114 protein-coding genes, 2 tRNA genes and 1 other RNA gene (2 of these 117 running past the window's edge) are annotated in these 112,724 nt (G+C 60.9%); 66 read left to right on the top strand and 51 right to left on the bottom strand.

Features of this window, described 5'->3' with window-relative positions:
* From IFT59_RS17640 to IFT59_RS17655, 4 genes are all read right to left on the bottom strand, one after another.
* Positions 1-1,341, bottom strand: partial view of a type II and III secretion system protein family protein gene (locus IFT59_RS17640; RefSeq protein WP_062454121.1) — the 5' portion only. Its footprint begins 222 nt before the window's first position; 1,341 of the gene's 1,563 nt are visible here — the first part of the coding sequence; the start codon lies at positions 1,339-1,341; its stop codon lies beyond the left edge, outside the window.
* Positions 1,342-1,354: 13 nt separating this feature from the next.
* Positions 1,355-2,161: a Flp pilus assembly protein CpaB gene (cpaB, locus tag IFT59_RS17645; protein WP_062454122.1), complete on the bottom strand. Its 807-nt coding sequence runs from the start codon at positions 2,159-2,161 to the stop codon at positions 1,355-1,357.
* A gap of 119 nt (positions 2,162-2,280) precedes the next feature.
* The gene (locus IFT59_RS17650) at positions 2,281-2,799 is read right to left on the bottom strand and encodes an A24 family peptidase (protein WP_062454123.1); all 519 of its coding nucleotides are present in this window, start codon (positions 2,797-2,799) and stop codon (positions 2,281-2,283) included.
* A 102-nt stretch (positions 2,800-2,901) separates the two neighbouring features.
* Positions 2,902-3,072, bottom strand: a complete 171-nt coding sequence (locus IFT59_RS17655) for a Flp family type IVb pilin (RefSeq protein WP_062454124.1) — start codon at positions 3,070-3,072, stop codon at positions 2,902-2,904.
* Positions 3,073-3,487: 415 nt separating this feature from the next.
* On the opposite strand from IFT59_RS17655, the gene IFT59_RS17660 reads away from it, so the two are divergent.
* The 7 genes from IFT59_RS17660 to IFT59_RS17690 all read left to right on the top strand — a co-directional run bounded on the left by IFT59_RS17660 (position 3,488) and on the right by IFT59_RS17690 (position 8,932).
* Positions 3,488-3,886, top strand: coding sequence for a pilus assembly protein N-terminal domain-containing protein (locus IFT59_RS17660; RefSeq protein WP_092664131.1), 399 nt, complete (start codon positions 3,488-3,490; stop codon positions 3,884-3,886).
* A gap of 157 nt (positions 3,887-4,043) precedes the next feature.
* Positions 4,044-4,697 carry a TadE/TadG family type IV pilus assembly protein gene (locus IFT59_RS17665; protein WP_192087663.1) on the top strand — a complete coding sequence of 218 codons (654 nt, stop codon included), beginning with the start codon at positions 4,044-4,046 and terminating at the stop codon, positions 4,695-4,697.
* Positions 4,697-5,287 (top strand): TadE/TadG family type IV pilus assembly protein, encoded by a 591-nt coding sequence (locus IFT59_RS17670; RefSeq protein ID WP_092663895.1) that lies wholly within the window; start codon positions 4,697-4,699, stop codon positions 5,285-5,287. The genes IFT59_RS17665 and IFT59_RS17670 overlap by 1 nt, the downstream gene beginning before the upstream one ends.
* A 114-nt stretch (positions 5,288-5,401) precedes the next feature.
* A complete protein-coding gene (locus IFT59_RS17675; RefSeq protein WP_192087664.1) occupies positions 5,402-6,622 on the top strand; it encodes a phosphopentomutase in 1,221 nt (406 codons plus the stop codon).
* Positions 6,619-7,605, top strand: coding sequence for an adenosine deaminase (locus IFT59_RS17680; protein WP_192087665.1), 987 nt, complete (start codon positions 6,619-6,621; stop codon positions 7,603-7,605). Before IFT59_RS17675 ends, IFT59_RS17680 begins: the two co-directional genes overlap by 4 nt.
* Positions 7,606-7,664: 59 nt before the next feature.
* Positions 7,665-8,294 (top strand): uracil phosphoribosyltransferase, encoded by a 630-nt coding sequence (gene upp / locus IFT59_RS17685; protein WP_062454129.1) that lies wholly within the window; start codon positions 7,665-7,667, stop codon positions 8,292-8,294.
* A gap of 113 nt (positions 8,295-8,407) precedes the next feature.
* On the top strand, positions 8,408-8,932 hold the full coding sequence (locus IFT59_RS17690) for a TIGR02281 family clan AA aspartic protease (protein ID WP_192087766.1): 525 nt from the start codon (positions 8,408-8,410) through the stop codon (positions 8,930-8,932).
* Between the two features lie 3 nt (positions 8,933-8,935).
* Here IFT59_RS17690 and deoA read toward each other — a convergent pair whose 3' ends face one another.
* The 10 genes from deoA to IFT59_RS17740 all read right to left on the bottom strand — a co-directional run bounded on the left by deoA (position 8,936) and on the right by IFT59_RS17740 (position 18,370).
* Positions 8,936-10,249 (bottom strand): thymidine phosphorylase, encoded by a 1,314-nt coding sequence (gene deoA, locus IFT59_RS17695; RefSeq protein WP_192087666.1) that lies wholly within the window; start codon positions 10,247-10,249, stop codon positions 8,936-8,938.
* 5 nt (positions 10,250-10,254) lie between these two features.
* Positions 10,255-11,025 (bottom strand): deoxyribose-phosphate aldolase, encoded by a 771-nt coding sequence (gene deoC, locus IFT59_RS17700; RefSeq protein ID WP_192087667.1) that lies wholly within the window; start codon positions 11,023-11,025, stop codon positions 10,255-10,257.
* A gap of 112 nt (positions 11,026-11,137) precedes the next feature.
* Positions 11,138-11,926: a purine-nucleoside phosphorylase gene (locus IFT59_RS17705; RefSeq protein WP_192087668.1), complete on the bottom strand. Its 789-nt coding sequence runs from the start codon at positions 11,924-11,926 to the stop codon at positions 11,138-11,140.
* The gene (locus IFT59_RS17710; RefSeq protein ID WP_062454134.1) at positions 11,923-12,327 is read right to left on the bottom strand and encodes a cytidine deaminase; all 405 of its coding nucleotides are present in this window, start codon (positions 12,325-12,327) and stop codon (positions 11,923-11,925) included. The genes IFT59_RS17705 and IFT59_RS17710 overlap by 4 nt, the downstream gene beginning before the upstream one ends.
* A gap of 5 nt (positions 12,328-12,332) precedes the next feature.
* Entirely contained in the window at positions 12,333-13,304 is a 972-nt protein-coding gene (locus IFT59_RS17715) for an ABC transporter permease (RefSeq protein ID WP_192087669.1), read from the bottom strand.
* A gap of 4 nt (positions 13,305-13,308) precedes the next feature.
* A complete protein-coding gene (locus IFT59_RS17720) occupies positions 13,309-14,427 on the bottom strand; it encodes an ABC transporter permease (RefSeq protein WP_062578673.1) in 1,119 nt (372 codons plus the stop codon).
* Between the two features lie 76 nt (positions 14,428-14,503).
* Positions 14,504-16,024, bottom strand: coding sequence for an ABC transporter ATP-binding protein (locus IFT59_RS17725; RefSeq protein ID WP_113166909.1), 1,521 nt, complete (start codon positions 16,022-16,024; stop codon positions 14,504-14,506).
* Between the two features lie 78 nt (positions 16,025-16,102).
* Positions 16,103-17,095, bottom strand: a complete 993-nt coding sequence (locus IFT59_RS17730) for a BMP family lipoprotein (RefSeq protein WP_062580101.1) — start codon at positions 17,093-17,095, stop codon at positions 16,103-16,105.
* 253 nt (positions 17,096-17,348) lie between these two features.
* Positions 17,349-17,999 (bottom strand): peptide-methionine (S)-S-oxide reductase MsrA, encoded by a 651-nt coding sequence (msrA, locus tag IFT59_RS17735; RefSeq protein WP_062454138.1) that lies wholly within the window; start codon positions 17,997-17,999, stop codon positions 17,349-17,351.
* Between the two features lie 41 nt (positions 18,000-18,040).
* Positions 18,041-18,370, bottom strand: a complete 330-nt coding sequence (locus IFT59_RS17740; RefSeq protein ID WP_062578669.1) for a hypothetical protein — start codon at positions 18,368-18,370, stop codon at positions 18,041-18,043.
* Positions 18,371-18,557: 187 nt separating this feature from the next.
* Here IFT59_RS17740 and IFT59_RS17745 point away from each other — a divergent pair.
* Positions 18,558-18,647: transfer RNA gene (locus IFT59_RS17745), tRNA-Ser, on the top strand.
* Between the two features lie 48 nt (positions 18,648-18,695).
* On the opposite strand, the gene IFT59_RS17750 is transcribed toward IFT59_RS17745, so the two are convergent.
* Both IFT59_RS17750 and IFT59_RS17755 read right to left on the bottom strand, forming a co-directional pair.
* Complete coding sequence (locus IFT59_RS17750) at positions 18,696-19,703, bottom strand: NAD-dependent epimerase/dehydratase family protein (RefSeq protein WP_062454140.1); 1,008 nt, start codon at positions 19,701-19,703, stop codon at positions 18,696-18,698.
* Between the two features lie 63 nt (positions 19,704-19,766).
* On the bottom strand, positions 19,767-20,162 hold the full coding sequence (locus IFT59_RS17755; protein WP_062454141.1) for a response regulator: 396 nt from the start codon (positions 20,160-20,162) through the stop codon (positions 19,767-19,769).
* Between the two features lie 191 nt (positions 20,163-20,353).
* Between IFT59_RS17755 and IFT59_RS17760 the strand changes: the two genes are divergently transcribed.
* Positions 20,354-20,755, top strand: a complete 402-nt coding sequence (locus IFT59_RS17760; RefSeq protein ID WP_062454142.1) for a DUF1236 domain-containing protein — start codon at positions 20,354-20,356, stop codon at positions 20,753-20,755.
* 73 nt (positions 20,756-20,828) lie between these two features.
* On the opposite strand, the gene pncB is transcribed toward IFT59_RS17760, so the two are convergent.
* The 7 genes from pncB to IFT59_RS17795 form a co-directional block, all read right to left on the bottom strand.
* Positions 20,829-22,133, bottom strand: a complete 1,305-nt coding sequence (gene pncB / locus IFT59_RS17765; protein ID WP_192087670.1) for a nicotinate phosphoribosyltransferase — start codon at positions 22,131-22,133, stop codon at positions 20,829-20,831.
* A 159-nt stretch (positions 22,134-22,292) separates the two neighbouring features.
* Positions 22,293-22,637, bottom strand: coding sequence for a hypothetical protein (locus IFT59_RS17770; RefSeq protein WP_156461794.1), 345 nt, complete (start codon positions 22,635-22,637; stop codon positions 22,293-22,295).
* 109 nt (positions 22,638-22,746) lie between these two features.
* On the bottom strand, positions 22,747-23,697 hold the full coding sequence (locus IFT59_RS17775) for a 2-hydroxyacid dehydrogenase (RefSeq protein WP_192087671.1): 951 nt from the start codon (positions 23,695-23,697) through the stop codon (positions 22,747-22,749).
* Positions 23,698-23,719: 22 nt separating this feature from the next.
* Positions 23,720-25,348 (bottom strand): ABC transporter ATP-binding protein, encoded by a 1,629-nt coding sequence (locus IFT59_RS17780; RefSeq protein ID WP_192087672.1) that lies wholly within the window; start codon positions 25,346-25,348, stop codon positions 23,720-23,722.
* Positions 25,349-25,352: 4 nt separating this feature from the next.
* Positions 25,353-26,495: an ABC transporter permease gene (locus IFT59_RS17785; protein ID WP_192087673.1), complete on the bottom strand. Its 1,143-nt coding sequence runs from the start codon at positions 26,493-26,495 to the stop codon at positions 25,353-25,355.
* Complete coding sequence (locus IFT59_RS17790) at positions 26,495-27,577, bottom strand: microcin C ABC transporter permease YejB (protein WP_113166896.1); 1,083 nt, start codon at positions 27,575-27,577, stop codon at positions 26,495-26,497. The genes IFT59_RS17785 and IFT59_RS17790 overlap by 1 nt, the downstream gene beginning before the upstream one ends.
* Before the next feature lie 201 nt (positions 27,578-27,778).
* Positions 27,779-29,620, bottom strand: coding sequence for an extracellular solute-binding protein (locus IFT59_RS17795; RefSeq protein WP_192087674.1), 1,842 nt, complete (start codon positions 29,618-29,620; stop codon positions 27,779-27,781).
* A 177-nt stretch (positions 29,621-29,797) separates the two neighbouring features.
* On the opposite strand from IFT59_RS17795, the gene mepA reads away from it, so the two are divergent.
* The 6 genes from mepA to IFT59_RS17825 all read left to right on the top strand — a co-directional run bounded on the left by mepA (position 29,798) and on the right by IFT59_RS17825 (position 35,808).
* Complete coding sequence (gene mepA, locus IFT59_RS17800) at positions 29,798-30,874, top strand: penicillin-insensitive murein endopeptidase (protein ID WP_192087675.1); 1,077 nt, start codon at positions 29,798-29,800, stop codon at positions 30,872-30,874.
* 101 nt (positions 30,875-30,975) lie between these two features.
* A complete protein-coding gene (locus tag IFT59_RS17805; RefSeq protein WP_062454150.1) occupies positions 30,976-31,350 on the top strand; it encodes a methylglyoxal synthase in 375 nt (124 codons plus the stop codon).
* Between the two features lie 16 nt (positions 31,351-31,366).
* The gene (locus tag IFT59_RS17810; protein ID WP_192087676.1) at positions 31,367-32,386 is read left to right on the top strand and encodes a glucokinase; all 1,020 of its coding nucleotides are present in this window, start codon (positions 31,367-31,369) and stop codon (positions 32,384-32,386) included.
* A 134-nt stretch (positions 32,387-32,520) separates the two neighbouring features.
* Entirely contained in the window at positions 32,521-34,308 is a 1,788-nt protein-coding gene (locus IFT59_RS17815; protein WP_192087677.1) for an ABC transporter ATP-binding protein, read from the top strand.
* 23 nt (positions 34,309-34,331) lie between these two features.
* Positions 34,332-35,150 carry a 4-hydroxy-tetrahydrodipicolinate reductase gene (gene dapB, locus IFT59_RS17820; RefSeq protein WP_113166891.1) on the top strand — a complete coding sequence of 273 codons (819 nt, stop codon included), beginning with the start codon at positions 34,332-34,334 and terminating at the stop codon, positions 35,148-35,150.
* 22 nt (positions 35,151-35,172) lie between these two features.
* Complete coding sequence (locus IFT59_RS17825) at positions 35,173-35,808, top strand: 2,3-bisphosphoglycerate-dependent phosphoglycerate mutase (protein ID WP_113166890.1); 636 nt, start codon at positions 35,173-35,175, stop codon at positions 35,806-35,808.
* A 64-nt stretch (positions 35,809-35,872) separates the two neighbouring features.
* On the opposite strand, the gene phnF is transcribed toward IFT59_RS17825, so the two are convergent.
* Complete coding sequence (phnF, locus tag IFT59_RS17830) at positions 35,873-36,598, bottom strand: phosphonate metabolism transcriptional regulator PhnF (protein ID WP_192087678.1); 726 nt, start codon at positions 36,596-36,598, stop codon at positions 35,873-35,875.
* Positions 36,599-36,697: 99 nt separating this feature from the next.
* Between phnF and phnG the strand changes: the two genes are divergently transcribed.
* From phnG to IFT59_RS17905, 15 genes are all read left to right on the top strand, one after another.
* Positions 36,698-37,171, top strand: a complete 474-nt coding sequence (gene phnG, locus IFT59_RS17835; protein WP_192087679.1) for a phosphonate C-P lyase system protein PhnG — start codon at positions 36,698-36,700, stop codon at positions 37,169-37,171.
* Positions 37,171-37,770: a phosphonate C-P lyase system protein PhnH gene (gene phnH, locus IFT59_RS17840; RefSeq protein ID WP_192087680.1), complete on the top strand. Its 600-nt coding sequence runs from the start codon at positions 37,171-37,173 to the stop codon at positions 37,768-37,770. Before phnG ends, phnH begins: the two co-directional genes overlap by 1 nt.
* 20 nt (positions 37,771-37,790) lie before the next feature.
* Positions 37,791-38,897, top strand: coding sequence for a carbon-phosphorus lyase complex subunit PhnI (locus IFT59_RS17845; RefSeq protein ID WP_192087681.1), 1,107 nt, complete (start codon positions 37,791-37,793; stop codon positions 38,895-38,897).
* Positions 38,894-39,778: an alpha-D-ribose 1-methylphosphonate 5-phosphate C-P-lyase PhnJ gene (locus IFT59_RS17850; protein ID WP_192087682.1), complete on the top strand. Its 885-nt coding sequence runs from the start codon at positions 38,894-38,896 to the stop codon at positions 39,776-39,778. Before IFT59_RS17845 ends, IFT59_RS17850 begins: the two co-directional genes overlap by 4 nt.
* Complete coding sequence (phnK, locus tag IFT59_RS17855) at positions 39,775-40,551, top strand: phosphonate C-P lyase system protein PhnK (protein WP_062578633.1); 777 nt, start codon at positions 39,775-39,777, stop codon at positions 40,549-40,551. The genes IFT59_RS17850 and phnK overlap by 4 nt, the downstream gene beginning before the upstream one ends.
* 9 nt (positions 40,552-40,560) lie before the next feature.
* Positions 40,561-41,271, top strand: a complete 711-nt coding sequence (gene phnL, locus IFT59_RS17860; protein WP_192087683.1) for a phosphonate C-P lyase system protein PhnL — start codon at positions 40,561-40,563, stop codon at positions 41,269-41,271.
* A complete protein-coding gene (locus IFT59_RS17865) occupies positions 41,268-41,885 on the top strand; it encodes a DapH/DapD/GlmU-related protein (RefSeq protein WP_174195427.1) in 618 nt (205 codons plus the stop codon). The genes phnL and IFT59_RS17865 overlap by 4 nt, the downstream gene beginning before the upstream one ends.
* Before the next feature lie 113 nt (positions 41,886-41,998).
* Positions 41,999-42,853: a phosphonate ABC transporter ATP-binding protein gene (gene phnC, locus IFT59_RS17870; RefSeq protein WP_192087684.1), complete on the top strand. Its 855-nt coding sequence runs from the start codon at positions 41,999-42,001 to the stop codon at positions 42,851-42,853.
* A gap of 82 nt (positions 42,854-42,935) precedes the next feature.
* Positions 42,936-43,841, top strand: a complete 906-nt coding sequence (gene phnD, locus IFT59_RS17875; protein ID WP_192087685.1) for a phosphonate ABC transporter substrate-binding protein — start codon at positions 42,936-42,938, stop codon at positions 43,839-43,841.
* A gap of 162 nt (positions 43,842-44,003) precedes the next feature.
* Positions 44,004-44,924, top strand: a complete 921-nt coding sequence (phnE, locus tag IFT59_RS17880; RefSeq protein WP_192087767.1) for a phosphonate ABC transporter, permease protein PhnE — start codon at positions 44,004-44,006, stop codon at positions 44,922-44,924.
* Positions 44,924-46,276 (top strand): phosphonate ABC transporter, permease protein PhnE, encoded by a 1,353-nt coding sequence (phnE, locus tag IFT59_RS17885; RefSeq protein ID WP_192087686.1) that lies wholly within the window; start codon positions 44,924-44,926, stop codon positions 46,274-46,276. The genes phnE (IFT59_RS17880) and phnE (IFT59_RS17885) overlap by 1 nt, the downstream gene beginning before the upstream one ends.
* Before the next feature lie 114 nt (positions 46,277-46,390).
* Entirely contained in the window at positions 46,391-47,104 is a 714-nt protein-coding gene (locus tag IFT59_RS17890; RefSeq protein ID WP_192087687.1) for a DUF1045 domain-containing protein, read from the top strand.
* Positions 47,101-48,240: an alpha-D-ribose 1-methylphosphonate 5-triphosphate diphosphatase gene (locus IFT59_RS17895; protein WP_192087688.1), complete on the top strand. Its 1,140-nt coding sequence runs from the start codon at positions 47,101-47,103 to the stop codon at positions 48,238-48,240. The genes IFT59_RS17890 and IFT59_RS17895 overlap by 4 nt, the downstream gene beginning before the upstream one ends.
* Positions 48,240-48,833, top strand: a complete 594-nt coding sequence (gene phnN, locus IFT59_RS17900) for a phosphonate metabolism protein/1,5-bisphosphokinase (PRPP-forming) PhnN (RefSeq protein ID WP_192087689.1) — start codon at positions 48,240-48,242, stop codon at positions 48,831-48,833. Before IFT59_RS17895 ends, phnN begins: the two co-directional genes overlap by 1 nt.
* An 80-nt stretch (positions 48,834-48,913) precedes the next feature.
* Positions 48,914-49,216: a hypothetical protein gene (locus IFT59_RS17905; RefSeq protein ID WP_139283900.1), complete on the top strand. Its 303-nt coding sequence runs from the start codon at positions 48,914-48,916 to the stop codon at positions 49,214-49,216.
* Between the two features lie 10 nt (positions 49,217-49,226).
* Here the strand turns inward: IFT59_RS17905 and polA are convergent, their stop codons facing one another.
* Positions 49,227-52,217: a DNA polymerase I gene (polA, locus tag IFT59_RS17910; RefSeq protein ID WP_192087690.1), complete on the bottom strand. Its 2,991-nt coding sequence runs from the start codon at positions 52,215-52,217 to the stop codon at positions 49,227-49,229.
* Here polA and IFT59_RS17915 point away from each other — a divergent pair.
* The 3 genes from IFT59_RS17915 (at position 52,155) to IFT59_RS17925 (ending at position 54,610) form a co-directional block, all read left to right on the top strand.
* Positions 52,155-52,367, top strand: coding sequence for a hypothetical protein (locus tag IFT59_RS17915; RefSeq protein WP_162237958.1), 213 nt, complete (start codon positions 52,155-52,157; stop codon positions 52,365-52,367). The two genes, polA and IFT59_RS17915, sit on opposite strands and share 63 nt — an antisense overlap.
* A gap of 248 nt (positions 52,368-52,615) precedes the next feature.
* A complete protein-coding gene (locus IFT59_RS17920; RefSeq protein ID WP_062454171.1) occupies positions 52,616-53,047 on the top strand; it encodes a MarR family winged helix-turn-helix transcriptional regulator in 432 nt (143 codons plus the stop codon).
* Positions 53,048-53,221: 174 nt separating this feature from the next.
* A complete protein-coding gene (locus IFT59_RS17925) occupies positions 53,222-54,610 on the top strand; it encodes a dipeptidase (RefSeq protein WP_092663960.1) in 1,389 nt (462 codons plus the stop codon).
* A 303-nt stretch (positions 54,611-54,913) separates the two neighbouring features.
* Here IFT59_RS17925 and IFT59_RS17930 read toward each other — a convergent pair whose 3' ends face one another.
* Complete coding sequence (locus IFT59_RS17930) at positions 54,914-55,123, bottom strand: cold-shock protein (protein ID WP_062454173.1); 210 nt, start codon at positions 55,121-55,123, stop codon at positions 54,914-54,916.
* A 550-nt stretch (positions 55,124-55,673) separates the two neighbouring features.
* Here IFT59_RS17930 and IFT59_RS17935 point away from each other — a divergent pair.
* Positions 55,674-56,153 (top strand): YbaK/EbsC family protein, encoded by a 480-nt coding sequence (locus tag IFT59_RS17935; RefSeq protein ID WP_192087691.1) that lies wholly within the window; start codon positions 55,674-55,676, stop codon positions 56,151-56,153.
* A gap of 15 nt (positions 56,154-56,168) precedes the next feature.
* On the opposite strand, the gene IFT59_RS17940 is transcribed toward IFT59_RS17935, so the two are convergent.
* The 5 genes from IFT59_RS17940 to IFT59_RS17960 all read right to left on the bottom strand — a co-directional run bounded on the left by IFT59_RS17940 (position 56,169) and on the right by IFT59_RS17960 (position 57,988).
* Positions 56,169-56,543, bottom strand: a complete 375-nt coding sequence (locus IFT59_RS17940; RefSeq protein WP_139283901.1) for a hypothetical protein — start codon at positions 56,541-56,543, stop codon at positions 56,169-56,171.
* 95 nt (positions 56,544-56,638) lie between these two features.
* The gene (locus IFT59_RS17945; RefSeq protein ID WP_062454175.1) at positions 56,639-56,851 is read right to left on the bottom strand and encodes a hypothetical protein; all 213 of its coding nucleotides are present in this window, start codon (positions 56,849-56,851) and stop codon (positions 56,639-56,641) included.
* A 277-nt stretch (positions 56,852-57,128) separates the two neighbouring features.
* Positions 57,129-57,326 carry a hypothetical protein gene (locus IFT59_RS17950; protein ID WP_062454176.1) on the bottom strand — a complete coding sequence of 66 codons (198 nt, stop codon included), beginning with the start codon at positions 57,324-57,326 and terminating at the stop codon, positions 57,129-57,131.
* A 104-nt stretch (positions 57,327-57,430) separates the two neighbouring features.
* On the bottom strand, positions 57,431-57,673 hold the full coding sequence (locus IFT59_RS17955) for a hypothetical protein (protein WP_162734899.1): 243 nt from the start codon (positions 57,671-57,673) through the stop codon (positions 57,431-57,433).
* A gap of 111 nt (positions 57,674-57,784) precedes the next feature.
* Positions 57,785-57,988, bottom strand: coding sequence for a hypothetical protein (locus IFT59_RS17960; RefSeq protein WP_062454178.1), 204 nt, complete (start codon positions 57,986-57,988; stop codon positions 57,785-57,787).
* Positions 57,989-58,228: 240 nt separating this feature from the next.
* Between IFT59_RS17960 and IFT59_RS17965 the strand changes: the two genes are divergently transcribed.
* From IFT59_RS17965 to IFT59_RS17980, 4 genes are all read left to right on the top strand, one after another.
* Positions 58,229-60,790 (top strand): transglycosylase domain-containing protein, encoded by a 2,562-nt coding sequence (locus IFT59_RS17965; protein ID WP_192087692.1) that lies wholly within the window; start codon positions 58,229-58,231, stop codon positions 60,788-60,790.
* A gap of 194 nt (positions 60,791-60,984) precedes the next feature.
* Positions 60,985-62,886, top strand: a complete 1,902-nt coding sequence (dnaK, locus tag IFT59_RS17970; RefSeq protein WP_062578609.1) for a molecular chaperone DnaK — start codon at positions 60,985-60,987, stop codon at positions 62,884-62,886.
* Positions 62,887-62,980: 94 nt separating this feature from the next.
* Positions 62,981-64,117 (top strand): molecular chaperone DnaJ, encoded by a 1,137-nt coding sequence (gene dnaJ, locus IFT59_RS17975; protein ID WP_062454181.1) that lies wholly within the window; start codon positions 62,981-62,983, stop codon positions 64,115-64,117.
* A 159-nt stretch (positions 64,118-64,276) separates the two neighbouring features.
* The gene (locus tag IFT59_RS17980) at positions 64,277-65,455 is read left to right on the top strand and encodes a low temperature requirement protein A (RefSeq protein ID WP_192087693.1); all 1,179 of its coding nucleotides are present in this window, start codon (positions 64,277-64,279) and stop codon (positions 65,453-65,455) included.
* 3 nt (positions 65,456-65,458) lie between these two features.
* On the opposite strand, the gene IFT59_RS17985 is transcribed toward IFT59_RS17980, so the two are convergent.
* Positions 65,459-65,665 (bottom strand): SlyX family protein, encoded by a 207-nt coding sequence (locus tag IFT59_RS17985; RefSeq protein ID WP_430255655.1) that lies wholly within the window; start codon positions 65,663-65,665, stop codon positions 65,459-65,461.
* A gap of 197 nt (positions 65,666-65,862) precedes the next feature.
* Here IFT59_RS17985 and recF point away from each other — a divergent pair, with 197 nt between their 5' ends.
* The 3 genes from recF to IFT59_RS18000 are packed head-to-tail and all read left to right on the top strand — an operon-like array spanning position 65,863 to position 68,292.
* Positions 65,863-66,987, top strand: a complete 1,125-nt coding sequence (gene recF / locus IFT59_RS17990) for a DNA replication/repair protein RecF (protein ID WP_192087695.1) — start codon at positions 65,863-65,865, stop codon at positions 66,985-66,987.
* Between the two features lie 40 nt (positions 66,988-67,027).
* Positions 67,028-67,813: a molybdopterin-synthase adenylyltransferase MoeB gene (gene moeB / locus IFT59_RS17995; RefSeq protein WP_249407640.1), complete on the top strand. Its 786-nt coding sequence runs from the start codon at positions 67,028-67,030 to the stop codon at positions 67,811-67,813.
* On the top strand, positions 67,810-68,292 hold the full coding sequence (locus IFT59_RS18000) for a GNAT family N-acetyltransferase (RefSeq protein ID WP_192087697.1): 483 nt from the start codon (positions 67,810-67,812) through the stop codon (positions 68,290-68,292). Before moeB ends, IFT59_RS18000 begins: the two co-directional genes overlap by 4 nt.
* Here the strand turns inward: IFT59_RS18000 and IFT59_RS18005 are convergent.
* Entirely contained in the window at positions 68,289-69,293 is a 1,005-nt protein-coding gene (locus tag IFT59_RS18005; RefSeq protein ID WP_192087698.1) for a 2-hydroxyacid dehydrogenase, read from the bottom strand. The genes IFT59_RS18000 and IFT59_RS18005 overlap by 4 nt on opposite strands.
* Before the next feature lie 164 nt (positions 69,294-69,457).
* Here IFT59_RS18005 and IFT59_RS18010 point away from each other — a divergent pair, with 164 nt between their 5' ends.
* A complete protein-coding gene (locus IFT59_RS18010) occupies positions 69,458-70,000 on the top strand; it encodes an SH3 domain-containing protein (protein WP_192087699.1) in 543 nt (180 codons plus the stop codon).
* Here the strand turns inward: IFT59_RS18010 and IFT59_RS18015 are convergent.
* Positions 69,993-70,985: an adenosine kinase gene (locus tag IFT59_RS18015; RefSeq protein WP_192087700.1), complete on the bottom strand. Its 993-nt coding sequence runs from the start codon at positions 70,983-70,985 to the stop codon at positions 69,993-69,995. The two genes, IFT59_RS18010 and IFT59_RS18015, sit on opposite strands and share 8 nt — an antisense overlap.
* 348 nt (positions 70,986-71,333) lie before the next feature.
* Between IFT59_RS18015 and IFT59_RS18020 the strand changes: the two genes are divergently transcribed.
* Positions 71,334-72,278, top strand: coding sequence for an AEC family transporter (locus IFT59_RS18020; RefSeq protein ID WP_192087701.1), 945 nt, complete (start codon positions 71,334-71,336; stop codon positions 72,276-72,278).
* A 39-nt stretch (positions 72,279-72,317) separates the two neighbouring features.
* Here IFT59_RS18020 and IFT59_RS18025 read toward each other — a convergent pair whose 3' ends face one another.
* Entirely contained in the window at positions 72,318-72,905 is a 588-nt protein-coding gene (locus IFT59_RS18025) for a c-type cytochrome (protein ID WP_192087702.1), read from the bottom strand.
* A gap of 150 nt (positions 72,906-73,055) precedes the next feature.
* On the opposite strand from IFT59_RS18025, the gene IFT59_RS18030 reads away from it, so the two are divergent.
* Together IFT59_RS18030 and IFT59_RS18035 are read left to right on the top strand one after the other, a co-directional pair.
* Complete coding sequence (locus IFT59_RS18030; protein ID WP_192087703.1) at positions 73,056-73,814, top strand: 3-deoxy-manno-octulosonate cytidylyltransferase; 759 nt, start codon at positions 73,056-73,058, stop codon at positions 73,812-73,814.
* A 12-nt stretch (positions 73,815-73,826) separates the two neighbouring features.
* Positions 73,827-74,690: a prephenate dehydratase gene (locus tag IFT59_RS18035; protein WP_062454192.1), complete on the top strand. Its 864-nt coding sequence runs from the start codon at positions 73,827-73,829 to the stop codon at positions 74,688-74,690.
* Between the two features lie 18 nt (positions 74,691-74,708).
* On the opposite strand, the gene nudC is transcribed toward IFT59_RS18035, so the two are convergent.
* Together nudC and IFT59_RS18045 are read right to left on the bottom strand one after the other, a co-directional pair.
* Complete coding sequence (gene nudC / locus IFT59_RS18040) at positions 74,709-75,665, bottom strand: NAD(+) diphosphatase (RefSeq protein ID WP_192087704.1); 957 nt, start codon at positions 75,663-75,665, stop codon at positions 74,709-74,711.
* On the bottom strand, positions 75,662-76,072 hold the full coding sequence (locus IFT59_RS18045; RefSeq protein WP_192087705.1) for an HIT domain-containing protein: 411 nt from the start codon (positions 76,070-76,072) through the stop codon (positions 75,662-75,664). Before IFT59_RS18045 ends, nudC begins: the two co-directional genes overlap by 4 nt.
* A gap of 85 nt (positions 76,073-76,157) precedes the next feature.
* Here IFT59_RS18045 and ffs point away from each other — a divergent pair.
* The 3 genes from ffs to IFT59_RS18060 all read left to right on the top strand — a co-directional run bounded on the left by ffs (position 76,158) and on the right by IFT59_RS18060 (position 78,554).
* An RNA gene (ffs, locus tag IFT59_RS18050) (signal recognition particle sRNA small type) lies at positions 76,158-76,254 on the top strand.
* Between the two features lie 76 nt (positions 76,255-76,330).
* Positions 76,331-78,208 (top strand): DNA polymerase III subunit gamma/tau, encoded by a 1,878-nt coding sequence (locus IFT59_RS18055; protein ID WP_192087706.1) that lies wholly within the window; start codon positions 76,331-76,333, stop codon positions 78,206-78,208.
* A gap of 22 nt (positions 78,209-78,230) precedes the next feature.
* Positions 78,231-78,554 (top strand): YbaB/EbfC family nucleoid-associated protein, encoded by a 324-nt coding sequence (locus IFT59_RS18060; protein WP_062454196.1) that lies wholly within the window; start codon positions 78,231-78,233, stop codon positions 78,552-78,554.
* Positions 78,555-78,608: 54 nt separating this feature from the next.
* Here the strand turns inward: IFT59_RS18060 and IFT59_RS18065 are convergent, their stop codons facing one another.
* The gene (locus tag IFT59_RS18065; protein WP_192087707.1) at positions 78,609-79,241 is read right to left on the bottom strand and encodes an MOSC domain-containing protein; all 633 of its coding nucleotides are present in this window, start codon (positions 79,239-79,241) and stop codon (positions 78,609-78,611) included.
* A gap of 54 nt (positions 79,242-79,295) precedes the next feature.
* On the opposite strand from IFT59_RS18065, the gene recR reads away from it, so the two are divergent.
* Together recR and IFT59_RS18075 are read left to right on the top strand one after the other, a co-directional pair.
* Positions 79,296-79,901: a recombination mediator RecR gene (gene recR / locus IFT59_RS18070; protein ID WP_113167613.1), complete on the top strand. Its 606-nt coding sequence runs from the start codon at positions 79,296-79,298 to the stop codon at positions 79,899-79,901.
* A 9-nt stretch (positions 79,902-79,910) separates the two neighbouring features.
* On the top strand, positions 79,911-81,149 hold the full coding sequence (locus tag IFT59_RS18075; protein WP_192087708.1) for a lytic murein transglycosylase: 1,239 nt from the start codon (positions 79,911-79,913) through the stop codon (positions 81,147-81,149).
* An 18-nt stretch (positions 81,150-81,167) separates the two neighbouring features.
* Here the strand turns inward: IFT59_RS18075 and IFT59_RS18080 are convergent, their stop codons facing one another.
* Positions 81,168-82,817 carry an MFS transporter gene (locus IFT59_RS18080; protein ID WP_184654275.1) on the bottom strand — a complete coding sequence of 550 codons (1,650 nt, stop codon included), beginning with the start codon at positions 82,815-82,817 and terminating at the stop codon, positions 81,168-81,170.
* Positions 82,818-83,107: 290 nt separating this feature from the next.
* On the opposite strand from IFT59_RS18080, the gene rimP reads away from it, so the two are divergent.
* From rimP to IFT59_RS18130, 10 genes are all read left to right on the top strand, one after another.
* A complete protein-coding gene (rimP, locus tag IFT59_RS18085) occupies positions 83,108-83,710 on the top strand; it encodes a ribosome maturation factor RimP (protein WP_192087709.1) in 603 nt (200 codons plus the stop codon).
* A gap of 61 nt (positions 83,711-83,771) precedes the next feature.
* Positions 83,772-85,388 carry a transcription termination factor NusA gene (nusA, locus tag IFT59_RS18090; protein WP_113109286.1) on the top strand — a complete coding sequence of 539 codons (1,617 nt, stop codon included), beginning with the start codon at positions 83,772-83,774 and terminating at the stop codon, positions 85,386-85,388.
* Positions 85,385-86,068 (top strand): RNA-binding protein, encoded by a 684-nt coding sequence (locus tag IFT59_RS18095; protein ID WP_062578573.1) that lies wholly within the window; start codon positions 85,385-85,387, stop codon positions 86,066-86,068. Before nusA ends, IFT59_RS18095 begins: the two co-directional genes overlap by 4 nt.
* Before the next feature lie 100 nt (positions 86,069-86,168).
* Positions 86,169-89,012 (top strand): translation initiation factor IF-2, encoded by a 2,844-nt coding sequence (infB, locus tag IFT59_RS18100; RefSeq protein WP_192087710.1) that lies wholly within the window; start codon positions 86,169-86,171, stop codon positions 89,010-89,012.
* Positions 89,013-89,386: 374 nt separating this feature from the next.
* Complete coding sequence (exbB, locus tag IFT59_RS18105) at positions 89,387-90,346, top strand: tonB-system energizer ExbB (RefSeq protein WP_446737846.1); 960 nt, start codon at positions 89,387-89,389, stop codon at positions 90,344-90,346.
* 4 nt (positions 90,347-90,350) lie between these two features.
* Positions 90,351-90,857, top strand: a complete 507-nt coding sequence (gene exbD, locus IFT59_RS18110) for a TonB system transport protein ExbD (protein ID WP_092663993.1) — start codon at positions 90,351-90,353, stop codon at positions 90,855-90,857.
* Positions 90,854-91,765 (top strand): cell envelope integrity protein TolA, encoded by a 912-nt coding sequence (locus IFT59_RS18115; protein WP_092663995.1) that lies wholly within the window; start codon positions 90,854-90,856, stop codon positions 91,763-91,765. The genes exbD and IFT59_RS18115 overlap by 4 nt, the downstream gene beginning before the upstream one ends.
* Before the next feature lie 56 nt (positions 91,766-91,821).
* Positions 91,822-92,814, top strand: coding sequence for an Ldh family oxidoreductase (locus IFT59_RS18120; protein WP_192087712.1), 993 nt, complete (start codon positions 91,822-91,824; stop codon positions 92,812-92,814).
* Between the two features lie 459 nt (positions 92,815-93,273).
* Entirely contained in the window at positions 93,274-93,900 is a 627-nt protein-coding gene (locus tag IFT59_RS18125) for a ribonuclease D (protein WP_092663999.1), read from the top strand.
* Between the two features lie 177 nt (positions 93,901-94,077).
* On the top strand, positions 94,078-95,970 hold the full coding sequence (locus IFT59_RS18130; RefSeq protein WP_192087713.1) for a hypothetical protein: 1,893 nt from the start codon (positions 94,078-94,080) through the stop codon (positions 95,968-95,970).
* Positions 95,971-96,065: 95 nt separating this feature from the next.
* Here IFT59_RS18130 and rpsA read toward each other — a convergent pair whose 3' ends face one another.
* The 4 genes from rpsA to aroA all read right to left on the bottom strand — a co-directional run bounded on the left by rpsA (position 96,066) and on the right by aroA (position 100,596).
* A complete protein-coding gene (gene rpsA / locus IFT59_RS18135; protein WP_062578558.1) occupies positions 96,066-97,769 on the bottom strand; it encodes a 30S ribosomal protein S1 in 1,704 nt (567 codons plus the stop codon).
* A 156-nt stretch (positions 97,770-97,925) separates the two neighbouring features.
* Complete coding sequence (gene cmk, locus IFT59_RS18140; RefSeq protein WP_062578556.1) at positions 97,926-98,579, bottom strand: (d)CMP kinase; 654 nt, start codon at positions 98,577-98,579, stop codon at positions 97,926-97,928.
* Entirely contained in the window at positions 98,576-99,217 is a 642-nt protein-coding gene (locus IFT59_RS18145; RefSeq protein WP_192087714.1) for an FMN-binding negative transcriptional regulator, read from the bottom strand. Before IFT59_RS18145 ends, cmk begins: the two co-directional genes overlap by 4 nt.
* 11 nt (positions 99,218-99,228) lie before the next feature.
* On the bottom strand, positions 99,229-100,596 hold the full coding sequence (gene aroA, locus IFT59_RS18150; RefSeq protein WP_192087715.1) for a 3-phosphoshikimate 1-carboxyvinyltransferase: 1,368 nt from the start codon (positions 100,594-100,596) through the stop codon (positions 99,229-99,231).
* A 213-nt stretch (positions 100,597-100,809) separates the two neighbouring features.
* Here aroA and IFT59_RS18155 point away from each other — a divergent pair, with 213 nt between their 5' ends.
* Positions 100,810-101,199, top strand: coding sequence for a TIGR02300 family protein (locus tag IFT59_RS18155; RefSeq protein WP_062454214.1), 390 nt, complete (start codon positions 100,810-100,812; stop codon positions 101,197-101,199).
* Between the two features lie 154 nt (positions 101,200-101,353).
* Positions 101,354-101,429: transfer RNA gene (locus IFT59_RS18160), tRNA-Ala, on the top strand.
* 46 nt (positions 101,430-101,475) lie between these two features.
* Here IFT59_RS18160 and IFT59_RS18165 read toward each other — a convergent pair.
* The 7 genes from IFT59_RS18165 to IFT59_RS18195 all read right to left on the bottom strand — a co-directional run bounded on the left by IFT59_RS18165 (position 101,476) and on the right by IFT59_RS18195 (position 108,158).
* On the bottom strand, positions 101,476-101,739 hold the full coding sequence (locus IFT59_RS18165) for a hypothetical protein (protein ID WP_174195392.1): 264 nt from the start codon (positions 101,737-101,739) through the stop codon (positions 101,476-101,478).
* Positions 101,740-101,839: 100 nt separating this feature from the next.
* Positions 101,840-102,841, bottom strand: coding sequence for an ATP-binding cassette domain-containing protein (locus tag IFT59_RS18170; protein WP_192087716.1), 1,002 nt, complete (start codon positions 102,839-102,841; stop codon positions 101,840-101,842).
* Between the two features lie 77 nt (positions 102,842-102,918).
* Positions 102,919-103,983 carry a Gfo/Idh/MocA family oxidoreductase gene (locus IFT59_RS18175; protein ID WP_192087717.1) on the bottom strand — a complete coding sequence of 355 codons (1,065 nt, stop codon included), beginning with the start codon at positions 103,981-103,983 and terminating at the stop codon, positions 102,919-102,921.
* A complete protein-coding gene (locus tag IFT59_RS18180) occupies positions 103,980-104,822 on the bottom strand; it encodes a carbohydrate ABC transporter permease (RefSeq protein ID WP_184654288.1) in 843 nt (280 codons plus the stop codon). Before IFT59_RS18180 ends, IFT59_RS18175 begins: the two co-directional genes overlap by 4 nt.
* Positions 104,823-104,835: 13 nt before the next feature.
* Complete coding sequence (locus IFT59_RS18185; protein WP_192087768.1) at positions 104,836-105,789, bottom strand: carbohydrate ABC transporter permease; 954 nt, start codon at positions 105,787-105,789, stop codon at positions 104,836-104,838.
* A 170-nt stretch (positions 105,790-105,959) separates the two neighbouring features.
* Complete coding sequence (locus IFT59_RS18190) at positions 105,960-107,216, bottom strand: ABC transporter substrate-binding protein (protein WP_062578544.1); 1,257 nt, start codon at positions 107,214-107,216, stop codon at positions 105,960-105,962.
* Between the two features lie 18 nt (positions 107,217-107,234).
* On the bottom strand, positions 107,235-108,158 hold the full coding sequence (locus tag IFT59_RS18195) for an N-acetylmuramic acid 6-phosphate etherase (RefSeq protein ID WP_192087718.1): 924 nt from the start codon (positions 108,156-108,158) through the stop codon (positions 107,235-107,237).
* Between the two features lie 205 nt (positions 108,159-108,363).
* Here IFT59_RS18195 and IFT59_RS18200 point away from each other — a divergent pair, with 205 nt between their 5' ends.
* From IFT59_RS18200 to nagA, 4 genes are read left to right on the top strand one after another with little or no spacing between them, the layout of a single operon-like run.
* The gene (locus tag IFT59_RS18200; RefSeq protein WP_192087719.1) at positions 108,364-109,257 is read left to right on the top strand and encodes an N-acetylglucosamine kinase; all 894 of its coding nucleotides are present in this window, start codon (positions 108,364-108,366) and stop codon (positions 109,255-109,257) included.
* On the top strand, positions 109,254-110,018 hold the full coding sequence (locus tag IFT59_RS18205) for a GntR family transcriptional regulator (protein ID WP_184654292.1): 765 nt from the start codon (positions 109,254-109,256) through the stop codon (positions 110,016-110,018). Before IFT59_RS18200 ends, IFT59_RS18205 begins: the two co-directional genes overlap by 4 nt.
* A gap of 10 nt (positions 110,019-110,028) precedes the next feature.
* Entirely contained in the window at positions 110,029-111,057 is a 1,029-nt protein-coding gene (locus IFT59_RS18210) for an SIS domain-containing protein (RefSeq protein ID WP_249407641.1), read from the top strand.
* Positions 111,054-112,214, top strand: coding sequence for an N-acetylglucosamine-6-phosphate deacetylase (gene nagA, locus IFT59_RS18215; protein WP_192087721.1), 1,161 nt, complete (start codon positions 111,054-111,056; stop codon positions 112,212-112,214). Before IFT59_RS18210 ends, nagA begins: the two co-directional genes overlap by 4 nt.
* Before the next feature lie 5 nt (positions 112,215-112,219).
* Here nagA and IFT59_RS18220 read toward each other — a convergent pair whose 3' ends face one another.
* Positions 112,220-112,724 carry the 3' end of a sensor histidine kinase gene (locus tag IFT59_RS18220; RefSeq protein ID WP_192087722.1) on the bottom strand. The gene runs 878 nt beyond the window's last position, so 505 of the gene's 1,383 nt are visible here — the last part of the coding sequence; the start codon falls outside the window, past its right edge — the gene reads right to left on this strand; its stop codon occupies positions 112,220-112,222.

The following is a 112,724-nucleotide window of genomic DNA, read 5'->3' on the forward strand; positions in this document are numbered from 1 at the left end:
CTTGCTGCGGAACAGCGTACCGAAGACCGGAACCTTGGAGATGCCCGGCAGTCCAGACATCGCCTGGCGGACATTGTCCTGCACGAGGCCGGCGATGACGATCGAACCACCGGAGGGAAGCTCGACCGTGGTTGAGGCTTCGCGCTTGCGGATCGACATGTATGTGTTGCCCGGAACGCTCAGGCTTGTGCCGTTGCCCGTCGTTACGGAACCCTCATAGGTCGGCTCCGAAACATTGGTTTCGATATTCAAACTGATACGGCCAGGCGACAGAACGATCGGCTTGAAATTCAGCTCGATGCCATAGTCCACGGTGGTGATGGATCGGTTGACCGTCGTCTTGCGGGTTTCGTCGTCAACGTTGACTTCCTGCTCCGCTGGCAGTCGATACTCGCCGCCAACATAGAATTTAGCCTGCTGACCCGAAATCGCCGTCAGGCTTGGTTCGGCAAGCGTGCGCATGACGCCGGCCTGTTCCATGGCATTCATGGTTGTGGCGAGAGTGGCTGCACCAACGGAGCCAGACAATGCCCCCTGGCTTCCCAGACTGACAGCATTCCCCAGATTCGCAGGATTGAAGAAGGAAAAGCTACCCTTGTTGCCGCTGATCGAGCCGTTGAAACCAAGCTGTTTCAGGACCTGGCGGCTGACTTCCGCAACCGTGACCTTGAGCGTGACCTGGTCTTCGCCCTCGATCGTCAGCAGGTTGACGATCTGCGACTGCTGGCGGTTTTCGGCGAAGATATCCGCATCGCCGTTATTGCCCTGTGCGGTGATGTTGCGGGTAGTTGCTTCACCGCCCTTCAAGAAGGCGCGCGCGAGCTTTTCCGCCTGCGACGAATCCTGCGGCGTGCGCACCGTGCCCGACAGCACGATGTTGTCGGAGATGATCTCGACCTTGATGTCGGATTCCGGCAGGAACCGGCGAAGGTTCTGCTGCAGACCGGAGATGTCGCGTTCGATCTCTACGTCGAGACTGACGATCTCCTCGCCGTTCGGGCCGAACACAAAGATATTGGTCTGGCCGACAGTCTTCCCGAACAGGTAGATGCGGCGCGAGGTTCGCGTGACCGCATCGGCAAGCGAAGGATCGGCGACCAGGATGTCGTGCGCATCGGCCGGGAGATCGACAACCAGCGCCTTGTTCAAACCGAGTTGGACTCGGCGTTTCACGCCAGGGCCGCCTTCGGTGATGCGGATAAGGTTGGCATCGGAAGCGGCGACTGCATCGCGGACCGACAGACCGACCGGCGCGTATCCGCCTGGAAAACCCGATACCGACAGGCAGAGGGCTATCCCGGCGACCGAGGACCTACGAATTCTGGCTCTTAGCTTGCTCATGTGCCCGCCCCGTTCACTTCGTCTGCTGTGAGGCAGAACTTTTGACGATCGCCCCTGATTTGATGACCTGGACCTCTGCCTTGCCGCCGCCATGCAGCAGATAATCTGCTGCAACCGTATCGGCTTCCTGGGCATCCGCGACCGAACGGAGAGCAAGCGTCAGGCGCTCTGCCATCTGCTGCGCCACCGTGATGATCTTTGCCTGATCGGGGGTCAGTTCCAGCGTGGCGGTCGTTCCGACCACCGACTTGCTGCCATCCGGCGCCTCCTGGATCTGCTGGTCGATCGCGAGCACCCGGACGTTGTTGAGGACGTTTTCGGTGATGAAATTGCCGCTGTCCTTGTTCTCGCGCACCATGATCACATCGACGCGATCATTGGGGAGCACGAAGCCGCCAGCCCCGGTGGCCACGGAAATTTCGGTCGCGACAGCGCGCTTTCCGGACGGAAGCAGCGAGGACATGATGCGGCTGGAGGAGTCTGCAATCTTCTCGGCGCGGATTGGCTCGCCCTTGAAGATCGGCAGGCGCACGACGGAGCCGGCGACATCGGCGATGGCATCCGGCCGGGCGTCGCTCGTGATAAAGCCTTCGACGACGCTGCCGTTCGGCCACTCTACCCACTGAACCGACTTGTCATTGAGCCGGCTGCCGACGGGAATGTTCTCAGCCGAAACGAGAACTTTCGTCGTCGGCTCCCGCTGGATGACCGTCTCGACGAGGTCCGGGCCCTTCTGACCAGTAAGGCGCATCGCCAGCAGGCCGGCAAGACCTGCCGCTACAACTGCGACTGCGAGAATCATAAGACGAGCGGGCTTCATGAGCTTCCTCGGAGGAATACAAATCAATCCTCGAGAGCATGCGCCGGAATGGTGTAATTATGGTTAATAGGAAGCTTACGATTTGGGTTAACGCAATGTTACCCTGCCGTGCGCGTCGATTAGCTTGCGGCCAGAAGCACAAGATTGACGACGGGCGACTGCTGGAAGGTCAAGTAGCCGCCGATCGCGATCGCGATACCATAGGGAATCTTGCTTTCTGTCACCAGCGAAGCCGGCAGGCGGATCCCCATTGCCATTGCTGTATTGGCGTTTGCTCTCAACAGCAGGAAGATGAGTGTAATAAATCCGCCGACGAAGGCGACGGTGACCAGAAACGAAATCAGGGCGGGCGTAAACCCGAACCAGATTGCCGTTGCCGTCAGAAGCTTGGCATCGCCGCCACCCATAACGTTCATCGCAAACAGCATGAAGCACACAGCAAACACAGCGGAAGCTGCGGCAATACTCATCCCATAGTCCGCCCATCCGAGACCGACCAGCGGTGCGAAGACGAGAAACGAAACGAGGATAGCGGCAGACAGCTTGTTCGGGATCTTCATGGTGAAAAGATCGCTGATGGCAGCGAGCGCAAGACAGAATGGAACGATCAAGGTTACAATGACAACCATTTCAAGCATCCTTTTGGCGCCGCGTCCCTCGATCTTATGTATCAAGGCCTAAAGCTGTAAAACCGCCCCTAGTGGGGCGGTCTACACATAGACATCACGGTTCTTAAGAACTTACTGCTGGTTCAGCTTGGTAGCGAGGTTCTTGAACTGGTTGTTCAGAGCGCCGCCGAGCGTGGTCGCACCGGCGATCAGGGCCACGGAAATGAGAGCTGCGATGAGGCCATACTCGATGGCGGTCGCACCAGACTCATCCTTCATAAAACGAGCAAAAATCTTGGACATGGAATCTCCTATTCCCACCTACGGTTCAGCACTTACCGACAACTGTTTTCCGCTGTTCGGATAACCCAAACTAACCCTAGACGATTGCTATCGACTTAACGAAGAACCTTTCCAAAGTGTTAACTCCGCTGATACGGCACATTGGGTAAACAACCCACCAACAGCATCATTCAAATCGAAAACTGCGTCCCCGAACATTATATTTACCTAATAAAATATCATAAACATGCGGATATGGGATATTTGCAGCCGCATTTTTGCACGGAAATGCCGCTCTTGCTCCTTTCATCATTGGTTAACGTTTCGGAAAGCTCAGCCTCGAGATGTTTACTTAAGGCTTCATTCACCATTCCACGCCATCTTTGAGACACGACTGTTCATCGATTCAAAGGCCACCACGATGGTTGTGCGCAAAATGCTCGTTGCCTTCGCATGCCTTTGCGGCATTGCCACAAGCCTCAGCGGCCCGGCATTGGCGCAGGAAGACGGCCTTGTGCGCGTGTTCATGAATCACGCGCGGGTGCTGAAACTGGATAGGCCAGTGGCCAAGGTGATTGTTGGCAACGCGGAAGTCGCCGACGCGACCGTGGCCGACCCGACAACCATCGTCCTGACAGGCCGTGCGTTTGGAACGACCAATCTCGTCCTACTCGATGAGGATGGCAATGCAATTGCCGACGAACGTATTCTCGTCTCCATTGACGAAGGCAATACGGTTCGCGTGTACCGTCAGACCGAGCGCTCTGTTCTCTCCTGCACGCCCAACTGCGAGCAGCATGTGGAATTCAAGAATACGGCTGGTGCAACGCCCTGACGGCCTTGATCTGACACGACGCCAGACACAAAATTGCCCAGCTGCGTCGCCCGACCTGCTCTACGTGGACACAGGTGCCTAAACTCTAATCCCATTCGGCAACGGAATATCAATATTCCCCTCCTAGTATTGCGGCTCGAATGGACCGGGGGCGGCAATGCATCAGAACGATAGGCACACTGACGGCGCTGGCGCGTCGCGCGTGCCGGCGACGCACTCTCGGCGTCCATGGCGCCGGTTCAGCCGGTCCACGGATGGTGCCGCGGCGATCGAATTTGCGCTCCTGGCCATCCCCTATTTCGTGATCGTCTTTGCCATCATCGAAACCTTTGTTGCCTTCGCCGGCGAGCAACTGGTTGCCAATGCCGTCGACACGATGGCCCGCAAGATCAGAACAGGCAACATCACCTACGCTCTCGGCCGTCCCGGCACCGATATGGACCGGACGAAATTCCGGACCGCGTTCTGCGGCGAGATTGCGATCCTGATCAAATGCGATGCATCGGAAATCGCGACCCCGAACAAGCTCTGGCTCGACGTTCGCAGCTTTACGAGCTTTTCGGCGATCCCGAAGACAGTGCCCCGGACGCCCGCAAACACCGCTTTCGGCGAACTGGATACGGCCTCCATCAACTATTATTCGCCGGGCGGGCCAAAGACCGTCAATATGCTGAGGGCCTATTACAAATGGGAGGTCATCACCGATCTGGTGCGGCCCTACATAACCAATGTCCGGCCAACCAACGGGACACGGCCCAACTACTTCCTGATCGTCGAAACGGCTGCATTCCAGAACGAGGACTATCCGTGATGGCGACCCCAACAACCAGGCGGGCTGCACAGACCGGATGGCTCTGCCGCTTCAGGGCATTGATCCTTGACACGAAGGGCGCGGGCGCCGTCGAGTTCGCGTTGATCGTGCCGCTTCTGATCTTTCTCTACATCACGGCATTCGAGCTGACGATTGCGCTCAGTGTCTCCAAGCGAACCGCGAGTTCCGCAAGCACGATTGCCGACATTACGACCCAGCAGGCGAGCGTGACCCCGACGTGGCTTGCCACAATGAAGGATGTGACGGGCAGCATCTTTGCGCCCTACGCGCCGCAGAACCTGAGCCTGAAGATCACCGGCGTGCAGCTGGACGCAAACAGCAATCCGACCGTTGCCTGGTCGTGGGATCAGTCTAACGGCAAGCCGTACGCGGTGGGCAGCACCGTCAACGTTCCGAGCGACATGCGCACAGCCAGCACGTTTCTGGTGCGTACAGAGCTATCGGTTACGCACAAGTTGCTGATGATCATGCCGGGACTGCTTCCACCTCAGCTCCAGACGATCACGCTCAGCCGCCAGTACTACTACCGTCAACGCGTCGGAACCAGTATCGACTGTAACGGCTGCTGACGCGGTCCTCTGCTTCCCCTTTGCCAACATGATCGCGCGACTATATGTATCGCCATCCGGGCAGGTGATTTGTGTCACTTGTCCGCACAGGCGATTTCAATTTCCGGGTGACAGATGGCACGGGCCTTCCTCTTCGTTCTCGATTCCTTCGGCGTCGGCGGCGGCCAGGATGCGCAGGCGTATAATGACCTTGGCTCCAACACGTTCGGCCATATTGCCGAATTCTGCGCCGCTGGTGCCGCGGACCGAGCCGGCTTGAGGCAGGGACCGCTCAGCCTTCCGAACATGTCCTCGCTCGGCCTGCTCGAAATCGCAAAGCTTGCCAGCGGCGACTACCCGATCGGCATGCAGCGGCCCGAACGCGTCTTCGGCCTTCACGGCGCGGCAAACGAACTGTCGCTCGGCAAGGACACGCCGTCGGGACATTGGGAAATCGCCGGCACGCCGGTCACCTTCGACTGGGGTTATTTCCCGACCGAAGGCGATGCGTTTTCGCCCGAACTCGTCGAGGCGATCTGCCGCGAAGCCGAAATCCCCGGCATTCTCGGCAACTTCCACGCTTCGGGCACAGACATCATTGCAAAACTCGGAGAAGAGCATATCCGGACGGGCAAGCCGATCTGCTATACGTCCAGCGACAGCGTCTTCCAGATCGCCGCGCACGAGACCCATTTCGGGCTGGAGCGGTTGTTGAAGCTGTGCGAGACCGTGCGGACGCTGCTCGATCCCTTGAATATCGGAAGGGTAATTGCCCGACCATTCACTGGCGACACGCCGGAGACGTTCGAGCGAACCGGCAACCGGCGCGACTATTCAGTGCTGCCGCCGGAGCCGACATTGCTCGACCGGCTGGTTTCGGCGGGCCGAACCGTCCACGCCGTCGGCAAGATCGGTGATATCTTCGCGCACCAGGGCATCAGCCGCGTGATCAAGGCAAACGGCAACCACGCCCTGATGAATGCGACGCTCGACACGATGGCGCAAGCCGAGCAAGGCGATCTCGTCTTCACCAACTTCGTCGATTTCGACATGCTCTACGGACACCGTCGCGACGTCGCGGGCTATGCGGCCGCTCTCGAAGAGTTCGACCGGTCGCTTCCGGAAGTGCATCGCCGCCTCCAGCCGGGCGATATGGTGATCATCACCGCCGACCACGGCTGCGATCCGACCTGGCGCGGCACCGACCACACACGCGAGCGGGTGCCGATCATGGCGTTCGGTCCCGGCATTCGCTCCCGCTCGATCGGGCTTCGGCCGACTTTCGCCGATATCGGTGAGACAGTCGCTGCCCATCTCCGCATTCCCGCCGGAAGACACGGATGGAGTTTTCTGTGACGAAGAACTTTGTAAAGGCCGAGATCCACTGCCACATCGAAGGTGCCACGCCGCCGCATCTGGCACGGGCGCAAGCCCAGAAATACGGCGTGGACATCGCCCCTCTCCTCTCCGGTGACACCTATACCTGGAAGGATTTTTCCGAGTTCATCCTGAGCTACGACGCCATCGCCTCGTTGTTCCGAACAGAAGCCGACTATGCGCTGCTGACGGAGACCTATCTCTGCGAGCTTGCCGCCTGCAACACGATTTACAGCGAGATCATCGTATCGCCTGATCATGGCGACCGCATCGGGCTCGGTGCCGACGCCTATCTCGCCGGTCTCTGCGACGGTATTCACGCCGCGAAGGAAAAGACCGGGATCGAGACACGCATCATCGTGACCGGCGAGCGGCATTTCGGCCCTGACAGCGTGATTGCCGCCGCGGAATACGCCGCCCGATGCCGGAACCCGCTGATCACGGGTTTCAACATGGCCGGCGAGGAGCGTATGGGCCGCGTTGCCGATTATGCGCGTGCATTCGATATTGCTCGCGACGCGGGCCTTGGTCTGACGATCCATGCCGGCGAAGTCTGCGGGGCATTCAGCGTGTCCGACGCGCTCGATCTCGTGCGTCCATCGCGGATAGGCCACGGCGTTCGCGCCATCGAAGATCCGGCTTTGGTGGAGCGGCTGGCCGAGCTCGGAACCGTGCTGGAAGTCTGCCCCGGTTCGAATATTGCGCTGCAGGTTTTTCCGGATTTCGAGAGCCATTCCTTGAAAGCCCTGAAGGCTGCGGGCGTGCGCGTGTGCATCAATTCCGATGACCCGCCGTTCTTCAAGACTTCGCTTGCCCGTGAATACGACATTGCGGCGGAGGTCATGGGTTTTAGCGATGCCGAAATCGATGCCATGACCCGTGTCGCGATCGAGGCGGCTTTTGTGGACGAGGCGACCCGCGGCGCACTGCTTGCCCGGTTTGACGCTACCGCGGCACAATGACGACTTGCGCGCGCGGTCATTTTCCCGGATGAAGACACGGATAACAGAGAGGTAAAACCATGGACGGCGTGACTGTCATCGATCATCCGCTGGTGCAGCACAAGCTGACCATCATGCGCAAGAAGGAAACCTCGACGGCCGGCTTTCGGCGGCTGTTGCGCGAGATTTCCATGCTTCTCTGCTATGAAGTGACGCGGGATCTCGACCTCACCATGGAGACGATCGAGACGCCGCTGACGCAGATGCAGGCGCCTGTCGTCGAAGGCAAGAAGCTCGTGTTCGTTTCGATCCTGCGCGCCGGCAACGGCCTTCTGGAAGGAATGCTCGAGCTGGTGCCATCCGCACGTGTCTCCCATATCGGCCTCTACCGAGACCATGACACGCTGCAGCCAGTGGAATACTATTTCAAGGCGCCTGAAAATCTCGATGAGCGATTGCTGATTGTCGTTGATCCGATGCTCGCGACGGGCAATTCGGCGATCGCCGCGATCGAAAAGCTCAAGGAGCGTGGGGCAAAGAACATCCGTTTCCTCTGCCTTCTTGCAGCCCCGGAAGGTCTCAAGAATTTCCAGGACGCGCATCCCGACGTGAAGATCTATACGGCTTCGATCGACAGCCACCTCAATGAAAAGGGCTACATCATGCCCGGCCTCGGCGACGCTGGTGACCGGATGTACGGCACGAAGTAACGCAGTTCAGACTTTGCTTACCTAGATTTCATGCCAATGGCCTGCGAAGCTTTTCGCGGGCCATTTTTTCATTGTCCTTTGCTACCTTCAAGGCGAACTCGCAAAGGATGACCATGCTTCTGCGCACCCTTGTTTTCGCTGGCCTCGCAGCTCTGCTTGCAACGCAAATCCCGGCGGTGATGACGCTTGTTGATCGCGTGCCGGAGCCTGCCAGCGGCACTGCGGAAACGGCGACCTCTGCCAAGGCCCAACCAGCGTCCGTGTCCCCCGGCCGGGTACGGCTTTCGGCCGATGGCAGGGGCCATTTCAACGGCCAGTTCAGGATCAACGGCAAGACGGTGGAAGGGCTGGTCGACACGGGCGCATCGGCAGTCACCATCAACGAAAGCACGGCCCGCAAGCTGGGCTTCGGGGTCAACAGTCTCGATTTCCGGTATCAGATGAATACGGCGAACGGCAAGACGGACGGCGCGCGCATCATCCTCGACCGCATCGAGATCGGCAACGTCCGGGTCAGACAGGTCGATGCCTTCGTGCTGCGCGACGAAGCGCTTTCCGGCACGCTGATCGGCATGACCTTCCTGAAAAAACTGAAATCCTTCCAGGTCGAAGATGGCAGCCTGACGCTGATCCCTTAGCGATTACTCGACCCGACCGAGGATGACCGGCGGCAGGACAGGCGCTTCGTCAGACACCGAATAGCAGGCGGTGACGTCGGCTACGGTGCGTGCTGCATCGTCTTGCGTTGCTGCATGGACCATGGCGATCGGCTGCCCTTTTGAGACCTTGGTGCCAAGCGGGAGAATGGCATCGAGTCCGACACGGTGATCGATCGCGTCTCCGGCACGGCGCCTGCCACCGCCAAGCTCCACCACCGCCATGCCGAGTGCCCGTGTTTCGCAGCTGGCGAGGAAGCCATCGGCAGGAGCGAGGACCGGGCGAATGACTGGCGCCTCTGCAAGATAGACATCCGCCGGCCTATCGCAGAAATCTGCCGGACCGCCCAGCGCATGGGTCATGCGAGCAAAGCGTTCCAGGGCTGCACCGGATGCCAGTGCCCGTCGCGCAACCTCTTCAGCCTCTTTGATCGTCGCAACGAGATTGCTCAGAACCAGCATTTCCGCTGTTTCGGCAATCACGACGCTTTCCAGTCGCGTCCCTACTTTCTCTCCCTTGAGAACCGAGAGACAGTTTCTGATCTCCAGCGCGTTACCGGCTGCATCGGCAAGCGGCTGGTTCATGTCCGTCAGCAGCGCCACGGTCTTCAGACCTGCACCATTGGCGACATCGACCAGCGAGCGGGCCAGAAGCTCAGCTTCAGCCGTGGAGCGCATGAAGGCACCGCTGCCGACTTTCACGTCGAGGACCAGAGTTTCGAGACCGGCTGCAAGCTTTTTCGAGAGGATAGAGGCGGTGATCAGAGAGACGGCCTCTACCGTCGCGGTGACATCGCGGATGGCGTAGAGTCTGCGATCGGCCGGTGCCAGTTCCTGTGTCTGGCCGACGATGGCGCAACCGATATCCCGGACGATGGCACGCAGGCGCATTTCATCCGGCATCACGTCGTAACCGGGTATGGCCTCAAGCTTGTCGAGCGTGCCGCCGGTATGGCCAAGGCCGCGACCGGAGATCATCGGAACGGCGAGGCCGCAGGCGGCCGCAAGCGGTGCAAGCATCAGCGAGACATTGTCGCCGACGCCACCGGTCGAATGCTTGTCGGCCACCGGGCGCCCGGCATCCGACCATTGCAGCACACGACCGGAATCGCGCATCGCCAGCGTCAGCGCGATCGTTTCGTCCCGCGACATGCCCTTGAAAAAGACGGCCATGGCGAAGGCTGCAACCTGCCCTTCGGAGATCGTCTCATCCGTCATCGCCGCGATGAATGCGGCGATGTCATTCGATGACAGAACCTCGCCATCGCGTTTGCGACGGATGATCTCCTGCGGGATCATGGCGCCTAGTAGCCGGTGGAAGCGCGGGATGCGGGTGCGCCGCTCAACACGCCCAGGATATCGTCGAGAAGACTGGACGCGCCGAAGCGGAATGTCGACGGCATGAGCCAGTTCGGACCCATGGTCGATTCGGCAAGCCGGAGGTACAGATCCGCATCCGCGACTGTGCTGATGCCACCGGCGGGCTTGAAGCCGATGCGCTTCTTGGAGGCGCGGATGGCCCGCAGCATGCTGTCTGCCGCTTCCAGTGTGGCGTTGACGGACACCTTGCCTGTAGAAGTCTTGATGAAATCGGCACCGGCAGCGATCGCGAGTTCCGAGCCGCGTCCCACGAGCGATGCGTCCTTCAGTTCTCCTGTCTCGAGAATGACCTTGAGGCAGGATTGCGGGCAGGCCGCGCGCACGGCCTCGACCATGTCGGTCACCGCCTGCTCATCGCCCGCCATCAGCTTGCGATAGGGAATGACCAGATCGATCTCGTCGGCGCCATCTTCCACGGCCTGCCGGGTCTCTTCGACCACGGAGGCGACCGGCAGGTCACCGCCTGGAAAATTCACCACCGTGGCAATACGGACCTTGTGACCGTGCCCCAGGATCCCGCGCGCATGGGCGACGAAACGCGGCCAGATGCAGATTGCGGCCGCGGCCCCATACGGGGTCTGCGCCCGCGCGCACAATGTCTCGATCGCGGCATCGTCGCAGTCGTCGCGCAGGTTCGTAAGGTCAAGAAGCGAGAGCGCAAAGGATGCTGCTTCGCGTGGACTATGCAGTTCCATGATCTGCCTCCCTTAAAGAGCGGACATATTTATCGTTGAAAGGATTATATGCAAGCCGTCGGGACCCGGGAGGTCGCCGACGGACAGCTATCCAGCTGAATTGAAACGGGAATCAGGCCAGCATTTCCTTGAGGACGGCAGCCAGCCGCTGGCCGCCGACCGGTGCCATATCCTTGGTTTCATCGTGGCTGAGTTCGGCGCCTGTCATCCCGGCGCCGAAATTCGTGATCACGGACGCTGCTGCGACCTTCATACCGAAATAGCGGGCGAGGATGACTTCCGGCACGGTGGACATGCCGACGGCATCGGCGCCGAGCGTTCGGGCCATGCGAATTTCCGCAGGTGTTTCGAAGCTCGGGCCTGAGAACCACATGTAGACGCCGGAAAACAGCGGAATGCCGGCTCGTATCGCGGCATTGCGCATATCCAGCGTCAGGCCCGCATCATAGGCCGAGGTCATGCCGACAAAGCGCTGGTCGCCGCGTTCGCCGATCAACGGGTTCATGCCGGAATAGTTGATGTGATCGGAGATCTGCATGACCGAACCCGGCGGCATGTCTTCCCGGAGCGAGCCTGCGGAATTGGTGAGGATCAGGGTCTGGACACCGAGACCGCGCATGACCTCGATCGGGAAGCGCATCGCCTTGGCATCGCCGTGCTCGTAATAATGCGCCCGGCCGGACAGCATGATCACAGGCTCTTCGCCGAGGTAGCCGGCGACCAGTTCGCCGGCATGGCCCGTGACGCCGCTGACGGGAAAGCCCTCCAGCATCGTATAGGGAATGCGGACCTGATCGCGGACTTCCTCCACAAGCGTTCCAAGGCCCGACCCCAGCACGACCGCATGCCGCGGGATAAGGCCGTCCAGCCGGTCGACGAGCAGATCGATGACGTCTCTCATCCGATCGTATCCGTCTCAAAGGCGTAGGGCAGAAGTTCTGCCATCGTCACGGTCTTCTGCACGCCGGCGTCATCGCAGAGATAGATGAGCGTATCGGCCGAGGCGAATTCGGAGATCTTCTGTCGACAGCCGCCGCAGGGCGTGCAGAGCGGAAGCTTTTCGGCAATCACCGCAAGCGACTTCACCTTCTTGCCGCCACCCATGATCATGGCGCCGATTGCCGTCGGTTCGGCGCACCAGCCTTGAGGGAAGGACAGGTTCTCGATATTGGCGCCGAGATAGACCTTGCCGTCGTCGGCAAGGATTGCTGCCCCAACCGGGAACTTGGAATAGGGCGCATGCGCTTTCGACATGGCATCGCGGGCAGCTTCGAACAGGTCGTGTGGCGAAAATTCGGACATCGCGATCAGCGCTCCTTGGTATAGGGGACACCGCCGGCCTTGGGCGGGCGGGCAATGCCGATAAAGCCGGCGAGTAGCACGCAGGTGAGGATATAGGGCAGCGCCTGGAAAATCTGCACCGGCACCTCGCCGATCAGCGGAAGCGACTTGCCCTGCATGAAATTCGCGAAGGCATCGAGGAAGCCGAACAGCAGGCAGGCGAACATGACCGGCACCGGTTTCCACTTGGCGAAGATGAGCGCCGCAAGCGCGATATAGCCCTTGCCGGCCGACATGTTGTTGATGAAGGCCGCCGACTGCGCGATCGCGAGATAAGTACCGGCAAAGCCTGCGAGGAAGCCTGTGACGATCAACGCCCTGTAGCGCAGCCAGCTGACCGAGATGCCGGCCGTATCGACCGCACCGGGATTTTCACCGACGGCACGAAGACGAAGGCCGAAGCGCGTACGGTAGAGGATCCACCACGACAGCGGCACCATCAGGAAGGCGATATAGGTGAGGATATTGTGGCCGGAGATGACGTTCGCATAGAGCGGTCCGATGATCGGCACCTCCCGCATCGTGTCTGCGCCTGGTAGAGTGATGCTGGAGAAGCGGCCGGATGCAGGAACCTGTCCCGTGCGTCCGCCCTGGCTGAACCAGGCCTGGCCGAGCACGATGGTGAGGCCCGCCGCGATGAAGTTCAGTGCCACGCCGGAGACGATCTGGTTTCCGCGGTTGGTGATCGAGGCAAAGCCGTGCAGCATGGAGAACAGGATGGCGGTGACGATGCCTGCGCCAAGTCCTGCCCAGGCGTTGCCGGTGTAATAGGCGACGCAGGCCGAAGCGAACGCCGATACCAGCATCTTGCCTTCAAGCCCGATATCAAAAATACCGGCGCGCTCGGAAAACAGGCCAGCGAGTGCAGTAAACAGCAGTGGGATCGACAGGCGGATCGCAGAACCGAGAATGCTGATGAAAACTTCGAAATAATCCATGCGCCTATCTCCCCCCTGCCGGTGATCGGGCAAATTGCTGGTAGGCACGCACGATGGCCGGTCGAAGCATATATTCGAGCGCTCCGGCAAACAGGATGACCATGCCCTGGATGACGACGATCATGTCGCGCGTGATCGCCGGCATGTCGAACGAAAGCTCGGCACCGCCCTGGTAGAGGATGCCGAACAGCAGCGCCGAAAGAACGATACCGGCCGGGTGATTGCGTCCCATCAGGGATACCGCTATGCCGACGAAGCCTGCGCCACCGACAAATTCGATCTGCAGACGGGCGGATGCCCCCATGACCGGGTTCAGCGCCATCATGCCGGCAAGGCCGCCGGAGATCAGCATCGTGATCATGACGATCTTCGAATACCCGATACCGGCATAGCTTGCGGCAGACGGGCTGATGCCGAGCGTGCGCATTTCATAGCCGAGCTTGGTGCGCCAGATCAGGACCCAGACGAGGAAGCACATGATGAGTGCGATCAGGAACGAGAAGTTGAGCGGTGCAGCGCCGAGCTTGCCGCCAAACATGGCGATCAGCCAATCGAGCTTGGGCAACTGGCCGCCCGGCAAAAACGTGCGGCTTTCCGGCGCCATCTTGCCGGGCACGATCAGCATGTGCACCAGCACGTAGTTCATCAGCGACGACACGATGAAATTGAACATGATGGTGGTGATGACGATGTGGCTGCCGCGCTTTGCCTGAAGCCAGGCAGGGATGGCGGCGCAGGCGGCACCGAAGAGTGCTGCCCCGATCACCGCAAACGGCATCGTCACGTACCAGGGAACATAGGCATCGAGCGAGAGCGCCACCAGCGCAGCACCGAGACCACCGAGATAGGCCTGGCCTTCCGAGCCGATGTTGAAGAGGCCGGAATGGATGGCGACTGCGACCGACAGGCCGGTGAAGATGAAGCTCGTGGTGTAAAACAGGGTGAAGCCAATGCCTTCGCCGCGGCCAAGCGCACCGACCAGAAGCAGCTGCAGCGCTTCGAACGGGTTTTCGCCGATCGCCCACACCACGATGCCGGAGAAGAAGAACGCGAGCGCGAGGTTGATCAGCGGGATGACGCCGTAATTGATCCAGCCAGGCAGGGGCACGGATGCGGTGCTCATGCGCCCTCTCCCTTCCAGTCGTTTGCAAGGAGAAGCCCAGGCATCGTAAACTCCAAAAATATCATTCCCGGCCGGATCATGCTGCGATCCCGGCCATCATCAGGCCCAGCGTCTGCTCACCCGCCTCGCCCGACTTTTCGCCGACGACCTTGCCGGCAAACATGACAAGGATGCGGTCCGACAGGGAGCGGATCTCGTCGAGTTCGACCGAGACCAGAAGCACGGCCTTGCCGGCATCGCGCGTATCGATGATGCGCTTGTGGATGAACTCGATCGCGCCGATATCGACGCCGCGAGTGGGCTGGCCAATGATCAGCACGTCCGGATCGCGTTCGATCTCGCGGGCAACGACGATCTTCTGCTGGTTGCCGCCGGAGAAGTTGGCGGTTTTCAGCCGCGCATTCGGCGGGCGGATGTCGTATTTGACGATCTGTTCCTCGGCCTGCTTGCGGATCGCATCGAGGTCCAGCATTGCACCGCCATAGCGGCGGTCGCGGTGGTAGCCGAGGATGGAATTCTCATACTCCTCGAATTTGAGGACCAGGCCCATGTGATGGCGGTCTTCCGGAATGTGCGCGAGGCCGAGCGCGCGCAACATGGCGGGATCTGAACCGGCAATCGACTGGCCGTTGACGATAATCTCGCCGGAGGACGGCTTGCGGATGCCGGCGATGGCCTCCAGCAGTTCCGACTGGCCGTTTCCGGCAACACCGGCAATGCCGACGATCTCTCCGGCGCGGACTTCGAACGACACGTCGTCGACCATCGTCACGCCTCGGCTGTCCTTGACGGTGAGGTTCTTGACCGACAGCAGAACCTTGCCCGGATCGGCCGCGCCCTTTTCGACACGCAACAGAACCCGGCGACCGACCATCAGTTCGGCAAGTTCCTCGACGGTCGTGTCGGCAGTCTTGCGTGTGGCCACGATCTCGCCTCGGCGCATGACGGAGACCGTATCGGTGATCGCCATGATCTCGCGCAGCTTGTGGGTGATGAGAATGATCGTCTTGCCCTGGTCGCGCAGCACGCGCAGGACCTTGAACAGGTGGTCCGCCTCGGGCGGTGTCAACACGCCGGTCGGCTCGTCGAGAATGAGGATTTCGGCGCCGCGATAGAGGGCCTTCAGGATCTCGACACGCTGCTGGCGTCCGACCGGCAATTCCTCGATCACCGCATCAGGATCGACGTCGAGGCCGTAATCGTCCTCCAGACGCTTCAGCTCCTTGCGGGCACTGGCCACGCCCCGGCGCAGCAACTGGCCGCCCTCGGCGCCCAGCATGACGTTTTCGAGCACCGTGAAATTTTCGACCAGCATGAAGTGCTGGTGCACCATGCCGATGCCCGACGAGATCGCGGCCTGGCTGTCGCGGATCGTCACCGGCTTGCCGGAGATGCGAATCTCGCCCTCATCGGCCTGATAGAATCCGTAGAGGATCGACATCAGCGTCGACTTACCGGCGCCGTTTTCGCCGATAATGCCGTGGATCGAGCCTTTGGCAACCGTGAGGTTGATGTTCTTGTTCGCGTGCACAGCGCCAAACTTCTTGTCGATCCCGACAAGTTCGATCGCCGGCTCTTTCGCAGGTTCGAAGCTCAATGATCCGCCCTTCCACTGGATATACAAAAAGGGCGCATGACGACATCGATCGCCATGCGCCCTTTGATGGTTACCTGCTTACATCGGGCAGGCGTTGTCCGACATGTAGTCGTGAACCTTGACGGTGCCGGCAATGATGTCAGCCTTGGCCTTGTCGACGGCTGCCTGCATTTCAGGGGTGATCAGCGACTTGTTGCTGTCGTCGATCGCAGCCGAAACGCCGTCTTCCTTGACGCCGAGTGACTGGATGCCGGCCGTGAACTTGTCGTCCTTAAGATCCTTGTAGGCATTGTAGACAGCCAGATCGACGCGCTTGACCATCGAGGTCAGGACCGAACCCGGATGAAGGTGGTTCTGGTTGCTGTCGACGCCGATCGAGAACTTCTTGTTGTCGGCCGCCGTCTGAAGCACGCCAAGACCGGTCGCACCTGCTGCCGCGTAAACCACGTCGGCACCCTGATCGATCTGGTTCTTGGTGAGCTCGCCACCGCGAACCGGGTCGTTCCAGGCAGCGCCGGTCGTGCCGGTCATGTTCTGGAACACCTGCGCATCAGGCTTTGCTGCCTTGACGCCCTGGGCATAGCCGCAACCGAACTTGCGGATCAGCGGAATATCCATGCCGCCGATGAAGCCGACCTTGCCGGTCTTCGAGGCGAGGCCTGCGAGAACGCCGACGAGATACGAGCCTTCCTCTTCCTTGTAGAGAACGGAACGCACGTTCTTCAGGTCAACGACGGAATCGACGATGACGAACTTGGTGTCCGGGAATTCCGCGGCAACCTTCTCCATCGCCGAAGTCCAGGCAAAGGAAACGGCGACGACCGGGTTATATCCGCGGCTTGCGAAGTTGCGGATAGCCTGCTCGCCCTGCGTATCGTCCTTCGGCTCGAAGTCGCGATAGTCGGTGCCGGTTTCCTTTTTGAACTGCTCGGCGCCGGCATAGGCTGCTTCGTTGAACGATTTGTCGAACTTGCCGCCGGTGCCATAGACGAGCGCCGGCTTGACTTCAGCGGCGATCGCTGTCGACGACAGCGCGGCCACTGCGACGAGGCTCAAAAGTGTTTTTTTCATCATTCAGCCCTGTTTTTTTAAGTTAGGTCCTCCCGCAGCGCCTCACAGAGGTATCGCTCACGGTCACCTGCCCCCCTCTTCGAAGGCTTGGCTGTCGAATACTCTTGCATGGGTGTTGGAAAATTTCACGAGATTTTTTTCGTTTGGTAAAAAACCACAGGCAGGTCGCAACCCTGCTCAAGGCTTCACCAAATTCGCGCCGGCGTCGCTCAAATCCATGGCGGCCTGGGATGATTTTAGGCAGCCAGCCCGGCTAGGCGACGGGACAGCTCACCCCTGTTCCGCGCAAGCCGCAATAGCCGCCGGGGTTCTTCGCCAGATACTGCTGATGGCACTCCTCGGCGTAGTAGTAATTGCCAATCGGCGCGATCTCGGTCGTGATCGAGACGTCACGCCCCGCAGCAGTCAATGCAGCCTGAAACGCGGCAAGCGCCTTGCCTGCCGCAACCACCTGCTCTGCCGACGTGGTATAGAGCGCGGACCGATAGGTCGTGCCGATATCATTGCCCTGCCGCATCCCTTGCGTCGGATCGTGCTCCTCGAAAAACAGCTTCAGAAGCTGACGGTAGGAGACGATCTCCGGATCGAACACGACTTTCACGATTTCCGCGTGCCCGGTCAGCCCGGTTGTTGTCTCGTGATAGGTCGGGTTCGGGGTCAAGCCGCCCGCAAAGCCGACTGAGGTGACATGAACGCCCGGGACTTGCCAGAACAGCCGCTCGGCGCCCCAGAAGCAACCCATGCCGAAATACGCCACATCCAGACCTTCCGGATAGGGTTCCTTCAGCGCGCGGCCGTTGACGAAATGATGGTCCGACGTTGCGACCGGTGTCTCTCTGCCGGGCAGGGCCTTTTCGACCGATGGCATGACAGTTTTCTTGCTGAACATATCGATCAAGAACATTTCAACCTCCCGAGTGAGGCGCGCCTCGCCTGCCTCTTGCCCTATCTAGCAGAAAAACGCCCGAACGGCGCGGGTTTCCTGTATCCGACCATCCAGAAAAACAGTGCCAGCCCGAGAAAGATCGCAAAGGCCGGCTGCGCCAGAACCGGGGCCACGTAGGGACGCCAGATATCCGAGCCTACATAGGAATTGGCGGAAATCTCCGCCATCGTCAGGCCTTCGGGATCGAAGTTCAGCCAGGCATTGCCGAGGCTCGTCATGACGACCGAGGAGGAGGAAACCGAATTGACCGAGTCCATCGTGCCGGCGACGACGGCTGCGATGAGCGCCGCGAGGCTCAAAGCCCGCATCAGAAACCTTACCGTCCTCATCGCAGGCTCCCCTGATGGCACTCAATCGCTGCAGGAAGCAAAATAGTGGCAAGCCTGATCCGTGACAACGCATGACATAAGATTTGTGCAACTGGCGCAAATCGTCCAGATTCCGGTTGATCCTTGCAAATTCATTGGTATATATCGCGCCGACCGCTGCTTCGCCCAAGGCTTGCGTCGGTTTTAAGGACAGGTGGCCGAGTGGTTGAAGGCGCACGCCTGGAAAGTGTGTATACGTGAGAGCGTATCGCGGGTTCGAATCCCGCTCTGTCCGCCATCACTTCCCAACCCAATCTTCAGACTTCCCCGTTGAACATCCCGAGCGCTAGTCGATCTGGCTGCGGTGTTCCAGATACCATTCGACGAAAGCCCCGACGCCCTCGTTGAGGCCGATCTCGGGTTTGCGGCCGGTCAGTGCGAGCAGCAGGTCGGGGCTTGCGAAGGTGCGGGGGACGTCGCCCTGCTGCATCGGCAGCATTTTCCGTTTGGCCGGCTTGCCCATGATCTTCTCGATCGTTTCGACGAAATCCATCAGACCGGCAGGCTGACCACCGCCGATATTGACGATGCGGAACGGACCCTGATGCGACAGCGTGTCGATACCGGCGACGCGGTTGTCTTCAGACGGAATGATCGACGCGAGATCCACGATCGAATCGACGAGGTCGTCGATATAGGTGAAATCGCGGCTCATCTTGCCTTCGCCGTAGATCTCGATTTCCTGATCCTCGATCATCGCCTTGACGAATTTAAACAGCGCCATGTCCGGCCGGCCCCAGGGGCCGTAGACGGTGAAAAAGCGGAAGGCCGTGGTCGGGATCTTGTAGAGATGGGCGTAGCTATGGGCCATCGCCTCCATTGCCTTCTTGCTGGCCGCATAGAAGGTGAGCGGCTCGTCGGCCTTGTCGGTTTCGCGGAAGGGAATATCCGGATTGGCACCGTAGACCGAGGAGGTCGAGGCCAGCAGAAGGTGGCCGACATTGGCTTCGCGGGCCGCTTCGAGCACGTTCCACGATCCGATCAGATTGCTATCGAGATAGGCCTTGGGGTTTTCGAGACTATAGCGGACGCCCGCCTGGGCGGCGAGATGGACGATCACGTCAGGTTTGAATTCGCGGGTTGCCGCCTGCAGCGTTTCCCGGTCTTCCAGCATCGCCTCGACGGGGCGGAAGGAGGGAAACTGCACGAGGCCGGCGACGCGCGCTTCCTTGAGCTTGAGGCTGTAATAGGGCGTCATTCCATCGAAGCCGAGAACCTCGTGACCATCCTGGAGCAGACGCCGCGCCAGATGAAAGCCAATAAATCCCGCCGTGCCAGTGATGAAATACCGCATCGATCGTCCCGCAATTGCTTTGCGTAACGTCATAACCGCTTGATGCGGCTATGGACAGACCAATTAGTGGAACAGCCGCAGCCTTGCCGGCGGCGTTCCCTGACGGCCATTCTTGCGATCCACCGCAAACTGGATGAGATCCATGGAGGCCTGATCGGTCAGGGGCTTCGCCATAACGCCCACAACGCCTGAAACTCCGGATGCGACAAGACCCGGATTGCCCGTGATCATAATGACGATGATGCCGAATTCGGCAAGCGTCTTGGCGATTTCAGGACCCGTCTCCCCATCCGCCAGCCTGACATCCACGAAAGCGATGTCGGTCTCGCGGGTGTAGTTCAAGGCAACGGTCATGTCGGGTGCAATGCCCACGACATCGTGCCCGCTGCGATGGACGGCATCCTCGATGTCCATGGCGACAAGCAAGCTGTCTTCGACAATCAGAAATCGGTATTCCACATCAAATTCCTCTGCGCGTTGAAGGAAAACATAGGCGGAAGCGCGGCAGAGGCAAGCCCTGCTCCACATCCGCCGATGCCAAGAGCGCCGCACAACGTTACATCCGGTTACGAAAGGTGACAACCGCTCCGGAACGAGTTTGCAAGTTCTACCGTTGTTAGGCCCGAGCGTATAGAAAAAGGAGAACCACCATGAAGAAGCTGACATTTGCTTCCTGCATCATCCTCGCGACAGCCTTTACCGGCCAAGCCTTTGCACAGCAGGGTACTGTTACAGGCGCCGCAGGCGGCGCGGTCACCGGCGCGATCGTTGGCGGCCCGGTTGGCGCTGCAGTTGGTGGCGTTATCGGCGCCGTTGCCGGGACAGCAATCGACCCGCCACCGCGCGAAGTCGTGACCTACGTCCAGGAACAGCCGCTGCCTACCACCGCCTACAGGGTCGAGCAGCCGATCGCCGTCGGCAAGCGGATCCCGCAGACCGTCGTCGTGACACCTGTGCCGAGCAATCCGAAATACGCGTACACGGTCGTCAACAACCAGCGCGTCATCGTTGATCCGGAAACCAACACCGTGGTTCAGGTGATCGAGCAGTAAGTTCGATCTGACATCACCAAACAGACAAGGCCCGGCGAGCTTCCTCGCCGGGCCTTTTTGATTGCGGAAATGACTAGACGACGACCTTTTGGTCGACGCGGTCTTCCTGACCGAAGAATTTGAGATACCGCTCGACTTCCGACGGTTCGCCGGTTGCCTTGCGGGGATTGTCGGAAAGCTTGACGGCGGGGCGGCCATTCGCTTCGGTCACCTTGCAGACGACCGAGATCGGCTTGAGACCGGCGATTTCCTGTGGCGCACAATCGGCAAAATCATTGGTGAGGTTTGTCCCCCAGCCGAAGCTCATGCGTGCCCGTCCCTCGAAATGGCGATAGGTATCGACGATTGCTTCGACATCCAGACCGTCCGAAAAGATCAGCAGCTTTTCTCTCGGATCACGCCCCATCTTGTTCCACCAGGCGATGATCTTTTCGCCGCCTTCGATCGGCGGCGCGCTGTCGGGACGGAAACCGGTCCAGTCGGCAACCCAGTCCGGAGCGTCGCGCAGGAAGGCGGCCGTGCCGAACGCATCGGGAAGCACGATCAAGAGGTTGCCGTGATAAAGTCGGTTCCAGTCTTTCAGCACCTGATAGGGTGCCTGACGCAGGTCCTCGTCGGTCTCCGCCAAGGCTGCGGCCACCATGGGAAGTTCGTGCGCGTTGGTGCCGACGGCTTCGAGATCGGAATCCATTGCCAGGAGCACGTTGCTCGTCCCGGTAAAGGCGCCGCCGATGCCTTCCTTCAGGGCCTCGACACACCAGCGCTGCCACATGAAGCTGTGGCGGCGGCGGGTGCCGAAATCGGAGATACGAAGACCGGGAAGCGTGCGCAGACGCTCGACCTTCTCCCACATCTTGGCCTTGGCGCGCGCATAGAGCACATCGAGGGTGAAATAGCCGAGCGTCCGCATGGCCGAGCGGGACCGCATCTCGTTGATGATCGCCAATGCCGGGATTTCCCACATCGTCGTCTCCATCCACTTGCCGTGGAAGGTCAGCTCGTATTGGCCGTTATGCTTGGAAAGTTCGTATTCCGGCAGCTCGAACGTCGAAAGCCAGGTCAGGAATTCCGGCTCGAAAATCTGCTTCTTGCCGTAGAAGGTGTTACCGGTGAGCCAGATCATTTCCTTCTTGGAAAGACCGACAGTGCGGGCATGATCGAGCTGCTCGCGCAAGGCAGCCTCGTCGATTTCCTCGGCGAGTTTCACGCTGGTCGTCCGGTTGATGACCGAAAAAGTCGCGTTGACGTCCGGATAAAGTTTCCAGATCATCTGCAACATCAGCAGCTTGTAAAAATCGGTGTCGATCAGACTGCGTATGATCGGGTCGAGCTTCCAGGTGTGGTTATAAACCCTGGTCGCAATATCAGTCTTCGTCATGCCTGCCCCTGCCCGGCCAGACGGCCGGCTCCACCACATCGGCGTCTCGCGAGATTTCGAAACCCTGCGCCAATCCCGGGCAAAGTCTTATCGGCAAATGACTTGGCAAGTCCAGAACGCAATTCGGCCGCGAGATCGCGACCGAACGAGACGGGCCAATCATGGATTTCCGGAGGGACGATCATTGGTTGTCGGGGCCTGCGGCTGGGTGACCGGTGCGTTGCTGGGTGCTGCGCCGGTAGAGTTGCCAGGTGTCGTGCTACCAGCCGGCGGCGTGGCGGTTTGCTCCGTCGGAGCATCTGTCGATTCGCCCCACCACTCGGCACCGCTCCAGGCGACGATCGCAAGAACGAGACCGCAAACCAGCACGATCAGCATCGGCTTGCCGTAGGAACCCTGCCGCGCTTCGGTCGCAGTTTCCTGAACCGGTGCGCCGTTCGGGTTGGAACTTGTGCCGCGCGAGACGTTCGGTGTGGGTTTGTCGGCATCGAAACGGGTGTTCATGATCACTCCTCCATTGCCGGCATCATCGTCGTCACGCCGGTCCATGCCAGCTAAACCGCGGGTTGGTGCGAATGGTTCCGTTTCGGCCCTTCGGGATCGGGAACATGGCCTAATAGCCGGCTGTGCGGTCCACGACGTGCTGCAGTGCCTCACCGGCTTCGAACCGCTGCATCTGCACCTCGGCATTGCGAAACAGTGCGCGGATATCCGACGCGGAGGCTGCATGCGGCGTCACGATGACGTTGTCCATGGACCAGAAAGGGCTCTCCTTCGACAACGGCTCCTGTTCGAAGACATCCAGCGACGCTCCACCCAGCATGCCACTCTCGAGCGCCGACACGAGATCGGCCTCGACCTGGCTGCCGCCGCGGCCGGCGTTGATGAAGACCGGTTTGCCAAGAGCGCCGCCTTGACGGAGTTTCGCAAACAGCGACGAATCGAACAGGCCGCGGGTCTCCGGCGTCAGCGGCAGGAGGCCGACGAGGATATCGGTTCGACCGAGAAATGCATTCAGACCATCGGCATCGAACGTCTCGACGCCCTCGATCACCTTGAGGCTGAGTGACCAGCCGACGACGTTGAAGCCCATGACCTTGAGCTTGGCGACGGAATCGAGACCCAGCTTGCCGAGACCCATCACGCCGACCGTCAGGTCCTTCGCCTCCGGCTGGGCGAGCTCGCGCCACTCGCTGCGACGCTGCTGGGCAAGGTAGGTCGGCATCTGTCGCAGGTGGCTCAGCGCCTGCAGGACAACCCATTCGCTCATGCGTGTCGTCAGGCTCTGATCGACGAAGCGGACGATCGCGCGATCCGGCAGTCCGGGTGTGGCGAGGATGGAATCCACGCCGGCGCCGCCGGAGAAGAGCACGTAGAGGTTCGGCGCGCGCTGGAAGAGATCGACATCCGGCTTCCACATGACCGCATAGCGCGCCTGTGACAGATCCGCCGCCTTGTCTGCGGCATGCAGGACGGTTCGCCCGGGAAACGCTCCCTCGAGGGCCGCGTGCATTTCACGCTGCTCGAATTTGAGATCGATGACGACCGCGCCTTTTTCGGACATGTCCTGTTCCCGGATTTTGAGATTACTGATGGATGGCGCCGGCTTCGACGGCTTCCAGGTTGAAGGCGGCGGCCATCAGGGCGCGGGTATAATCCTCGCGGGGTGCCCGGAAGATCTGATCGGCCGGGCCCTCTTCGACCACCTTGCCGAGCCGCATGACGATGACGTGGTTGGCAAGTGCCTTTACCACCTTCAGGTCATGGCTGATGAAGAGGTAGGCGAGGTTGTGTTTTTTCTGCAGGTCGCGCAGGAGATCGACGACCTGCGCCTGCACGGTCATGTCGAGCGCGGACGTCGGTTCGTCGAGCATGACGAAGCGCGGCTTCAGCACCATGGCGCGGGCGATCGCGATACGCTGCCGCTGGCCGCCGGAGAATTCATGCGGGTAGCGCCAGCGCGTGGCCGGATCGAGCCCGACTTCACCGAGCGCCCAGACGACGCGAGCATCGCGATCGTCGGCCGAAAGCTGGCTCTCGTGGACCTTGAGACCCTCGGCGATGATGTCGCCGACCGGCATGCGCGGGCTGAGCGAACCGAACGGATCCTGAAACACGACCTGCAGCCTGTCGCGGAACGGGCGCATCTGCTTGAAGGAATAGTTGCCGATATCGTTGCCGATAAAAACGATGCGGCCTTCAGACGAAATCAGCCTTGCGAGCGCCAAGCCCAGCGTCGTCTTGCCGGAACCGGATTCGCCGACGACGCCGAGCGTTTCACCGGCGCGCAGCGTCAGGTCAACGCCATCGACGGCCTTGACGTGATCGACCACCCTGCGCATGAAACCGGCCTTGACCGGAAACCAGACACGGATGTCCTTGCCTTCCATCACGACAGGACTTGCCGGATCAACGACCGGCGGTTCGCCGCGCGGTTCGGAGGCCAGGAGATGCTGGGTATAAGGGTGCTGGGGCTTGGTAAAGACGTCCTCGACGCTGCCGGCTTCGACGATCTTGCCCTTGGTCATGACGCAGACGCGATCGGCGAATTTGCGCACGATGCCGAGATCGTGGGTGATGAACAGCATCGACATGCCGTGCTCGCCCTTCAGCGCGCGCAACAGATCGAGGATCTGTGCCTGCACCGTGACGTCGAGCGCCGTAGTCGGTTCGTCGGCGATCAAGAGTTTCGGCCGGTTGGCAAGCGCCATGGCGATCATGACGCGCTGGCGCTGGCCGCCGGACAGTTCGTGCGGATAGGCCTGAAGTCGCTTTTCCGGCTCGCGGATGCCGACCTGGTTCAACAGCTCCAACGTGCGATCCCGTGCCGTCTGGCCAGAGACGCCCTGATGCAGATCGAGGATCTCGCCGATCTGCTTCTCGATCGTGTGGAGCGGATTGAGCGAGGTCATCGGCTCTTGAAAGATCATCGTGATGTCGTTGCCGCGCACCCGGCGCAGGTCGGGTTCAGATGCCTGCAGGAGATCGCGGCCATCAAACAGGATCTGGCCGGAGGGATGGCTTGCCGACGGATAGGGCAGAAGCTTGAGGACGGAATTTGCCGTTACCGACTTGCCGGACCCGGATTCACCGACAAGCGCCAGAACCTCGCCCGGGTTAATGTCGAACGACACCTTGTCGACGGCAAGCGTCGTTGCGCCGCCCTGATGGAAGGCGACGGAGAGATCGCGAACGGAAAGAAGCGGTTCGGTCATGGTTTCACCCAAACGTCTTTCTCGGATCGAAGGCATCGCGCACCGCCTCGCCGATGAAGATCAGCAGCGACATCATGATCGACATCGTGAAGAAGGCCGTGAGGCCGAGCCATGGAGCCTGAAGGTTGTTCTTGCCCTGGGCGATCATTTCACCGAGCGACGGCGATCCAGCCGGCATGCCGAGGCCGAGAAAATCGAGCGAGGTCAGTGTCGCGATGGAGCCCGACAGGATGAAGGGAAGGAAGGTCAGGGTGGCGACCATCGCATTCGGCAAAAGGTGCCGATACATGATCGTGGCATTGCCGACCCCCAAAGCGCGGGCGGCCCGGACATATTCGAAATTGCGGGCGCGCAGGAATTCCGCTCGCACCACGCCGACAAAGCCCACCCAGGAGAAGAGAAGCATGATGCCGAGGAGCACAAAGAAGCCCGGCGGCAGGATGGCTGCGATGATCAGCAGGATATAAAGGACCGGCATCGATGACCAGATCTCGATGAAGCGCTGCATCAGAAGATCGACCCAGCCTCCGAAATAGCCCTGGATGGCGCCTGAGGTCACGCCGATAACGGCCGAACAGATGGTGAGTGCCAGGCCGAACAGGACGGAGAGACGGAAACCGTAGATCATCCGCGCCATCACGTCGCGCGCCTGATCATCCGTGCCGAGCCAGTTGAGATTGCCGAGGCTGCAATTGGGATCCTGCGCTCCTTGCGGATAGGCCTTGCAGCGTTCATCGGCAGACATCAGCCAGAACGGTTTTGTCGGGGCCGAGTGGGGGATCTGCGAATTCACCGTCTGATAGGAATAGCGGATCGGCGGCCAGATCATCCAGCCATTGGCCTCGATTTCCTGCTGGATGAAGTCGGAGCGGTAATCCGTCGTGGCGAGGAAGCCGCCGAATTTCTCTTCCGGATAATCGATCATCACAGGATAGAGGATCTCGCCCTTGTAGGACGCGATGATCGGCCGGTCATTGGCGATGAACTCGGCGGAAAGCGCCAGAACGAACAGGACCAGGAAGATCCAGAAGGACCAGAAGCCGCGCTTGTTGGCACGGAAATTGGCGAGCCGTCGCCGATTGGTCGGCGACATCAGCGGGCGCTTGACGGGCACTGTTTCAGGCACGGTCGCGGCAGGTGTCTGCATCACACGTCCCTCCGCTCGAAATCGATGCGCGGATCGATCCAGGTATAGACGAGGTCGGAGATCAGGCTGACGACAAGGCCCATCAGCGAGAAGATGTAGAGCGTGCCGAACACGATCGGGTAATCGCGGTTGATGATGGAGAGGTAACCGAGGCGGCCGAGCCCATCCAGCGAGAAGATGTTCTCAATGAGCAGCGAGCCGGTGAAGAAGGCCGAGATAAAGGCGCTCGGGAACCCGGCGATGACGATCAGCATGGCGTTGCGGAAGACGTGGCCATAGAGCACCTGGCGCTCGTTGAGACCCTTGGCCCTGGCGGTCGTGACATACTGTTTCTTGATCTCGTCGATAAAGGAATTCTTGGTCAGAAGCGTCGTCGTGGCGAAGGCTGATAGCGACAGCGCGATCAGCGGCAGGGTCAGGTGCCAAAAATAGTCGATGATCTTCTGCCACCAGGTGAGCTGGTCGAAATTATCAGAGACGAGACCGCGCAAGGGGAACCAGTCGAGGAAGGATCCGCCTGCGAACATCACGATCAACAGGATGCCGAACAGGAAGCCCGGAACCGCATAGCCGACGATGACGATGCCCGACGTCCAGACGTCGAAGGTCGAGCCGTCCTTGACCGCCTTGCGAATGCCGAGCGGGATCGAGATCAGATAGGACACGATCAGAATCCAGAAACCGAGCGAGATCGACACCGGCAGCTTGTCGATGATCAGGTCGATCACGGACGTGTTGCGGAAGAAGCTTTCGCCGAAATCAAAGCGCGCGTAGTTCCACATCATGTCGAGGAAGCGGGTGAGTGGCGGTTTGTCGAAACCGAACTGCTGCTCGAGCTTCTTGATGAATTCCGGATCGAGCCCCTGGGCGCCGCGATAGCGCGATTCATCGCCACCGCCGCCCTGGCCCATCATATCGCCACCACCGGACAGGCGGTCGCCGCTATCCTGTCCCTGAACCTGCGCAATGATCTGCTCGACAGGCCCGCCGGGCGCGAACTGCACGACAAGGAAGGAGATTGCCATGATACCGACCAGCGTCGGGATCATCAGCAGCAGGCGACGAAGAATATAGGCGCCCATCAGAGCACCCTGCTTTGCGGCTGCGGCCCGACGCCGGACAAAACTCCGGACGCACGTCCGCTTCGCACGTCTGCTGGGACTGCTCTCGCATCACCGAAATCCGGCGCAGGGGTCAAACGGCAATCCTCATCGTAGGTGCGAATCAATCGGGTCATTTGGAACAGGTGCGCAGAAGCCGCGCAAGCCCGTCAGTTTCTATGATCACTTCTTGGCCGCGGTCGACGACCATGTCGAGGGGAAGCCGATACCATATTCCGGCAGCTTTGCCGGATGGGTGATCCGGTTCCAGTAGGCGACCTTGGCTTCGCCGGAGTAGAAGAGCGGAACCACGTAACGTTTTGCCAGCAACACGCGATCCATCGCCTTGACCGCAGCCACCTGGTCGTCACGGTTCGGCGCGAAGACGACTTTCTTGATCAGGGTATCGACTGCCGGATCGGCGATGCCGGCAAAGTTGCGCGAGCCATTGCGATCGACCGACTCCGATCCCCAGTAATCCGCCTGTTCGTTGCCGGGGTTCATCGATTGTCCCCATACGTTCCAGATCATGTCGTAATCGAAGCTGCGGGTTCGATTGATATACTGCGAGGAATCAACGGTGCGAAGCCGTGCCTCCACCCCGATCTTTTTCAGACTTGCCACGAAGGGATTGACGGTACGCTCCAGCGAGGCGCTGCCGAGCAGGATCTCGAAACTCATCGGCTGTCCGGTTTTGGCATTGACCATCCGGTTGCCTTTCAACTCCCAGCCCGCCTCTTTGAAAAGGCTGATTGCCTTGCGCAGATTGTCACGAACCTTGTTGGGGTCGCCACCGACCGGATTTGTAAACGGGGTGGTGAAGACCGATGGGGGAACCTGGTCCTTCACTTCGTTCAGGATCTCAAGCTCGCGTCCCTGCGGCAGACCGGACGAAGCAAGTTCGGTTCCCCAGAAGAAACTATCGACACGCTTGAGACCACCAAAGGCGAGGTTCTTGTTCAAATCTTCAAAATCGAGCGCGTAATTCAGTGCCTCACGGACCCTCGCGTCCTTGAACATATCGCGCCGGCCATTCGGCACGAGCGCCTGCATGATGCCGCTTGCCCTGAATGGATTGGCGAGCGCTTCCTTTTTGATGCGCCCGTCCTTCACAGCGTCGAAATCATAGCGGGTGACCCACCGGCTGGAACTGTTTTCCTGCCGGTAATCGATCGTGCCGGCTCGGAAAGCCTCGAACTCGACATCGGCATCGGAGAAATAGGTGTAGCTGACGGTCCTGAAATTATTCTGGCCGAGGTTGATGGGCAGGTCTTTACCCCAGTAGTCGTCGCGCAGTTCGAAGCGGATGGCGGATCCGGGCTGCACCGAAGCGATCTTGTAGGGCCCGGACGCCATCGTGGGCTCAAGCGTCGTGCGGGAAATGTCGCGTTGCTTGCCGGCCGCATCCTTGCCTTCCCACCAATGTTTCGGGAGGATGGGGAAGTCACCGACGATAGATGGCAGCTCGCGATTGTTTTCCTGGTCAAACCGGAAGGTTACTTCGCGGTCGCCGGTCTTCTCGACGCTTGCGACATGGCGATAATAGCCGGAATACATGGCACTCAGCTCCTTGAGCTTCGCCATGCTGAAGATAACGTCCTCCGGCGTGACCGGCTGACCGTCAGCCCATGTCGCTTCCGCTCGCAGCCTGAACGTAGCAGTCGACATGTTCTCCGGATAAGACACCGCTTCGGCCAGGAGACCATAGGTGCTGAAGACCTCGTCCTCGGACCGTTTCATCAGCGTGTCGTAAATCATACCGACACCGGCTGCGGAAGCTCCGCGGTCTATCGCCGGGTTGAGGTTGTCGAACGTCCCCTCATCCGCCAGACGCAGTTCGCCTGCCTTCGGAGCGTTGAGATCCACATAGGGCAGTTGCTTGAAATCTGGGCGCAGAGCAAGATCGCCGATGACGGCGATCCCATGCCGCCATCTGGTGCCTGCATCCTGTGCCGCAACGGATGTGCCAATGACCGCGACGGCTGCCACGGTTACAAAACCCATCTTCCACCAAGCCAAGCCCATGCAACATCCCTTTGTCATTCGTGTTGCAGTGAAGCATAGGGCAAATAACAGCAAAAGACAGGCAGCCGCTGTCACAAGCGATTTATCCGCGAAATCCGGCAGCGGATGCGATCTCCATTTCAACAAAATCGCATTCCACGGTAGAAGAAGGACTGATTTGATTTGCGGCGGATGTGCATGAGACCGATTTCTAAGACCATTCTGGGCCTGGCTGCTGCCGCTTTGTTTTGCGGCGCGATTTCCGAACCGACGTTCGCCCAGGAAGAAAAGACTGCAAAACAGCTTTTCGGATCCGTGAAACTGCCCAACCGAGGCGATGCCGAACCGCTCGGCTTTTATGCCAAGGGCTGCCAGTCCGGCGCCGTGGCCCTGCCGACGGACGGGCCGACCTGGCAGGCGATGCGCCTTTCGCGCAATCGCCGCTGGGGCAATCCGGCGATGATCTCCCTGCTGGAACAGTTCTCACGCGATGCGGCCGGTCTCGGCTGGGGCACGGGCATTCTGGTGGGTGACATCTCGATGCCGCGCGGCGGCCCGATGCCAAGCGGCCATGCCTCGCACCAGATCGGGCTCGATGCCGACATCTGGTTCACGCCGAAGCCGCAGCGGCCACTTTCGCCGGCGCAGCGCGAAGACATTCCGTTCACCTCGATGCTCGACAAGAGCAAGTTCCTGACGGTCGACAGCCGCCGCTGGAGCCCCACCCATGCCCGTCTGGTGATGCAGGCTGCCAGCTATCCGCAGGTGCAGCGCGTTTTCGTCAATCCGGCAATCAAGAAGAAGCTGTGCGAGACCTGGACCGGCGACCGGAGCCTGCTTGGCAAGGTGCGGCCGGTTTACGGCCACGACGAACACTTTCATATCCGCATGAACTGCCCGCCGGGCGCTGCCGGCTGCGAACGCCAGGCATCGACGCCTTCCACCGACGACTGCAACAGCAAGGCGCTTGCCTGGTGGTTTACCAAGGAGCCTTGGGCGCCGCCGAAGCCTGCGGATCCGAACAAGAAGCCGGTAAAGCCGCGCCAGGTCATGCTGTCCAACCTTCCCAAGGCCTGCGCTGCGGTTCTTAGCGCCCCCTCCCGCTCCGAGCAGGACGCGACTTTCCAGGGTGGTGGCCAGGGTGGCGGCGGGATGGCCTACTCGCCATCGGTACCGCTTCCTGCCGCGGCCAGCAGTCTGGATACGATGACGGACGCCGATATGCCCGGCCCGGGCTCCGACGTTCCGCTGCCGAGCCCGCGTCCTTCGCGCTGACCGGGATTCCGTCGGGACCATCTTTTCTTCCCGCCGGAGGCAGGCTAGAAGGCCAGCATCAATCGCCAGCAATCCGATCGACGGCTTTGCAGAGGAATTCCATGTCGACGCTTCCCTGCATCGCGCTTATTGCCCACGACCTGAAGAAGGACGAGATGGCGGAATTTGCGCGCCGGCATCAGGCGGCACTATCCAAGTTTCGCATCGTCGCGACCGGTACGACCGGCGGCCGCGTTCTTGAAGCTGCTCCCAATCTCGATGTCACCCGTTTGAAAAGCGGTCCGCTTGGCGGGGACCAGCAGATCGGCGCGATGATCGCAACCGGCGAAGTGGGCATGCTGATCTTCTTCATCGATCCGCTGAGTGCCCTTCCCCATGACGTCGACGTCAAGGCGCTGACACGGCTTGCGACGGTCTACGATATTCCGATGGCGCTCAACCGCGCCACGGCCGAAAAGCTTGTTGATTTCCAGTAGGAGGAGAGAATTCGCCATGGCTGAAGTGCAACCGCACACATTCGCCTTCCCGATCCTGATCGGCGATATCGGCGGCACCAATGCCCGCTTCTCCATCCTCGTCGATGCAACGAGTGCGCCGGATCAGTTCCCGCATGTGCAGACGGCCGACTACGAGACGATCGACGATGCGATCGCCGATGTCGTCCTGAAGAACTCCGTGCACAAGCCACGCAGCGCGATCCTTGCTGTCGCCGGCCCGATCGATGGTGACGAGATCGACCTCACCAACTGCGACTGGATCGTGCGTCCGAAAAAGATGATCGGCGAACTTGGCTTCGATACGGTTCTCGTGCTCAACGATTTCGAGGCGCAGGCACTGGCTGTCGCTTCGCTCACTGCAGCCGACCGCCAGCCGATCGGTCCGATCGCCGAAGCGACCGAGGCTTCGCGCGTTGTCTTGGGTCCCGGGACAGGTCTCGGCGTTGCAGGGCTTGTCCATGCCCGTAACACCTGGTTCCCGGTTCCCGGCGAAGGTGGGCATGTGGATATCGGTCCGCGTTCGAAGCGGGATTTCGAGATCTTCCCGCATCTGCGTCGCATCGACGGCCGGGTGTCCGCTGAGGAAATCATTTCCGGACGCGGTCTTCTCAACATCTACAACGCCGTCTGCACTGCCGATGGCATCGCCCCGAGCCTGGACGCTCCGCCCGAAGTAACCGAACAGGGACTTTCCGGCGAAAACCCGCAGGCTGCCGAAACGATCGAGCTTTTCGTCCGCTATCTTGGTCGCCTTGCCGGTGACCTCGCGCTCATCTTCATGGCACGCGGCGGCGTCTTCCTCGGTGGCGGCATCTCGCCGCGGATCCTTGATGCATTGACGAAGCCCGCGTTTCGTGAAGAGTTCGAAGACAAGGCGCCGCACAACGAGCTGATGAAGACCATTCCGACCTTCGTCGTCACGCATCCGCAGGCGGCCCTTGCCGGTCTCGCCAGCTTTGCGCGCTCGCCTGCGACCTACGGAATTGCGCTGGAAGGCCGTTGCTGGCAGCGGTAGTTGCGCCGGGCCGACGTGCCCGAATGCAACAGCGCGATGGAATCACCCGCGATTGGCTGGCAAAAGCCTGCCCAAGCGTTTAATAGCGCCTTCGGAAATATACTCCGGCATGACGCCGAAACGGGAACGCCCTATTGAACGCCGCAAAAGACAAGAAGCGCCACGTGGATTCCGTCACCATCGTGAGCGTGCTCAAGCGGGTGATCGCCGAGAATGGCCGGGATCACGTGCGATCCTACGCGTTTGCAATATCCTGCCTGGTGATGGTCGCCCTTTCGACAGCCTTCACGGCGTGGATCATGGAAAAGGTCGTCAACGAGGCGTTCGCCAACAAGCGGGCGGATATCGTCTGGCTGATCTGCGGATCGATCCTCGCCGCCTTCGTGCTGCGCGGCTTTGCCACCTACGGCCAGGCCGTGACGCTGTCGAAGATCGGCAACAATATCGTCGCCCGCTATCAGCGCCGGATCTACTCGCACCTGATGTCGCTGTCGGTCGGCTTCTTTGCCGAAGCCCGATCCGCCCATCTTGCTGCCCAGATCAGCCAGAACATCAACGGCGTTCGTGACGTCCTCAACCTGACGGTCACCTCCACGGCGCGCGATCTCCTGACGCTGGTCGCGCTGATCGGGGTGATGGTGACGAAGGACTGGGTCCTGTCGCTCATCGTCTTTGCCGTCGCACCGCCGCTTCTCTATGCGCTACGCTACGTTTCCAAACGCCTTCGCGCCGCCACAAGAGAGGCTGTTGAACAGAACAGCCGCGTGCTTGGCGCCATGCAGGAAACCATCCAGGGCATCGCCGTGGTCAAAGCTTTCACGATGGAAGGCGAACTCGACAGCAAGGTGAGCCGCATCATCAAAGCGGCAGAAGGCCGCGCCAACCGTATCGCCCGTCTGTCGGAGCGCACGTCGCCGCTGACGGAAACCTTTGCCGGCTTTGCGATCTCCAGCGTGCTGGCCTATGCGGCGTTCCGCTCGATCTATGACAACGTACCTCCAGGCGCTTTCTTTGCCTTCGTCACCGCGCTGCTGATGGCCTATGACCCGGCACGACGGCTGGCCAAGCTGCAGGTGCAGCTCGACCGTGCCGTCGTCAACGCGCAGATGATTTATGCCCTTCTCGATATGCAGCCGGCACAGCGGGAAATGGTTGGCGCCAAGGATCTCGTGGTCGACAAGGCGCGCGTCGAACTGAAGAACGTCGTGTTCTCCTATGGCAGTGGCAACCCGATCCTGCGCGGCGTCGATCTTGTGGCCGAAGGCGGCCAGACGACGGCTCTGGTCGGACCATCGGGCGCCGGCAAATCGACGATCATCAGCCTCATTCCGCGTTTCTACGACCCGGCGGAAGGTGCAATCCTGATCGACGGGCAAAACATTGCCGAGGTCACCAAGTCGTCGCTGCGCCATCAGCTCGCCTATGTCTCGCAGCAGCCCTACCTGTTCGAAGGCACCATCCGCGACAACATCCGCTACGGCCGGCCGGAAGCGACGGATGCCGAAGTCGAAGAGGCAGCAAGACTTGCCTATGCCCACGACTTTATCCTGGCGCAGCCGCTCGGTTATGAAACGCCTGTCGGCGAAAACGGCATGAGCCTCTCCGGCGGCCAGCGGCAGCGGCTTTCGATTGCCCGCGCACTGGTGCGGAATGCGCCGATCCTGCTGCTCGACGAAGCGACGTCTGCGCTCGACAACGAGTCCGAGGCCGCCGTTCAGAAGGCGCTTGATACCGCCATGCGCGGACGCACCGTCATCGTCATCGCGCATCGTCTTTCCACCGTCGTCAAGGCTGACAAGATCATCGTGATGCACGAAGGCCGGGTGATGGAAGAAGGCACGCATGAGGTTCTTGCGCAGCGCAAGGACGGGCTCTACGCTCGCCTCAACAACCTGCAACTGCCCGTCAAAGATTTTTCGTAAACTCTCTAGGAAACCCGTCGCCCATGGCCGCAAACGACATGAAGCTTGTAGTGGTTGGCGCGGCAGGCCGTATGGGCCAGGCCCTGATCCGGATCATCCACGAGACCGACGGCGTCACGCTTCATGCCGCAATCGAACGGGAAGGCTCAGCTTTCGTCGGCAAGGATGCCGGTGATCTTGCCGGAACCGGGCCGCTTGGCGTCATCGTCACCACCGATCCCCTGAAGGCGTTTCTCGACGCCGATGGCGTTCTGGATTTCACGGCACCCGCAGCAAGCGTGACGTTTGCCGGGCTCGCCGCACAGGCGCGCATCGTGCATGTGATCGGCACGACCGGCTGCGGACCGGAGCACGAGGAAAAATTCGAGGCTGCCGCCCGGCATGCACGGGTCGTGAAGTCCGGCAACATGAGCCTTGGCGTCAATCTGCTCGGCGTGCTGACGCGCGATGCGGCGAAAGCGCTTCCTGCTATTGGCTGGGATATCGAAATCGTCGAGATGCACCACAAGCACAAGGTGGATGCGCCATCCGGCACCGCGCTGCTGCTTGGCGAGGCAGCGGCTGCCGGGCGTGGCATCGATCTTGCCACGCAATCGGTTCGGGTGCGCGACGGCCATACCGGCCCCCGCCCCGCCGGCACGATCGGCTTTGCGACGCTTCGCGGCGGCTCCGTTGTCGGCGATCATTCGGTCATTCTTGCCGGCGAAGGTGAGCTGGTGACGCTGTCGCACAGTGCCCGCGACCGTTCGATCTTCGCGCGCGGCGCGGTGACTGCGGCCGTCTGGGCGCGCGACGAAAAGCCGGGTTTCTATTCCATGCTCGACGTTCTCGGGCTTTCTTGACACTATCGGAGGAATTCATTTCATGAGCGGTACACTCGTCCTCGTTCGCCACGGCCAGAGCGACTGGAACCTGAAGAACCTTTTCACCGGCTGGAAGGATCCCGAGCTTACACCGCTCGGCATTCAGGAAGCCGAGACCGGCGGCCAGGCGCTTGCCGATACCGGCATCAAGTTCGATATCGCCTTCACCTCCGACCTCAAGCGCGCCCAGGATACGCTGAAGATCGTGCTCGACAAGCTCGGCCAGACCGAGCTCGAAACCATCCGCGATCAGGCCCTGAACGAGCGCGACTACGGCGATCTCTCCGGTCTCAACAAGGACGACGCGCGGGCGAAGTGGGGCGAAGAACAGGTGCATATCTGGCGCCGCTCCTACGACATCCCGCCACCGGGCGGCGAGAGCCTGCGCGACACCGGTGCCCGCGTATGGCCCTATTACATGACCGAGATCCTGCCGCGCGTACTGCGCGGCGAGAAGGTTCTCGTTGCCGCCCACGGCAATTCGCTGCGCTCGCTCGTGATGGTTCTTGATCGTCTCAGCAAGGAAGAGATCCTCAAGCTCAACCTCGCGACCGGTGTGCCGATGGTCTACGTGCTGAACGCGGATTCGACCGTCGCTTCCAAGAAGGTTCTGGGCGACATGTCGGCCGCCCACTAAGAAGCGCCAAGTCTTCAAGATCGCGCCGGCTCGCATGGACAATGCGGGCCGGCGTTTGCATTTGTCAGTTTTCGATCGTGAACTGCACCATGTCGGCCGGAAAGCGGCTGATCGCATACTGAACGGGAACGCCATCCGGATCTGCGTTCAACGCGCGCGTTACCAGCATGATCGCACCCGGCGACAATTCCAGATCTGCAAGGTCGGCGCTTTCGGCGTGGACCGCCGTAACCTCGGTCGAGACGCGGAGATAGTCGGTCAGGCCGATTGCCGCGAAGGCTGCGGTTATGGAGCCGCTCTCGCGATAGGCCTCTGCGATCCCTGAAAAGCGATCGGCCGGGAACCAGGCGGTTGCCCGTGAGACCGGACGGCGATCCGCTTTGCGCAAGGTTTCAAGCCGGATCACGGCAGCACCGACAGCAAGCTGCAGGCGCGACGCCAGGTCCGGTGTCGCCGGTTCCTCGGATGCCGCCAGCAGCAGACCTTCCTTTTCTTTCGCCTGATCGCCGATGCCCTCGCTGAACCGGGTTCGCCTGGAAATCGGAAAATTCAGCCGCTCCTTGCGCTCGATCAGCGTTCCCCGGCCCTGAACGGCCCGCACAATGCCCTCCTGCGCCAGCGCTGCCAGCGCGCTTCTCACCGTATGGCGGTTCACGCCGAACTCCGCCGCCAGCGAGATCTCCGGCGGCACCTTGCCGGTCGCGTCGTAATCGCCGTTTGCGATCGCCGTGCGGATGCGGTCGGCTATCTGCCGCCACAACGCGACGCCACTCTGCCTTTGAACAATCACCCGATCAGCACCCCTGTCACACGCTTGTTATACGCCAGCTTTATTGGTACATGTAATTTGTATGGTTGTCTATATAAATAGACATTTAGGAGATGGCCGATGGATCTTGCGGGAAATCACAAGCCGTTGACGGAACCGGAAAAACGGCGCCGCTGCATCGAGCTTCTGGCGCAGACATCCTGCGACGAATTGAAGACCGCCTGGGACGGGCTATCGGAAAAACCAACCGTCAAGCCGGTGCGCGGACCGGAAACCGGTCTGGTGATGGTTCGCGGCCGGATCGGTGGCGGCGGCTCGCCCTTCAATCTCGGCGAAGCAACGGTAACCCGCGCGACCATCCTCCTTGCCTCCGGCACGGCCGGCCACGCCCAGGCGCTCGGCACGGACAAGGAGAAAGCGCGGCTGTCTGCGATCTTCGATGCGCTGTGGCAGGAAGCAGAAACCCGCGTTTTCGTCGAAACGGCGCTTCTTTCACCGACGGAAAGCCGCATCGCCACTGACGACAGACAGAAAGCCGAAGAGACCGCGGCGACCCGCGTCGACTTCTTCACAATGGTACGGGGAGACGATTGATGGCCCTTCATGCACAAGCCCTCGCCGGCGGGTTTACCGACCCGGTCTTCCAATCCCAGACCGTTTTCAAAACGCTGATGGATGGCATGGCGCGGCCCGGAACAATCTACGACGCCGCGCTCCAGGCCGGCCAGCCGGAACCGCTCGGCAATGCTGCCGGCGCGATTGCGCTTACGCTCTGCGATCACGACACGCCCGTCTGGCTGAGCGCCGGTCTTGCAAAGTCTGCCATGCCGGAATGGATCGGCTTCCATACGGGTGCACCGATCACCCGCGAAAAGGCGCAAAGCAGCTTCGCCTTTATCGAGTCAGGCACGGCACCCTCTTCCTTCGGCCTGTTTGCCGCAGGCACCCAGGAATACCCGGATCGATCCACGACACTGATCCTCGAGGTCTCAGCTCTTGGCGACGGCGAAGAACTGAGCCTGATCGGACCGGGGATCCTCGGCACACGGACGGTCGCGGTCGCGGGACTGCCGGATATGTTCGGGAGGCTCTGGGACGACAACAGGGCGCTCTTTCCCCGCGGAGTCGACGTCATCCTCACCGCCGGAGCGCAGTTCCTGTGCCTGCCGCGCACCACCCGGATTGCCGGCTGAGCCGAAGGAGATCAAAACCCATGTATGTTGCAGTCAAGGGTGGCGAGGCCGCCATTACCAACGCTCACGCATTGCTTGCCGACCGCCGTCGCGGCGACCGGTCGGTTCCTGCACTCACGATCGAGCAGATCGCCGAACAGCTTGGTCTTGCCGTCGATCGGGTGATGGCGGAAGCCTCGCTCTATGACCGGTCGCTCGCAGCGCTTGCGGTGCGCCAGTCGCGTGGCGATCTGATCGAGGCGATCTTCCTGCTTCGCGCTTACCGCACCACGCTGCCCCGCTTCGGTTCTTCCGTTCCGGTCGATACCGCAGCCATGAAGGTCGAGCGGCGCGTGTCGGCAACCTACAAGGATCTGCCGGGCGGCCAGCTGCTTGGTCCCACCTTCGACTACACCCATCGTCTTCTTGATCCCTCGCTGCTGACGGGTGAGGCGATCGCCGATCCTGCACGCAGGCAGGCGTCCGGCGAGGAGATCATGCGCGTTTCCGACATTCTTGCACGCGAAGGGCTGATCGAGCCGGACGGCGACCTGCCCGATGACCATGCGGCCGCAGACCTGACCCGCGAGCCGCTGGAATTTCCGATGGGCCGCGATCTGAGGCTGCAGGCTCTGGCCCGCGGCGACGAGGGCTTTCTGTTGGCGCTCGGCTACTCCACCCAGCGCGGCTATGGCCGCAACCACCCGTTCGTCGGCGAGATCCGGATCGGCGAGGTGGAGGTGGAAATGGACATGCCGGAACTCGGCTTCCCGGTCTCGCTCGGGCGCATCCAGCTGACCGAGTGCCAGATGATCAACCAGTTCAAAGGCTCCTCCATAGCGCCACCGCAGTTCACCCGCGGCTACGGGCTCGTGTTCGGGCAGAGCGAGCGCAAGGCGATGTCGATGTCGCTGGTGGATCGCGCCCTTCGCGCCGAAGAGCTTGGCGAGGACATTACCGCGCCGGCGCAGGACGAGGAATTCGTCATTTCGCACTCCGACAACGTGCAGGCGACGGGCTTCGTCGAACACCTGAAACTGCCCCATTACGTCGACTTCCAGGCGGAGCTTGCCATGGTGCGCAAGATGCGCGCCGAGATTGAGGCCGCTCGCCACGGCGATACCGAGATGAAGGATGCTGCTGAATGAGTGCCGATCTCGCCACCTACAATTTCGCCTATCTGGACGAACAGACGAAACGGATGATCCGCCGGGCGATCCTGAAAGCGATCGCCATACCCGGCTATCAGGTGCCGTTTGCTTCGCGCGAAATGCCGATGCCCTATGGCTGGGGTACCGGCGGCGTGCAGGTGACGGCCGCGATCATCGGTCCTAACGACGTGCTCAAGGTCATCGACCAGGGCGCCGACGACACGACCAATGCGGTCTCCATCCGCGCCTTCTTCCAGAAGGTCGCCAATGTCGCGGTCACCACCCACACGAAGGACGCGACGATCATCCAGACGCGCCATCGCATTCCCGAACAGAAGCTGACCGAGGGCCAGGTGCTGGTCTATCAGGTCCCGATCCCGGAACCGCTGCGCTTCCTCGAGCCGCGCGAAACCGAGACCCGGAAAATGCATGCGCTCGAAGAATACGGACTGATGCATGTGAAGCTTTACGAGGACATTGCGCATAACGGCCGCATCTCCAAGACCTATGCCTATCCGGTCAAGGTCGACGGTCGGTATGTGATGGACCCCTCGCCGACCCCGAAATTCGACAATCCGAAAATGCACATGTCCGATGCGCTGCAGCTGTTCGGCGCCGGACGTGAAAAACGGATCTATGCGGTTCCGCCGCATACCGAGGTGGTCAGCCTGGATTTCGAGGACCATCCGTTCGAGATCCAGACATTCGAGCAGGATTGTGCACTCTGCGGCGCACACGGCGTCTATCTCGACGAAGTGGTGCTCGACGATCAGGGCGGGCGGATGTTCGTCTGCTCGGACACGGACCATTGCGAAGACCGCCGGGACCATGGCCATGTCGGCGAGATGCTCGCCCCCAGCAAGGAGGCAGCGGAATGAGCGACAATCCCCTTCTCAAAGTCAGCGGCGTGTCGAAATTCTACGGCAGCCGGATCGGTTGCCAGGATGTCAGTTTCGATCTCTGGCCGGGCGAAGTGCTGGCCATCGTCGGCGAATCCGGCTCCGGCAAGACGACGCTGCTCAATTGCCTGTCGACCCGGTTGATGCCGAGCGCCGGCAGTGTCGAATACCGGATGCGCGACGGCAACTTCCGCGATCTCTACCACATGAGCGAGGCCGAGCGGCGCTTCCTGATGCGCACCGACTGGGGTTTCGTTCACCAGAACCCGGCCGATGGTTTGCGCATGACGGTATCGGCGGGCGCCAATGTCGGTGAACGGCTGATGGCAGTCGGTGACCGCCACTACGGCAAGATCCGCGAGACGGCGACCGACTGGCTGGGACGCGTGGAAATTTCCGCCGACCGCATCGACGACCAGCCGCGCGCCTTTTCCGGCGGCATGCGCCAACGCCTGCAGATCGCCCGCAATCTCGTCACGGGTCCGCGGCTCGTGTTCATGGACGAACCGACCGGCGGCCTCGACGTCTCGGTGCAGGCAAGACTGCTCGACCTTGTGCGCGGGCTCGTCAACGATCTCGGTCTCTCGGCCATTGTCGTCACCCATGATCTCGCAGTCGCCCGACTTCTCTCGCACCGGATGATGGTGATGAAGGACGGTCATGTCATCGAACAGGGGCTCACCGACCGTGTTCTCGACGACCCGCGCGAGCCCTACACGCAGTTGCTCGTTTCCTCGATTCTCCAGGTATAGGACAGACCGATGGCCACTCCACTCGTCGTCTCGGAAGTCTCCAAAAGCTTCATCATGCACCTGCGCGACGGCATCAAGCTGCCGGTCGTCAACGACGTCAGCTTTTCCGTTGCCGGCGGCGAATGCGTCGTGCTCGGCGGCCCCTCGGGGATCGGCAAGAGCTCCATCCTGAAAATGCTCTACGGCAACTATGCCGTCGATGCGGGCCAGATCCTGGTGAATCACCGCGAGAAGATCGTCGATATCGCGGCAGCCGATCCGCGCACGATCATCGAGGTTCGCCGGCATACGATGGGTTACGTCAGCCAGTTCCTGCGCACCGTGCCGAGAGTCGCTGCCGTCGACGTGGTCGCAGAGCCGCTCGTTGCCCGCGGTATCGATGCCGCGGAAGCCAAGGACAGGGCGGTCGAACTGCTCGCCAGGCTCAACCTTCCGCGCGAACTCTGGTCGCTTCCGCCCGCCACGTTTTCCGGCGGTGAGCAGCAGCGCGTCAACATTGCCCGCGGCTTCATCACCAGCCATCGTATCCTGCTTCTGGACGAGCCGACCGCATCGCTCGACGCGACCAACCGGCGGGTGGTGATCGAGATGATCGCTGCCAAGAAAGCCGAAGGCGTCGCCATGCTCGGCATCTTCCATGACGAGGAAGTGCGCGAGGCCGTTGCCGACCGCATTCTCGATGTCAGCGCGTTTTCTCCCCGAAAGGCAGTTGCCGCATGAGTGCCAAGGTCGGTATCAACCCCGTCATTCATGAAACGGCGAGCGTCAGCAACTCGACGATCGGCCGCTACACTGAGATCTCCGAGCGCTGCCGCATCGACGAGGCCGAAATCGGCGATTACTCGTATATCATGCAGGATGGCTCCATCTGGTGCGCGACGATCGGCAAATTCGTCAATATCGCTGCTTCGGTCCGCATCAATGCCACGAACCACCCCACATGGCGCGCCACGCTGCATCATTTCACCTATCGTGCCGCCAACTATTGGGATGACGCGGAAGACGACACCGACTTCTTCGAGTGGCGCCGCGACAACCGGGTGACGATCGGCCATGACGTGTGGATCGGCCATGGTGCCACCGTGCTGCCGGGCGTGACTGTCGGCAACGGCGCGGTTATCGGCGCCGGAGCCGTGGTGTCGAAGGATGTCGCCCCCTACACGATCGTCGGCGGCGTGCCGGCCAAGCTGATCCGGGAGCGTTTCACGAGGGAGGTCGGTGACGGCATGGACCGGCTCGCGTGGTGGGACTGGGATCACCAGACGCTGCGCACGGCACTCGACGATTTCCGTGCCCTCTCTGCCGAGGCCTTCCTTGCGAAATATGCGGCATAGCAGGGCGTTCAAGCCGGGCAAACATGTAACAAAACCTACATAAAACCGACATTCAGGGTTCATCAACCAAGTCTAATCCGATCCTCACCAGGGAATGGGACGGATTGAAAAACATGAAGTTTGAATTGAGGAATGTCACCCGACGTTTCGGCGATCATATCGCGGTCAACGCCGTCAGCGTGGAAATACCTCAAGGTCAGATGGTCGGCGTCATCGGTCGCTCCGGCGCCGGCAAATCGACCCTCCTGCGCATGATCAACCGCCTGCAGGAGCCGAGCTCCGGTTCCATTCGGTTTGGCGATCTCGAGGTTTCCGCTCTCAAGGGCGCCGGGTTGCGCAACTGGCAGCGCGATTGCGCGATGATCTTCCAGCAGTTCAATCTCGTGCCACGCCTCGACGTCATGACCAACGTGATGCTCGGCCGGTTGAACCACCGATCCACGATCATGAGCCTTCTCAACATCTTCTCCGACGACGAGCGCATGGCTGCGATCGCCGCGCTCGAGCGTCTCGGTATCGAGCAGACCGCCATGCAGCGCGCCGGCACGCTTTCTGGCGGTCAGCAGCAGCGCGTGGCCATCGCCCGCGCCCTCATGCAGGCGCCGAAAATGCTTCTGGCCGATGAGCCGATCGCCTCTCTGGACCCGCTCAACGCCAAGATCGTGATGGACGCGCTGCGCGACATCAACGAGCGCGAGGGCATTACCGTCATCACCAACCTGCACACGCTCGATACGGCGCGCGCCTATTGCGAGCGGATCATCGGGATGGCAGGCGGCCGCGTCGTCTTCGACGGCACGCCGTCGCAGCTGAACGCGCAGGCCGTCAGCGAGATCTACGGATCGGACCGCGACGGTGCCGGCATCGACGAGACGATGACCTCGACCAGCATCAACAATCCCGCGGCCCCTGCGGCTGCGGCCAAGCAATCGGCCGGAATAGGCAGCCTGGCAAGCGCCAGGGCCTGAGCCGCATCCAGATCGTCTGCCCACGTTAAGGGCGCGTTGCTTCACGACCCAACTCCGGATGATCCGGAAACAGGAGATCACAATGTTCAGAAAAACTATGCTTGCTGCCGCGACGCTCAGCCTGCTCGCCGGTTCCGCCCTTGCCCAGGACGTCAAGGTTCTGCGCATCGGTCTCGACGGCTCGGAAAACGAAGCCGACCAGATCCGCAACACCCAGTGCGTTGCCGATGGCCTGAAGGCTGCGACCGGCGTAACCGAAGTGAAGCTGTTCCCGTCGCCGAACTATAACGGCGTTATCCAGGGCCTGCTCGGCGGCACGATCGACATTGCTTCGATGGGTGCAGCTTCCTATGCAGCCATCGCGCTCAAGGACGACAAGGCTGTCGACCCGATCCTGACCTACACGGGTTCGGACGGCTCCAGCGGTTACTACTCGATCATGGTTGCCCGCAAGGACAGCGGCATCAAGACACTGGCCGACCTGAAGGGCAAGAAGATCGGCTTCGCCGATCCGGATTCGACCTCGGGCTATCTCGTCCCGAACGTCGCACTGCCGAAGGAAATCGGCATGCCGGTCAAGCAGTATTTCTCCGAAACCGGCTTTGGCGGCGGTCACGAGAACCTGGTTCTCGCAGTCCTCGACAAGAAGTTCGATGCCGGCACGACATTCGGCTCGGGCGTTGGCAAGTGGGAAGAAGGCTATAGCGGCGGCAACCTGCACCAGATGGTCGCCAAGGGTAACCTCGACATGGACGATATCGTCCAGGTCTGGAAGTCGCCACTGATCCCGAACGGTCCGCTGATGGTCTCCAACAAGGTTCCGGCCGACATGAAGGCCAAGGTCAAGGCCTTCTTCATGGAACTGCCGAAGAAGAACCTCGCCTGCTTCCAGTCCTTCACCCAGGGCAAGAACAAGGATTACATCGAAGTCAATCCGGCCTTCTACCAGACGATCGTCGACGCCCGTAAGTCCGTTATCGGCGGCTGATCATCCTTCAAAAGACCTGGCGGCGGCATCTCCAGAAGGTGCCGCCGTTCTGCAACGAGAGACACGGGCATGGCGACGATCAGCAAACAGACGACCGGACATCTCGGCGGCAATCTCGACGACGCCCCCGGCAGCCGACTGGGACCAGCGGCATCCCTGATGATGCAGCATTACCGGCAGCAGCTGCGCACCCGCCGCGTCTATACCGCTATTACGATTGGCGTGTTTCTGGTCGTGCTGTTCGCGTCGCTGAAATTCGCCAATGACGCCAATGCGGGCAAGTTCTTCGAACGCCTGCCCTATATGTTCGATTTCATTCGCAGCTTCGTGCCTGACAGCCCGATGGAAATCATCCGGGCGATGTTCGACCTTCCCTCCCCCTATGCCGACGGCTCGCTGAAATACGACTACACGGCCGATCGCCACTATATTACCGAAACGTTCTACATCCCGAATTTCTTCTACCAGCTGATCATCACCATCAACATCGCGCTGGTTTCGACGATCATCGGTTCCGCCATCGCCTTTCTGCTGTGCTTCTTCGCCTCCACCAATCTTGTCGGTGCCGGGCCTGTGCGTTTCGTCGTTCGCCGCATCATGGAAATCCTGCGTGCCTTTCCGGAAATCGTCATTGCCGGACTTCTGACGGCAATCCTGTCGATCGGGCCGATCGCGGCGATCATCGCGATCACCGTCCACACGATCGGCGCGCTCGGAAAGCTGTTCTTCGAGGTGGTCGAGAATTCGGACATGAAGCCGGATGAAGGTTTGCGGGCCGCCGGTGCATCCTGGGTCGAGCGGGTACGGTTCGCGATCGTTCCTCAGGTGCTTCCGAATTTCGTATCCTACACGCTGCTGCGCGCCGAGGTAAACGTGCGCGCCTCGACCATTATCGGTGCGGTCGGTGGCGGTGGTATCGGCGAGGTGTTCCGGCTGGCGATCGGTCGCGATCATGCGGCCAAGACCTATGCGATCATCATCCTGCTGCTCGTCAGCGTCATTGCGATCGACCAGTTTTCCTCCTGGCTTCGCCGCCGGCTGATCGGCCAGCAATCCTTCGAACTTGGCAGGGGAGCAGCCTGATGCCTTCAGTACCCGCCATCAATGCATCCGACAGAGAGCGCTTGCGCGAAACCTATCCGCAGGTGTTTCAACGGTCCTTCCTGCAGCGCTACGGACTGGTGATCGGCTCCGGACTGATCCTTGCCTATCTGGTTGCCTGCTTCTTTGCCTTCAACGTCGGTCCCGCCTTCAGGAATGGCCAGTGGGACCGAGCCTCGCTCTATCTCCAGGACTGGTATTCCTGGCGTGCCCAGCCGCGCCTGCGGTTCCAGGACGACGGCACCGTCAAGCCGCAGTGGTCAAGCCGTGGACAATATGCCGAAGGTTCTGACATTTCCTGGCTGAAGCCAACCGAAGGCGGCGGCTACCGGGTGACCTATGGCAGCGATGCGGACCGCCTTGATGTGACGCCCGGCCGGGTCGATGTCTATCTGAACGGCACGGTCTATCCGGTCATGATCGACAGCAACGCAGCGACGGCGCCAGCCGATGCGCCTTCGGCCCTCCGCCAAGACGGAGCCAAGGTGCTGGTCGATTACGGCTTCGAGGGTCAGGCGGAAATCCGGCCGGCGCAGGTCTATGTGCAGCGTCGCTTCCTTGGCTGGGCAAACTTCCTGTTCGACACCAAGTCTGCATTCTGGGGCAAGAGCTGGGGCGAGCTTGCACACCTTGCGACGATCGGCGAGCGGCTGGATCCGGCGCGCTCGAATATCGGCCACATGCGCGACGACATCCTCGGCAACAACGTCTGGCAGCATGCGGACATTCTATCGAAACTGCTGCAGACGCTGGTCATGGCCTTTGTCGGCACGCTGCTCGGGACGCTGTTCGCCTTCCCGCTCGCCTTCATCGCGGCGCGCAACATTACCCGCAACCGGGCCGCCAACTGGGGCATGAAGCGGTTGTTCGACTTCCTGCGCTCTGTCGACATGCTGATCTGGGCGCTGTTCTTCACCCGCTCCTTCGGCCCCGGACCTATCCCCGGCATCGCGGCGATCTTCTTCACGGATGCGGGTGCGCTCGGCAAGGTGTATTCGGAAGCGGTCGAGAATGTCGACGACAAGCAGCGCGAGGGAGTCAAATCGGTCGGTGCGCCCTCGGTCATCGTCAACCGCTTCGGCGTCGTGCCGCAGGTGCTGCCGGTTTTCATCTCCCAGTCACTGTATTTCTGGGAATCGAACACCCGTTCGGCGACCGTCATCGGCGCCGTCGGTGCGGGCGGCATCGGTCTCAAGCTGCTTGAAGCAATGGGCACCAATGCGGACTGGGACAAGGTCGCCTATATGGTTCTGCTCATCCTGATGGTGGTCTTCCTGTTCGACAATGTGTCTAACGCGATCCGCTCACGTCTGATCGGTGGCCCGACACATTAAAAGGTTGCCGCATCATCATTCTGTCATGGAAATCTTTTAGCCGAAGGCTGTCTCGAGGCGCGACAGATGGTTAGTCTCGGACATCGCCCCTTTTCCTGATTCCGGAACCATGCCTTGCGATATGCTCTCTACTTTTCGCCCGCAGCGGATCACCCGCTGACGAAGACCGCCTCCCGTTGGCTTGGCCGAGATGCCTTCAGCGGGGAGCGCTTCGAGACAGCGGTCGTGGATGGCATTCCCGAAGAGGATGTGCACGCGCTGACGGCCGACCCACGCCGCTACGCCTTTCATGCGACGCTGAAGGCGCCGTTCGAGCTCGCCGAGGGACGCAGTGAGGCCGAACTGCTCGACGCTTTCGAGAGGTTTGCGGCGGCGACACCGGGTTTCGACATTCCGAATGCCGTCATCGGCCAGCTCGGGCGCTTCTTCGCTCTGGTGCCTGACCAGGTCTATCCGGAACTTCAGGCCTTTGCCGTCCGTGTGGTCAAAGATTTCGAGCCGTTCCGTGCGCCGCTTTCGGAGGCCGATATTGCCCGGCGCAAGCCGGAGAGCCTGTCGCCCGAACACCGCGACAACCTGATGGCCTGGGGCTACCCATACGTCATGGACGAGTTCCGCTTTCACATGACGCTGACCGGACAGGTTCCGCCCGAACAGGCGCCTGCCATGCGCAAGGCGCTTGAAACCAGATTTGCAGATTTTACCAACGCACCGCTCTCCATCAACGGAATTGCGCTCTTCACGGAGCGCGAGCGTGGCGCCGATTTTACAGTTCACCGCTGGCTGCCTCTGGCGCCGGCCTCCGATATCAGAAAGACGACCCCATGACCGTCGAGACCGTATTCACAAATGCCCGCATCGTGTTGGAGGACAGCATCGTGACCGGCTCCATCCAGATCCGGGACGGCAAGATTGCAGACATTTCCGAGGGTTCGGCACAGACCGGCGAGGACTTCGAGGGCGATTATCTGATCCCCGGGCTTGTCGAACTGCATACCGACCATCTGGAACAGCACTATTCGCCCCGTCCGGGCGTGCGCTGGAATGCGACGGCAGCGATCCAGGCGCATGACGCACAGATCGCTTCTTCTGGCATCACCACCGTGTTCGATTGCCTGCGGATGGGCTCGGACGAGGATGGCGGCTTCGAGCAGGGCGAGATGCGGGCAATGGCCGACGCCATCCAGGCCGCCGAGCGCCAGGGCCGCCTGCGGTCCGAACATCTGATCCACCTTCGCTGCGAAGTTTCGGCAGACAATGTGCTTGATCACTTCGCCGATTTTGCCAACGATCCTTATGTCCGGCTCGTTTCGCTGATGGACCACGCTCCTGGCCAGCGCCAGTTCCAGACAATGGACCAGTACATCTTCTACTATCAGAAGAAGCGCGGGCTTTCCGACGAGGCCTTCAAGATCTTCATCGACAAGCGCGTCGAGGAGTCCGAGCGCAATTCGACGCCGCATCGCATCGCCATCGCAAAGGTCTGCGCCGATAACGGCATTACGGTCGCCAGCCATGACGACGCGACGCTTGCGCATGTGGACGAGGCGATCGGCAACGGTGTGAAGCTCGCCGAATTCCCGACCAGTCTCGATGCCGCCAAAGCCTCGCATCAGGCCGGTATGAGCGTTTTGATGGGCGCCCCCAATATCGTGCGCGGCAAGTCGCATTCCGGCAATATTGCCGCCCGCGATCTCGCTGAGAAAGACGTGCTCGACGTGCTTTCGTCCGACTACGTGCCACTCAGCCTTCTCTACGCGCCGTTCATTCTGGCGGACGAGGTCGACAGCATCTCGCTGCCGAAGGCGATAGCCATGGTGAGTGCGACGCCTGCCCGCACCGTCGGCCTCGACGATCGCGGCCGGATCGCCACCGGCCTGCGCGCCGATCTGGTCCGGGTCCATCGTCCGGAGGGTGTGCCGGTGGCGCGCGCCGTCTGGCGCGAAGGTCGGCGGGTCGCCTGATGGACGGCTGCCCGACAGATAGCGACAGTGGCAAAAGCGGCGTGATCGTCGTCGTGGTTGGACCGAGCGGTGCAGGCAAGGACACGCTGATGGCGGAGGCTGCGCGGCATTTTGCGGATCGTGACGACGTGGTGTTTGCCCGCCGCACAATCACCCGGGACCCGGCTTCCGGCGGCGAGGACCACAACGGCGTCTCGGAGGACGAGTTCGCTGCGTTGGAAAAAGCCGGACGCTTTGCCGTGTCCTGGAATGCGCATGGGCTATCCTATGGCATTCCTAAGGACACGCTCGATGCCGTCGAAGGTGGCAGTCTGGTCATCGCCAATGGCTCCCGTTCGGCGCTTGCACACTTCCACTCAGCGTATCCGGCCATGCTGGTCATCAACGTCATTGCCTCGCGCGACGTGCTCGCCGCGCGGCTCGAAGCGCGGGGACGGGAATGCCGCGAGGACATCCTGCGGCGTCTCGAGCGCGGCTCCCTCACTGTCGATGGCAACTATTCGGTCGTAACGATCGACAACAGCGGGTCCCTGAGCGAAGCCGCCCGGACACTGATCGACACGCTGGAACGACGTCTTTTCCGGCGCGTGTGATTTTGCGACTATCTTCACGACGGGCACTTTACAGTCCCGATTTTGCCTCTATGTGGACTTTCTAACATAAGAGGCGCAGCATGGACCAAACGCGAAGGTTTGATGACTTAGACGGCGGGGAGGCTGCGGGAACGGCAAGGCTCAATCTGGAAGCCCGGATGACCGTGCTCGAGATCGTGTCCATCACCTCGCTCGCCATGGCGCTGGATACCTCCGAAAACGCGAATGTTGATCATGCCAAGGGCATTGCCAGCCTGATCCTCGACACCGTCCACCACCGCTGTCGTGAACTGGGCATGACGGATGAAGGCAGCCAGTCGGCGCACCGATACGCCGACGAGCTGCTATCGACAGCTCTTCTGTCTCTTTACCCCAACGGCTGATCAAGCCAGATCAGTGCGCCTCGTCCCAGTTCGCGGCGGCGCGCGCGTCCACTTTCAGCGGCACCCGCATCGAAACAGCCGGCATTGTCGCCTCTTCCATGGTCGATACGATCAGAGGGATCGCTTCTTCGATCGCCGCATCCTCGACTTCGAAGATCAGTTCGTCATGCACCTGCAGCAGCATGCGGACCTTTTCGTCGAGACCGGCCTTCTTCAGGGCAGGCTCCATCTCGATCATCGCACGGCGGATGACATCAGCGGCCGACCCCTGGATCGGGGCGTTGATGGCAGCGCGTTCATTGAAGGCGCGCATCGATGGGTTGGACGACTTGATATCGGGATAATGGGAGCGACGGCCGAAGATCGTTTCCACATAGCCATGCTCACGGGCAAAGGCCTTCGTCTGCTCCATGTAGTCCTTGATACCGGGAAAGCGCTCGAAATACCGCTTGATGTAATCGCCTGCTTCCGAGCGATCGATAGACAGCTGGTTGGCAAGACCAAAAGCGGAAATTCCGTAGATGATGCCGAAGTTGATCGCCTTTGCGCGGCGACGGACCTCACTCGACATGCCCTCGACGGGAACGCCGAACATTTCCGACGCGGTCATCGAGTGAATGTCGATGCCATCCGCGAAGGCCTGACGCAGCTGCGGAATGTCGGCGACGTGGGCGAGAACACGCAGCTCGATCTGGCTGTAGTCCGCGGAGAGAAGCTTGTGGCCGGGGGTCGCGATGAAGGCGGTGCGGATCTTGCGGCCTTCGGCATTGCGCACCGGGATATTCTGGAGATTGGGTTCCGACGAGGAAAGACGCCCGGTTGTGGTCGACGCCAGCGAATAGGACGTGTGGACGCGCTTGGTTTCCGGATGGACGTAGCCTGGAAGCGCATCGGTGTAGGTGGATTTCAGCTTTGTCAGCTGGCGCCAGTCGACGATCTTGCGCGGCAGATCGTGACCAGTCGCGGCGAGATCCTCCAGCACGCTTGCCGAGGTTGACCACTGGCCGGTCTTGGTCTTGGCGCCGCCGGGCAGGCCCATCTTGCCGAACAGGATATCGCCGAGCTGCTTGGGAGAGCCGATGGTGAATTTCTCGCCGGCGAGCGCGTAGATCTCGTCTTCGAAGGCCGCCGCCTTCTGCGCAAGCTCGCCGGAAAGGCGCGACAGGATCTGCCGATCGATAGTGATGCCGCGTTCTTCCATATCGGCGAGAACAGAGACCAGCGGTCGCTCGAGCCGTTCGTAGACGCGTGTCAGGCCCGCTGCGGCGAGCTGCGGCTTCAGCACCATCCAGAGACGCAGCGTGACATCCGCGTCCTCGGCCGCATAGGCAGTCGCCTTCTCGATATCGACGTAATCGAACGTCACCCCGCTCTTGCCGGAGCCAGCGACGTCCTTGAAAGCGATCGGCTTATGATTGAGCCAGCGTTCGGACAATGCGTCCATGCCGTGGTTGGCCTTTCCGGCCTCCAGCACGTAGGACATCAGCATCGTATCGTCATGGGCCTGGACGGTTATGCCGTGCCGCTTCATGACGAGGTAATCGAACTTGAGGTTCTGCGCGACCTTGAGGACGGTCGGATCTTCCAGCAGCGGTTTCAGGCGATCCAGCGCTTCGCGGCTGGCCATCTGGTTTTCGGCCAGACCACCGCCCAAGAGATCGCCGACACCGGTCTTGTGGGTGAGCGGGACATAGGCGGCGCGGACTTCGAGCCCGGACGGGCTATCAGTATTGTCGGCGATCGCCAGCGAGAAGCCGACAAGTTCGGCCTGCATCGGGTCGAGCGAGTTCGTCTCCGTGTCGAAGGCGACGAAACCGGTCTCGCGCGCCGCGCGGATCCAGTCATCAAGCACTTCCACATCGCGGATCGTGACATAGTTTTCCATATCGAGCTTCGCCTGCCCGAATGCGGCGATACGAGCTTCGGCAAAGGAGACAGGCGTCGCTTCGCCGGTTACCTTTGCGACCGTCGAAACCGCTCGCTCGACCGGCGCCGCGGCTGCGGTCTCTCCCGTGTCGGCCTTCGCCGCCTCGCCCGCATCGAGGTCTGGACCGCGGGCGGCATCGCCCCATTCGACCTCGACCTCCGCCGCTTCTATTTCATCGGCGTTGCAGTCGCAGGCTGTGGCAACCCTTCGCGTCAACGTTCCGAAGTTCATGGCCTTGAGGAAGCCGATCAGCTTTGGTCCGTTCTGGGGTTCGAGAACCAGCGCATCGAGTTCGAGCTCCAGGGGAACATCGGTGCGCAGCTCCACCAGTCGCCTCGACAGGCGCGCCTGCTCGGCAAAGGCGATGATGCTTTCGCGGCGCTTGACCTGCTTGATCTCTCCGGCGCGGGAAAGAAGCGTTTCGAGATCGCCGAACTCTTCCAAAAGCTGCGCTGCCGTCTTCGGCCCGATGCCCGGAATACCCGGCACGTTGTCGACCGAATCGCCGACCAAAGCCTGGAGATCGATCATCTTTTCAGGCGCTACGCCCCACTTTTCGACGACGTCGGGCACGCTGATCTGCTTGTCCTTCATGCTGTCGTACATGTGGACCATCGGCGTCACCAGCTGCATCAGGTCCTTGTCGGAGGACACGATGGTGACGTCGGCGCCCGTCGCTTCGGCCTGGCGGGCATAGGTGGCAATGATGTCATCCGCCTCGAACCCCTCCGTCTCGATGCAGGGGAGGTTGAAGGCGCGGGTCGCCTGGCGGATCAGACCGAACTGCGGAACGAGCTCTTCCGGCGGCGCGGACCGGTTGGCCTTGTACGCATCGTAGATCTCCTTGCGGAAGGTCTTCGAGGAATAGTCGAAAATGACGGCGAAATGCGTCGGCGTGACGCCGACAGACGTATCGCGCGCATCGGTCAGAAGCTTCCACAACATGTTGCAGAACCCCGACACGGCGCCCACCGGCAGCCCGTCTGATTTGCGGGTGAGCGGGGGCAATGCATGAAACGCCCGGAAGATGAAACCGGAGCCGTCGATGAGGAAGAGATGATCGCCTTTTTTCATGGGGATGGAATACCCCGAGGCATCTTCGGCGTCCACGAAAAGTTCGCCGGCAGCGCCACCGAACGCTCACCGCAACGTTACCGATTTGTAATAGACCAATCCCTTGAAAAGCCGCATTTCGCCGCACATTTCAAGCTTACCGGCGATTGATCACGCCGCAGTCTGGCACCCGGCTTGCCCCCTGCCGCGTCAGACCGGACAAAGGCTCACCCCCCTCTCCGGGCCTTTGTTCTTCTATCATGCCGCCACGACCGCTCCCCTCCCGGTCGTGGCGGTTTTTGTTTGCGGCTCACAGCATCTAGCGAAGCGTTGCAGGGTTGGCGAAAGCACGGCGTGCGATATATCCTTCCGGGCAAGGTCTGTTTGGACTTTCAACCGGGAAGCAAGATACCGAAGCCATGGCATTCGATCGCTCTCATTCCGCAACCTATCTCGCCAACCAGCTTGCGAAGGGTTTTGCGCGATCCCTGCAACAGCGCTCAAGCAGCCTCGGCTTTTCCCCGGGCCAGTTTCCCGTTCTCCTGGAACTCTGGCAGCAGGATGGCCTTACCCAGAAGCAACTCCTGGACAAGCTCGAGGTGGAGCAGGCGACGGTCGCCAATACGCTCGCGCGGATGCAGCGCGACGGTCTCATCGAGCGCATCCCCCATCCTGACGACAAGCGGGCAAAGATCATTACCCTGACGGCGCTTGGCCGCAGCCTGGAGGCCCGTGCGGTGGAGGCGGCAGCGGAAGCCGACGCGGCCCTGTTTTCCGGGTTCAAGCGATTCGAGCGTGACCTGATGATCGAATACATGCGGATGATTTTGGAGAACGCCCGCAAGCTCTAGGGGGCGCCAGAGACTTGTCAGTGCAAGGTTGCAGTCGACGTTTCTGCCCGCTAGTTGTCCTGAACCAATCAGCCTTTTCCATTGTACGGTGACATAAAGGCTTGCTAGTTTCCGGAACGAGCGTCGCAAGCCACGTCTACAGCGGCGCCGAGCATCCACACACAGGATATTGTTATGACCGAACTTTCCCCCGTTCTTGACCGTGCCGACCAGAACCTCAGCGCCAGCATCGATCGGATGTTCGATCTCGTGCGCATCAAGTCGATTTCGACTGATCCGGCCTTCAAGGACGATTGCCGCAAGGCGGCTGAGTGGCTTGTCGAGGAATTGACGACGCTGGGCTTCGAAGCATCCTTGCGCGACACCCCCGGTCATCCGATGGTGGTCGGTCATCACGCGGGAGCAACGCCGGATGCGCCGCACGTTCTGTTCTACGGTCACTACGACGTGCAGCCGGTCGATCCGATCGAGCTCTGGGAAGATGATCCCTTCGATCCGAAGCTGAAGGAGCTCCCGGGTGGCCGCAAGATCATGACCGGACGCGGGACATCCGACGACAAGGGCCAGCTGCTGACCTTCGTTGAAGCCTGCCGCGCCTACAAGGACGTGCATGGCGCGCTGCCGATCCGCATCACCATCCTGTTTGAGGGCGAGGAAGAATCCGGTTCGCCGTCGCTGAAGCCTTTCCTCGAAGCCAATGCCGAAGAGCTCAAGGCCGACTTCGCCCTGGTCTGCGATACGGGCATGTGGGACACCGACACACCGGCAATCGCTGCCGCCCTTCGCGGACTGGTCGGCGAAGAGATCACTGTCACCGCTGCCGACCGCGACCTGCATTCCGGCCTTTACGGCGGTGCTGCCGCAAACCCGATCCACATTCTCACCGGCATCATCGCCGGCCTTCGCGACGACACGGGCCGTATCACCCTTGAGGGTTTCTACGACGGCGTCGAGGAAACGCCTGAAAACATCAAGGCAAGCTGGGAGACGCTTGGTCGCTCGGCCGAAAAGTTCCTCGGCGAAATCGGGCTCTCAGAGCCGGCCGGCGAAAAGGGCCGTTCGGTTCTGGAAATGACCTGGGCCCGACCGACCTGCGAGGTCAACGGGATCTGGGGCGGTTACACTGGCGACGGCTTCAAGACCGTCATTGCGGCCAAGGCTTCGGCAAAGATCTCGTTCCGCCTCGTCGGCACGCAGGACCCCGACAAGATCCGCGACGCGTTCCGCGCCTATGTGACATCCAAGATCCCGGCGGACTGCAACGTCGAGTTCCACCCGCATGGTGGCTCGCCTGCGATCCAGCTTTCCTACGACTCACCGGCCTTGACCAAGGCGAAGAGTGCACTTTCGGACGAATGGGCAAATCCAGCCGTCATCATCGGCATGGGCGGCTCCATTCCGATCGTTGGCGATTTCCAGAAGATGCTCGGAATGGATAGTCTGCTGGTCGGCTTCGGACTCAATGACGACCGGATCCACTCGCCGAACGAGAAGTATGACCTGAAGTCCTACCACAAGGGGATCAGGTCCTGGGTCCGGATCATCACGGCCCTCGCAAAGTGAGGGCACCGGCGGGGCGCAGCAGACAGCTCCTTTGCCGATGCACGTCCAACTCATACGAAACGAAAAAGGTCGGGCTAGCCCGACCTTTCTGATCCCAATCACAAGTGCCAGTACATCCGTGGTCACTCTTATGGGCATGCAATGCGAAACAGCCGCCGTCGACGACATTGGCTCTAATGTTCATCGTCTCGCGAATTGGTTAATATTTGGTTAACGGCGCTCTGTGCCTTGCTCGAAAGGCATCGTCGGAACGCAAAAAGGCCGGTCGATGACCGGCCTTCATAAATAAATGAAACGGGTATCTTAGACGGCGCGGAGGCTGTCAGCCGATTCCTTGCCGGAACGGCGGTCGGTCGTCAGTTCGAAGCCGATCTTCTGACCGTCCTGCAGCTGGCCGAGGCCTGCGCGCTCGACCGCGGTGACGTGAACGAAAACGTCCTTGCCACCGTCGTCAGGGGTGATGAAGCCGTAGCCCTTGGTTGCGTTGAACCATTTTACAGTACCAGTCGCCATAACGATGCCTTTCTCTTGCAAATGACCGACTGCCCCGTTCGGAATTTCCCGGGGCGTTTGTGTTTCGTATTTGAAGAAAGATCGTCGCAGGCGGGGCAGTTTAGCCACGTGCTGGCTTGTCAAACAAATATCGATGCAGAGGATTTAAGGTCTGGCCGTTTTGGCGTCAAGCCTGCAGGACCGGGCGCAAATCGATCGATCCAGACGCGATCGTGGTGCCCTGCATCCGCTGTCTCGACGCAAGTTCTTGGAGTTGCGGGCCTTTTCGAGAGCTTCAGGCGCTTCCGATATCTCATCGCTCCAGCCCCTCAGAAAACAGAAAAGCCCGACGCGGGAGGAGGTGCGTCGGGCTTCTGAAACTGGCCAACAACTGGGAGGAGGAGTGTTGCCGGCCCCATCGGGGACGCTGGGAGGAGGAGTGCGTCCGTCGATGATTTAAACATACAGCGGAAACGCACAAAAAACAGACGTAATTTCGCACCGCAGCATTGCAAGAATCGCATGCCTCGCGAGACTTGCCCGCTGGATGCGCTTCCGTCATGCTGCGCCCATGAGCCTTGAATCCGTACGCAGCTTTTTCGCGACCCACGCGCCTGACATCGAGATCATCGAGACCGAACAGAGTTCGGCGACCGTTCCGCTTGCAGCACTCGCGCATGGCGTCGATCCTGATCAGATCGCGAAGACAATCTGCTTGCGAGCGGGCGACGTCATGCTGTTGGTCGTAATGTCAGGAAATAGTCGCATCGACAATAAGAAGTTCAGGTCGGTCTTCAGCGCCAAACCGCGGATGCTGTCCGGCGATGAGGTCATGGCAGCAACTGGCCATCCGATCGGAGGGGTGTGCCCGTTTGGTCTTGCGACTGAGCTCCAGGTCTATTGCGACCTTTCGCTAAGGGATTACCCTGAGGTCGTGCCCGCAGCTGGAGCAACGAATGCTGCGATCAGGATAGACCCGGAACGACCTGCAGAACTCACCAAGGCCTTCTGGATCGACTGCGCCAGCCGAACGGATAGTTCGGCCGGCTAGACGGATAAGGTATTCTTAGAAGCGGTCGTTGATGTAACGCTGATACCAGGCCTGCTTGCTGTCGACGGACGCGTTGGCGACGAGATAGCCGATCGCAAAGCCGATACCGCCAATCAGGGTGATCAGGGTCGTGGTTGCTGCAGGATGCTCGCGGACAGTGGCGGCCACGGAATTTGCTTCTTCCGAAACGTAGCTTGCGGCATCGGACGCGCGGCTTGCAACGCGGTCATAAGCAACGCTGCCTTTTTCTGCCAACAGATCACGCAAATTGGCGATCTCGGACTTGAGGCTGGCGATCTCGGAATTAAATGCCGAATTTTCGCTCGGCACATGATCGAAGGATGGCGACTGGGATTCGGTTGGCTTCAGGCTCTTTACGGATTCTGCCATTTTGGCCTCCTGTCTGTTGTTGATCGAGAGCACGGTCAACTTTCGAAGACAGGATATGTTCCTTGAATGGCCCGAATGTCTGTTCGACCGGGAATCTACCGCGCCTTGGCGAGAGTTTCCGCCAATGCAGCCAGTTTCTCTTTTTCGTCGGCGCCCTTTTGAAGCGAGTTGACGAGAATGAGCGCCAGTGCTTCTGCATCTGGACTGCTTTTATCGATGTGGTGCTCGGAGCAGGTCTCGTCGAAGACTTGCTGCAATAGGTTGAGCTGGCCGGAACTGACCGGCTTGCGGATAAGCTGACTTGGCATTTGCCCCTCACGTGCGGATGGCGAGGCTCCTCCCCATACCCCTGGGAGCCGCGATCAGGCTAAAAGACTTATCCGCTTGCAGCCTCCAAACCTCAGCGAAGGAAACGAGTGGATGCAGCCGGCAGTGTGAGATCTGACTAATTGAATAGCAATAACAAGATCGCACGGGTGCAATTTAGGGGGTTATTAACAATAGCCACACCCTTATCGCGAGCCACGCCGCCCGGCGCGCTTGTCACCGGACGGCGTAGATCATCAATTTCTCTCGGACCACGAATCAGGCAGCGCCTGCCGGGTCTCCCGTCGGCATCAGAGCCGGCTCCAATGTGGGATCCTGCGGGTTTTTCGTATCCCCCGGATCCTGCGTCGGGGTCAGCGGCGGCTTTTCCTGCGTGCGGTCGGGCACTCCACCAGTCCCCACGGGACCACGGGGAGTCTCGACGCCGGGAGTTGGCAATGGGTCACGATTCGGCATGAATGCCTCCTTTGTCTCAGGGTAGGTCTAGAGGAAACGGCTATAACCATTGATTGTTCCGGTCCGCTCCTCGGGCAGGGCTAGCGCTGGACGCGGATCGCGGGTCAAATCCAGCGTCGCCTGTCGTGGGGCCGGGACGAAACGCCCAGCAGATAACCGAGTAGAAATGCCGCCACGCCAATGGATGCGGCAACGGATGCAGTAGCGGCCGGGTGATCCACAGCATGCGCTGCGACCATTCCCGCTTCGTCCTTCACCTTCGCGGCTGTGGATTTTGCTTTTTCAACGACGCCCGTTTCAGGGTCGATATCACCGGTGAAGCCGACATTGAGTGGTTTTCTCGCCATGGTCATCTCCTTTTGAAGACAATCCACGGGCCGGAATGAAGTTCCGTCCGCAAGACGCGACTGGGCATGCAGCGCCGCCGTAGCGGGTTTGCGGGCAAGGCCACCGAGCTTCTACATGAGCTGCAACTTCGACAGCGCCTCTCGCGTCAGAAACACATCGGTCTTTCCAGCCTCATAGGCCGGATGACTGAATTCAAACATGCCGCTGGAAAAGACACCGTTATGTGGCATCTCGAGCGCCTGCTTGACGCTAACGAGACCGACCGGAACACGCCGGTCGCCATTGATGACCACAGCCTCAACGATCCTGTTCATGCACTCCCCTCCTCCAAGGTGGAACTCAAACCGATCCGACAGGCAAATTACCGTATATAGAAAGCAACTGTTTTACGTAGAAATCCAGCCTTTTTTAGGCGGCACTCATATTAAATAGCGTCCGATCGGATTTTACATCTCCTTAAATCGCCGCATTTACACTGCAGCGAGATAACTCGGGCGACAATTTGTGAGAACAGCGCATTCAGGATGCGCGTAACGGGGATATGCCGGCTCATCATGGCAGCCAGAAAATCGGACAAACGCGTCGAACCGTCTTTTGGCGGATCGCAGGACAAAGATGACTTCCGTCTCGACGCGGACGACCGCATCATTGGCAATGGACGCTCCACCCGGCGTGCGCAGAAGGCCGATGACGAGTACGACGATCTCCCGCCCCGCAAGACACGCAAGCAGTCCGACCCGTCCAACGACCGCGACAGGTCTTCGCGCAAGGCATCGTCAAATCGCGGTGGCGACAATGGTGGCTTCTTCGCGCCCCTGAAACGACTGGTTTACTGGTGCGTCGTCCTGTCGATCTGGGCAGCGATCGGCATCGGTGGACTTGTTCTCTACTACGGCGCGCAGATGCCGTCTGCCAGCAGCTGGACCATTCCAGACCGTCCGCCAAACATGAAGATCACCGCGACCGATGGGTCGGTCATCGCCAACCGCGGCACGACTGGTGGCGAGGCGCTGGCGCTGGAAGACATGTCGCCCTACCTGCCCCAGGCCGTCATGTCGATCGAGGACCGGCGCTTCTATTCCCATTTCGGCGTCGATCCGCTGGGTCTGGCGCGCGCCTTCGTCAACAACCTGACAGGCCAGCCGATCCAGGGCGGTTCGACGATCACCCAGCAGCTTGCCAAGAACCTGTTCCTATCCCCGGACCGCACGTTCGAGCGCAAGATCCAGGAAGTGCTCTTGTCCTTCTGGCTGGAGACGAAATTCACCAAGGACCAGATCCTGGCGATGTACCTCAACCGGGTGTACTTCGGCGCGAACGCCTATGGTGTCGAGGCCGCTTCGCGTCGCTACTTCAACAAGTCGGCACGGGACGTCAACCTCGGCGAGGCGGCAACACTTGCGGGTCTCTTGAAGGCGCCCTCGCGGCTTTCGCCTGCCAGAGATCCGAAAGCGGCCGAAGAGAGGGCACAGGTCGTTCTCGGGACGATGCGGGAAGAAGGCTACATCACTGACAGCGACCTCAAGACCGCGATGGCGCAGCCGCCTTCCAACGCCAAGAGCTCCTGGAACGGCGCCCAGCACTATGCCGCAGACATGGTGGTCGATGAGGTCAAGCGTCTGATCGGGGAGCCGAAGGTCGATGTCGTCGTCGAGACCACCGTCGATCTGCGTCTTGAGGAAGCCGCCGAAAAGGCTTTGAAAGATGTGCTGACCAAGGAAGGCGGCAAGCTGAACGCCTCGCAGGCGGCGCTTGTTTCCGTCGATGCGACTGGCGCAATCCGCGCAATGGTGGGCGGCCGCGATTATGCGCAGAGCCAGTTCAACCGGGCCGTCAAGGCAAAGCGCCAACCGGGCTCCGCGTTCAAGCCGTTCGTCTATGCCTCGGCTCTCGAGGCGGGCTACAATCCGGACACGATCGTCAACGACGCGCCTGTCCGCATCGGCAACTGGACGCCGGAGAATTATGAGAAGGAATACAAGGGGCCGGTTCCGCTTTCCTATGCGATGGCCCATTCGCTCAACACCGTCGCCGCCCAACTGGTGATGGCGGTGGGGCCTGAAAAGGTCGTGTCGATGGCGCATCGGCTCGGCGTCGATTCCGACATCCAGCCGAACGCCTCAATCGCGCTCGGGACATCGGAAGTCTCGCTGACGGAGCTCACCTCGTCCTATGCGGCCTTCATGAACGGCGGCTACAAGGCGACGCCTTATATCGTGAAGCGGATTGCCGATACGGACGGCAAGGTTCTCTATGAGGCCGATTACACCAACCCGCCGCGGGTTCTCAGCGCGCCAGTTGCGGCTGCCATGAACAGCATGATGTCGGGCGTCGTCCGTGACGGCACCGGCCGGGCCGCGCGCCTCGATGGCTGGCAGGTTGCCGGCAAGTCCGGGACGACCCAGTCGTTCCGCGATGCGCTGTTCGTCGGTTATACCAGCATCATGACGACAGGGATCTGGTTCGGCAACGACGACGGCGCCTTCATGAAAAAGGTGACGGGTGGCGGCCTGCCGGCAAAAGCCTGGAAGGAATACATGACGGTTGCAATGAAGGGCTATACCCCGACGCCACTGTTCGGTTTCAACAGCGGCCTTCAGCTGCCACCGCCCGTCGAGGAAGAACAATCGCCATCGACATCGATTGGCGACATCATTTCCGGCATCATACCGGGGGCGAGCGATCAGCGAGAAGCACCAGCGCCGGATAATTTTCCGCCAGCTCCGCGTGCGCCGGTTCAGCAGGCGGCACCTCGTGGAGAAGCCTCTCTCGAACAGCCGGCACGCAGGCCTCCGCCCGCAACGCGCCAGCAAGTCCAGCCTGCCCCACCGGGCCAGCCCGATTGCGCCTATGGTGACAACGCGGTCTGCAACACCGGGACGGTTTATGACAACAGACCGCCGCCGCGACAGTATCGCGAAGGCGGTTCTGCCAACCGGGCGCAACAAGGAGAATACAGGGATTACCGCGAATATCGTGCCCCTTACGATAGCCAGGCACCGGTGCCGCCCGGCGATGTCGGCGGCCGCCCGATGCCGCCTTCGGACGTCGGACAAGTCTACCAGCCGCAGGAAACGCGTCGCACGACGCTGTACGATATCCTCATGGGCCAGTAGCCCGTTAGAAAGACAGAAGGAAAATTGCATTTTTTTGCGTGAATGCAGGCGAATTCCCGCCTTGCAGTCCGAAAAACCCGTCCTTATATACCCCGCATGACAGCAGCCGGTGCTGCGAAAATTCCCAGTCGAGGAACTGTCAAAGGAATGCCTTTCACGGGGTTCCGACAGTTCGCTTAAAGGAGAGAGAAGATATGGCAAAAGTAATTGGCATCGACCTTGGCACTACCAACTCCTGCGTCGCCATCATGGACGGCAAGGATTCCAAAGTCATCGAGAATGCGGAAGGCGCGCGCACGACGCCGTCCATGGTCGCATTTTCTGACGACGGCGAACGTCTCGTCGGTCAGCCGGCCAAGCGCCAGGCTGTAACCAACCCAACCAATACGCTCTTCGCAGTGAAGCGCCTTATCGGCCGCCGCTACGAAGACCCGACCGTTGAGAAGGACAAGGGCCTCGTACCCTTCGACATCGTCAAGGGCGACAACGGCGACGCTTGGGTGAAGGCCCAGGACAAGGCCTACTCTCCGGCCCAGATCTCCGCGATGATCCTTCAGAAGATGAAGGAAACCGCAGAAGCCTATCTCGGCGAGAAGGTCACGCAGGCGGTCATCACGGTTCCCGCATACTTCAACGATGCCCAGCGCCAGGCAACCAAGGATGCCGGCCGCATTTCGGGTCTTGAAGTTCTGCGCATCATCAACGAGCCGACGGCTGCAGCACTTGCCTACGGCCTCGACAAGAAGGAAGGCAAGACGATTGCCGTTTACGACTTGGGCGGCGGCACGTTCGATATCTCGGTTCTCGAAATCGGCGACGGCGTCTTCGAAGTGAAGTCGACCAACGGCGACACCTTCCTCGGTGGTGAAGACTTCGATATGCGTCTCGTCGAATATCTCGCAAACGAGTTCAAGAAGGAAAACGGCATCGACCTGAAGAACGACAAGCTCGCTCTGCAGCGCCTCAAGGAAGCATCCGAGAAGGCAAAGATCGAACTGTCGTCGTCGCAGCAGACCGAAATCAACCTGCCGTTCATCACGGCCGATGCTTCCGGTCCGAAGCACCTGACCTTGAAGCTGACCCGCTCGAAGTTCGAAAGCCTGGTCGACGATCTCGTCCAGCGCACTGTCGCACCGTGCAAGGCAGCCTTGAAGGATGCCGGCGTGACTGCCGCTGAAATCGACGAAGTCGTTCTGGTCGGCGGCATGAGCCGCATGCCGAAGGTACAGGAAGTCGTCAAGCAGCTGTTCGGCAAGGAGCCGCACAAGGGCGTCAACCCGGATGAGGTGGTTGCCATGGGCGCCGCGATCCAGGGCGGCGTTCTGCAGGGCGACGTCAAGGACGTTCTCCTTCTCGACGTGACCCCGCTGTCGCTCGGCATCGAAACGCTCGGTGGCGTCTTTACCCGCCTGATCGACCGCAACACGACGATCCCGACGAAGAAGTCGCAGACCTTCTCGACCGCCGACGATAACCAGTCGGCCGTGACGATCCGCGTTTCGCAGGGCGAGCGTGAAATGGCGCAGGACAACAAGCTGCTCGGTCAGTTCGACCTCGTCGGTCTGCCGCCGGCTCCGCGCGGCATGCCGCAGATCGAAGTCACGTTCGACATCGACGCCAACGGCATCGTCCAGGTTTCGGCCAAGGACAAGGGTACCGGCAAGGAACAGCAGATCCGCATCCAGGCATCTGGTGGTCTGTCCGACGCCGACATCGAGAAGATGGTCAAGGACGCCGAGGCGAACGCCGAAACCGACAAGAAGCGTCGTGCCGGTGTGGAAGCCAAGAATCAGGCCGAAAGCCTCATTCACTCCAGCGAGAAGTCGCTGGCTGAATACGGCGACAAGGTAACCGAGACCGACCGCAAGGCGATCGAGGATGCCATTGCCGCGCTCAAGGCTTCTGTCGAGGCTCCCGAGCCTGATGCAGATGACATCCAGGCGAAGACCCAGACCCTCATGGAAACATCCATGAAGCTTGGTCAGGCCATCTATGAGGCCCAGCAGGCTGATGGTGGCGCTGCCGAAGCCGGCAAGGACGACGGTGTCGTCGATGCCGACTACGAGGAAATCAAGGACGACAAGAAGTCGGCCTAAGTCTGGTTCCGTTGACGGATACCGCTAGATAGTCGACTAAGATATCCGGCTGCCATCGTGCAGCCGGAACCCTTTCTGGAGCCGGTTACCGCTTATGGCTAAAGCAGATTTTTACGAAACGCTGGGTGTCGGCAAATCCGCTGACGAGAAGGAGCTGAAAAGCGCCTTCCGTAAGCTTGCGATGAAATACCATCCCGACAAGAACCCCGGCGATGCGGAAGCTGAGAAGAAATTCAAGGAGATCGGCGAAGCCTACGAGACGCTGAAGGATCCCCAGAAGCGCGCGGCCTATGATCGCTTCGGTCATGCTGCCTTCGAACAGGGTGGCATGGGCGGCGGCGGTGGCGGCTTCTCCGGCGGCGCGGGAGCAGGTGGCTTCTCCGACATTTTCGAAGACATTTTCGGCGACATGATGGGTGGCGGCCGTGCGCGCCGTTCCTCCGGCGGTCGCGAACGCGGCGCCGATCTTCGCTACAATATGGAGATCACCCTCGACGAGGCCTATGCCGGCAAGACGGCACAGATCCGGGTTCCATCCTCGATCACCTGTGACGTTTGTTCGGGTTCGGGCGCCAAGCCCGGCACGCAGCCCAAGACCTGCGGCACCTGCCAGGGTTCCGGACGCGTCCGCGCATCCCAGGGCTTCTTCTCGGTGGAGCGGACCTGCCCGACCTGTCACGGCCGCGGACAGACGATCACCGATCCCTGCACCAAGTGCCACGGCCAGGGCCGTGTTACCGAAGAACGTTCGCTTTCCGTGAACATTCCATCGGGCATCGAAGACGGCACGCGCATTCGCCTGCAGGGCGAAGGCGAAGCCGGTGCGCGCGGTGGCCCAACCGGGGATCTCTACATCTTCCTGTCGGTCCGACCGCACGAGTTCTTCCAGCGTGATGGCGCCGATCTCTACTGCGCCGTGCCGATCTCCATGACGACGGCAGCGCTTGGCGGCACGTTCGATGTCGGGACGCTGGATGGATCGAAGTCACGTGTGACCGTTCCTGAGGGCACACAGGCCGGCAAGCAGTTCCGCCTAAAGGGCAAGGGAATGCCGGTGCTGCGGTCTTCACAGACGGGTGACCTCTACATCCAGATCCAGATCGAGACGCCGCAGAAGCTGACCAAGCGCCAGCGCGAGCTGCTGCAGGAGTTCGAGGACATCTCGTCCAAGGAGAACAATCCGGAATCGACGGGCTTCTTTGCCCGGATGAAGGAATTCTTCGACACCTGAGGGCTGTCGCAAAGACGAAGATTGCAAAACGCCGGCCCTGCGCCGGCGTTTTGCAATCTTCGTTAAAACCCTTATAGACACCGCAATCTGCCCAGCCATTATTATAGAGCTGAACAATCCCGCTCTGTAGTTGCGGGACTGAAACAATCGAGACCAGACATGACGGACGGTAAACACTATTGGCTTCGCAAAGACGACAAGCAGGCGACCAAGGCCAACTTCCCGGAACTGTTCTTCGACCTGGTCTTCGTCTTCGCTTTCATCCAGTTGTCAGAAACGCTGGCCGCGGATTTCTCGCTCGGGATCGCCGCCGAAGCGCTGATTTTCATCTTCGCGCTCTGGTGGGTCTGGATCCACACAACCTGGGTCACCAATCTTCTCGATGCCGAAATAGAGCCGGTGCGGATCCTGCTGTTCGGCCTGATGTTTCTCGGCGTCATTCTGGCAATTGCCCTGCCGAGGGCGTTTCAGGACATGGGCCTGTCCTTCGCGCTCGCCTATTCGGCCATGCAGATCATCCGATCGCTGTTTGCGCTCTACGCCTTCCGGCACGCCGATCGGGCCTCCTATGTCACCTTCCAGCGGATTACCGTCTGGCTTTCGGTTTCAAGCGCCTTGTGGATCGCCGGCGGCCTCAGTGAACAGTCCGTCCGGGTGTATTTCTGGATCGCTGCGCTGGCGATCGAATATATCGCACCGATCTTACGGTACCGGGTGCCCGGGCTAGGTGCCGCACCTGCGGAAACGCTTGACATCAACGGCGAGCATATGGCCGAACGTTGCGCGCTGTTCGTCATCATCGCACTTGGGGAAACGATCCTCACCACGGGCAAGAATGCGTCCAGTCATCTGGAAAGCAGCTTGACGCCACTCGTGTTGTTTGTAGCCTTCCTTTCGACCGTGCTGATGTGGTGGATCTACTTCCATGACGGGCAGGAAAAGGCAGCCGACAAGGCGGAAGAAAGTTCAGAGCCACAGGCGACCGCGAATCATCTTTTCACCTACGGTCACCTGCCGATTATCGCTGGCATCATCCTTACTGCAGTCGGTGAAGACTTCGCGCTGTCGCATGCGCACGAGCATGCAACGCTTGCTCAGGCTTTCGCGCTTCTGGGCGGTCCGATCCTGTTCTTAAGCGGCATGATCTGGGTAAAGACGCATTCGACAAAGCATGTGCCATGGTCGCATTGCGCCGGCATTGCCGTCCTTGTTGCCTGCTTTCTGCTTGTTGCGAGCCTGACAACCGTCCACATCCAGATGCTTGCGACGGGTTCGCTTCTGGCCGTCGCAATCTGGGAATATGTGGCCCTGAGGCGCTTTGCCCACGCCGCGGCGTGAGGCTCAGTAGTGTGGCGGGCGTGTGTTGGCCGGCGCTTCCAGCGAGGTTTCCTCGAGGGACAGAAAGCGTACGGTCAGCCGGTCGAGCTTCGCGCGGGTCTGCTCGACGACCTTCCACTGCTCGGCAAGCTGGTCGGACAGTTCCTCGATGACCTTGGCCTGATGCGCCGCCAATTCCTCCAGCTTCAAAATTCGATCGTCGTCGGTCACACTATTCACTCGCACTCGATTTCGGGCCGTCGCCGGATCCTTCCGGCTGAGGCTTTCTCCGAGACTACAGCGTTTGGAGCGGGAAGAAAACGGCGGGCACGGCCTGCAACTCGCTAAGGGTGATGTCAGTTACAGACCTGCGCTTGCCTTCTTGGCGCGAAGTCCTTAGCTCCTACGTGGAAACAACGCGATACAAGATGGCGCAAAAGACTTTCCTTTCCCGGCTGAAGCTGACCGACTTTCGAAATTACACCCAGGCTTCGCTCGATCTCGACGGCCGGCATGTCGTCCTGACCGGCGAGAATGGTGCGGGTAAGACCAACCTTCTGGAAGCCGTGTCCTTCCTGTCTCCGGGCCGTGGCCTGCGCCGCGCCGTGCTGAGCGATGTCACGCGCGTCGGCGCTGCCGCAGGTTTCAGCGTCTTTGCGGATGTGGACGGGATGGAGGGCGAGGTTTCGCTCGGCACCGGCATCGAAGCGAATGACGGCGACGGTGTCAGCCGTAAGCTCCGCATCAACGGCACGCCGGCAAAATCGACGGAGGAACTTTCCGACCATCTTCGTGCCCTGTGGCTGACGCCGGCGATGGACGGCCTGTTTACCGGCCCTTCGGCCGACCGTCGCCGCTTTCTCGACCGACTGGTTCTCTCGCTCGATGCAGGTCACGGCCGGCGGGCGGGCGATTTCGAACGTGCCATGCGCAGCCGCAACCGGTTGCTGTCCGAAGGCCGGTTCGATCCCGCGTGGCTTTCCGCAATCGAGGCGCAGATGGCGGGTCTCGGTATATCCATGGCGGCGGCCCGGCACGAGATGCTGGGACTGCTGAAGACGCTGTCTGCCAATCTCGGCGACACGCCGTTTCCAACGCCCGATCTTTCGCTGGAAGGGTTCCTGGACGGCGCCATGGAGCGGCCAGCGGCGGACCTGGAAGATGAATACCTGGCGATGCTTTCGTCAGGGCGCGGCCGCGACGCGGCGGCAGGCCGGACATTGGACGGGCCGCACCGTGTCGACCTAACAGTTCGTCACCGCGAGAAGGACATCGAGGCTTCGCGCTGTTCGACCGGGGAGCAGAAAGCCCTGCTGATCGGGCTCGTGCTTGCCCATGCCCGCCTGACGGCGGATATGACTGGCCATGCGCCGATCCTGCTTCTGGACGAGATTGCAGCACATCTGGACGAGGGACGGCGCGCGACATTGTTCGATCTCGTGCATGGACTGGGCGGGCAGGCCTTCATGACCGGCACCGATCGCCACATGTTTGCAGCGCTTGCTGATCGGGCGCAGTTCCTGACCGTTTCCCATGGCGGCATTAGCCGCTGAACCTGCTTACACTCGATTGCCGCGGTGCTATGATCCCATGATGGAAAACCAGAATTCGGACGCGCTCCGCCCAGATGAAATCGAGCGCTATCGCCGCCATATCCTGCTGCCGGAGATCGGCGGTCAGGGCCAGCAGAAGCTCAAGAGCGCACGCGTTCTGGTGATCGGCGCCGGCGGCCTCGGCGCGCCCATTCTCGAATACCTCGCAGCGGCCGGCGTTGGCACGATCGGCATCGTTGACGACGACCGCGTTTCGCTCTCCAACCTGCAGCGACAGGTGATCCACGATACCGGCACGATCGGCGAGATGAAGACACGGAGTGCCCGAGAGGCGATCGCCCGGTTAAACCCGAATACGCGGGTGATCGATTTCGAGGAGCGCTTCTCCGCCGAATGGGCTCAGATGCATCTCTCCCGTTTTCGCCTGCTGATCGACGGCTCGGACAATTTCGACACGCGCTATGCAGCAGCGGACGCGGCGGAAGCGGCCCGCATCCCCTTGGTGACGGGTGCGGTCGGGCGCTTCGACGGATCGGTGACGGTGCTGAAACCTTACGAGGCCGGCTCGGACGGAGAGCTCAACCCCACCTACCGCGACCTCTTCCCCGAGCAGCCGCCGGAAGGCCTTATCCCAGCCTGCGCCGAGACCGGCGTCGTCGGCGCGCTCACCGGCGTGATCGGGACGCTGATGGCGATGGAAGCGATCAAGTTGGTGACAGGGATTGGCGAACCGCTGGTTAGACGCCTGTTGCTCTACGATGCGCTGGCAACCCGGTTCGATGTGATCAAGTACAAGCGCCGCGGGACACGGACGGCGGCGGAATGACCGAGATCGTTCGCCTCGACGAGAGTTTTACCCGCTGGGAAGACCTGCTGACGCTCATCCTGTCATCCTTCGCCTATATGGACGGCGTGATCGATCCGCCCTCCTCAGCTCACCGGCTGACGCCCGCCTCGCTCGCGCAAAAGGCGCGAGACGAAATTGCGTTCGTCGCGGAGGAAGACGGAAAGCTTGCAGGTTGCGTGTTTCTGAAGCCTGAACCCGGATGTCTCTATGTGGGCAAGCTGGCGATATCGCCTGCGTTCCAGAGCCGAGGCATCGGCCGGCAGCTGCTTTCCGTGGCGGAGGATATCGCGCGGCAAAGAGGCCTGCCTGCGCTCAGGCTGGAGACCCGCATCGAGCTTACCGGCAATCACACGACCTTCGCGAGGTGGGGCTTCGTGAAGACGGCCGAGAATGCCCATGCGGGCTATGCCAGAACGACATCGATCGAGATGCGGAAGCGGCTTTCGCAGACAACCTAATTCCGGCCGGGCAGAACCCGGTTGGGTGGGCGATGGCCGTCGAAATACGTGCGGATATTGATGATCACCTTGTCGCCCATGTCGATGCGCCCTTCGATCGTTGCCGAGCCCATATGCGGCAAGAGCACGACACGTCCCTCGCGGGCGAGCTTGACCAGCTTCGGATTGATGGCCGGTTCGTTCTGATAGACGTCGAGCCCTGCGCCGGCAATTTTTCCGTCACGCAGCAGCTGCACCATCGCTGCCTCGTCGATAATATCGCCGCGGGCGGTGTTGACGATGATCGAACCAGGCTGCAGCAAGGCCAGCCGGCGGGCCGAGAGAAGGTGGAAGGTCGCCGGCGTCGACGGGCAGTTGATCGAGACGATATCGACGCGCGCAAGCATCTGGTCGAGGCTGTCCCAATAGGTCGCCTCGAGCTCTTCCTCGGTGGCCGGGCTGACCGGTTTGCGATTGTGATAATGGATGGCGAGGCCGAAGGCCTTGGCCCGGCGCGCCACGGCACTGCCGATGCGGCCCATGCCGACGATGCCGATACGCTTGCCCCAGATCCGCCGACCGAGCATCCAGGTCGGGCTCCAGCCCTCCCAGTCACCGGGTTTGTCGGTGAGGATCCGCGATCCTTCCGCCAGACGACGGTTGACGGCGAGGATCAGCGCCAAGGTCATGTCGGCGGTGTCTTCGGTCAGGACGTTCGGCGTGTTGGTGACCGTGATCCCCTTCTTGGCGGCGGCATCCACATCGATATGGTCGGTACCGTTGGAGAAGCTCGCGATCAGCTTCAGCTGCGGGCCAGCTTCTGCGATCAGCCCTTCGTCGATCCTGTCGGTGACGGTCGGCACCAGCACATCGGCAGTCTTCATCGCAGCGATGAGGTCTTCGCGCGAACGGGGGTGATCGTCGATATTGAGCTCGGCATCGAAAAGCTCGCGCATGCGCGTTTCGACAGCGTCCGGCAGCTTGCGGGTGATGTAAACCTGGGGTTTTTTCTTCGCTGTCATGGTTTCAAAGCCGCATTGCAATCAGCTGCCATTAGGACGTCCTTAACCAAGGTGCGCGATAGTCGGAGGCATCCAGGGCGTTTTCTTAACAGACCCGTCGGCGAAGACAAACAAAACCTCGCATGGACAGGAACGCTTATGGAATTTCAGCCGGAATGAGATTCATGCGCAGCACATTCTTTACATCCTTTCTTGCAGCTTCGATTGGCATTCTCACCTGCCTGTCCGGCACTGACGATGCAATTGCACAGGGCGTGGCCAAGGGCGCAAGCGGTCTGCCGCTTCCCCGTTTCGTCAGCCTGAAATCGAGAAAAGTGAACATCCGCATCGGTCCGAGCACGGACTATGCGGTGTCATGGATGTACATGAAGTCGGGAACCCCGATGGAAATCATCCAGGAATACGACAACTGGCGCCGCGTTCGCGATGCCGAGGGCACGGAAGGCTGGGTCAACCAGGCGCTGCTTTCCGGCGAGCGCACTGCCGTTGCAGCGCCGTGGATGCGCGGCAAGGGCAAGGACATCTATGTCAACATGCGCGGCGAGCCGCAGCAATCGGCCGGCCTCGTCGCAAAGCTCGAGCCCGGCGTGATGATCAAGATCACCGAATGCAATGGCGACTGGTGCCATGCGGAAGCAAATGGTGCAGAGGGCTGGATCGCCCAGGCGGAAATCTGGGGTGCTTACCCGGGAGAGGCCTTCAAATAAGGCCTCTTTCCTTCGCGGCCTGCGCAAGCGAGACCATCGGCCGTGGCCCGAGCTGCTGGATAACGATGGCAGCGACCAGGCAGCCGAGCTTGCCGCAATCCTCCAGCGAGCGATCCGTGGTGTAGCCATAGAGGAAGCCGGCGGCGAACAGATCGCCCGCACCGGTCGTATCGACGAGTTCCTCGATCTCATAAGCGGGAATCGCGATCCGCTCCTTGCCACGCACGAGAACCGCGCCTTCTTCGCTCAGCGTGATGGCCGCCAGCTTGCAATCGTGAGCGATCTTGCCGATGGCAAGCTCGAAATCGTCGGTCTCGTAGAGCGACAGAAGCTCTTGCTTGTTGGCAAAGACGATATCCACAGTGCCGGATTTCATCAGTTCCAGAAATTCATCCCGGTAGCGACCGACGCAGAACGGATCCGACAGCGTCATCGAGACTTCCCGACCATGCGCATGGGCGATGCGGGCGGCTTCGCGGATCGCATCCTTGGCGCGCGGCGGATCCCACAGGTAACCTTCGAAATAGGTCACCTTCGATTCGGCAACCACATCTTCCTCGACATGTTCAGGACCGAGTTCGACGCAGGCGCCGAGATAGGTGTTCATCGAGCGCTCGCCATCCGGCGTCACGAAAATCATCGAACGGGCGGTCGGGGGATGAACACCATCAGGCTTTGTCTCATAGTGGACGCCCTGAGCCCGGATATCATGCTGGAAAATGGTGCCGAGCTGATCGTTGGCGACCTTGCCGAAATAGGCAGCCCTGCCGCCAAGGCTGGCGACGCCTGCCGCCGTGTTGCCGGCCGAACCGCCAGAGGCTTCGACCGCAGGGCCCATCTTCGAATAGAGAAGTTCGGCGCGCTCGGCATTGATCAGGTTCATCGCACCCTTGATGATCGCGTTGTCGCCGAGGAATTGATCGTCGCAGCGCGCGAGGATGTCCACGATGGCATTGCCGATGGTTAGCACGTCGAATTTCGGCATCCGGCCCTGATCCTGTCTCTGATGAATGGATGAGAGAACGGGTATTCGCCTTTAGCCGTGATGGGAAGCGAAAAAAGCCGACAAAGGGCGGCTTGAGAAATCTGCAGCTGTCATTCTCCCGTCACGGTAAGCGGCTAGATAACAATCATCCAATTGCTGATGTCGACCACGGATGAACTGGCGACGACGCGTTTGGAAACCCCTGGCTGGACCGGGGAAAAAGCGGGGATCATGCCCCGCTTTTCTGTTTTTGGCGGCTGCTTTCAAACCGCTTTCCGCGCGGCGCATTTGTCGTCCAGCCGGATCTGCGCTAGACGCAGTTAACAATTTTCTCCGAAAGCCATTTCAGTGTCGTCAGTCTTTGCCAATGTGCTGCCCGTCTTCATCCTGATCCTGACGGGCTGGCTCGCTGCCAAAACCGGGCTTTTGAAAGCCGAAACCGGTGACGCGTTGGGGGAATACGTCTTCAAGATCGCTGTTCCGATGCTGATCTTCCGGACCGTTGCAGACGCCCATTTCGGCGGCGTCTCTCCCTTCGGGCTGTGGAGCGCCTACTTTATCGGCGTTGCCGTGACGTGGACGGCCGGGCACCTCATCGCCACACGGTTCTTCGCAAGGGATGCCAAGGTGGGCGTCATCGCGGGGATGTCGAGTGCGTTTGCCAACAACATCTTTATCGGCCTGCCGCTGATCGATCACATGGTCGGCAAGGAGGGGCTCGTTGCCGTCTCGATCCTGCTTGCCATCCATCTGCCGATCATGATGATCGCGGGATCGATCCTGATGGAGGGGGCCACCGCGCGGGTGGATGGCACGCAGAAGCGCAAGCTGTCCGTAGTTCTGCGGCAGGTCGGCAGCAACCTTGTGCGAAATCCGCTGGTGATCTCGATCGCGCTGGGGATACCGTTCAATCTTCTGGGATTCTCGATACCCACGGCCGTTCTGCCCGTGGTCAACCAGATCGCGGCCTCGGCCGGTCCGGTGGCGCTGATCTCGATCGGCATGGCGGTCACCCGTTACCAGATCCGCGGCGATATCAATCTGGCAACGGCTGTCGCGGTGCTGAAGCTTGCCCTGATGCCGGCGATCGTTTTCGCCACCAGCCATGCGATCGGGCTGCCACGCGACTGGGCGGCCGCACTGGTTCTGACCTCGTCCGTTCCGACCGGCATCAATGCCTGGCTGATTGCGCAGCGGTTCAGGTCCGGACAAAGCCTCGCAGCCTCGACCATCAGCATCACGACAGCCTTCGGCCTCATCACCGTGAGCTTCTGGGGCTGGCTGCTGTCGTGACGGGAATGGCTGCCGCTTCGTGAGATCACTCGGGTGAGATCAGTTCGTCGGTGCGGGTGCGGGTGCAGCGCCGGGTTCAGGCAGTGGCGCAGGGCTATCAGACTGTTCGCGGATGTAAGCGAGCAGGTTGCCGCGTTCCTTGTCGTTCTTCAGGCCGGCAAAGCCCATCGCAGTCCCCTTCACATAGGCCTTGGGCGCAACGAGGAAGTGGTTGAGGTGATCGAAGGTCCAGGTCTCGGCGCCGCTCTTGGAAAAATCCTTCATCCCAGCAGAGTAGGAAAAGCCCTCATGGCTGGCCACAGGACGGTTCACAACACCCCATAGATCGGGACCGACCTTGTTAGGGCCTCCCTTTTCAATGGAGTGACAGCTCTGACACTTCTTGAATACCGTTGCGCCGGCAGCGGCATCAGCGCCCGCCATCAGCTGACCAACAGGAACGACTTCCGCGGCACCGCCACCGGCAGGCGCTTCGCCGCCCGCTGGCTCTTCCAGCGCGGCGATTGCAAATCCTTCCTTCTCAGGCGACGGCGAGTGGAAAATCCCCTCCGACGCGATCGATACGGACATCATCACGAAAACCGTGGCAAGCAATGCGCCTACCGCCATGTTTACATAGGGATTCATCAGCAAATTCTCCTCACCGGCCCGCCGTCCCAAAGCAGGCACCTTGAATTTGTTTGGAAGCTATGTCTTTTGCAGAGGCCTTGCAACACGATACGCTCGTTGTGCTTGAGACTTTTTGCCACTGCGCAGGCTGGATTAGAAGGTTTTACGATGACTTACACGGCTTTCGACCGGACGCTCGTTCTTATTCCCGCACGAATGGCCTCAACGCGCCTTCCCGGCAAGCCGCTGGCAGACATCGCCGGCCTGCCCATGATCGTGCAGGTCGCAAAGCGCGCCGAAGAGGCCAATGTCGGTCGCATCGTCGTTGCCGTCGATCATCAGGACGTTTTCGATGTGGTGAAAGCTGCAGGTTTCGAGGTGGTCATGACGCGAGAAGACCACCAGTCGGGTTCCGATCGCATCTTCGAAGCGCTGACCAAGTCGGACCCTGATGGCAAGGTGGAATACGTGATCAACGTGCAGGGCGACCTGCCGACCGTGGACGCCGATGCGGTACGCGCCTCGCTCAAGCCGCTGCTGGACAGCCCGCAGACAGATATCGCCACGCTGACCGTAGAGATCACCGACGAGCACGAGAAGACCAATCCGAATGTGGTCAAGATCGTCGGATCGCCTCTCTCGGACACACGGTTGAAGGCGCTCTACTTTACCCGCGCCACGGCCCCTTACGGCAATGGGCCGCTTTACCACCACATCGGGCTTTACGCCTATCGCCGCAGCGCGCTTGAGAAATTCGTGGCTCTCGGCCCGTCAGTGCTCGAAAAGCGCGAATCGCTCGAGCAGTTGCGGGCACTTGAAGCGGGCATGCGCATCGATGCGGAAATCGTCTCCTCGGTGCCGCTCGGTGTCGACACGCCGGCCGACCTTGAAAAGGCGCGCGCCATCTTATCCTCCCGCGGTTTGTAACGGATCAGCCTCATGAATGCCTCGACCAACCGCATTTCCTTCCAGGGAGAATTCGGCGCCAATTCCGACATGGCGTCCAGGGACATGTTTCCGGACATGGAACCCCTGCCCTGCCCGACCTTCGAAGATGCGTTCCAGGCGCTGGAGAACGGTGATTCGGATCTCGCGATGATTCCGATCGAAAACACCATCGCTGGCCGCGTTGCCGACATTCACTACCTGCTGCCGGAATCGCGTCTGCATATCGTCGGCGAATATTTCATGCCGATCCGGTTCCAGCTGATGGTGTTGCCGGGTGTGGAGCGCGAAGAGATCCGCACCGTCCACAGCCATATCCATGCCCTTGGCCAGTGCCGCAAGATCATCCGTGCCAATGGCTGGAAAGCCGTCGTTGCCGGCGACACGGCGGGCGCTGCGAAACTGGTGTCCGAAAAGGGCGACCGCTCGATGGCAGCCCTTGCGCCACGGCTTGCGGCCAGCCTCTACGGGCTCGACATTCTGGCTGAGAATGTCGAGGACACGGAAAACAACGTCACCCGTTTCGTGGTTCTGTCGCGCGACGAGAAGTGGGTGCAGCGCAACGAAGCCGACGACGTGATCGTCACCACCTTCGTGTTCAACGTGCGCAACATCCCAGCTGCGCTCTACAAGGCGATGGGTGGCTTTGCCACCAACGGCATCAACATGACCAAGCTCGAAAGCTATCAGCTCGGCGGCAAGTTCGTGGCGACGCAGTTCTACGCGGATATCGAGGGGCATCCGGACGACGCCCCCGTGCGCCGTGCGCTCGAGGAGCTGCGGTTCTTCTCCGAAAAGGTCCGCATTCTCGGGACCTACAAGGGTCATCCGATGCGAGGCGCGCTCCAGAAAGGCTGACGGTCGGAAGCGCTCCTTTCAGCGCTTCCAGTCGATCCAATCGCGCATCAGCCGATAGGCAATCGCTCCCTTGGCGGGACCGAACGGCTTGTCGTCCGGACCGGCTTCCAGCATCGCCTGAACCTCGGCTCGCGAAAACCAGCGAACATCAGACATTTCGTGGACGTCGATGGTAATCTCCGTCGACGTCGCCTCGGCGAAACAGCCGATCATCAACGAATGCGGCATCGGCCAGGGCTGCGACGCGTGATACCGCACACGTCCGATCTCGATTGCCGATTCCTCGACGGTTTCGCGTCTGACGGCCTGTTCGATCGTTTCGCCGGGTTCGACGAAGCCGGCCAGGCAGGAATACATGCCCTCCTGGAAATGATGGCTGCGGCCCAGCAGGCAGCGGTCGTTTTCCTCATCGATCGTCATCATGATGACGACTGGGTCGGTGCGCGGAAACATCATGTGCTGACACTTCGTGCAGACGCGCTTGTAGCCGCCGATCTTCATTTCGGTGGGCGAGCCGCATTTGCCGCAGAAGATATTGGCGGCATTCCAGTTGAGCAAGGACACGGCCTGGGCGACCTCGCCCTGAAGCTCATCATCGAGCAGGCCTTCGCGGAAGAGAGCCCGCGCCTCTGTCGGCTTGTAATGGCTTGCGAGCTCTTCATCGGCGATCGTAACCGGGACAGCGACGCGCGGCTCGCCATTCTGGTGATGGCCGAGCAGCACGGCACGGTCGAAATCCGGCTTCAGCTCCGCCAGCTCGTAAGCCGCAAACAGCGGATCGAGGATCTGGCCGTCGTGCTTCAGAATGACCCGGCTGCCGGAAAAGGCAAGGATATGTGTGCCATCGACGGACAGCGCCTTCTCGATGCAGTCGTCTTCCCGGTTTTCCGCCTGCCGGTCGAGCTTGTTGCCGGTGAAAGCAGTGAGGCTGCTTGGGTCTGGATGGGGTGTATCGGTATCGAATATGCTGCTCATCGGGAAAGCTTTTCCATCAGTCTGTTCATCAGGGCCTGCATCTTTTCGCCATCATAGGGTTCTGCGGATCCGTATCCCCAGATCGGGCCCGGCCAGTTCGCATCGCCTTCTGAGCGGGCAATCACATGAACATGGAGCTGCCGGACGATGTTGCCAAGCGCACCGACATTAATCTTGGTCGCGCCCGTTATCGCCTTCAAGGTGGCCGCAACATGATTGACCTCGGCCGACAGGAGCGCCTGATCGGCCTCCGAAAGCTCGAAAATCTCGGTCACGTCGGCCCGCTGCGGCACCATGACCAGCCACGGCCAGCGGCTGTCATTCTGGATCCGCAGCTGGCAGAGATCGAGGGTGGCGATGAGATCGGAGTCCCGCGCAATGCGCCCGTCCAGTTCGAACTCGCTCAAGCATTTCTCCTAATGTTTTTATCTGGTCGTAGTTTTTTACAGGCTTGGCTTGCATTTGGAAGCGTTATTGACGATATGAGCGGTGGGAGGTTGGTGGTGGACGAGCCACTCGCCAACCGGGTCAGGTCCGGAAGGAAGCAGCCCTAACGAGCCAGGCACGGGTCGCCGTGCCAGCCTCCCACCCTCTCATCTTGGTCAGCATCCGGCGCGCTCAGTCTCTGACGGCCGGAATGGCCCGTACAGGCTGGCAGGATTTTCATGAGCGACGACGGGCCGACATATTCCAGCAACCCGACTGCGCCGACGCCTTCCGGCAGTGGCTATCGGGTTCTCGCCCGCAAATACCGTCCCAAGGATTTTTCCGACCTGATGGTCGGCCAGGAGCCGATGGTGAGAACACTCACCAACGCCTTCGAGACCGGCCGCATTGCGCAGGCCTATATGCTGACTGGTGTACGCGGTGTCGGCAAAACGACGACTGCCCGCATTCTGGCGCGCGCGCTCAATTACAAGACCGCCGAGATCGACCGCCCGACGATCGATCTGCGGATCCCCGGCGAGCACTGCCAGGCGATCATGGAAGGTCGGCATGTCGATGTCATCGAGATGGATGCGGCCTCGCATACCGGTATCGACGATATCAGAGAGATCATCGAGCAGGTGCGCTATCGTCCTGTCTCGGCGCGCTACAAAGTCTACATCATCGACGAAGTGCACATGCTCTCCACGCAGGCTTTCAACGGTCTGCTGAAGACGCTCGAAGAGCCGCCGGAGCATGTGAAATTCATCTTCGCGACGACGGAAATCCGCAAGGTGCCGATTACCGTCCTGTCGCGCTGCCAGCGCTTTGACCTGCGCCGTATCAGCGCTGCCGATCTCGTCGGCCTGTTCACGACCATTCTCGAAAAGGAAGGTATTCCGGCCGAGACCGAGGCGTTGTCGATGATCGCGCGCGCGGCCGAAGGCTCGGCTCGTGACGGACTTTCGCTGCTGGACCAGGCGATCGCCCATGGTGCAGGCCATGTGGTTGCAGATACCGTGCGCGGCATGCTGGGTCTTGCCGACCGCGCCCGCATCGTCGATCTGTTCGAACAGATCGTGCAGGGCGACGTGACGGCTGCCCTTTCCGAATTTACCGCCCAATACGAGGCCGGCGCCAACCCTGTCGTGGTTCTGACCGACCTTGCCGACTTCACCCATCTCGTCACGCGGTTCAAATATATTCCGGAAGCTGCGGACGATCCGTCGCTGAGCGAAGTGGAGCGTGTGCGCGGTCGCGAATTTTCCGAGACGATTGCGGTCAGCACCCTGTCGCGCATCTGGCAGATGCTATTGAAGGGCATTCCGGAAGCGGAGAACTCTTCCCGCCCCGCCGGTGCCGCAGAAATGGTGCTGATCCGCCTGACCCATGCCGCCCACCTTCCCTCACCGGAAGACGCTGCGCGCCGGCTTGCCGACCTTTCCGGTGGCGATGGCCAGCGCGGCGCGCCGAATGGGAATGGCGGCGGTAATGGCGCAGGCCAGACTTCGTCATCGCACCAGCCGCTTAATGCCCGCGGTATTGATATGCAGTCGCAGCGGATGCCGTCAGGTGGACCGACGGCGATGCTCAAGGCCGTGCCGAACGACAACCCGCGCGAGATGCCGGTCGGCCGTGTCGAGGAAAAGCCCGAGCCCAGCGTTGCGGTGCGCTCGCTGGCCGATATCGTCGATCTCTGCTCCAAGAACCGCGACGCGAAGCTGAAGGCGCTGGTGCGCAATTTCGTTCGGCTGGTCAAGATCGAACCGGGCCGGCTCGACATGCGCCTGACCGACGGCGGACCAACGACGCTGCCCGGCGAACTCGGCGTCAAGTTGAAGGAATGGACCGGCATCCACTGGATCGTCTCCCTCAGCAAGGAAGATGGTTCGCCGACATTGGTCGAGGCAGAGGGAACGGCGCGCGAAGCCCGGCTGACCGATGCCCGCTCCGACCCGGATGTCGCGGCGATCCTGTCGCAGTTTCCCGGCGCAAAGATCACCGACGTCCGGATCCGCGTGAGCGAGGACGAAATCGACGCAGACGAATTGCCGCCGCCAGCCGTGGTGGAAAGCGCCGAGGGCGATATCCTGCCGGGCGACGACATCGAACTTTAAAAATCAGGAAGAGGAGATCCCGATGCGCGACATCATGGGCATGATGGGCAAGGTCAAGGAAATGCAGGCCAAGATGGAGAAGATGCAGGCGGATATCGCCGCTCTCGAAGTCGAAGGCACGGCCGGTGGTGGCCTCGTCACTATAAGGATGAACGGCAAAGGCGACATGCTGGGCCTGAAGATCGACCCATCCCTGTTCAAGGAAGACGAATCCGAGATCCTCGAAGACCTGATCATTGCGGCCCACAAGCTGGCCAAGGATCGGGCAGAAGAAATCACTGCCGAAAAGACCAAGGAACTGACCGCCGGCCTGCCGATTCCGCCCGGCATGAAGCTGCCGTTCTAAGCCGAGACCGGCGTTCCCTCTGGGAACCGTCTGCCGGCAAGACCCGCCTTTTCGCTAGAACTTGGCGGGTTTTCCGGCTTCGATCGCCTCTCGCATATCGGCATGGATGGGTGCGGATAAAAACCGCTGCCGGTCGTCATCTCCCAGACGCTTGCCGAATTTGGTTAGCAGTTCCGGAATAGAAACCCTCGTTCCCTGGTAGACGCTGAATTCGACGGCATCGCCCGCCGATGCGAAACCCGGCGCCAGGACCCGGCAGTAGATGCCGGGGCGTGCCGCACTTCTGTAGGCTTTGACGAATGTCGGGTCGCCCATCTTGGCGGCAAGCGTCGCACAGGGCGTGCGGGCGGATGTCGCCTGCAGCACAAGCTCGGCACCGATGCGGAAACAGTCACCGGCGGCCACGTCGCGGTTGTCGAGCCCTTCGATCACAAGGTTTTCGCCAAACGTGCCATCCGGCAGATCGCGGCCGAGTTCCGACCGCCACCAGTCGAGCGTGAGGCTGCCTTCGAGCAGGATCGCCTGCTCAGGGCCACCATGATATTTCGTATTGCAGACGGCATCGCCGACCAGGCCTTCCACGTCGATCATGACCGGATTTTTCATCGGCATCTTGTTGATGCCGGTCTTGTAGCTCTTGCCCGGAAGCTTTTCCGGATGACCAAGGCAGAGGCTAAGAAGTTTCATTCGGCTGGTCCTTCGTCGATTCCGTTTCCCCTGCATATGGGCTAAAGGAGAACCATGGCAAAGCGAGTCACCGGCCCCGAAATCGAAAAACTCATCCAGCTTCTGGCGAAAGTACCGGGTCTCGGCCCCCGTTCGGCCCGCCGGGCGGCATTGCATCTCATCAAGAAGAAGGACCAGTTGCTCGGTCCGCTGTCGAACGCGATGGGCGAAGCCTATGACAAGGTGAAGATCTGCTCGCGTTGCGGCAATGTGGATACGTCCGATCCCTGCACGGTCTGCACCGATATCCGACGCGACCAGTCGACGCTGATCGTGTGCGAAGACGTGTCCGATCTCTGGGCTCTGGAGCGCGCAGGCGCAATGAACGCGGCCTATCATGTACTGGGCGGCACGCTGTCGCCGCTCGATGGCATCGGACCCGATGATCTCAACATCCGCGGCCTGATCGACCGGGTGAGCGAAGGCGTGGTCAAGGAAATCATCATCGCCGTCAACGCCACGGTCGAGGGACAAACCACAGCACACTATATAACCGACCAGCTGGCCGGCATCGATGTGAAGATCACCCGATTGGCGCATGGCGTTCCTGTCGGCGGCGAGCTCGACTATCTCGACGAAGGCACGCTGACGGCGGCACTTCGGGCACGAACGGCGATCTGAGGAGACATAATGCGCAAGACACTTATCGCCCTCGGCACCCTCATCTGTCTGCTTCCCCTACCCGTCTTGGCCCAGAACAAGCCGGATGTGGAAAAGCAGTTCCAGCGATGGATCGCCAGCGATCTTGGGCCGGAAGCTCGCAAGGCCGGCATTTCCGAGCGGACGATGAAGACCGCCTTCAGCGGGATCTCGCTCAACTGGAGCCTGCCTGATCTGGTGCCGCCGGGATCAAAGCCGCCGAAGAGCCAGGATCAGAGTCAGGCCGAGTTCTCTTCGCCCGGCGCCTATTTCTCCGAAAAGCGGCTGCAGGGACTGGCGGCAACGGGCCGTGGCCTTGCGTCGACGCATGCTGCAACGCTGAAGCGGATCGAGGCAGCATACGGCGTTCCGGGTGAGATCGTCGTCGCCATCTGGGGTCGCGAATCCGGTTTCGGCAAGGCGCGGCTTCCGTATTCGGCGATCGAGGTTCTCGCGACCAAGGCCTTCATGTCCACCCGCAAACCGATGTTCCGCGAGGAGCTGATCGCAGCGCTGATGATGATCGAGCGCGGCGACGTGGATGCGGCGACGATGAAGGGTTCGTGGGCGGGCGCTCTCGGCCAGCCGCAATTCATGCCGACCAGCTACCTGAAATACGCCGTCGATTTCGACAAGGACGGGCACCCGGATATCTGGAATTCCGTGCCCGACGCGCTAGCATCGATCGCCCACTATCTACAGCAGGAAGGCTGGCAGCGCGGGCGTGACTGGGGTTTCGAGGTTTCCATTCCTGCCAAGGTTTCCTGCGCCCAGGAAGGCCCGGATCTGGCAAAGCCGATCTCCGCCTGGGCGGCGACGGGCATTACCCGCATCTCCGGCAAGGCCTTTCCTACGGCGGATCTCAAGGCATCCGGCATGATGCTGGTACCTGCCGGCCGCAACGGACCGGAATTCGTCGTCACGCCGAATTTCTACGTGCTGAAGGAATATAACAACTCCGACCTCTATGCGCTGTTCATCGGCAATCTGGCTGATCGTATCGCCCATGGTGCCGGCGCCTTTGAGGGCTCGTGGGGTGACGTTGGCAAGATGCTTCGCTCCGACGTGCTTGCCATGCAGAAGGCGTTGGTGGCCAAGGGGTATGATGTCGGCAACGTGGATGGTCTGCCGGGTTTCAAAACCCGCCGGGCGCTTGGCGACTGGCAGGCCAAGAATGGCCTGACGCCGACCTGCTATCCGGATGCATCGCTGAAAAGCCGGCTCAAGTAACGGACCACAGCCTTCGCCTTAGTGGTGAAGGTCGATATGCGGCTTGTGCATGATGTCGGAGGGCGGCGGGATCGTCTGCCGCTCGATCATGCGATGAACCTTCGGTTCCTCATCGCCCTGATGCAGCTTGCGGATCGCGTCCCAGATCTCCGCATCCATCTGCATGCGCCGCTGATTGTGGCGCACGTAATCTGCCCAGGTGGCGGTATGATAGGTCTCCGTCCAGACGTCGGGATGTTCGAGATCGCGCATCAAGGCCCACTGCCTTGCACCGTCGCGGATCCGCACCCGTCTGCGGCGTGCCATCAGGGTCAGGAATTCGGGGATGTCCGCCTCGCCGATCAGGTAATCGATCTGGAGCACGATCGGCCCGCTTCGCGGCTGCAGCGCGAGGCTCAGAAGCGGCGCGTTGAAGCGGTTGAGCGGATCGAGATTGACATCGCCGAACTGTGGCAGCGGCATGCGCCATCCGACGAGAGCGCCGACGAGCATGGCCAAGCTCGCGATGGACAGTGCAACCGAGGCGCCAAAGTTTTCGGAAAGTAGACCCCACATCCAGCTGCCCGCAGCAATGCCGCCGAAGGTTGCCGTCTGGTAGAAGGACAGGGCCCGCCCCACGACCCAGCGCGGGGTGGAGAGCTGGACGGTGGTGTTGAACAGCGATAGCGCGAGAACCCAGCAGGCGCCTGGGAACAAGAGCGCAATCACCGTCAGTGTCGTGTTCGTGCTTGCGCCGATCACGGCGGAACTTGCGGCAAAGCCGACGAACGCGAACCGGACGATCCATTCGCTCGAGAACTTTTCCCTGAGCCTCGCATTGGCAATGGCACCGGCGACGGCGCCGATGCCAAAAGCGCCCAGCATGATGCCGTAGGTGAACGGGCCACCGGACACGAGATCGCGGGCGACGATCGGCAGAAGGGCCAGAATGGCGCTTGCGGTCAGGCCGAACAGCAGGCCGCGCAGCAGCACATTCAGAATGTTCGGCGACATCGCGACGTAGCCAAGGCCGGCAGACAGTGCCCGCAGCAAAGTTTCGCGCGGAAGCGAATCGTCGGCACGCTGCGGCTTCCAGCGAAACAGCGCATAGATGATCGCGAAATAGCTCATCGCGTTGACCGCGAAGGCGGCGGCAGCCCCTGCTGCTGCGACGATCGCGCCGCCGATCGCCGGGCCGACGCTGCGGGTGATGTTGAAGCCGACGCTGTTCAGCGTCACTGCGGTCGGCAGGATTTCGCGTGGTACGATATCGCCGACCGAGGCCTGCCAGGACGGGTTATTGAGCGCCGTGCCGCAGCCGATCAGGAAGGTGAACATCAAAAGAAGCCACGGCGTCAGCAGGCCGAGATAGGCAAACACCGTCAGCGCAATCGACACGGTCAGCATGAAGACCTGCGCCGTCAGCATCAGGCTTCGGCGATTGTAATTGTCGGCCAATGCCCCGGCGACAAGCGAAAACAGCATGATCGGCAACGCGTTGGACGCCTGCACCAGCGCCACCATGTCCTGCGAACTGGCGATCGCCGTCATCATCCAGGCGGCACCGACGGCCTGGATCAACCCACCGAAATTCGACGCGATGCTGGCAATCCAGATCATTCGGAACGTCGGCAGCCGAAACGGCGCCAGCGTCGAAATCCGATCGGGCAAGTCTCTTCCTCCCATCATGGCACTGTCACCAAAGGGTTATAGACCTGAAGACCACAAATTCCACCCGCGTCATGTCCTAAAATGCCTGATGATGGAGATCTGCCGTCACCAACCCCATCACGGACCGGAGCGAATGCGACGAGTCTTGCGGCGGTCTTGCAATCGCCGGTGTGAAAGCGTATATGCAGGCCATATTCTTGATCGTCCGATGAAGAGTGGGCCCTCCCGGACCCGCTCTTTTTTGTTAGGCGATCGCTTTTCTCCCCCTCGTCCGGAAACCGGACAGGGAGCACGAATTCGGAGGGCGCATGCCACAAACCGACAGCGAACCGCGCCTGATCGTCGAGACCGGGCTTGAACTCAGAGTGGCCGAGATCATCGAGCCCGTTCTGACATCCATGGACTTCCGCCTCGTGCGCGTCCGGATGCTCAATCAGAATGGCGCGACGCTGCAGATCATGGCCGAACGCAACGATGGCACGATGGATGTCGAGGGCTGTGAAGAAGTCTCGATGGCGATCTCGCCCGTTCTCGATGTGGAAGATCCGATCGATCGCGAGTATCATCTCGAAGTATCGTCGCCCGGCATCGATCGCCCGATGGTGCGCAAGTCCGATTTCGAGCGCTGGAACGGCCATATCGTGAAATGCGAGACGTCGATCCTGGTCGACAATCGCAAGCGTTTTCGCGGCAAGATCACCGACGTCACGTCCGAGGGCTTCACGATCGACCGCGATCAGGTCGCCGATGGCGAGACACAGCATTTGCTCATTCCGTTTACGGCGCTGTCCGAAGGAAAGCTTGTCCTCACCGACGAACTGATCCGCGACGCGTTGCGGGCTGACAAAGCGGCCAAGCAGCAGGCCGCCAATCAGAACGACGAAACCGACGAACACACTGACGAAGAATAACCGACAGCACGCCTTCCTTTGAGAAGGTCGCACATAGCTCGACTTACGGAGACCAACGACAATGGCAGTGAGCGCAAACCGGCTTGAACTTCTGCAGATCGCAGATGCAGTAGCCCGCGAAAAGGTCATCGACCGCGAAATCGTGCTGGCTGCGATGGCCGACGCCATCCAGAAGGCCGCCCGCTCGCGCTATGGTTCGGAAACCAACATCCGTGCCGACATCAATTCCAAGACCGGCGAGATCCGTCTCCAGCGTCTGCTGGAAGTGGTCGATGTCGCCGAGGATTACGGCACGCAGATCCCGCTGACGCTGGCGCTCGATCGCAACGTTGACGCCAAGATTGGCGACTTCATCGCCGATCCGCTGCCGCCGATGGATTTCGGTCGTATCGCTGCCCAGTCTGCCAAGCAGGTCATCGTCCAGAAGGTGCGCGAAGCGGAACGTGACCGTCAGTTCGACGAGTTCAAGGACCGCGTCGGCGAAATCGTCAACGGCACCGTCAAGCGCGTCGAATATGGCAACGTCATCGTCGACCTCGGTCGTGGCGAAGGCATCATTCGCCGTGACGAGATGATCCCGCGCGAAAACATGCGCTACGGCGACCGCGTTCGCGCCTATGTCTACGACGTGCGCCGCGAACAGCGCGGCCCGCAGATTTTCCTGTCGCGTACCCATCCGCAGTTCATGGTGAAGCTGTTCACCATGGAAGTGCCTGAAATCTACGACGGCATCATCCAGATCAAGTCCGTTGCCCGCGATCCGGGCTCGCGCGCCAAGATCGCTGTCGTTTCCAACGACTCGTCGATCGATCCGGTCGGCGCCTGCGTCGGTATGCGCGGTTCGCGCGTTCAGGCCGTCGTCGGCGAGCTGCAGGGCGAAAAGATCGACATCATTCCGTGGAGCCAGGATCCGGCATCGTTCATCGTCAACGCGCTGCAGCCGGCAGAAGTCTCCAAGGTTGTTCTCGACGAAGACAGCGAGCGGATCGAAGTCGTGGTTCCGGACGAGCAGCTGTCGCTGGCGATCGGTCGTCGTGGCCAGAACGTCCGCCTTGCATCGCAGCTGACCGGCTGGGATATCGACATCATGACGGAAGCCGAGGAATCGGAGCGCCGCCAGAAGGAATTCAACGAGCGCACCAACCTGTTTATGGACGCGCTCGATGTCGACGAGATGGTTGGCCAGGTGCTGGCGTCCGAAGGCTTTGCCGCCGTTGAAGAGCTTGCCTATGTCGAGCTCGACGAAATCTCCTCGATCGACGGTTTTGACGAAGATACCGCGACCGAGATCCAGACCCGTGCCCGCGAATATCTCGAGCGGATCGAGTCTGAAAACGATGCAAAGCGCGTCGCACTCGGTGTTGCCGACGAACTGAAGCAGATCGACGGCCTGACCGGTCAGATGCTGGTCGCGCTTGGCGAAGACGGCATCAAGACGATCGAGGATTTTGCCGGCTGCGCGGCTGACGACCTTGTCGGCTGGAGCGAGCGCAAGGACGGCGAGACCAAGAAGTTCGAAGGTCTGTTTTCGAAGTTCGAGGTTTCGCGCACCGAAGCTGAAAACATGGTGGTGCAGGCCCGCCTGCTGGCTGGCTGGATCACCGAAGCGGATCTTGCCACCGAAGAAGCACCAGAGGCCGAAGACGCCGAGGAGGCGCCTGCCGCCGAGCGGGAATGATCCCGATTGGCAATGAACCAGACGACGATGCAGACGACGAGCTTATCGTGAATGACCGTACCTGCATCGTCACCCGTGAAGCCGGATCACCGGAAACGCTGATCCGCTTCGTGGCCGGGCCTGATGGCCAGGTTGTTCCCGATCTCAAGCGTCGCCTTCCGGGGCGGGGCTGCTGGGTAAAGGCCGAACGGGCGTTGATCGACCGGGCGGTCCAGAAGAAATCCTTCGCCCGCGCGTTGAAGACGGACGCTAAGGCGGATGCCGATCTGGGGGCGACGGTTGACAGACTGCTCGCGGCCGATCTGATCGGCATGATGAACATGGCCCGCAAGGCGAGCCAGTTTATTTCGGGCGCGACGAAGGTCGATGCCGCAGTTCGCTCCGGCGGCGCGATTGCCGTCTTTCATGCCTCAGACGCTGCGGCAGACGGTATCCGGAAGATCGATCAGGCCCGCAAGGCCTTCAAATTCGGCTCGAATGCCGAGGAAGAAATTCCATCCTTTTTGCTCTTCACGGGGGCCGAACTGGACGAAGTGATGGGCCAGAATGCTTTTATCCATGCCTGCGCGCTTGCGGGACAGGCGGGTGAAGGTGTAGTGAAACGCGCAAACCTACTTGAACAGTACCGCAAGGGCGGTCTGTCCCAGACAAAAGGTGTCGCTGACATGCCGAAACAATGACGCGGTTACCGGTTTTTGCCGGACGCACATCGATATGTACGAATTGAACGACAGGCACTGATGGCTTCCATCTGTTCCTGTCCGAAGGAACAGGAACGGAATGACTGATAACAACGACGACAAGACACTGGGCGTGAAGAAGACCCTTACCCTGAAACCATCGGGTGTGACCCAGGGTACTGTGCGCCAGGACATGGGTCGCGGCCGGACCAAGGCGGTCGTCGTCGAGACGGTCAAGCGCCGTCCGACCCGTCCGCTCGACGAAAAGCCAATTACACCGATCGCAGCACCGGCCCCTCGGCCAGTCGAGGCAGCCGCTCCTGTAGCGCCACGCCCGCAGCCGGCAACCCCTGCAGCGCCGGCACCAGCTGCCCCTGTGGCCGCCGCCGCACCTGCACCCCCCGCCCCTGCTGCACCCGTCAGCCAGCCTAGCCCGCCGCAGCCACGCGTTCAGCAGCCTTCATCGCAGGGATACCGCCCCGGTTCTTCGCAGGGCCAGCGCCCTTCGTCATCGCAGGGTCAGCGTCCCTCGTCGCATCAGGGCCAGCGTCCGCAGCAGCCGTCACAGCCGCAGCGCCAGCCGCAGCGTTCGGGTGGTGCTGTCCTGCACGACCTGTCCGCAAGCGAGATGGATGCACGCCGTCGCGCACTCGTCGAAGCCCAGGCGCGCGATGTGGTCGAAGCCAAGCAGCGCGTCGAGGATGATGCACGCCGCAAGGTAGAAGACGAGCGCCGCAAGGTCGAAGAAGCAGCCGAGGCAGCACGTCTGGCCGAAGAAGCCAAGGCACGCGCTGCCGAGGAAGCTCTGCGTCCGGCACCCGTCGCGCCAGCGCCAGCCGCTGCAGATCGCAACGCAAATACACAAGACAACCGTAACTCGGCTCGCCCGACGCCTGGAGCCGCACCTGTTGCCGCCCCCGTCATCGGACGTGGTCGCCGCAACGACGAGGAAGAGGATCGCGCACCTGCCCGGACCATTCCAGGTCGCGGCCGCGTTGCAGCGCCCGTTCCTGCCAAGCCACCAACACGCCCGAAGGTCGAAGAAGGCCGTCGCCAAGGCAAGCTGACAATCACTGCTGCCAGCACCGATGATGACGGCACCGGCCGCGGTCGTTCGATGGCTGCCATGCGCCGCCGGCAGGAAAAGTTCCGCCGCAGCCAGATGCAGGAAACCCGCGAAAAGGTTATGCGCGAGGTCATCCTGCCGGAAACCATCACCATTCAGGAACTGTCGCAGCGCATGTCTGAACGCGCCGTCGACGTTATCAAGTACCTGATGAAGGAAGGCCAGATGATGAAGGCCGGCGACGTTATCGACGCCGATCTCGCTGAAATCATCGCTGGTGAATTCGGCCATACGGTCAAGCGCGTTTCGGAATCGGACGTTGAAGAAGGTATCTTCAACCAGATGGACGACGCTGGCGAAATGGTCTCGCGTCCTCCGGTCGTGACGATCATGGGTCACGTCGACCACGGCAAGACCTCGCTTCTCGACGCGATCCGCCAGGCCAACGTAGTTTCGGGTGAAGCCGGTGGCATCACCCAGCATATCGGTGCCTATCAGGTCGAACAGAACGGCCAGAAGATCACCTTCATCGATACCCCCGGTCACGCCGCCTTTACGGCCATGCGTGCCCGTGGTGCGCAGGCGACTGACATCGCGATCCTCGTGGTTGCAGCCGACGACAGCGTGATGCCGCAGACGATCGAATCCATCAGCCACGCAAAGGCTGCCGGCGTTCCGATCATCGTGGCGATCAACAAGATCGACAAGCACGAAGCCAACCCGGACAAGGTGCGCCAGCAGCTGCTGCAGCACGAAGTGTTCGTGGAATCGCTGGGCGGTGAAGTTCTCGACGTCGAAGTGTCGGCCAAGAACAAGACCAATCTCGACAAGCTGCTCGAGGCTGTTCTGCTGCAGGCCGAAATTCTCGACCTCAAGGCAGATCCGGTCCGCACGGCAGAAGGCATCGTCATCGAAGCCCAGCTCGACCGTGGCCGCGGTGCGGTTGCGACCGTGCTCGTCCAGAAGGGCACGCTAAAGCCTGGCCAGATCATCGTTGCCGGCGATCAGTGGGGCCGCGTCCGCGCGCTCGTCACCGACAAGGGTGTTCACGTCAAGGAAGCCGGCCCGGCCATGCCGGTCGAAGTGCTCGGTCTTTCCAGCACTCCGGCTGCCGGCGACAAGTTTGCCGTCGTTGAAAACGAGAGCCGTGCTCGCGAGATTTCCGAATATCGCCAGCGGCTTACCCGCGACAAGGCGGTTGCTCGCCAGTCCGGTCAGCGCGGTTCGCTCGAACAGATGATGACCAAGCTGCAGAATACCGGCTACAAGGAATTCCCGCTGCTCATCAAGGGCGACGTGCAGGGTTCCGTCGAAGCCATCATCGGCGCTCTCGACAAGCTCGGCACCGACGAAGTCCGCGCCCGCATCGTCCATTCGGGCGCAGGCGCGATCACCGAGTCGGATCTGGCACTTGCCGAGTCCACCGAGGCAGCGATCATCGGCTTCAACGTCCGTGCCAACGCACAGGCGCGAGTAGCTGCAGAGCGTGCAGGCACCGAGATCCGCTACTACAACATCATCTACGATCTGGTGGATGACGTTAAGGCAGCGATGTCCGGTCTGCTTTCGCCAGAACGTCGCGAGACCTTCCTCGGCAATGCCGAAATCCTCGAGGTGTTCAACATCACGAAGACAGGCAAGGTTGCAGGTTGCCGCGTCGTCGAAGGCAAGGTCGAACGTGGTGCAGGCGTCCGCCTGCTGCGCGACAACGTTGTCATTCACGAAGGCAAGCTCAAGACGCTCAAGCGCTTCAAGGACGAAGTCGGCGAAGTGCCGATGGGTCAGGAATGCGGTATGGCGTTCGAGAACTACGAAGATATCCGCGCCGGCGACACGATCGAGTGCTTCCGCGTGGAGCACATCACGCGCACGCTGTAATTTTAGCGCTGCCGAACCCATCAACCGCCGGAGAGAAATCTCCGGCGGTTTTTTCGTTTGTGCGGAGCTTTGGGAGACAGGCTGCGGCTGGCAGCATGGCCATGCGGACCAAATCATGACGGAAGCAGTCAAATTTAAGCGATACTCTCCCGATTATAGTTGCCAATCACACTCATGTTTATTATCGCATAGCGGCAAGCCGCCGCCCTCAGTTTTCGGACCGGCTGAATGATATCGAGCCGTTGGGCCAACTGAGCCTTCCGGCGACCAGTCGGAGTATCGCTGCCATGTCCGTTGTGCCGAAGTCTCACCTCTACAGGAAGCAGTTGCGCGTTGCCGGGCCAGGTCCCCTCGTGACAACGATTGCGGCCTTGATGCTGATGACGACAAATGCGGTCGCGCAGGTCGAGGCGCCTGCACCGGAAGCGCCTGGTCCGGCACAACAGACGGCGCCGGCCCTTGCTCCTCCAAGCGCTGCTCCTACGACACAGCAGACCCCGCCACCCGTTCAAGACGCAACCCCGGCAGAACCTGCTGCTCCCTCCGTGACGCCAATCGAGCAGGCTCCGGCTGCAACGGGTGCACCTTCCCCCGAAGCACGCGCCGATATTCCTCACAATCTTTCGCCCTGGGGCATGTTCATGGCGGCCGACTGGGTGGTGAAGGCCGTGATGATCGGCCTTGCCATCGCGTCCCTACTGACATGGACGATCTGGATCGCAAAGACGCTGGAGCTGATGGGCGCCCGTACCCGCGCAAAGCGTGTCCTGAAAATCATCCAGGGCGCGCATACGCTGCCGGAAGCGCTTGAGACGACGGGCCGTCGCGGCGGGCCTGCGGCCCTGATGCTGCGTGCCGCGACGGAAGAGGTGGAGCTTTCCGAAGCAGCTCTTGATTACGCGGAAACCGGTGGCGTCAAGGAGCGCGTGTCTTCGGTTCTGTCGCGCATCGAAGCCTATTCCGGACGGCGCATGGCCCGCGGCACGGGCATTCTCGCCTCGATCGGCTCGGTTGGTCCGTTTGTCGGACTGTTCGGCACGGTCTGGGGCATCATGAATTCCTTCATCGGCATTTCGCAGTCTAACACGACCAACCTTGCGGTCGTGGCGCCCGGCATCGCCGAGGCGCTGCTTGCGACCGCGCTCGGTCTGGTCGCGGCAATTCCTGCTGTCATCATCTACAACGCCTTCGCCCGCTCGGTCACCGGCTACCGCCAGCTGCTGGCCGACGCTGCTTCCGGTGTCGAACGACTGGTCAGCCGCGATCTCGATTTCCGCAAGGTGCCGCCAGGCGGACGCAGGCCTGCGTCGATGTCTCTGGTCGCGGGGGAATAAACCCATGGCAGGCGGCATTCGCGAACATCACGGCGATGAACTTCCCGAAAATCACGAGATCAACGTGACGCCGTTTATCGACGTCATGCTGGTGCTCCTGATCATTTTCATGGTGGCCGCGCCGCTGTCGACGGTCGACGTCAATGTCGATCTGCCCGCATCCAGCGCCAAGCCCGCGGAACGACCGGACGAACCGCTCTATGTGACGGTCAAGGACGACCTGTCGCTCAATATCGGCAACGATCCGGTTGCGCGCGAACAGTTTGCAGCAAATCTCGACCGCCAGACCGAGGGCAACAAGGATACGCGGATCTTCCTGCGGGCCGACAAGGCCGTCGATTACGGGCAGTTCATGGAAGTGATGAACCTGCTGCGTGATTCCGGCTACCTGAAGATTGCGCTGGTCGGGTTGGAAGCCGCGTCGGGTGCCCAACAGGCGCCAGCGTCTACATCCGCCGCACCGGCAGGGCCTGCACCAGCCGCTTCGCCGGCCACCGGAGGCGCTCCATGAGCCTTGCCATGCAGCGCAGAGGATATGCGAGCCGGATCGGCGAGATCGCCCTGTGGGGATCTGCCGCTATCCTTGTGCTCACGGTCCACATTGCCGCCGCAGCGCTTCTGATGAGGCAAGAGCCGGAGGAACTTGCCGACAACGGTCCGCAGGCCGCCATCATGATCGAGCTTGCGCCGGAGCCGGAGGCGGCGATCCCAGACGAAGAGCAGATCGCTACCGACACCGAAGACCGGCAACTGGTCGAGACCCAGCAGACCGAGCCGGTCGAAGAGGTCGAACCCATCGAGGAGCCGCCACCGGTCGAACCGCCACCGGAAGTGGCTGAGGAGACACCCGAACCGCCGCCGGAACCCGTGATCGAGACGCCGCTGCCGGAGGAAACGCCCCCGCCGCCGGAGATCGTCGAAACGCCGCCGCCCGAGCCGGTCGATCCGATCGAGCAGAAGGTCACCGCAGCGTTGGAGAACGTGGAAGTCCCGCTGCCGGTCACTCGTCCACCACCACCGAAGCCGGTCCAGAAGGTAGAAAAGCCACGGCGTCAGCCGCAGGCGCAGAAGGAAAAGGCGCAGGCAAAGGTTCAGGCAAAGCCGTCGGAGCGCACTGCCGCTGCGCAGACCTCGAGCGGATCGGTGGCCTCGACGATGTCACCGTCCACCTGGATGACCCGTGTGCGCACGAAGATCGCCCGTAATGCCCGCCGCTGCCCGTCCAACCAGAAGGGGATCGTGACGATCAGCTTCAATTTCGATAGCGATGGCAATATCGGGCGCGTGTCCGTTGCCAGATCGTCTGGAGATACGCGTATCGACGACTACGTCGTCTCAGCCGTTCGGCGCGCATCGCCTGTTCCGATCGCACCGGCAGGTGTTGCAAGCCTCGTCACTCAGTCGGTAGAGTGCAAGTAGCCGTGCTTTCGGGTTCGGTTGCCCTCCTTAACACTCGCTCCCGGAACAGCTTGTCCATGCAAATTACCCTTGAAGAAGCCGAAACGCTGGTGAGCGGCGTTTTCGAAGCCAACGGCGTGCTTGATAGCACCGCACGCTCGGTTGCCCGCGCCCTGGTGCAGGCGGAAGCCGCCGGCCAGTCCGGTCACGGGCTTCGCCGCATCCCGGCCTATGTCAAACAGGTGCGGACCGGCAAGGTCGACGGCCACGCTCGACCTGAGGCGAGCAGGCCTCGACCCGCAGTTCTTTCGATCGACGCGAACTTCGGTTTCGCCTACCCCGCGCTCGATCTCGCTGTCTCCGAACTTCCGGCGATCGCGCGTGAACAGGGCATTGCCTTTGCCGCCATCAATCGCTCTCACCACGCAGGCGTCATGGCGTTGACCGTGGAGCGCTTTGCCGAGCAGGGGCTGGTTGCGATGATGTTTGCCAACGCGCCCGCCTCCATGGCCCCCTGGGGTGGCAAGGTGCCGCTGTTCGGCACCAATCCGATCGCTTTTGCGGCGCCTATTGCCGGTGACGAGCCGCTGGTCATCGATCTAGCACTCTCCAAGGTTGCCCGCGGCAAGGTGATGGAAGCGACCCAGAAGGGGACGAGTATTCCCGACGACTGGGCGTTCGACACCGACGGCAATCCGACGACCGACGCATTTGCCGCGATCAAGGGAACGATGGCCCCTTCCGGTGGCGCCAAGGGGGCAGCGCTTGCACTCATGGTCGAAGTGATGGCGGCCGGCATCGGCGGGGCGCATTTCTCCTACCAGGCAAGCTCGCTGTTCGATGAGACCGGGCCTCCGCCGGCGCTTGGCCAGTCGCTGATCGTCATCGATCCGGATGCCACGACGGGTGGCGGCGCGGCAGAACGCTTTGCGGCATTGGCGAGCGAAATGGCAAAGCAGGACGGTGTCCGCCTGCCCGGCCGGCGCGGCCGCGGTCTTCGTGCCGAAAGCATTCAGCACGGGCTTCAGATCGATGACGACGTGATGAAGGCGATCGAAGCTCTGGGCTGACCTACAGATCCAAACATTGTGCCGGACAAGTCAGTGCAGCGATGCGCTGGCTTTTTCTTTTCCGCAGCAAGGCGTTCTGCGGCGGCCGCGTCAGTCGTCCAAGAGATTTTGAGGGGGCTTAAAACGAGAAAAGCCTGGCGCGGGAGGAGGATGCGCCAGGCTTTAAACTTGATCAACAACTGGGAGGAGGAGGGTGTTGTTGATCCGTATCGAACGACACTGGGAGGAGGAGGTGCGTCGTTCGATGACCAAACTTCTAGCCATATCTTCCCGGTGCGCCAAGAGGCTCTGCTGCAATGCAGCAATGCGTTTGCTGCATTGCTGGGCAATTGCTCACGCGTTCGTGTTTCGTCGTCGCCAAGCGGTAGCCATTGTCCGGGATAAGACGTCCTGGCTGCGTGCTTCCGCCTGAGCTTTCCTCTAGGTTATCCGGCAGACAGCGAGGCATCGGAGACACGCATGAAGACGACGATACGGTACCATCATGGAGATATTCCAGCCTCCGACGCGTCGCGCTACACGGGCGCGGTCGCGATCGATACCGAAACGCTTGGCCTCGTTCCCCGCCGCGACAGGCTCTGTGTCGTGCAGCTATCGCCGGGCGACGGAACGGCGGACGTCATCCGGATCGCTTCGGGGCAAAAAGACGCTCCCAATCTCGTCGCATTGCTTGCCGATCCCACCCACCAGAAAATCTTCCACTACGGACGGTTCGATATCGCAGTTCTGTTTCACACGTTCGGGGTTACGACCACGCCTGTCTTCTGCACCAAGGTCGCATCGCGGCTTGTGCGGACCTATACGGATCGACATGGCCTCAAGGACAATCTGAGAGAGTTGCTCGACGTCGACATCTCCAAGGCGCAGCAGCAGACCGACTGGGCGGCCGAAACCCTGTCGCAGGCCCAACTGGAATATGCGGCGTCCGACGTGCTTCACCTTCATGCGCTGCGCGACAAGCTGACCGAACGCCTGCTCCGCGATGAGCGTATCGAACACGCCACGGCTTGTTTCGAGTTCCTGCCGACCCGTGCAAAGCTCGATCTGCTCGGATGGGGCGAGACCGACATTTTTGCGCACAGCTGACCATCGGCCCGTGAAAACCAGCGATTAGCGATGATTTAACCATAGCGCGCTTAAAATTGCTGATCGGCAAATCGTGCGCCATGAGATGGCGGCACAGTTTCGGCGTGCTCCTTGCGCGTGCGGTCGTGTGCGGCCGAGTTGTCCCCTCCCTTCACACGCGAGAGATGGAAGCACGCCATGCTGACCCCCGTCGGTGCTACGCAAAGCATGCAGGCCGACCCACTCTCTTCGGCACGTCCGATTGCGGCAACGCGTTCCATCGCTGCATCCGCAGAAGGTGATCCCGCAATCTCCTCCAGAGGCGGAATGCTTACGGGGGACCGCCTGAACCTACTCTCGCTGTCTGGACAGTTGCAGCTCGCCTACGGGTCGTCCATCTTCGCGGAAACGATCGGCCAAATCCTGCAGATACCACGAAACGACGGCGAGACGCTGGCAGACTACGCGGAGCGCCTGACTGTCACCGTGCAGTCCATGAATGCGGACGACATTGCAGCGCTCGAGAAAACGCTAAGCCAGCTGGTGAAGGGCATGTCCGTGTCGCTGCTGGCTGAAATTCTCAAGAACCCGGCAGGTCTCGATGCAGCACGGCTGATCCTGTCGCTCGAAGCAGCGCTGGTAGCGGATAGCGATCAGGCGGAGAATGCAGCGGTCAGCTCGTATCGACAGAATGAAATCGCCAGCCTTCCAAAAGACGGTGCGACACCCTCTCCTGCGACGCGGCCCGGCCCCCCGCCGGCAGTTGCCCAGACTGGCCCCTCCTTGCCCGGCCCATCATCGCCCGCGCCCTCAGCGCTCCAGCCCTCGACGCCCAGCCCCGCATCGCCGGTAGTGCCTCTGCCAGCTTCTGCTCCGGACACAGCAAGTACAGAGACCCCCAGGCCATCCCCCGGTGCTTTGCCTGATATCGGAGCAAAATCGCAGTCGGTGACGTCACCCGCCACCAGCGCAACGCCGCCCGCCACCGGTGCAGCGGCACCAGCTATCGCTCCGTTCTCGCCACCCACGAGCGGGTCAGCCGCCGCGGCTCCTGACACTAAGGTTCCCGGTAAGGAGCTTCAAAGACCCCAACTGCTGCCGCCCCTCGTTGACTTGCAGGAAGAGCCGACCCGCGAGGCGATCCTTGCGCGGCCGATGCCGGTCCGATCAGAAGGTCCCGCGACGGCAACCTCCGACCTGCAAACCAAACCCGCCACGCCGTCTCCCGCCGTCCCAAACGCGGTTCCGATCAAGCCGGACGCGAGCCCGGCGCCTGCGCAAGCCGCACCGATCTTGGCTGCAGATGCGAAGCCGGTGCCGCAAGTCTTGCCAGGAGCCCTGCCGCGGACCGCCGTGCCGGGCATCGCGACCGTGACGAATACCGGGGCTCTGGTCGCAGCGGTTATCGACGCCTTCGACAACGAATTGAAGATCCCGCAGTTTGGAGACGCCACGACGGCGCCGAAACCCGCTGTGGAATGGCCCAGCAATCTCGCGCAACTCGTGTCTGCGATCGCACCAAGCGCGCTTCAGGCGGCGCTGCTCGCGACAGGAGCTCCGGTCGAGAATTCGACAGCGGCACTTTTCAAGAACCTGTTTGGCGGAGGGGGCAGTGGAACGGTGGCACATGCCGCCGGACAGGGACAACCTGCCCCGGCTGCTCCGGACATAGACGCAATGCATACGGCCGGGATAACGCATCCCGAGGACGATCTGCTGCGCATTGCAGAACGTCACACCACGGCCGCAAAAGCCAACGGAGCCCCGGAGGGCGTGCCAGACCCCGACATCCAAGCGATGCAAGTGCCGCTGCCGCTCGTGCAGCGCGAGGCGATTGGCCTGCCCTTTGTCCCCTACCCAATGGCGGACGACGAGCCGCGGCGCGAAAACCGCAAGACGCAGCCGGTGACGGCGATCGACGAGGATGGCGAAGGCGACCACAGCCAGGGCCAGGCGTTCGACCACCCCGACGACGGGAAAGATCCTTCCGACGACGACAATCTCGGCGATGGCGAAGCCGCGTCTGCGGACGTCAGCAATAAGGAAAGCCGTCCGAACGACCTCTACTGGCGCATGGCTGGATGGACCTGAGCAGCCGCTCAATACGCGGCCGAGATAAATAGCGGGCACGAAAAAAGCCGCCGGATCTTTCGATCCGGCGGCTTTCGCATTTCAAGCTACAACGATTACTCGCCGCCGCGGTTCTTCAGAGCCGCGCCGAGGATGTCGCCGAGCGAAGCGCCGCTGTCGGACGAACCGAACTGTGCAACTGCTTCCTTTTCTTCAGCGATCTCGAGAGCCTTGATCGACAGCATGACCTTACGATCCTTCTTGGAGAAGTTCGTGACGCGGGCGTCAAAAACCTGACCAACCGAGAAACGCTCCGGACGCTGATCGTCGCGATCGCGTGCCAGGTCGTTGCGGCGGATGAAGGACGTGATGTCTTCGTGAGCCACGAGCTTCACTTCAACACCACCGTCGTTGACGGCGATGACTTCGCACGAAACGACAGCGTTCTTGCGCAGTTCGCCGGATGTTGCGGCTTCGCCGACAGCATCCTTGCCGAGCTGCTTGATGCCGAGCGAGATACGCTCCTTCTCGACGTCCACATCCAGAACGACAGCCTTGACGACGTCGCCCTTGTTGAACTCCTCGATGACCTGTTCGCCTGGACGGTTCCAGTCGAGGTCGGAGAGGTGAACCATGCCGTCAACGTCGCCGTCGAGGCCGATGAACAGGCCGAATTCGGTCTTGTTCTTGACTTCGCCTTCGACTTCAGTGCCGGCCGGATGGCTGAACGCAAATGCCTGCCATGGGTTCTCGAGGGTCTGCTTGAGACCGAGCGAGATGCGGCGCTTCGACGGATCGACTTCGAGAACGACAACGTCGACGTCCTGCGTGGTCGAAAGGATCTTGCCGGGATGTACGTTCTTCTTGGTCCAGGACATTTCCGAGATGTGGATCAGGCCTTCGATGCCTGGCTCCAGCTCGACGAATGCGCCGTAGTCCGTGATGTTCGTGACGGTACCGGAGATCTTCTTGCCAACCGGGTACTTGGCAGCAATGCCATCCCACGGATCCGACTCGAGCTGCTTCATGCCGAGCGAGATGCGGTGGGTTTCCTGGTTGATGCGGATGATCTGAACCTTGACCTGCTGGCCAATGGACAGGATTTCCGACGGATGGTTGACGCGGCGCCATGCCATGTCGGTCACGTGCAGCAGGCCATCGATGCCGCCGAGGTCAACGAACGCACCGTAATCGGTGATGTTCTTGACGACGCCGTCAACAACCTGACCTTCTTCAAGGTTCTGAACGATTTCCGAGCGCTGTTCTGCACGGGACTCTTCAAGAACCGTACGACGCGAAACAACGATGTTGCCGCGACGCTTGTCCATCTTGAGGATTTCGAAGGGCTGCGGGTTGTGCATCAGCGGGGTCACGTCGCGGATCGGACGAATGTCGACCTGGCTGCGCGGAAGGAAGGCAACAGCGCCGTCGAGATCGACCGTGAAGCCGCCCTTGACCTGGTTGAAGATAACGCCTTCAACGCGTTCGCCAGCTTCGAACTTGACTTCGAGCTTGACCCAGCTCTCTTCGCGGCGAGCCTTCTCGCGCGACAGAACTGCTTCGCCAAGCGCGTTTTCGATGCGCTCGACATAGACTTCGACTTCGTCGCCGACCTTCAGCGAACCGTCTTTGCCCTTGACGCCGAATTCCTTCAGCGCGATGCGACCTTCGACCTTGAGGCCGACGTCAACAACGGCCATGTCCTTTTCGATCGCCGTTACCAGACCTTTGGTAACGTAGCCTTCGGCCAGATCATTGGTTGCGAAGGATTCTTCGAGAAGGGCTGCGAAGTCCTCCCGCGACGGGTTAGTTACTGCCATGAAATCTCCTGGTCGTGTCCAGTCAAGGACACATTGCGCCGTGGGTTCGTGTTGATCACACCCGAAATCCAAGCCCGCCTCGTCATGTTCAGAGGCAATCCGGCGCAAGGACTAAGATATCGGGCTCGAATGCGCCGCCGGTTATCCGGTCGGTCATCATCCTTTCAGGGCGGCGTCGATAATCGCCTTCGCGGCCTGAAACGCGGCCTCTATACCCATTTCTGACGTATCAAGCAAGTGCGCGTCTTTCGCAGGCTTCAAAGGGCTGTCGGCACGCCCCATGTCGCGCTCGTCGCGCTTTCGCACATCGGCAAAAATCTCGTCGAAATCTGCGGCATCGCCGCGGCCAACGATCTCGTCGTAACGGCGTCTGGCGCGCACTTCAGGCGATGCGGTGACATATAGTTTCACGGGTGCATCGGGGCAGACGACGGTGCCGATATCGCGCCCGTCGAGCACCGTTCCGGGCTTGCGCTTCGAAAACGCCTGCTGCGCTTCCACCAGCGCCCGGCGCACGGCGGGCATGACGGCGATCTTCGAGGCCGCTTCGCCAATCGCATGGGCCGAGAGGATTTCGCGGTCGAGGCCTGCAAGTTCAACGTCTCGCGCCATCGTCTCGGCAACGGCCTCGTCGTTGAGGGGCAGACCCCGGTCGAGTAGCGCCTTGGCCGCTGCGCGGTAGGTGAGGCCCGTATCGAGATGCTGGAAGCCGTAGGTTTCGGCGATCTGGCGCGACAGGGTTCCCTTGCCGGCTGCCGCAGGGCCATCGATTGCGATCACCAGAGGCGTAGTGTTATCTGCAGAATTCATGTCAGGCGGGAGGCTCCGTAGCGGCGGACAAGTTCAGCCATTTGGTCCTGTCCGGGCATGTTATCAAGTCCGGAGGCAACGCCTTCGCGATCTCCGACCGGGCGGTTCTGACTGACCTTCCACTTTCCTTCGATCTCCGAGATCTCGATCTCGACACCGACGATACCCTTCAACTGGGCGGAAATGAAATCGTCTGGTGCATCGTTGACGGACCAGGGCATCGGCCGGCTGTTCTCATGCTGGCCGGTGATCGCCTCGATCTGGGCAAGCAGCCAGCCGGCGTCTTCGACGATGCGGGCCGGGCCGCGGGCCTGAACGATGGCATAGTTCCAGGTGGGCACGACCTTACCCGTCTCCTGCTTGGTCTGGTACCAGGATGGCGTGACGTAGCTGTCGGCGCCCTGAAACACAGCGAGCACCGTCGCGCCGTCGCGGATGTCTTTCCACTGGCTGTTCGCCCGGGCAAGATGCAGCCGCAGCACGCCTTTATCAGAGGCTTCTCCATCGAGGTGAAACGGCACCGGGTTGGCCAGCAGACCGGAATTTCCCGATGTGATCAGCATGCCCAGCGGATAGGCGCGGATCAGCGCATGCTGGGTGCCGAGATCGTCTTCGCGGAAATGCGGCGGTTGGTACATTGGCGTGCGCCTCAGATCTTTCCGTCGGTCTGGTTCTCGATCTGCGCGCCGAGACCGGTCATCAGATCCATGAATTCTGGAAAGCTGGTGGCGATGATCGAGGCGTCGTCGACAGTGACTTCGTGTTCCGATGCGAGACCGAGAACGAGGAAGCTCATGGCGATGCGGTGATCGAGATAGGTGACGACGGCAGCGCCGGACGGATTGCCGTAGCCCTTGCCGCCTGGACGGCCGCGCACGACAAGCGTTTCCTTGCCTTCATCGCAATCGACGCCGTTCAGCTTCAGACCTTCAGCGACGGCCGAGAGACGGTCGGACTCCTTGACGCGCAGTTCCTCGAGACCGAGCATCGTCGTCGTTCCCTCCGCAAAGGCTGCGGCGACCGCGAGGACGGGATATTCGTCGATCATCGATGGTGCACGATCGGCGGGAACAGTGACGCCCTTGAGGTCGGCGCCGCGGACGCGCAGGTCGGCCACATCCTCGCCACCGGCGCTGCGGGCATTCATCACCTCGATATCCGCGCCCATTTCCTGCAGCGTCAGAATAAGACCGGTGCGGGTGGGGTTCATCAGGACGTTCATGATGGTCACGTCCGAACCCGGCACCAGGATGGCGGCCACAAGCGGGAACGCGGTCGAGGACGGATCGCCGGGCACGTCGATCACCTGCCCCTTGAGAGCGCCGCGACCTTCCAGCCGGATCGTGCGAACGCCGTCGGCATCCGTCTCGACGGTCAGATCGGCGCCGAAACCCTGCAGCATCTTTTCGGTATGGTCGCGGGTCATCACCGGTTCGATCACCGTGGTGACACCAGGCGTGTTGAGGCCGGCAAGCAGCACCGCGGACTTGACCTGCGCCGAGGCCATGGGCACGCGGTAGACGATGGGGTTGGGCGTGCGCGGACCACGCAGCGTGACGGGCAGCCTGTCGCCGGCCATCGACGTCACCTGGACGCCCATCTCGCGCAATGGATCGAGCACCCGGCCCATCGGCCGCTTGGACAGCGAGGCATCGCCGATAAAGGTGGACTCGAAATCGTAGACGCCGACCAGACCCATCGTCAGGCGGCAGCCGGTGCCGGCATTGCCGAAATCGAGAGGCGCCTGCGGTGCCAGCAGCGCGCCGTTGCCGGTGCCCTGGATGATCCACTCAGCGCCGACCTTGTCGATCTTCGCGCCCATGGCACGCATCGCCTTGCCGGTGTTGATGACGTCTTCGCCTTCCAGGAGGCCGGTGATCCGCGTCTCTCCGGCAGCCAGGCCTCCGAACATGAAGGAACGATGCGAGATGGACTTGTCGCCCGGGATGCGGACGGTCCCGGTGAGGTTTGTCGATCTTCTCGACTTTGCCGGTTTGAGGGCAATCCCATGCGACATGATCGGTCCTTGCTCGTATGCCTTTGATTTCCGCCGTCGTTATCACAAAGCAAAAGGCGGGTCATTAGCCTGCCTGCCAAGGAATTCAGGAAAAGTTAGTCTTTGACATGGAGCCCGCCAGGCCTTATGGGGACCGGCTTAGATTTTTCACCCATTGATTGCCGCTTTATGCGGCTTCGCCGACCTGTTCGGCCATCTCATGAGGCTTTGATAGTGGCTAAAGCGGAACTCGGAACCAAGCGCACCGACCCGGATACCGGCAAGAAGTTTTACGATCTGAACCGCGATCCCGTCGTTTCCCCCTATAGCGGCAAGTCCTGGCCGTTGTCGTTCTTCGCCGAAAACAGCGCCGCTGCAAAGCTGGAGCAGGCGGAAGAAGAAGATGTCGAGGAAGTCGACGTCGAGAACCCAACTGTTGAGCCCGTCGCAACCGACGACGCCGACGATGCGGCAACCGGCGACGACATCCCGGATCTGGGCGACGACGATGATGTCGATATCGGCGACGATGACGACAACACGTTCCTCGAAGCCGACGAAGACGATGAAGACGACGACGTAACCGGGATTGTCGGCGTTGGCGGCGACGACGACGAGAATTGATCTTTCGACCTAAAGCCCGGTAATTTGAAGAAAAATTGCCGGGCTTTGAAAAACAGGCTTGCACTCTCCGAAAACCGGACGTAATAAGCCGCCACTCCGGTCAGCATCGCTGCTTCGGAGTTCCCAAGGACCGGAACACCCGGACCACCCTGATGGGGCTATAGCTCAGCTGGGAGAGCGCTTGCATGGCATGCAAGAGGTCAGCGGTTCGATCCCGCTTAGCTCCACCAAATCTTTCTCCGAACAAACCGACTGCTGAATAGAGGCCGACAAGGCCTAATTCGCGAAGTACGCGGCTGTGCTGTGCGCAGCTTTCGTCTGATGAATCCGGGTGCGGCGGGCGGCGAGTTTGCGGGTTTTGTGGGCCGCGTGCCGGAAGCGCTTCTTGGTGCGCTCGACTTCGCGCAGATAGCCGAGATCTGAGGCCAGAACCTCGTCCTGGTACTGCTGGCGGCGAGCATCCGCGATCTGGCGAACCACCAAGGCGCCGGTCCCTGCGAGAGTGGCGATCGCTGCAATCAGAATTAAAATTACCGTCATTGCCGTTTCCTCCATCCCCATAACGCGGAAGGAGCGCAAAGGTTCGCTTCCCCGCATTGGAGGTAGTGGAACACGAAACTGGTTACGGCCGATTTAAAGGTTAACCGATCGCTCGATCGTTTTCGTCGAACCGGTGCAGCGAGGCCTTGTCCGGTGTGGCAAAGACGATGTCGTCTGGACCATAGCGATGCTCGCCGAACAGACGGACCGTGATGAGGCCCGCCGTCTCGGTTTCGAGATAGAGGATGGTATCGGCGCCGAGGTGCTCGGCATGGACTACCTTGGCCTTCCAGTCGCCGCTTTCGCGCGACAGGGCGATATGCTCTGGCCGGATGCCGATGGTCTTGATGCCGCTTTCCGAAAGCGTCTCGCCCGGGATGAAGTTCATCTGCGGCGAGCCGATGAAACCGGCGACGAAGACGTTGGCCGGCTTGTTGTAAAGCTCCATTGGAGACCCGACCTGCTCGATCGCGCCGGCGCTGAGGACGACGATCTTGTCGGCAAGCGTCATCGCCTCAACCTGGTCGTGGGTGACGTAGATCATCGTCGCCTTCAGGCGCCGGTGCAGGCGGGCGATCTCGAGCCGCGTCTGGACGCGCAGCGCCGCATCGAGGTTGGACAGGGGCTCGTCGAACAGGAAGAGTTTTGGTTCACGCACGATGGCACGACCGATCGCCACGCGCTGGCGCTGTCCGCCGGACAGCTCGGCAGGGCGACGGGCGAGATAGGGATCGAGCGACAGAAGCGACGAGGCATTCGACACACGTGTCTCGATCTCGGCCTTGTCCGTTCCGGCCTGTTTCAGACCGAGGCCCATATTGTCCTTCACCGTCAGATGCGGGTAGAGCGCGTAGGACTGGAAGACCATGGCGATGCCGCGCTTGGCGGGCGGGGTCGTTGCCATTTCCTGGTCGTCGATCCGGATCGAGCCGGATGACGCATCTTCGAGGCCTGCAATGACCCGCAGCAGCGTGGACTTGCCGCAGCCGGAAGGGCCCACGAAGATGACGAATTCGCCATCCTGAACCTCGAGGTCGATGCCCTTCAGCACCTCATGGTCGCCAAAGGCCTTTCGGATGGATTTCAGTTGCAGCGAACCCACGAGCGTATTCCCACTTCTGTCGTTTGGTGCAATCGTACCGGACGCTGACCCGTCCGGTACGATTGCTTGCGTTGCTTTCAGAGATAGATCGGCTTGCCGGTCCGGGCGCTTTCATCCGCTGCGAGGCAGATGCGCAGCGACTGGACCGCATCATCCATGTGGCGGCTGAGATCGATATCCTCGCGGATCGCCTTCAGCATATAGGCCTGCTCGAAATCGCAAAGCTCCTGGTGGCCGGGTTCGCCGGCCATGGTCATATCCTCGTCGGGCCTGATGAACCTGCCGTCCGGACCGGTCTCGGCGCTGTGAAGGCGAATGACGGAGGTTTTGGTATGCGTGTCGATATCGTCGGACTTGGCATTGGGGTCCATGACGATGGAGACCGAGCCCTTCGGTGACATCACGTCCTTCACGAAGAACGCAGTCTCGGAAATCATCGGGCCCCAGCCCGCCTCGTACCAGCCGACCGACTTGTCATCGAAGATGACCTGAAGGTGGCCGTAATTATACATGTCGGGCGCGATTTCATCGGAAAGGCGCAGGCCCATGCCGCGCACTTCCACGGGCTTGGCATCGGTGATCTGGCACATGACATCGACGTAGTGCACGCCGCAATCGACGATCGGCGGGGTCGTCTGCATCAGCGCCTTGTGCACATCCCAGGTGGGGCCTGACGATTGCTGGTTGAGGTTCATCCGGAAGACATAGGGCGGGCCGAGCTTGCGGGCTTCTGCAATGAGGCGGATCCAGGACGGATGATGGCGCAGGATATAGCCGATCACCAGCTTCTTGCCCGCGGCCTTGGCGGCGGAAACGACGCGCTCGGCATCGGCTACCGTGGTTGCCAGCGGCTTTTCGACAAACACGTCGCAGCCGGCTTCGAAGGCAGCGACGGCATAGTCCGCATGGCTGTCGGAATAGGTGCAGATGGCGCAGAGATCCGGCTTCAGGTCGGCAAGGGCGGTCAGGAAATCGGCATGGATCTCGTAGCCGGCAAGGGCCGGATCGAGCGTCGGCTTTGAGCGGTTGACGAGACCGACGATCTCGAAGCCCGGATTGTTGTGATAGGCCAGCGCATGGCTGCGCCCCATATTGCCGAGGCCTGCGACGAGAACGCGGATCGGCTTTTCGGTTGAACTCACTTGACGGCTCCAGACGTGATGCCGCGGATCAGCTGCCGCGAGAAGATGACGTAAAGGACGAGGATCGGCAGGATGGCGAGCGACAGGGCCGCGAGCACCGCGTTCCAGTTGGTGACGAACTGGCCGATGAAGATCTGCGATCCGAGCGTTACCGTCTTGGTGGCCTCAGAGGGGGCAAGGATCAGCGGGAACCAGAGATCGTTCCAGATCGGGATCATGGTGAAGACGGCAACCGTCGCCATGGCCGGCCTGATCAGCGGCAGGACGAGGCGGAAGAAGATCGCATATTCCGAGAGCCCATCGATTCGGCCGGCATTCTTGAGGTCATCGGAGACCGTCCGCATGAACTCCGACAGGATGAAGATCGCAAGCGGGATGCCTTGCGCCGTATAGACGAGGATCAGCGCCGTCAGCGTGTTGACGAGACCCGATGCGACCATGCCCTGCAGGATTGCCACCGTGCCGAGCCTGATCGGGATCATGATGCCGATCGCCATATAGAGGCCCAGCAGCGTATTGCCGCGGAAGCGATACTCGGACAGCGCAAAGGCCGCCATCGCGCCGAACAGCAGCACGAGAGCGATCGAGACGACCGTGACGATCATGCTGTTTTGGAAATAGCCGATGAAATCCGCCTGGCCGAGCACCGTCTGGTAGCCGATCAAACTGAAGCTCGATGGCGTCGGAACCTGCATCGGATTGCGGAAGATCGAATTGCGATCCTTGAACGAGTTGATGATGGTGAGAAACACCGGAAACAGCGCGATCAGCGTGTAGGCGATCAAAGCCAGATGCACGAGGCTTGAGCGGATCGGTGAAGAGCGTGCCTTGTTGGACATGTCCGGACGCCCCCTAGAACTGGTAGCGGCGCATGCGCCGCTGGATGGCGAAAAGATAGAAGGAAACGCCGGCAAGGATGATGACGAACATCACCGCTGCGATCGTTGCCCCCATGGAGCGATCTCCGAGTTGCAGCTGGAAACCGAAGAAGGTGCGGTAGAGAAGCGTGCCGAGAATATCCGTCGACATATCAGGGCCCGCAAGCGCGCCCTGCACCGTGTAGACCAGATCGAAGGCGTTGAAATTTCCGACGAAGGTCAGGATCGAGATGATGCCGATCGCCGGCAGAATGAGCGGCAGCTTGATCTTCCAGAACTGGCTCCAGCCGGTAATGCCGTCGCATTCGGCAGCTTCGACCACCTCTTCGGGGATGCTGAGCAACGCCGCATAGATCAGCATCATGGGTATGCCGACATATTGCCATACCGAAATCAGGGAAACGGCAATCAGCGCCGGCCCGGACTGACCGAGCCAGGGCGCAAACAGCCATTTGGCACCGGCAAGGCTCATCAGCCAGGGCGCAACGCCCCAGATGGGCGAGAGGATGAGCTTCCAGATAAAGCCGACGATGACGAAGGAGAGAAGCGTCGGAAGAAAGATGGCGGTGCGGTAAAAGGCGGCGAAACGCAGTTTCGGCAGCGACAGGAGTGCTGCGAGCGCAATGCCGATCGGGTTCTGCACGCACATGTGGATGGCGAAGAAGATCAGGTTGTTGGTGAGCGCATTCCAGAAATCGCGCGCCCAGCGCACATCACCGAACAGGACCTGGTAGTTTGCAAAGCCGACGAAGGACTGAGCACCATCGACAGTGTTGTAGAACGAAAGCCTGAGCGTCTCGATCAGCGGCAGGATCATGATCGCCGTGTAGACCAGCAGCGCCGGCGCCATGAAGACGATGATATGCCAGCGGAACGGGCGCTTGATCGATACCGACTGCAGGGCAGATGAAGGGTGGATGTCGCTCATGGCTTTGCCTGTTTTCTTGTGCTTGCGCTGGCGCAGCATGATCACGATACCTCCCCCTTGAAGGGGGAGGTCGCAGCGAAGCTGCAGGTGGGGGTGACACCACACGCACAAGGATCACCCCACCCCGGCCCGTCGGGCCGACCCTCCCCATCAAGGGAAGGGGAAGCTTGTCACTTACCTGGCTTGTACCAGCTGTCGAGGCCCTTCTGGAGCTTTTCGGCGGCAACGGCCGGAGTATCGGTGCCGTTGATGACGTTGGCCGATTCGACCCAGGTCTCGTTTTCGAGGTTCGGGGTGCCGCGCGACAGGATCTGATAGGTCGAGCGGACCGTCGGCTTGTATTTTTCACGCCAGGAGACGAATTCCTGCGCCATCGGATCTGCCATCTTCACAGGCGACGAATTCAGACTGAAGAAGCCTGGAAGCGAATTGGCGTAGATCTCGGCAAATTCCGGCGAAGCAACCCAGGTCAGGAACTTCTTGGCTTCTTCCGGATGCTTGCTCTTGGTGTTCAAGCCAACGCCGATATCCGGATGGTCGGAGATGTAGCCGGTTTCGCCAGCCTTGAGCACCGGCGGCGGGAACGCGCCCATCTTGAACTGGGCCTGGCTGGTGAAAAGCGCGATTTCCCATGAACCGGCAGGGAAGATCGCCGCGCGGCCGAGCGTGAAGAGGTTCTGGCTATCGGCGTAGGTCTGGGCTTCGAAACCGTCGCCGAGATAAGGCTTCCACTTGGCCAGCTCTTCGTAGGGCTTGACCCATTCCGGATCGGTCAACTTCTGCTTGCCCTCGATCAGCGCCTTGCGGCCTTCCTCGCCCTTCCAGTAGTTCGGGCCGATGTTCTGGTAGCCCATCGTTGCGGCTTCCCAGAGATCCTTGGTTCCCATGGCAAGCGGAATGAACGTGCCGTCGGCCTTGATCTTGTCGAGCGCGGCGTAGAATTCCTCGTTCGTCTTCGGCACCGCGATCTTCAGCTGGTCGAAGGCGTCCTTGTTGTAGATGAAGCCGTGGATGACGGATGCCATCGGCACGCAGAAGGTGGACTTGCCGTCGTCTGTCGACCAGGCGGCCTTGGCGACCGGCGAGAAATTGCTCATGCCCGACAGGCTGGTGAGATCGACGAGCTGCTTCTTGTTGAAGAGTTCGAGCGAGGCATCGAACGGACGGCACGTGATGATGTCACCGGCAGAGCCTGCATCGAGCTTGGCGTTGAGCGACGCATTGTACTCGGTCGGTGCGGTCGGCGAGAAGTTGAGCTTGATGCCGGGGTTCTTCGCTTCGAAGGCCGGGATCAGCTTTTCTTTCCAGATCGCCAGATCGTCATTGCGCCAGCTCTCGATGTTGAGCGTGACATCGGCCGCAGACGCTGCGCCCGCAGACGCGATCACCGTCGTGGCCAAAAGAATTGTTTTCAACAGGCTGTTCATGCTGTTCTCCCTTATTGGTTAGCGCCTTGCGGCGCGAGTCTCGGTCGTTTCCGTCATCTTCAGTTCCGCAAGTGCTTTCCTCAACACCTGATCGAAACGAATAAGCAGCGATTGTGCGGCGTCGATATCGGGGGCGCCTTCAGCCAGAAGCACGGCGATCTTCACCGATCCGTCCGCCACCTGCAGATATCTTACCGCCTCGTCGGCAGTCACGCCTGCGATATCGGCAACCATGCCGGCGGCGCGGGTGCGCAGCTTGGCATTGTCGGCGCGCAGATTGACCATGTGTCCGTCATGCACGTGACCGAGCTTGATCGCAGCCAGCGTCGACAGCATGTTGAATGCAAGCTTCTGTGCGGTCCCCGCGCCCATGCGCGTCGACCCCGCCACCAGTTCCGGCGGCGTTTCGAGAAGGACGGCGACATCGGCATGATTGAAAAGCGGTGCATCGGGATTGTTAGCGAGTGCCACGACCTTTGCGCCACGGACCCCGGCAATTTCGACGATCTTCAGCACGTAAGGGGTCGAGCCGCTTGCAGACACGGCGAGAACGCAGTCTCCCGCTTCGATGACCGCTGCGTCCTGATCGGCCAAGGCGACATCATCCTCCGGCGCGCCTTGTAGGTCGGCCAGAACGGACGTTCCGCCGGCAAGAAGAAGGACGATCTGCTCGCGCGCTATTCCGTAGGTTCCCGGAAGCTCGAGAGCGTCGGCCATGGCCATCAGGCCGGAGCTGCCGGCGCCCGCATAGACAAGTTTGCCGCCAGTCTTCAGAGCCGAGGCAACGAGCTCCGCTGCATCGGCAAGATCAGGGATCGCCGCATCGACGCTTCTGGCTGCCTGCTGCTGACCGGACGCCAGAAGCCGAAGGATTTCGGTCGGGGCGCGCGTATCGAGCCCTTCCGTATTCCCATGCCTGGCTTCGGTGGCTGTTTGGCTCATCCGTTTCTCCCTCAAGCAAAATGATGCCAAAAAAATACCAATTGTCCAGCAGGAAATTAACGAAAGTTACCCACGGAAACACGGCAGCTGTCGCTCAGGACTAATAATCGAGTCGAAATAGGGTGTTAGCCGTGATCTGTCCGCATCAATAATTTCGCCCTTGGTAAATGGTATTTTTTTGGTATCATTCTTCGTGGAGGTATCCATGGCGGATTACGTGATCGGGATAGATGGCGGCGGGACAAGCTGCCGGGCGGCACTGGCCGATAGGAACGGCACCCTGCTCGGCCGCGGCAAGAGCGGTGCATCCAATATCCTGACCGATCCCGACACCGCCCTCAGGCATATTGCTGAAGCCGCGAAGCAGGCGTTCGAAGAAGCAGGGCTCACGCCGGATCTTTCATCCGCATCTGCAATCCTGGGTCTTGCCGGCAACAATGTCGGCGGCGCGGTTGGCTATGTGACCGAGCGCCTGCCCTTTGCCAGATCGCAGATCGTTTCCGACGGCGTCATCGCCTTGCAGGGCGCGATCGGTGACGAAGACGGTGCGATCGGCATTGTTGGGACCGGGACCGTCTACATCATCCGCAGCCACGGTCAGTTCAGATCCATCGCCGGCTGGGGGTTTCAGGTGAGCGATCTCGGCAGCGGCGCAAGGCTCGGGCAGCTCGCACTGCAGGAAACCCTGCTTGCCTTCGACCGGATAAGGCCGATGACGCCGCTCTGCGAGGCGATCTTGGCCGAGTTCGACAACAATCCGGAACTGATCGTCGATTTTGCCAGGCTGGCCAAGCCTGGCGACTTCGGTCGTCAGACTCCAAAGGTTTTCGACTATGCTCGCCGTGGCGACGAGACGGCTTTGCGGATCCTCCATACCGGTGCTGCCGGGATCGACGAAGCGCTCGACACCGTTACCGCGCTGTCCGGTGACAAGACCAAGCTCTGCCTGCTCGGTGGCCTTGCACCGCTTTATCCTCCCTATCTTGCCGAGAGGCACAGGCTCCGTCTTTCCGAGCCGCGGGCCGACGCAATGACCGGCGCCGTCGAACTGGCCGTCAAGGCCTTCGCACCTGGAGCCCGGATGGAGGCGTGCGCATGAGCGAGGCGCTGACGGCCATCTTGCCCCTCGACGGCCTGCAGTCCGGCGGCTCCGGCCCGCTTTATCTCAAGCTGCGCCAAAGCCTGGAAGATGCGATCCGGTCCGGCAAGCTCGGTCACGGCGACGCGCTTCCCGCGGAGCGGGATCTCGCCGACTATGCGAGCGTCAGCCGCGTCACGGTGCGCAAGGCCGTCGACGATCTTGTCCGGGACGGGCTTCTGACCCGCCGCCATGGATCCGGGACCTTCGTGGTAAAACCGCTGTCGCGCGTCGAGCAACCCCTGACCAAGCTGACATCGTTTACCGAGGACATGGCACGGCGTGGCCTGGTTTCCCGATCGGAATGGCTGGAGCGCGGATTGTTTCATCCCTCGCCCGAAGAGATGATGATGCTGGGTCTCGCACCCGGCACGATGGTTGCCCGGATCGGACGTTTGCGCTTTGGGAACGACATGCCGCTTGCCATCGAGCGCGCCAGCATATCGGCAGAATTCCTGCCCGACCCGGTATCGCTCCAGCAGTCGCTCTATGCGGAACTGGAAAAGAAGGATGCGCGACCGGTACGCGCCATCCAGCGGATCTCCGCGACCAATCTGAAAAAGATCGACGCCGGCCTGCTCGAAGTGCCCATCGAGGCGGCGGGACTGTCGATCGAACGCGTTTCCTACCTGGCCTCCGGCCGGGTGGTGGAGCTTACCCGCTCGCTTTACCGCGGCGATGCCTATGATTTCGTGGCCGAGCTTTCGCTTGGCGACAGCTGATCAGACGAGGATGACGATGAAGACCCATATGCGCCAGGAAATCGACGAGATACCGGAGGCGACGGCCCGATTGCTCGACCGTTCGGCGGCAGACATTGCCAAGGCCGGTCAGGCCCTGCGCGACAAGGATCCGGCCTTCCTGGTAACGATCGCGCGCGGTTCCTCGGACCATGCTGCGACGTTCATCAAATATGCGATCGAGTTGACGGAAGGACGTCCGGTCGCCTCGCTCGGACCGTCGCTTGCCTCGATCTACGGTGCCAATCTGCAGCTTGGCGGTGGCGCTGCGATCGCCATCTCCCAGTCGGGCAAGAGCCCCGACATCGTCGCGATGGCGGAGGCCGCGACCCGGTCAGGAGCGGTCACGATTGCGCTCACCAATACGCTTCCTTCGCCGATCACTGAAGCATCGCTATATTCGGTCGACATCAATGCCGGTCCGGAAATTGCCGTTGCGGCAACCAAGTCCTTTGTCAGCTCGATTGTCACCGGCCTCGCCCTTCTCTCCGAATGGACTGGCGATGATGGGCTGAAGGCGGCGGTTCGCGCCCTGCCCGGCCATTTCGATGAAGCCATCAAACTCGACTGGAGCGCGTTTGCGAGCGAGCTCGGCAATGCTGATTCGCTCTACATGCTCGGCCGTGGCCCGGCGCTTGCGATCGCCAGCGAGGCTGCGCTCAAATTCAAGGAAACGTCCAACATGCATGCGGAGGCCTATTCTGCGGCCGAAGTCCTGCATGGTCCGGTGGCGCTCGTCGAAAAGCGCTTTCCGGTGCTGACATTTGCCGCAAGGGACGCGGCGGAAGCCTCTGCGGTGCAGATCGCAGACAGTTTCGCGGCCAAGGGCGCGCTCGCCTATGCGACCTCCGACAAGGTCACGGCTGCCCGAAAGCTGCCCTTCGTCGCCACCGGCCATCCGCTAACCGACGCGCTGGCGCTGATCGTGCCCTTTTACGGTTTCGTCGAAGCCTGGTCGCGGTCCAAAGGGTTTGATCCCGATCAGCCGGCAGCCCTCAACAAAGTCACCGAAACCCTATGACCGACCTCAAGGCTCTGACTGCAAACCGCATCTTCGACGGCGCCGACTGGCATGAGAATGCCGCGGTCGTGTTTTCGAACGGCCGGATCGATCACATCCAGCCTTCGGCTTCGCTCGCACCTGAGATCGAGAGGATCGACGGTGGCGAGATCATTGCTCCGGGCTTTATCGACTTGCAGGTCAATGGCGGCGGTGGCGTGCTCCTCAACGAAGAGCCGACGGTCGAGGGGATCGCCACGATCTGCGCTGCCCACGCGAAGTTTGGGACGACGGCACTGTTGCCGACCTTGATCACCGACACACCTGACATTTCCGCCCGGACCGTTGCTGCCGGCATGGACGCAAAGAAGCGGGGCATTCGCGGCTTTCTCGGACTGCATCTGGAGGGCCCGCATCTGTCTGTTGCCCGCAAGGGAGCGCATGACCCCAAGCTCATCCGCCCGATGGGGGATCGCGACCTCGATCTGATGCTCTCCTGCGGACGGGCGCTCGATGTGCTGATGGTGACCATTGCGCCGGAAAGCGTGACGCAAGAACAGGTCACAAAGCTCGCAGACGCCGGCATCATCGTCAGCCTCGGTCACACGGAAGCGAGCTACGATACGGCGGCGGCCTATTCCAAGGCCGGTATCCGCACGGTCACGCATCTCTTCAACGCCATGAGCCCTCTCGGTCACCGCGAACCGGGGCTGGTCGGGGCGGCGCTCGATACGGGAGCACTATATGCCGGCCTGATCGCCGACGGCATCCATGTGCATCCCGCTGCAATGGGGGCAGCTCTGCGCGCCAAGGCAGGTCCCGGAAAGATATTCCTGGTGACCGATGCGATGTCGACGATCGGGACCGACATGACATCCTTCACGCTCAACGGCCGCGAAATCCTGCGCAAGGATGGCCGGCTGACGCTCGCCGACGGGACGCTGGCCGGCGCCGATATCGACATGATCTCGTCGGTTCAATACGTGCACCGCAATCTAGGCCTGTCGCTGGAGGAAGCCCTGCGCATGGCATCCGCCTATCCGGCGCAGGCGGCGCGCATCGAAGACCAGAAAGGCTTTCTGAAGCCCGGATATGATGCGGATTTCGTTATCCTTGGCGCGGATCTTTCCATGAGAAGCACCTGGATTTCTGGAGAATGTGCGCACGCACAGATCTGAAGAGCCTATCCCGCCAGCGGAAAATCGATCCGGACTTTCAAGCCTGTGCCCCCTGAGCCATCGTGAAGCGACAGGGCAGCGCCGTGAAGGCGGGCGATCTCTTCGACGATCGGCAGTCCGAGACCGGTGCCGGATGCATCGCCGCGGCCGAGACGTCCGAATCGTTCGAGCACGGTAGCTCGCTTCTCGGGCGGAATACCCGGGCCGTTATCCTCGACCTCGAGCCGGGCCGTCTCGTCACTCCGTTCGATGCGGACGGTGACCTCCGTGCCGGAGCCCCCATGAAGGATCGCGTTGACGATCAGGTTCTTCACCAGTTCGCCGATCAGCAGCGGCTCGACGTTGACCTCAGTTGCGCCCTCTCCTTCGAACCCGAGGTCGATGCCACGATCGGCGGCGCCCGGAACATGATCTCCCGTCAGGCCGCGGACGAGATCGGTGAGATCGAGCTTGCGGAATGCTGCCGAGCGTCCGGCCGCATCAATCTTTGCCATCAGCAGCAGCTGCGCG

Origin of the sequence: Rhizobium sp. CFBP 8752, assembly GCF_014842035.1 — a bacterium.
GTDB lineage: Bacteria > Pseudomonadota > Alphaproteobacteria > Rhizobiales > Rhizobiaceae > Neorhizobium > Neorhizobium soli.

Excerpts from the sequence above, each read along its gene's own strand:
- cpaB (WP_062454122.1), bottom strand. The coding sequence starts at position 2,161 with ATGAAGCCCGCTCGTCTTATGATTCTCGCAGTCGCAGTTGTAGCGGCA.
- IFT59_RS17650 (WP_062454123.1), bottom strand. The coding sequence starts at position 2,799 with ATGCTTGAAATGGTTGTCATTGTAACCTTGATCGTTCCATTCTGTCTT.
- IFT59_RS17655 (WP_062454124.1), bottom strand. The coding sequence starts at position 3,072 with ATGTCCAAGATTTTTGCTCGTTTTATGAAGGATGAGTCTGGTGCGACC.
- IFT59_RS17660 (WP_092664131.1), top strand. The coding sequence starts at position 3,488 with ATGCTCGTTGCCTTCGCATGCCTTTGCGGCATTGCCACAAGCCTCAGC.
- IFT59_RS17665 (WP_192087663.1), top strand. The coding sequence starts at position 4,044 with ATGCATCAGAACGATAGGCACACTGACGGCGCTGGCGCGTCGCGCGTG.
- IFT59_RS17670 (WP_092663895.1), top strand. The coding sequence starts at position 4,697 with ATGGCGACCCCAACAACCAGGCGGGCTGCACAGACCGGATGGCTCTGC.
- IFT59_RS17675 (WP_192087664.1), top strand. The coding sequence starts at position 5,402 with ATGGCACGGGCCTTCCTCTTCGTTCTCGATTCCTTCGGCGTCGGCGGC.
- upp (WP_062454129.1), top strand. The coding sequence starts at position 7,665 with ATGGACGGCGTGACTGTCATCGATCATCCGCTGGTGCAGCACAAGCTG.
- IFT59_RS17690 (WP_192087766.1), top strand. The coding sequence starts at position 8,408 with ATGCTTCTGCGCACCCTTGTTTTCGCTGGCCTCGCAGCTCTGCTTGCA.
- deoA (WP_192087666.1), bottom strand. The coding sequence starts at position 10,249 with ATGATCCCGCAGGAGATCATCCGTCGCAAACGCGATGGCGAGGTTCTG.
- deoC (WP_192087667.1), bottom strand. The coding sequence starts at position 11,025 with ATGGAACTGCATAGTCCACGCGAAGCAGCATCCTTTGCGCTCTCGCTT.
- IFT59_RS17705 (WP_192087668.1), bottom strand. The coding sequence starts at position 11,926 with ATGAGAGACGTCATCGATCTGCTCGTCGACCGGCTGGACGGCCTTATC.
- IFT59_RS17710 (WP_062454134.1), bottom strand. The coding sequence starts at position 12,327 with ATGTCCGAATTTTCGCCACACGACCTGTTCGAAGCTGCCCGCGATGCC.
- IFT59_RS17715 (WP_192087669.1), bottom strand. The coding sequence starts at position 13,304 with ATGGATTATTTCGAAGTTTTCATCAGCATTCTCGGTTCTGCGATCCGC.
- IFT59_RS17720 (WP_062578673.1), bottom strand. The coding sequence starts at position 14,427 with ATGAGCACCGCATCCGTGCCCCTGCCTGGCTGGATCAATTACGGCGTC.
- IFT59_RS17730 (WP_062580101.1), bottom strand. The coding sequence starts at position 17,095 with ATGAAAAAAACACTTTTGAGCCTCGTCGCAGTGGCCGCGCTGTCGTCG.
- msrA (WP_062454138.1), bottom strand. The coding sequence starts at position 17,999 with ATGTTCTTGATCGATATGTTCAGCAAGAAAACTGTCATGCCATCGGTC.
- IFT59_RS17740 (WP_062578669.1), bottom strand. The coding sequence starts at position 18,370 with ATGAGGACGGTAAGGTTTCTGATGCGGGCTTTGAGCCTCGCGGCGCTC.
- IFT59_RS17750 (WP_062454140.1), bottom strand. The coding sequence starts at position 19,703 with ATGCGGTATTTCATCACTGGCACGGCGGGATTTATTGGCTTTCATCTG.
- IFT59_RS17760 (WP_062454142.1), top strand. The coding sequence starts at position 20,354 with ATGAAGAAGCTGACATTTGCTTCCTGCATCATCCTCGCGACAGCCTTT.
- pncB (WP_192087670.1), bottom strand. The coding sequence starts at position 22,133 with ATGACGAAGACTGATATTGCGACCAGGGTTTATAACCACACCTGGAAG.
- IFT59_RS17770 (WP_156461794.1), bottom strand. The coding sequence starts at position 22,637 with ATGAACACCCGTTTCGATGCCGACAAACCCACACCGAACGTCTCGCGC.
- IFT59_RS17775 (WP_192087671.1), bottom strand. The coding sequence starts at position 23,697 with ATGTCCGAAAAAGGCGCGGTCGTCATCGATCTCAAATTCGAGCAGCGT.
- IFT59_RS17780 (WP_192087672.1), bottom strand. The coding sequence starts at position 25,348 with ATGACCGAACCGCTTCTTTCCGTTCGCGATCTCTCCGTCGCCTTCCAT.
- IFT59_RS17785 (WP_192087673.1), bottom strand. The coding sequence starts at position 26,495 with ATGCAGACACCTGCCGCGACCGTGCCTGAAACAGTGCCCGTCAAGCGC.
- IFT59_RS17790 (WP_113166896.1), bottom strand. The coding sequence starts at position 27,577 with ATGGGCGCCTATATTCTTCGTCGCCTGCTGCTGATGATCCCGACGCTG.
- IFT59_RS17795 (WP_192087674.1), bottom strand. The coding sequence starts at position 29,620 with ATGGGCTTGGCTTGGTGGAAGATGGGTTTTGTAACCGTGGCAGCCGTC.
- mepA (WP_192087675.1), top strand. The coding sequence starts at position 29,798 with ATGAGACCGATTTCTAAGACCATTCTGGGCCTGGCTGCTGCCGCTTTG.
- IFT59_RS17805 (WP_062454150.1), top strand. The coding sequence starts at position 30,976 with ATGTCGACGCTTCCCTGCATCGCGCTTATTGCCCACGACCTGAAGAAG.
- IFT59_RS17810 (WP_192087676.1), top strand. The coding sequence starts at position 31,367 with ATGGCTGAAGTGCAACCGCACACATTCGCCTTCCCGATCCTGATCGGC.
- dapB (WP_113166891.1), top strand. The coding sequence starts at position 34,332 with ATGGCCGCAAACGACATGAAGCTTGTAGTGGTTGGCGCGGCAGGCCGT.
- IFT59_RS17825 (WP_113166890.1), top strand. The coding sequence starts at position 35,173 with ATGAGCGGTACACTCGTCCTCGTTCGCCACGGCCAGAGCGACTGGAAC.
- phnG (WP_192087679.1), top strand. The coding sequence starts at position 36,698 with ATGGATCTTGCGGGAAATCACAAGCCGTTGACGGAACCGGAAAAACGG.
- phnH (WP_192087680.1), top strand. The coding sequence starts at position 37,171 with ATGGCCCTTCATGCACAAGCCCTCGCCGGCGGGTTTACCGACCCGGTC.
- IFT59_RS17845 (WP_192087681.1), top strand. The coding sequence starts at position 37,791 with ATGTATGTTGCAGTCAAGGGTGGCGAGGCCGCCATTACCAACGCTCAC.
- IFT59_RS17850 (WP_192087682.1), top strand. The coding sequence starts at position 38,894 with ATGAGTGCCGATCTCGCCACCTACAATTTCGCCTATCTGGACGAACAG.
- phnK (WP_062578633.1), top strand. The coding sequence starts at position 39,775 with ATGAGCGACAATCCCCTTCTCAAAGTCAGCGGCGTGTCGAAATTCTAC.
- phnL (WP_192087683.1), top strand. The coding sequence starts at position 40,561 with ATGGCCACTCCACTCGTCGTCTCGGAAGTCTCCAAAAGCTTCATCATG.
- IFT59_RS17865 (WP_174195427.1), top strand. The coding sequence starts at position 41,268 with ATGAGTGCCAAGGTCGGTATCAACCCCGTCATTCATGAAACGGCGAGC.
- phnC (WP_192087684.1), top strand. The coding sequence starts at position 41,999 with ATGAAGTTTGAATTGAGGAATGTCACCCGACGTTTCGGCGATCATATC.
- phnD (WP_192087685.1), top strand. The coding sequence starts at position 42,936 with ATGTTCAGAAAAACTATGCTTGCTGCCGCGACGCTCAGCCTGCTCGCC.
- phnE (WP_192087767.1), top strand. The coding sequence starts at position 44,004 with ATGCAGCATTACCGGCAGCAGCTGCGCACCCGCCGCGTCTATACCGCT.
- phnE (WP_192087686.1), top strand. The coding sequence starts at position 44,924 with ATGCCTTCAGTACCCGCCATCAATGCATCCGACAGAGAGCGCTTGCGC.
- IFT59_RS17895 (WP_192087688.1), top strand. The coding sequence starts at position 47,101 with ATGACCGTCGAGACCGTATTCACAAATGCCCGCATCGTGTTGGAGGAC.
- phnN (WP_192087689.1), top strand. The coding sequence starts at position 48,240 with ATGGACGGCTGCCCGACAGATAGCGACAGTGGCAAAAGCGGCGTGATC.
- IFT59_RS17905 (WP_139283900.1), top strand. The coding sequence starts at position 48,914 with ATGGACCAAACGCGAAGGTTTGATGACTTAGACGGCGGGGAGGCTGCG.
- IFT59_RS17915 (WP_162237958.1), top strand. The coding sequence starts at position 52,155 with ATGAAACGCCCGGAAGATGAAACCGGAGCCGTCGATGAGGAAGAGATG.
- polA (WP_192087690.1), bottom strand. The coding sequence starts at position 52,217 with ATGAAAAAAGGCGATCATCTCTTCCTCATCGACGGCTCCGGTTTCATC.
- IFT59_RS17920 (WP_062454171.1), top strand. The coding sequence starts at position 52,616 with ATGGCATTCGATCGCTCTCATTCCGCAACCTATCTCGCCAACCAGCTT.
- IFT59_RS17925 (WP_092663960.1), top strand. The coding sequence starts at position 53,222 with ATGACCGAACTTTCCCCCGTTCTTGACCGTGCCGACCAGAACCTCAGC.
- IFT59_RS17930 (WP_062454173.1), bottom strand. The coding sequence starts at position 55,123 with ATGGCGACTGGTACTGTAAAATGGTTCAACGCAACCAAGGGCTACGGC.
- IFT59_RS17935 (WP_192087691.1), top strand. The coding sequence starts at position 55,674 with ATGAGCCTTGAATCCGTACGCAGCTTTTTCGCGACCCACGCGCCTGAC.
- IFT59_RS17940 (WP_139283901.1), bottom strand. The coding sequence starts at position 56,543 with ATGGCAGAATCCGTAAAGAGCCTGAAGCCAACCGAATCCCAGTCGCCA.
- IFT59_RS17945 (WP_062454175.1), bottom strand. The coding sequence starts at position 56,851 with ATGCCAAGTCAGCTTATCCGCAAGCCGGTCAGTTCCGGCCAGCTCAAC.
- IFT59_RS17950 (WP_062454176.1), bottom strand. The coding sequence starts at position 57,326 with ATGCCGAATCGTGACCCATTGCCAACTCCCGGCGTCGAGACTCCCCGT.
- IFT59_RS17955 (WP_162734899.1), bottom strand. The coding sequence starts at position 57,673 with ATGGCGAGAAAACCACTCAATGTCGGCTTCACCGGTGATATCGACCCT.
- IFT59_RS17960 (WP_062454178.1), bottom strand. The coding sequence starts at position 57,988 with ATGAACAGGATCGTTGAGGCTGTGGTCATCAATGGCGACCGGCGTGTT.
- IFT59_RS17965 (WP_192087692.1), top strand. The coding sequence starts at position 58,229 with ATGGCAGCCAGAAAATCGGACAAACGCGTCGAACCGTCTTTTGGCGGA.
- dnaK (WP_062578609.1), top strand. The coding sequence starts at position 60,985 with ATGGCAAAAGTAATTGGCATCGACCTTGGCACTACCAACTCCTGCGTC.
- dnaJ (WP_062454181.1), top strand. The coding sequence starts at position 62,981 with ATGGCTAAAGCAGATTTTTACGAAACGCTGGGTGTCGGCAAATCCGCT.
- IFT59_RS17980 (WP_192087693.1), top strand. The coding sequence starts at position 64,277 with ATGACGGACGGTAAACACTATTGGCTTCGCAAAGACGACAAGCAGGCG.
- recF (WP_192087695.1), top strand. The coding sequence starts at position 65,863 with ATGGCGCAAAAGACTTTCCTTTCCCGGCTGAAGCTGACCGACTTTCGA.
- moeB (WP_249407640.1), top strand. The coding sequence starts at position 67,028 with ATGGAAAACCAGAATTCGGACGCGCTCCGCCCAGATGAAATCGAGCGC.
- IFT59_RS18000 (WP_192087697.1), top strand. The coding sequence starts at position 67,810 with ATGACCGAGATCGTTCGCCTCGACGAGAGTTTTACCCGCTGGGAAGAC.
- IFT59_RS18005 (WP_192087698.1), bottom strand. The coding sequence starts at position 69,293 with ATGACAGCGAAGAAAAAACCCCAGGTTTACATCACCCGCAAGCTGCCG.
- IFT59_RS18010 (WP_192087699.1), top strand. The coding sequence starts at position 69,458 with ATGCGCAGCACATTCTTTACATCCTTTCTTGCAGCTTCGATTGGCATT.
- IFT59_RS18015 (WP_192087700.1), bottom strand. The coding sequence starts at position 70,985 with ATGCCGAAATTCGACGTGCTAACCATCGGCAATGCCATCGTGGACATC.
- IFT59_RS18025 (WP_192087702.1), bottom strand. The coding sequence starts at position 72,905 with ATGAATCCCTATGTAAACATGGCGGTAGGCGCATTGCTTGCCACGGTT.
- IFT59_RS18030 (WP_192087703.1), top strand. The coding sequence starts at position 73,056 with ATGACTTACACGGCTTTCGACCGGACGCTCGTTCTTATTCCCGCACGA.
- IFT59_RS18035 (WP_062454192.1), top strand. The coding sequence starts at position 73,827 with ATGAATGCCTCGACCAACCGCATTTCCTTCCAGGGAGAATTCGGCGCC.
- nudC (WP_192087704.1), bottom strand. The coding sequence starts at position 75,665 with ATGAGCAGCATATTCGATACCGATACACCCCATCCAGACCCAAGCAGC.
- IFT59_RS18055 (WP_192087706.1), top strand. The coding sequence starts at position 76,331 with ATGAGCGACGACGGGCCGACATATTCCAGCAACCCGACTGCGCCGACG.
- IFT59_RS18060 (WP_062454196.1), top strand. The coding sequence starts at position 78,231 with ATGCGCGACATCATGGGCATGATGGGCAAGGTCAAGGAAATGCAGGCC.
- IFT59_RS18065 (WP_192087707.1), bottom strand. The coding sequence starts at position 79,241 with ATGAAACTTCTTAGCCTCTGCCTTGGTCATCCGGAAAAGCTTCCGGGC.
- recR (WP_113167613.1), top strand. The coding sequence starts at position 79,296 with ATGGCAAAGCGAGTCACCGGCCCCGAAATCGAAAAACTCATCCAGCTT.
- IFT59_RS18075 (WP_192087708.1), top strand. The coding sequence starts at position 79,911 with ATGCGCAAGACACTTATCGCCCTCGGCACCCTCATCTGTCTGCTTCCC.
- IFT59_RS18080 (WP_184654275.1), bottom strand. The coding sequence starts at position 82,817 with ATGATGGGAGGAAGAGACTTGCCCGATCGGATTTCGACGCTGGCGCCG.
- rimP (WP_192087709.1), top strand. The coding sequence starts at position 83,108 with ATGCCACAAACCGACAGCGAACCGCGCCTGATCGTCGAGACCGGGCTT.
- nusA (WP_113109286.1), top strand. The coding sequence starts at position 83,772 with ATGGCAGTGAGCGCAAACCGGCTTGAACTTCTGCAGATCGCAGATGCA.
- IFT59_RS18095 (WP_062578573.1), top strand. The coding sequence starts at position 85,385 with ATGATCCCGATTGGCAATGAACCAGACGACGATGCAGACGACGAGCTT.
- infB (WP_192087710.1), top strand. The coding sequence starts at position 86,169 with ATGACTGATAACAACGACGACAAGACACTGGGCGTGAAGAAGACCCTT.
- exbB (WP_446737846.1), top strand. The coding sequence starts at position 89,387 with ATGCTGATGACGACAAATGCGGTCGCGCAGGTCGAGGCGCCTGCACCG.
- exbD (WP_092663993.1), top strand. The coding sequence starts at position 90,351 with ATGGCAGGCGGCATTCGCGAACATCACGGCGATGAACTTCCCGAAAAT.
- IFT59_RS18115 (WP_092663995.1), top strand. The coding sequence starts at position 90,854 with ATGAGCCTTGCCATGCAGCGCAGAGGATATGCGAGCCGGATCGGCGAG.
- IFT59_RS18120 (WP_192087712.1), top strand. The coding sequence starts at position 91,822 with ATGCAAATTACCCTTGAAGAAGCCGAAACGCTGGTGAGCGGCGTTTTC.
- IFT59_RS18125 (WP_092663999.1), top strand. The coding sequence starts at position 93,274 with ATGAAGACGACGATACGGTACCATCATGGAGATATTCCAGCCTCCGAC.
- IFT59_RS18130 (WP_192087713.1), top strand. The coding sequence starts at position 94,078 with ATGCTGACCCCCGTCGGTGCTACGCAAAGCATGCAGGCCGACCCACTC.
- rpsA (WP_062578558.1), bottom strand. The coding sequence starts at position 97,769 with ATGGCAGTAACTAACCCGTCGCGGGAGGACTTCGCAGCCCTTCTCGAA.
- cmk (WP_062578556.1), bottom strand. The coding sequence starts at position 98,579 with ATGAATTCTGCAGATAACACTACGCCTCTGGTGATCGCAATCGATGGC.
- IFT59_RS18145 (WP_192087714.1), bottom strand. The coding sequence starts at position 99,217 with ATGTACCAACCGCCGCATTTCCGCGAAGACGATCTCGGCACCCAGCAT.
- aroA (WP_192087715.1), bottom strand. The coding sequence starts at position 100,596 with ATGTCGCATGGGATTGCCCTCAAACCGGCAAAGTCGAGAAGATCGACA.
- IFT59_RS18165 (WP_174195392.1), bottom strand. The coding sequence starts at position 101,739 with ATGACGGTAATTTTAATTCTGATTGCAGCGATCGCCACTCTCGCAGGG.
- IFT59_RS18180 (WP_184654288.1), bottom strand. The coding sequence starts at position 104,822 with ATGTCCAACAAGGCACGCTCTTCACCGATCCGCTCAAGCCTCGTGCAT.
- IFT59_RS18185 (WP_192087768.1), bottom strand. The coding sequence starts at position 105,789 with ATGAGCGACATCCACCCTTCATCTGCCCTGCAGTCGGTATCGATCAAG.
- IFT59_RS18190 (WP_062578544.1), bottom strand. The coding sequence starts at position 107,216 with ATGAACAGCCTGTTGAAAACAATTCTTTTGGCCACGACGGTGATCGCG.
- IFT59_RS18195 (WP_192087718.1), bottom strand. The coding sequence starts at position 108,158 with ATGAGCCAAACAGCCACCGAAGCCAGGCATGGGAATACGGAAGGGCTC.
- IFT59_RS18200 (WP_192087719.1), top strand. The coding sequence starts at position 108,364 with ATGGCGGATTACGTGATCGGGATAGATGGCGGCGGGACAAGCTGCCGG.
- IFT59_RS18205 (WP_184654292.1), top strand. The coding sequence starts at position 109,254 with ATGAGCGAGGCGCTGACGGCCATCTTGCCCCTCGACGGCCTGCAGTCC.
- IFT59_RS18210 (WP_249407641.1), top strand. The coding sequence starts at position 110,029 with ATGACGATGAAGACCCATATGCGCCAGGAAATCGACGAGATACCGGAG.
- nagA (WP_192087721.1), top strand. The coding sequence starts at position 111,054 with ATGACCGACCTCAAGGCTCTGACTGCAAACCGCATCTTCGACGGCGCC.